We start from the raw sequence: 115,343 nt of genomic DNA, 5'->3' as shown, positions 1-115,343 counted from the left end.
GCAGGCAGACCTGCGCCGCGCTCTTGCCATGCGCCCTGCCGATCGCTGCCAGCGTTTCGTCGCCGCGCACATTGCCGCGTGCGATCGGACTATAGGCGATCAGCGCGAGGTCGTTGTCGTCGCAGGCGGCGCGCAGCTTTGTCTGGTCGAGATAGGGATGATACTCGACCTGATCGCAGACCAGCGGAGCCTCGCATGCCGCGACCGCCTGCTCGATCAGCGCCACCGTGAAATTCGACACGCCGATATGCTTCGTCAGTCCCATCTGCCTGGCATGCGCGAGCGCGCCGAGCGTTTCCTCCAGCGGCACCTGCGGATTGGGCCAGTGCAGCAGCAAGAGATCGACCTCGGTCATGCGCAGCCGGGTCAGGCTTTCCTTCACCGAGCGTTCGAGCATGTGGGGCGCGAAATGCGTGGTCCAGATTTTGGTGGTGACGAAGATCTCCTTGCGCGCCACATGCGAGGCGCGCACGCCCTCGCCGACATCGCGCTCGTTGTCATAGATCTGTGCGGTGTCGATGTGGCGATAACCGAGCTTGATCGCCTGCTCGACCGTGCGGGCGCAGGCGCGGCCGCGCAACTCCCAGGTCCCGAGACCGATCGCCGGAATGCGGGCCCCATTGGCTTCCACGAAATGCACGACGCCCTCCTTTCGAGGTGTCACGCTTGCGTCGATGACGCGCTCAGGCGTCCGCCGGCGCGAGTGCGGCGAATACAGTATCGGGCGCATGGGCGATGACGGCGAGCAAGGCGCGCGCCGGACCGCGCGGACTGCGCTTGCCCTGCTCCCAGTTGCGGATGGTCTCGACCGGCACGCCGAGGCGCGCGGCGAATTCGGTCTGGGTCAATTGCGCGCGACGGCGCAGGCTGCGCACTTCGGTATCGCTGCCGCGATCGGCCACGACGGCTGGCGCCGCCGGCATCTCCGGCACGATCGGCACTTCGTCCCCGTCGCGCAGTTCGACGATCCGTCCGTCAGCTTTCAATCGCAGGCGCATGTTCGACCTCATCTGTGGGGGATGGTCGATCAATACCGTTAAGGAGCGGTGAAGAGTGCTCTACTTCAGCCCGAACCACAGCGTTGCGATGCCGAGGAAGGCGAAGAAGCCGACGACGTCGGTGACCGTGGTGACGAAGGTGCCCGATGCGACCGCGGGATCGGCTTTCACGCGGTCCAGCGCCATCGGGATCAGGATGCCGCCAAGGGCGCCGGCGACGAGATTGGTGATCATTGCCAGCGCAATGACAATGCCGAGGCCCGGCGTCTTGAACCACAGATAGGCGGCGATGCCCGTAATTAGCGCGAAGGCGATGCCGTTCATCAGGCCGACCATGGCTTCGCGGATGATGATACGGACGGCATTGTGCGGATTGAGCTGGCGCGTAGCCAGCGCGCGCACCGCCACCGTCATGGTCTGGGTCGCGGCATTGCCGCCCTGGCTGGCGACGATCGGCGCCAGTACGGCCAGCGCCACCATCTGTTCGAGCTGCCCCTCGAACAGGCCAAGTACCGACGAGGCCAGGAATGCGGTGGCGAGATTGATCAGCAGCCACAGGAAACGGGCGCGCGCGATGGTCAGGAAGTTGTCCGACAGTTCTTCGTCGGATGTGACGCCGCCGAGCGCCTTGAGGTCCTCGTCGGCCTCCTCCTCGATGACGTCGACGACGTCGTCGATGGTGATGACGCCGACCAGGCGGTTGTCCGGATCGACCACCGGTGCGGCGACCAGATTGTACTTGCCGAACATCCGCGCGACTTCTTCCTGATCCTCCAGCACCGAGACGCGGCGGCGGTCCTCGTCGATCAGGTCGGCCAGCGGCACCGGGCGGCGCGCGCGCAGCAGCGTGTCGAGCGACACCGCGCCTTGCCAGCGCTGGTCACTGTCCACCGAATAGATCTCGTAGAAGCGATCCGGCAGGTCCGGCGTCTCGCGCATATAGTCGATGGCCTGACCGACATTCCAGTCCGGCTGCACCGCGATGAAATCCGTCTGCATGCGGCGGCCGGCGGAGTTTTCCGGATAGGTCAGGCTGCGCTCGATGGCGACGCGCTCGGACAGCGGCAGCTTGTCCAGGATCTCGTCCTGGACGTCCTCGTCGACGCCCTCCAGCAGTTCGACCGCGTCGTCGGCCTCGAGTTCGCGCACGCCCTCCGCGACCGTCGCCGGTTCGAGTTCCTCAAGCAGTTCCTCGCGGACGGCGTCATCGACCTCGTTGAGCGCGGAGAAGTCGAAATCGGCCTTGGTTAGTTCGATCAGGCGAATGCGATCGTCGGGCGCCAGCGCCTGCACGAGATCGCCGAGATCGGCCTCGTGCAATTCGCCGACGATCTCGCAGAGAAAACCCGCATTCGCGGCCTGAACCGCCTGCGAGATGGCCTCGACGAAATCCGGGCGGACATTGCCATCGGTGTCGCGCATCGGCATGCGGTCGAGCCAGGAGGCATCGTCCGCAACGTCTGTCATGGCGCGTTCGACGTCGTCAGCCATGTCGGACCTCGCCTGATTGCAGGGACATATGCAGGCGCGGTTTCAGTGAAAATGCGCTATTGCATCCGGGATTTGTGCGTTGGGATCAGGCAATAGCCAGTGTCGGAGACCCGATGCAATCGGAAATATCGGGCGCACGAGATCGCCCGCAGGAAAGTGAATTGCCGTGTTGAGATTTGCCATCGCTGCGCTCATCGCCTCCACCGTCGCCGTTCATGCCGATGAATGCCCGCATCCCGATGCGCTCGGCACCGCGCGCGTCATGACCGTCGATCCCAAGACCTATCCCCGGGTGGGAACACAGAGCTTTCCGGAGACGCTTCCGCTCGCGGATCGCGAAGTGGTGCTGACCTTCGACGACGGCCCCAACCCGCCGACGACATCGAAGATCCTGGCGGCGCTGGCGAAGGAATGCGTGCGCGCCACCTTCTTCATGATCGGCCAGAGTGCTGCGGCACATCCGCAGCTGGTGAAGCGGATGGCGGCCGAGGGCCACACGATCGCGCATCACACGTTCGCGCATGCCGACCTCAAGAAGGTCAGCCACGACAAGGCCATCGACCAGATCGACCGCGGCATCGCGGCCGACGAGATGGCGCTGAACGGCAAGGCCACCACGGTGCCGTCCACGCCGTTCTTCCGCTTCCCCTATTTCGAATCGACACCGGCCCTGCTCGACATGTTGCAGTCACGCCGGATCGCGGTGTTCGGGGCGGATTTCTGGGCCAGCGACTGGAACCCGATGACACCCGCCCAGCAGCTCGATCTGATCACGGGCCGCGTCAAGGCGGCGGGAAAAGGCATCATTCTTTTCCACGATACCAAGGGCCAGACCGCCGCGATGCTGCCCGATTTCTTGCGCTATTTGCGGGATAACCGCTACAAGGTCGTGCATATCGTACCGCCGACCGCCCAGTCCCGCCCCGTCTCCCGGTAGGCAAGTCTCCGGTAGGAATGGATCGAACGATCCGGCGGGCGGGCCCGACATACTTAACAATACGTTTACGGCCGCGCCGGTAAATTCCGGCGCGCCTCATTTGGAATTGACGGATCGCGTGATGGAAGCAGGAAAGACTGGCAAGCGGGCACGACAGGTGCTGTGCCCGGCACAGAAACTGTGCCTCGGCATGCTGGCGGGTCTGGCGCTGCTCACCACCGCTCCCGCATATGCCGACAGCTGCAACAATCCCGACGCGCTCGGCACCTCGCGGACCATCGTGGTCGATCCGCGCGAACATCCACGCATCGGCACGATGCAATATGCGCAGACGCTGCCACTGCGCGACAAGGAGGTCGTGCTGACCTTCGACGACGGCCCGATCCCGAAATATTCGAACCAGATCCTCGATATTCTCGCGGCCGAATGCGTGAAGGCGACCTTCTTCATCGTCGGCCGCATGGCCAAGGAATTTCCCGACGGCGTACGCAAGCTGATCAGGCTCGGCCACACCGTGGGCACCCATAGCGAGAACCATCCGCTCAGCATGAACCGGATGCCGATCGAGCAGGCGCAGAAGGAGATCGAGGACGGCATCGCGAATACAACAGCGGCGCTCGGCGATCCCGCGCTGCTGTCGCCGTTCTTCCGGATTCCAGGCCTCTTGCGCGCCAGCGCCGTCGAGGACTATCTCGCCTCGCGCGGCATCCAGACCTGGAGCGCCGACTTCCCCGCCGACGATTGGCGCCATGTGTCTTCGCAGACGGTGCATGACCTCGCGATCTCGCGCATTAAGGCCAAAGGCAAAGGCATCCTGCTGCTGCACGATATCCAGCCGCGCACGGTCGCCGCCCTGCCCGGCATCCTGCGCGACCTCAAGGCCGGCGGTTATCGCATCGTGCATGTGGAAGCCGCGACGGCGGACAAGCCGAAGACGCCGACGCAGCCGCAGGACTGGCAGATGCATCCGGTGTCGGAGACCGTTGCCATCACGCGCTGGCACAAGGTGCCGGGCTTCAGCTTCGCGCATCTCGACATGCTGCCGGCGCCGGAAATCACGGCCTCGGATCAGCTGCTGTCGCTCACCGAGAATTTCGATCGCGCCCGCCGCCCGCGCGGCGCGGCGCCGATGACCGCGCAGGCGCCATGGCCGCCACGCGCCAACATGCCGGCACCGACCACGGTGGATGCATTGCCGGTGCCCGCCCCGTCGCTATTCGAGATGGCAGAGCGGCACATGCAGCCGATCAAGGTGCTGGTGCGCCTGCCGCATCACGCCGCACACGAGCCCGGCGTGCAAAGCGCCAAGAATGACGGCATTGCGCGTCTGATCTCCATCGATGCGAGCGCGCCGCGCCGCACGATCCCCGGCGCCATTCCGCCGGGCCTGACGCCGACGGCGGCGGCGGCAGCGCCGCGCTAAGCGACGCCAACCACCGGCGATCAGTCGGTGACGATCTTGGCGATGCACAGCACCGCGATGATGGCGAGGAAGAACAGGTCCATATAGGACTTCATCTCACCGGCCTGGCGCTGCGACACGACATCGCCGACCAGCGCCCTGCGGGTGGCGACGGCTGACGGCCCCTCGCCGGCGAGCCCGCCGAGACGGCGCGTTTCCAGCTCCAGTTTCTGGATCGCCTTGAAGAAATAGAAGCCGTGCGCGGCAGACACCGCACGCATGCCGGCATAGGCCAGAACCAGCGCCGCGACGATGGCGCGCTGCTGATAGTTGCCGATGAAATTCAGGCTGAAATAGACCAGCGCCAGGAACGCGAAATTGGCGACGGCGCGATAGGCATAGCTCAGATATTTCATGGTGGCTCCGGGTCGACCGTCAGGCTGCACGATCGCCGCCGGGGTTACGGCGGGACAGCTAATGCTAGATCGTTACGGGAGCACTAAGCCAGCACGACAACTGCAATCGATCGGTCGATTTGTTCACCGATATTGATATCGATCATCGAACCGCAGCAGAACGGGCGCGCTTGACACAAGCATATGTCAGGACGTACCTCACCTCTCGCGGGGCCTCCCCGCCGTAAGCGTTAACGTCACTCAACGTGCTCAGCTCCGACCGGCTCGCGCCGGCCGCCCCGAAAGCACGTCGATATGAATCCCAACGCTCCCCTCCGCACCAAACCTGCGCCGCTGACGCGCTCCGACCGCGCCAGCCTGATCAAGCAGGTTGCGATCGTGTTTTTCGGCTTCCTCGCCGTCGGCCTGCCGCTGCCGCCGATCGCGCTCTACATGCACGACCAGCTCGGCTTTTCCGCCGGCATGATCGGCTTCGCCATCGGCATCCAGTCGGTGGTGACGGTGCTGTCGCGCCACCGCGCCGGCACGCTCAGCGACAATCACGGTGCCCGCTATGTGATCCGGCTCGGCCTGCCTCTGTCCGCCCTTGCCGGCCTGTTCTATCTGCTGGCCGCGAGCGCGCCGCTGGCAGGCGAAGCCAAACTGGCGCTGCTGATCATGGGACGCATCGCGCTCGGCTTCGGCGAGAGCCTGTTCATCACCGGCGCCATGAGCTGGTGCATCGGCCGGCTCGGCCCGCAGCGCACCGGCCTCGTGATGTCGTGGCAGGGCATCGCGATGTATTCGGCAATCGGACTGGGCGCGCCGATCGGCCTTGCGCTCTATGCCGCCACGGGATTTGCCGGCGTCGGCATCGCAGCGGCGCTGTCACCCCTGATCGCGCTCGGCATCGCCTATGCGATCCCCGACGTGCCGCCCACCGGCCATGCGCAGCGCACGCCGTTCTACAAGGTGATCGGCCTGATCTGGCGGTCCGGCATGGTGCTGTTCCTGGCGACGATACCGTTCGCCGGCATCACGGGCTTCATGACGCTGGCCTATCTGGAGCGCGGCTGGTCCGGCGCGGGCCTTGCCCTCACCGCCTTCTCCACCGGCTTCATCGCGCTGCGCCTGGTCGCCAGCCACCTGCCCGACGTCTATGGCGGCGCCCGCGTCGCCATGGTGTCGCTCGCCGTCGAGGCCCTCGGCCAGGCGATGATCTGGCTGGCGCCGAATCCTACTGTGGCGCTGGCGGGGGCCTTCGTGACCGGTCTCGGCTTCTCGCTGATCTTCCCGGCCATGGGCGTCGAGGCGACCCGCCGCGTCCCGATCGAACAGCGCGGCCGCGCGGTGGCGAATTTCATCGCCTTCTTCGATCTCGCGATCGGCGTGACGGCGCCGGCGGTGGGATATGCGGCGGGGCTGTTTGGCTATGGAACCGCGTTTCTGATCGGCGCGGTGGCTGCGCTGGCCGCATTGGTGATGGCGGCACGGGGTTAGTCCCGTGATACCCTCGAGCAGCGAGCCCATCCGCATAGAACGGCGGACGAAGCTGGGTCGGCCAAACCATCAGTAGTGATATCGACACTGCACGATATCGAGCTGCTGCGTTTCGCCTTTGCCGGTGACGCGATAGACCAGACGGTGCTCGCCTGTGATCCGGCGCGACCACCAACCCTGCAGCGTATGTTTAAGGGGCTCCGGTTTCCCGAGCCCCCTAAACGGATCACGCTTGATGTCCTTGATAAGTGCATTGATGGCCTGGAGGACTTTCTGGTCCTCCTGCTGCCAACTCAGATAATCCGCCCAGGCATCTTCGGTCCAAGCCGTTTTCATTTGCCAGCGGACGGCGGCTCAAGCGTCTCCCGCGGCGTGAGCTCGCCCCGATTGGCCTCATCGATCGAGCGCAGCAAGCGCGTGGCATTGGCCGGGCTTTTCAGGAGATGAAACGTCTCCATCAACCCCTCATATTCCTCTTCAGACATCAGCACGACGCTCCGCGCGTTCTGGCGTGTCACCACCAGCGCTGTCCGATCATCGCAAACTTCGTCCATGTAGGAGGCCAGGTTGCTGCGCAGCTCACTGTAGGAAACATGCCCCATATCGCGCTCCATCGGATCGACGACCACATTGTACATATCTATGTACAACTCAGACAAAACATCAAGATGTCTCTCGAAGTCAGATCTGGCTCCGGGCATCAAAGCGCTGCCACCGCAACGCGCAGCAAACGAGAATTTAGATACAAAAAACCCCGCAAGCCATTAAGGCTGCGGGGTTTTTTTGAATTGGTGCGCTCGAAAGGATTGGTAGCAGCCGTAGGTATATTGAAAGTATTGATATATTTCGATTTTCCACTTCAATTTGTAGCACGATTTGTATCACTATTTGTAACCCGAGCGCACAAGATTTTCGACGATGTCAGGGGGCGCTGTTGCGGTAAAGATCCAAGGCTAGGGGGCTCGCTCGGCCTGAATTTCCTACCGTCGGCTCTCTGTCCTGCAAGCGTTGCGACCCAGTAGGACAAAGGCAAGGCTGGCGCAGTGAGATCGACATTGCCCGTAGGCCGGTATCTGGAACATCGAGAATTGAGAGAAGTCGCGTGTGGCACCTTCGGTCGCTCAAGTTACGTTGTCGATGCAAGCTCGCTGGTGCCCCGTCCCTATGCGTCCTATCCACTCTTTTACTTTAGGAAGGAGTACCGCACGTTCCAACGCATCTTCCGGTAGAGCTTCCAGCTTCGCCGTATACCGTTCCCAATCTTCGATTGCGTCAAGCGGACCGGGCTCGTCGATCATCGTATAAAATCTCATCGCTTATCCATTATCGGCCATATTCCAACAGCGCAAAACAGCCCGCAAAGAGTAGCGCTTCAGGTCGCGGTCAAGCCGGACGTTCTCCGATCTCTGACCTACCAGGCTTGTCGCATTTGCAGGTATCGGTTTTCGATCGATGATCGACTTATAGGCACAGCAACGACTTTCGCCCTATCCTACGAATAAGGCTTATCGGCGAGGTTAAACCATGAGCACTTTTCCTTCGGCACCCCGCGGGAAAGCCTCGGCCCGTGGGCCTATCTTAGCCGAGCCAACCTCATTTTGGCATGCAATTTCAGATCTCTTGTAGAGTCCAAAAATTCAATCCGCGTACACATGCTGGAGGGAGTTGGGTAGCTGATTGAATCCAAAGTTCAGTGCTTGATTTCGTTGGTTTATTGCCGCCCTGCAGAGTCCGAAAACTCGACAATGACGTAATCAAAAAATTGGAAGACATCCCTCGACCGGTCGAGCGGTTAGTTTTCCATGCTTTCGGCGTAACCAGTGGTTACGTTGAAGGACCCAAGCGAAAAACGTACAGATGCAGGGGCAAATTAACTGTCTACGTGCGGGTTTTCGCTGCTGGCACTTCGCTTGGCTCGACTGCCGGCGTAGAGGTCACGACGTTCAACGTCTTCAACTCGTCTGGCTTGAATACGAACAGCCGGTCTTTCGGCGTCTCCATTGCATGAACCCAGACCTGGAGATTGATGCCCATATCGCCCAGATAGCGCTGACAGCGAGCCGAGATGCGCTGTGCGTCGCTCATCTCGTCGCGATGGACATTAGGATCGAGCGCACTCGCGGCGAACACCTGATGGACGCCGATCGCGGCCTTTTCGCCGGCGCGGCGCTCTTGGCCACCGACAAACATCAGCGGACACGAAGACGCGCATAGTTTGCCGGCCTCGACCTCGGTCGCCAGCCGCTTTTCGCGAATGAGCCGCCCCATCGCCAGCGCGTCGGACACTGACCCGCCCGGCGAATTCAACACTACGGTCTTGACGTAGTCGCCGCGCTTGGCGATCTCGGCGGCGAAAGCCTCGGACACGCCGGGCGTGATCGTCCCGCTTGCCATCAGGCGGCCGCCGCCAACCAATTCGAAACTCATCGGCTTTGCCAGCGCCCCGTCCGCGCGCGGCATCGGCACACCGCGGCGGTCGCTGCCCGGCAACAACGGTGCCAAGATGGCAGGCACGTCGAGACGGGGCGCCGTCTCGGCCGGCGATGATGCGGTGTCGCTGGACTTCAACAGGCCGTTCATTCCCGCGAGGTCGAGCGCGAGCACGGCGATCGTCACCGCCACCACGCCTTGAAAGATCTTTCGCAGGATGGCGTCATCCGGGTAATCGGCAAGCCACGCCGAAAAACGCTGCTTAAACGTCATGTGATCGGCCATGGCGCGCCTACTTCACATGTCGCGCTGTGGAGAGGGCCGTGACGTTCTCGTCGCTCACAGCCTCCGGCACGCGCTCTCGGGCATCGTCCGGAGACGGCGGCTCGGGCACTGCATCGCGCACTGCGGCGACGTCCCGCGCCATCTGAAGCGCTGCCATCATTTCTCCGACAGTCATGTCGGTGGCGGCTACGGCAGGCGCACCTTCCCGCCGGATCGCGGCATGGACCACGCAAAGGATCAGCACAAGCACCGCCGGCATCAGATCGATAGAGATCGCGCCGGCCCAGCTCGGGATAAAATCGCTGGCATAGCGCAGCACGGCCTCCGCCGGGGACATGGCCTGAAAGCGCCCAGGCTCCACCTTGGGCAGTGCGAGGATCTTGTCAGCGGCCTCTGCAAGCGAATTCGCTTGTGCCGAGATCGAGCCCTCAACCTTGCTGACGACAGCGCTTTGCCTGTCGGCCAGATCACCCCGTCCACCGGCTGCCGGCGCGATAAAGCCGGATGTCAGTGAGATTGCCGCGCGCTTCACGGCTGGCGCCACGGAGGTTTGCTGCAAATTGGTGATTACGCCCATCAGCGCCAGCGACTCCGTGGCAAAGGCATCGCTACGCGTCGCGATCGGACCGCGGTCCGAAATCAGTTCGCGCATCTTGGCGAGATGCTTGCCGCCGAGTTCGAACAGGGACGACACGCGCTTGCCGGACGCCTGGACCTCATTGCCCAGTCCTTCGAGCTGCCCGGACATCTGCGTCAGGAGTTGCACTACGGTGCCGGAGCCGGAGGTGCCCGTCAGCGATCCAGTGCGTTCGGCATCTGCGAGTTTGGCGAAACGCGATGAAGCCAACTGAATGTCCGGCAGCAGACTCTGCGCCGCGATGGCGTTGCTGTTGGCGGTGTCGAGATCGCGCGTATAGTTCTGTACCGTGATCGCAAGATGCTGCTGGATCGCCGCCGCGCCGGCCAGCGCTGAGGCATTCAGCCATGACGACATCGCCACAATCATCAGTGAGCCTAGCGCCATGCAGCCGAACATCAGGCCGCGGCCACGCCGATCGACGACATGCGGCATGAACTGCATAAGGAACACCCAGAAGGCGTAGATGCCGACCGAAACAGCCACTGCATAGATCACGGCGGCAAAGAACACCGTCGTCGGGCTCCCGTTCAGAAGCTCACGCACGCCGAGATAGGTGTAGACGCCTGCGGCCAGAGCCAGAATCGCGGTGGTTAGCCGCAATGTGGTTTCAAGACGGCCAACTCCCTTTGAAAGAATGGTGGAGACAGAAGAGGCAGGCGCAGCCACGCGCGAGACAGAGGGCGGCATTGGGGGCATCGAGCTATCCCGTTGGATCAAAATGGATGTTTTGATAAGCGCACGCCCCCGGATCCGGCTTCCAAATTCTCGGATCCCGCGTGCTAAGTTACTCAATTAACGATCAAAATCGGCCGGATTATGTCTTGGTCAAGCGATCTATTCCTGCAAGTCTTCGCCGATTAGCCCAGCACGGCTCTACGGCGCTGGTCACGAGCTTTTGGATCCGACTTTCGGTCAGCGCAGGTCAAAGACCAATCCTTTGTGGCTGCACATCTCCCCGCCCGCCCCGGAACAAATCAGCTCAAAATGCGTTTCGCGTTTCGAGCGAGCAGACCCACCAGGGGAAGGCGGATGTGCAACTTTGAAAAGACGATCATCGGCCTTGGGCTGCTTGCTTGTATATGTTTCGCGTTAGCCGGGACATCGATGGTCACTTTGATCGCACGATGATCCCCACCGTCACGAGAAGTTCAGATCGATGAGCTGGCTTTTGGTTCTGCCCAATAAACGGTTGGCCGTTGCGGTCAGAGAGGGCGTTGAACATACAGATGCAATCATCGCCGTGATGGACGCAGCTCAAACCAAACAACTTGGCCAGTCTGAGATAGACAAGGAGCGACTCTCTAGACAATCCGAACGCATGGCGGCGAAGGCCGAAAAACAGTGAAGACCCTCGCAAGCGCCCCAAAGTGGCGAGACGTGCGGAAAATGCGGAGGCCGAATGATCGCTTATCGACGCGGTCCACACCCTAAGCGATCCGACAAACAGGCTGAGCGCCTCCAATGCGAGGATTGTCGGGCACAATCCGCCCAGACAATAACACTAGTTTTAAAAAAGCCGTAGTCGCAATGACTGACGCCGCTGCGCAGTGTTCCGCCCTAGGGTCGTCATTGCGGTGCTTTAATGATGCAAGCTTGCTTGAAGACCAAAACTCATTGAAATTGCGACCTCAAAGCGAAGATGAGTCATCTACCGGACACTCGCCCATCTTCGACGAGCAGAACATTTTTAACTTGCGAACAGGATTTGGCGGGATACCGTGCGCTTGCCCGGTTGGCCCACTGAAGCGCCATTATAGGGCGTGGGAGTGGGAACATGTGGAATTTTGGCCGAGCGTCTGATGACGAGGCCCTGAAGCTCATTGTTGCTTACTTGAACATCAGCGAACCAGAGCGGCGTAAACATATCGTCGCTTTGGCAGAAGAGTATCAAAGAAGTTCCGTTCCTATTGCCCGAAGCGAACGGCCTTTAATCTGGCAAGACAACCGACCGAACGAGAATGTTAACGCCGGAGATTCTCGACTGCCTTGGTTGCGGCGAGACTGATTGTCTCTGCGGAGCAAAGCCTGCCTCTAGCCTGCTCGTCATTGCGGACATTCCAGTCGCGGTCTGACTTCGGGCATTGATTTCAGCCGGCGTAGAAGCTGTCGCGTTGCATAAGTGGGCAGATCGTGTGCCTCGCCGCTTCCACACAGGACGCCGTTTTCCAGAAATCCATCACAGGCGTCAAAATGATCCGTGGGTGTCGTCCTGCAAACCAAAATCTGAATCTTGACGGCGTTTGATCAAGTTATAAATTACTGCTCGGCCGTCTATGGCCCACTCAAAAGGCAAACCCGTAGACACGTCTGGTGACGATGATGACCGATGAGATTTTGGCCCGAACGCGTACATATCGAAACAACATCGCTCGCTACAATCGCATTCTGAGAACCGAACTGACGGATTTAGAACGGTCATACATTCAGAGACGATTGTCTGAAGAGACAGCGGCACTCGGCGCTCTCGCATCTCAATCCATCCAGGCAAAGTTCGGATGTCGCCCGTCTGGACTGGGATCGCCATCGACAGTCCCCTAGTACTGCCTCATGCCACGCCTACGCACCCTGCCCTGTCCAAAATGCGGCTCGCTTTCCGCGTGGGCACGTTCGGCCCCTGACAAGAGCAGCTATGTGGCGCACGCCTACAAGTGCCCGCAATGCAGCTTTGTCCAGACGATAATTGAGCCAGATCCGATGGAGCAAGCCAAGGGCTGGCTTGCTAGCGAATTGAAGCCACCGAAAACATAGTATGCCGAAACAGCCGATCACTCGCAGATGGACCGAAGATGACATCGCACATCTGCTTCAATTAATTAAAGAAGGCGCGACCCTGATGCGTGCCGCCGCCGCCCTCAATCGCGGAACGGCTTCGGTGCAGAAAAAAGCGAGATCGTTGGGCAAGCAGTTCGACGGCGTCCGCCAAGTCCGCGCTAATCTCAAGTCGGTCGGCGCATTTGATCGCAAACCTTAAGGGATTTCTGACCTGGAAGGTGTACCGCGTCATGTATGACCGCTTTGCGCCAATACCAGACATTGGCGGTGGCGAGACTCGAAAGCCTGCCCGGCGCTCTTGGTGCGGGTCCACGTGGAGCTTAATGATCGGTGCGGCTCTTGCAGCTTACTTTTCGGTTGGGAACTGAGCTGGACTCTCGTAGTCGAAAATTTGCCTCATCTACCAGCTGTAGCGCACCAGCCCTTTACCCGCATAGCTGCGCGCGATATCGGAAAACTCACCTTCGAAGGTCGTGGCGGCCGACCAGCCGTTCATCCACGTCATTTCTGCCGACGCCGTCGTCAGCGCGGCATTGCGCGCCTGCGCGGCGCCGTTCACGGCAAAGCTTGCACCGGGCAACGCCTGGAACGTTGCCGCGATGGAGCGATCCGTATTGTAGTCATGCGCCCAGGCGGCACGGCCGCGCAGCGTGAGAATGGCATCGGCCAATGCGAACGACTTGTCACTGCGAATGCCGAGTTCGCTGCGCGTCGCCGTGACGGTCTTGCCGCGATAGGCGAGTGCGAATGTCGTGGCGCCGCCGGTCCCGGTTTCGGCATAGGAGGGCAGGTCGAACGAGGTCACCTGCGCGGCCGCATAGGGCGCGAGGCCGACGCCACCCAGCCACGATGCGACCACACGACTGCCCGCCTCGATGCGGCCGGAATAGCTGTTCGCATTGAACTGCGCGCGCAGGCGCTCGAAGCCGGCAGCAGCGACCACGCGTTCGGTGCTGACATCCTGCCAGCCATAGGCAGCGGCCGCAGTGACGTAAGCCGAACCGACGGCGTGGCGCACGAAGGCCCCAGCCTGGAACAGGTCGGAGCGACCGGCGCCGCCGCTATTCACGGAGAAACTGGTGCCGCCACCGGCCAGCGAGAAGCCTGCAATGGTGTTGGGCGAGAACCAGTGATCGGCGCCGATCGCCGTGCCATAGATGCGCGACGTTGTGTCGCTCGATCCGGTGACCGCGCTGCCATCGGTGCCGCGCGAGCCTCCGAAGCCCGCGACCCAGACGTTCCAGCGTTCCTGGAAAGCCGGTGCAGATGATGGTGCCTTGCGATGCATCGACGCGAAGGCATCGGTCCGGCTCCGCTTGCCGGCATAGGCCATGGCGTCGTCCGCATAGGACGCAGCACCGCCTGCAGCGACATCGCGCCCTGCCGTGAAGGGATCGCTCATGACGCCCATGAACAGGTTCATCGCATCGAATGCGGTCTGCTGACTGCCGGTGCCGAGTTCACCGGCGGCTTGCGTCAGGCCCGCTGCGTTCAGCCCGCCGAACACCAGCGGAATGCCGCCGGTGCGATTGAAGAAACCCGTCAGCGTATTGGCAACGGCTTGCTGGTTGCGATTGAGGCTGCCGCCGAAACTCGGATCGAAATTCAGCGTCAGGTTGAGATACGCATTGTTGGGATCGTAACTCAGGTTCGAACTGAAATTCGACGGCAGGTCGGTGTTGACCTGCGTGCCGAAGGTCCCGCTGACACCAAGGGTCGCATTCAGGATCGTGTATTGCCGGGCGACGTAGCTGCCGGGCGCGAAACGGGCATTGACCGTGGCGTTGCCGAGCGTCGCCGTGCCGATGACATCGACGCGATCCGCATTGGTCGGCGAGACCTCGACCATGTAGCTCGATGCCGCCGTCAGCGAGAGATTGCCCTGCACCGTCAATAGACCGATGGAGTTACCCGGCGACAGCGTCCCGCCATCGATCGTGGTGTTGCCGACGATGCCGTTGCCGCCGAGCGTGCCGCCGGTATTGACGGTCGTCATCGATGACGAAGCGATGGAGCCATTGACGCTGAGCGTACCGGCATCGACGATCGTGGTCCCGGTATACGCATTCGCGGTGGCGAGCGTCAGCGTCCCCGTGCCGGTCTTCGTCAGGCCGCCGGTGCCGGAGATCGCGCCCGCAAACGACGTGCTCGTATTGTCGCTGCCCGCCGTCAATCTCGCAGAACCGAGCGACACCGCGCCGGCGCCGGCGAGCGAACCGACCGCATTGGCAAAGCTATTCAGATCAAGCGTGCCGGCCGCGACAGTCATTGCGCTGTCGCCGCTCAAGGCGTTCGTTGCCCCGGCGCGCAGCGTGCCGCCATTCACCGTGGTCGCGCCTGAATAGGTGTTGCTGGCCTCCAGAGCCAGGATGCCTGCACCCGTCTTGATGAGGCCACCGGCACCAGAAATGACGCTGCTCGCCGTGACGTTTCCTGCCCCACCAACGGTGAGATCATGCCCGCCATTGGCGAGGCCACCATTCAATGTCAGCGAGCCGGCATCCGCATTGATACGGGACGCCGATTGAAGCGTGATCGCGCCACCATAAGTGTTGTTGCCCGCGATATTGCGCAGCGCGCCATCATTGGCCACGCCCATCCCGTTCAATGTCAGCGCTTCGGTGAAGATGGTGATGCTGCCTTCGACCTGCAAAGCCGCGCCTGCAGCAACAGTCGTGCCCGCGCCTGTCGAACCAAGCGCAGTGCTATTCTGAATATTGAGCGCCCCCGCAGTGACCGTCGTGAGTCCAGTATAGCTGTTGTTACCTGTCAGGATCAGCGTGCCGGCGCCGATTTTTTCAAACGGTTTCGGCCCGAACGGCGGTGAGGCCGTGGTCTCTGATATGGTACCAGTCAGCGTCGCGCTTCCTGACAAGACTTGAAACTGGACGGCGGCTGACGTCAGATTTATCGCGTTTGCTATGGTGACATTCGCCCCAAAGCTGATGAGCGCATCGCCAACCCGCAATGTCCCCGATCCGAGGGCCTGATTGTTCTGCAACGCCAGCGTTCCGGCGCTGGCGATGGTGTCGCCTGAATAAGAGTTCGCGCCTGATAGTGTCAGCCTGCCGCTGCCGACCTTGGTCAAGCCACCAGTGCCGTCGATCTGACCGGAGAAATCCGTGTTCGTATTATCGCCACCAGTCGTCAGAGATGCCGCTCCCAGCTGGACGGTGCCGCCTCCGCTCAACGAGCCTATGGTCTGATCGAAGCCAGCAAGGTCGAGCGTCCCACCCGCGACGTTAACCTCAGCGCTTGAGCCAAAGGCGCTGATTGAGCCGGCATAGAGTGTCCCGCCAGCGACGTACGCGCGACTGAACGCATTTGTGCCGCTCAATGTGAGTTCGCCACCGGTAACAGAAATCCCCGCGCCGGTCATGCTGTTTGAGATCGAGTTGAACCCAGCACTGCTGCTCAAATTCGTGCCGGCGCCGTTGAAGTTCACGGCTGCACCGGTCACGGTGTAATTGCCACCGTTGAAGAGCCAGGCGTCCGGTGTAATCGGCCCTGATCCGATCGTGACGCTAGCGCTTCCGCCCCCGCTGAACTGAGCCGAACTTCCCGATGCGATCGGTGCAACACCCGGCGGACTAGACCAGTTCGTGTCGGTATCATAGGCCGACGTCGTCGTGCTTGAGCCCGCCCCACCCCAGACCGCCTGGCCATGCGCACCGTTTGCGAGCAGAAGCGGCAATGTTCAACCTGACTGACGCAAATGACGCGTTTGGGAAGGGCCTTCGCAGGAGAATAACTTCTTCCGCTAATCGATCAAAAGAACGACCGCTTTGCGCCATTTCCGGGCATACTATTCCGGCTATGGCTTGATCACGCCGCGTAACCTTGGAGCTGAGAATCTTTTTGCCGCTTTGCATTCATAAGATTCAAAAGGCCAGCGGCTGCGCGCGCATCGCAGAGAGCGCGATGGTGGGTCTCAAGATCAAGACCAAAGGTCCGGCTCAAGTTTCCTAGGCCATACGAGCCGAGCCCGGGATGTGTCTTGCGCATGCCGGCGCAGGTGCAGACCTTCGGAAACCGAAAGCGTCGCTCCAGTCGCTCGTATTCGCTCGAAATGAACCCATAGTCGAAATTCACATTGTGCGCGACGAAGATGCCGTCGCTCATGAATTGCATGAAACTGTCGGCGACGGCCGCGAACAGCGGAGCGTCACGCACCATTTCGTTCGTGATGCCGGTTAATTGGACGATCTTGGATGGTATCGCCCGCTGCGGGTTCAACACGGAATGCCACTCACCGACGATCTGGTGGTTACGCATCTTAACCGCCCCGATTTCGGTGATACGGTCGAACGAAGCCATGCCGCCGGTCGTCTCCACGTCCACGACGACGTAATCCTGATCGGGATCGAACCTGTAGGCGACGCGACCAATCTCTACCGGGATTCTGGCATTGCCGAGTTGCCGAAGACGGGTCAGTTGATTTCGTCGGATGACGTCTCCCTCTGCTTTCACCTCGCTGAACGAGACTTTGCCATCCTGAACAAGCATCAGGTCCGGGAAACCATCCCGCATCGAGCGGAAATCGCGACACATAGCCTCCAGGATGCTCGCGAGGCCCGCTGTGTCCACACCGGCCAGTAGGCACCGCAGGGCGTCCAGATCGACATGATCCCATGCGAATAGCCCATTCGGCCTTCCCCATTTCCCGGCGACGGATCTAAGGAGGATGTTGAGAGCCGCTCCGGATCGCACGGCATCGAGCTTGGCTGCGATTTGCGGCTCGAACCGACGCAAAAAAGTTCCGTCCTTTAGGCAACGCGGTACCCAGTCGAAGCCGCTATTGAGTTGATCGGATTCGAACAGCTCGTCCCAGAAGATGAGCCCGAACATCGCGAGCCAGACGTTGTTTTCAGTGAAAAAGACGCGATAGCCCTGACGACGTTTGAACGAGGCCACGCCCGCCTCCGGATTGCCGCGATGGGCATCGTCGATGGCAATCGTCGTCGCGGCCCGCAGCATTTCGGTACAGGCTCCCGTCCGGCGGCCTCCGAATTTGCGTGCATGGAAGTCTGCCGCGAATGTCAGCTCCTCATCCGTCAACGGATCATCGATCATCCGCGTGAGAAGCGCCTCCGCTTCGATCTTGTCGCCTGACACGTAGACGAGCCGGACCAGCCTCTCGCGACAGTCGGCGGACTCCCCGGCGCGATAAAGGGAGTTCGCGAGCTCGAGGTCCCCAAGATTCTCGAAAAATTGGCCGACACGGCATGCAGCGCGCCCGCGGAGTTCAACCGCGTAGTCCGTTGGACAGAACGGACCGGCGAGGATTTCTTCGGCGCAAAGTCGATAGACATTGGCGCATTTTTCTTCGGTACGGTCCAGGATCTGACTGTAATAGAAACAGGCCCTCGCCTCGTCGCCGTCCTCGAAGCGAGCGCTGAAAGCCGACGCGCCGTTTGTCCGCATGAGACCGAGATCGCGAAGCGCGAAGTTCTTCAGATCGACCTCAGTCTTGCCGAAGTAGAGATAAAGCTGGAATTCGATCGGCGTGGTGCCGGCAAGAACGACGAACCGGTCTCCGTCGCAGTACTCAACAGCAGTATCGAAGGGGATGCGCTGGGCAAAGAACTCGACCAGCCTTGGTTTCGACCACGAAGAGCGGATGTCGGAGAAACCCGCGCTTTTGCCCCCGGCGAACAATTCGGTCTTCGGAAGTCGTGACAGGAACGCCGCGTAATCGTCCGGGACGAGCGATCGAGCGTGACCAATGCCCCTCAATTCCTCCAGCGCGGAGCGGAGGTCGAAGATCTCAGCGTACTTGAAATGCTCGCGATTGAAGACCGAACCACGCCGGTTGACCATCCGGACGAGCAGACACTGCGCATCACGGGACAATCGGCCAAAAGAGCGGGAAAAATTATGGTGCTCCTCGGTCAGAATCGACGCGTAGGTTTCCGCAACGAAGCCCAGCATCTCCCTGAAATGATCGAGGTAGTAATAGACGGGTAGCGATGGGAGGCTCATCGGGCGCGGCCAAGGTAAGTCGCGAAAGCGCTAAGCGCAGCCGGATCATTCAAATCAGATATCATCGATGACGTAGGTCACGTTCTCTTTTGTTCATTTTGTTGGAAATGTCAAGGCAGCGCGCATCTATCGAAAGTTCCTCGGCTTTAGCCGCAGCCTATCGATGTGCAGATCGGGAATGTAGATGTCGCGCGTGCGAAGCCCCTTCGGCGGAAGGCCGCGCGTGTCGGGCGATCCTCCGTGGTGGAATTCATCACCGCGGCCATGGGGAAGCGGGAATTGTTCGTCGCGCTCGCTGACGCCCGCAATATCTGCCGACATGTCGGTCAACTGCCGCGCCACCAAGTGGACAACCTCCCCCTCCCGCTGGATACGCCCTTGGACTGCGATCATCGATGCCCCGAGGATGATCCGACGCTGGCGTTCGTACAGCGAGGGCCAGATCACAAGATTGGCCACGCCGCTTTCATCTTCGATGGTGATGAACATGACGCCTTTCGCCGAACCCGGTTTCTGTCGGACGAGGACGATCCCGGCCGTCGTCAACCACTTGCTGTCGCGAGCCGACATCGCGTCAGCGCAGGTGACGATGCGCTTGGTAGTGAGTTCGTCACGTAGGAAAGAGACCGGATGTGCCCGCAAGGTAAGTCCGACATGCCGATAATCCTCCACGACCTCACCTCCCGCGGTCATGGATCGTAGCGTGACCTCTGGCTCGATGACCTCCGCGATAGCGCGACGTTCCCGTTCGGCAGCTGCAGCGAAGAGCTCCAGCGGTTCGTCTCGGAGCGCCTTGATCCCCCACAGTGCGTCACGTCTGGCGAGACCCAAACTCTCCCGCATGCCGTCTGCTTCCGCGATCTCGACGAGGGACCAGATCAGCACGCCGCTCCGACGCCAGAGATCGTCAATAGATGTGAACGGTTCGTCCGCCCGGGCAGTGACGATGGCCGCGGCCGCATTGTTGGCCAGACCGCGAACCATCCGAAGACCAAGGCGGACAGCAAAGTTATCGTCATCGACTGCCTCCAAGGTGCAGTCCCATCGAGATGCGTTGATGCAGACAGGACGGATTTCGACACCATGCTCGCGAGCGTCCCGGACGATCTGCGCCGGCGCGTAAAATCCCATCGGTTGCGCATTCAGCAGCGAAGCGCAGAACACGTCGGGATGGTGGCATTTCATCCAGGACGATGCATAGGCAATCAGCGCAAAAGAGGCCGCGTGGCTTTCCGGAAAGCCGTAGGATCCGAAACCTTCGAGTTGCCCAAACGTGCGCTCGGCGAATTCCTGATCGTAACCACGGGCCACCATGCCGTCGATCAGCTTTGCCTTGAACTTGGAGACGCCACCGGTGAACTTGAACGTCGCCATGGCCCGTCGCAATTGATCGGCTTCCCCGGGCGTAAAGCCAGCGCACTCGATAGCGACCCGCATCGCCTGCTCTTGGAACAATGGCACACCGAGCGTCTTGCCGAGCACTTTCTCGAGTTCGGGCTTTGGATAGACCACCTCCTCCTTGCCTTCGCGACGGCGAAGGTAAGGGTGGACCATGTCGCCCTGGATCGGCCCAGGCCGGACGATGGCGACTTCGATCACTAGATCATAGAAGGTCCTCGGCTTCATACGCGGCAACATCGACATCTGAGCGCGGCTCTCGATCTGGAACGTGCCGAGCGTGTCGGCCTTCCGGATCATCGCGTAGGTTCGAGGATCTTCCGGCGGGATCGTTGCAAGGTCGAGCTCAATGCCCTTTTTGTCCTTCAGAAATTCAAAAGCTCGCTTCATGCAGGTCAGCATGCCGAGCGCCAGACAATCGACTTTCATAAACTTGAGGGAGTCAATATCGTCCTTATCCCACTCGATAACCTGCCGATCGGCCATGACAGCCGGCTCGATCGGTACGAGTTCGTCCAAGCGATCGTGGGTCAGAACAAAGCCACCGGGATGCTGAGACAGGTGCCGTGGCGTCCCTATGAGTTCGCGTGCGAGGTCCAGCGCGAGACGCAAGCGCCGATCCGCCAGATTGAGGTTGAGCTCCTCTGCGTGTTTCGGCTCGACACCCTCCTCCGACCACCCCCAGACCTGCGACGACAGCATCTTGATGAGGTCTTCGGTCAACCCAAGCGCTTTGCCGACATCGCGCAGCGCGCCTTTCGCCCGATAGCGAATGACGGTCGAGCACAGCGCTGCATGGTTACGTCCATAGGTCTCAAAAACCCACTGCATGACGATCTCGCGGCGTTCGTGCTCGAAATCGACATCGATATCCGGCGGTTCCCGGCGCTCTTCTGACACGAAGCGCTCGAACAAAAGGTCGTTGCGGCCGGGATCGATCGAGGTGATGCCCAACACGAAACAGACGGCAGAATTGGCAGCCGAGCCACGCCCCTGGCACAGAATGTCCCGACTTCGCGCGAAACGGACAATCGAGTTCACCGTCAAGAAATATGGCGCGTATCCCAACCGTTCGATCAGGCGGAGCTCATGTTCGAGCTTTCCAATCACTTCGTCCGGCAGCCCCTCGGGATACCGGTGCGCCGCGCCTTCCCATGTCAGTCTCTCCAGCGCCTGCTGCGGGGTTAATCCCGGCATCGTGCGCTCCTCCGGATACTGATAGGCAAGCTCGTCCATGCTGAACTGGCAGCGGCTAGCGATCTCGACCGACCGCCCGACCGCCTCGGGATATCGCGTGAACAAGCGCGCCATCTCTTGCGGCGGCTTCAGGTAGCGGTCGGCGTGTCGCTCACGGCGGAATCCCGCCTCATCGATGGTTACGCCGTGTCGGATACACGTAACCACGTCCTGCAAAATCCGCCGCGTTGGATCGTGGAATAGAACATCGTTGGTTACGACGGTCGGGATGTCAAAGCGCTGCGCGAGGGTTGCCAATTCATGGATCCGCATCTGATCGTTCGGCCGTCGCCGAAGTGTGAGCGCCACATAGGCTCGATCGGCGAAAACCTCCCGCATCTTACGCAGCCGCGCCATGCAGGCGTCGTCAGCATCGTCCGGAACGAGGACGGCGATCAGTCCGGCATTCCAATCGATAACGTCAACCCACTGGAGAACGCACTTCGCTTTTCCGCCCCGCTTCTTGCCGACTGACAAGAGACGGCAAAGGCGCGAATAGGCACTTCTGTCCGTCGGGTAAACGAGCATCGACATGCCATCATCGAGGTCGAGGCGACAACCGATGATAAGGCGCACGCCCGTTGCCTTGGCGGCTTCGTGGGCCCGAACGATGCCAGCCAAGCTGTTGCGATCGGCGACTGCAAGAGCCTCAAAGCCAAGCAGGGCCGCTTGCGCGAACAATTCTTCGGCGGAGCTCGCGCCACGCAGGAATGAAAAATGCGACGTGCATTGGAGTTCGGCGTAACCGGCCCTCACGCGAAGATCCCGTGCAGGAACCAATGATGAGACCCGGTCGCAGCATGCTCGCCGTCTCCAGCCCGAAAGATCCAGAAACGCTCGCCCGCCTCATCCTCGACGCGGAAATAGTCGCGCACAGCAACGAACTCTGCGTCTCGCTTCCACCATTCGCCAAAAACGCGCTCGGGGCCATCGGCCCGCCTCACCCGCCGACGGATGCCCCGCCACGTAAAACTCACCGGCGGGTGGTCCGGAAGCAGCGCTACCGTCTCAATCTTTTCGGGTGACGACAGCAATCGTGACGGGCGTGGCCAGTCGATCGGCCATTTGGCGTTCGTTGCTGGCGCGGTCGCGGCCACACGTACGAAGGATCGTTCCGGCACATCGCTCTGTGCCGGTGCCATACGATATAGTGATCGCTCGCCCAGCCGGTTGGCGAGGACATCGACGAGATCGGTCACGTCGGCGGCAGACGCTTCAATCAACGACGACACCTTCTGGCTCGCTTCGATAGGCTGCACCAGGGTCGCCGCGAGCCGTAGGATCTCGATGCCGAAACCGGGATCGATCTTCTCGATCTTGTCGCACAGGAGCCGCGTCAGTCGCTGAACCTCTTGCAGAGGCTTAGCGGTGCCCACCCGTGCGACTTGTATGCGATTATCGACCAGGTGGCAGACGAGATCGGCACGCAAAACACCAAGCCCCTTCTCTTCCAGACGATCGCAGAGCTCCTTGGCAAGTTTGCCGATATACCGGGCGATCGTATCGGCGGCCCCAATCGGTTCGACGAACGTCCGCCGCACCTCGATCATGTCAGCGGGCCGCAGCGGGTCGATGGGCTCGGCAGAATCTCCGAATGCCTGATCGAGTCGCCGGCCGACGATCGGTCCGAACCGCAATGCCAGCGGTGCGCGCGGCGTCGCGGATAGATCGGACACCCTATTGAAGCCGAGACGGCGAAGATCACCAACAATGTCCATGGGAAGACGCAGCGCCGCGATCGGCAAAGGACCGACCGATATCCTGACCGTCCCGCGCGGGACGATCACCGTCTCGGCGACAGCAAAGCGCGCCAATGCATGCGATGCTCCCCAAGCGTCCGAGATAGCCACCCTGGCCGTAATACCTGCCTGACGGAGGCGCCTGCCAACGTCAGCGACCATTGCACTCTCGCCGCCGTGGAGATGATCGGCACCGGCTGTATCCATCACGAGGCCGTCCGGCGTATCCGTTGCAACTACCGGCGAATAGCGAAGCGCCCACACAGCCAAACGCTCAAGCGCCTTTGCATCCGCGTCCGGGTCGGCATGATGGATGACGAGTTCTGGAACGAGCGCCTGCGCTTTGGTCGCCGGCATCCCGGAACGAAGCCCCAGACGCGCGGCCTCGACGTTAACTGCCGTTACAAGCCGCTGCGCACCATGGCGCCCAATAAGGATAATCGGCTTGGAGAGTTCAGGCGCGCCAGCGCGCGTCGCGCGCAGTAAACGATCGATCGGCCAGGTCGGAAGATAGACGGAGACGACCCTCGCCATCGCAAGCATCCACTAAAAAATCCGCGCTTTCACCGGCGCGGCATCGGATCAATTCAAGAAGCCATCGGGCCCGGCCAACGCCTGGGACCGGCAGCGGCACGGATGGAAGCGCCGAGACCCGCCAGCGTGTGGCGGATGCGGTGGGCTGTCCGAAGTCGGCAGCCTCCGTCTGACGTCGCCACCGCCTGACCGCGATCGCCATCGTTCCGGAAGCTTCTGCCGCGAGATGGAGACGCCGGGACGCCGTCATCGAAAGTTTGGAGACCTCTGCCACCACGGCCCCGAGGCATCCGTGCCGCGCTCCCTCCTCGAAGCTCGAAAGCAAGGACTTCTCGTCCCCTGCCTCCAGGTAAATCACGCGGTCTGGACCGAGACCGGCTTGAGCAAGAGCGGCGGCGAACAAGTCATGTCGTGTTACGCACCACAGTACCTGCCCCACGGTTCGAGCGGCGATGCCGGCTGCGAACAGCGCTGCCGCAGCACCATCAACCGCACCGTTTCCACCGCCTGCAACTTCGTGGAGTGCGCCGACCACCAGCCCCCCGCCCGGCAGCTTTCCGTCGATTGCCACATCGCCGAAAGGCAAAATGGTTCGCGCGCGAAGTTGCGGGCTCTCCAGTCGAGCCACCTTCGCACGGAGATCGTGCAGAACCCTGTTCGCGGCTCCTTCCATCTATCCAGCCCGACCATTGAAATATTGTTCTTGATTTGTTCTAATGCGTCGGATGAGTCAATGCCCTCTTAGCGCCGTCTGGTTGAGCCAACACGGTATGATCAGAGGAACCTTCTGAGATGCTGCGAGGATTCCGTTCAGACATTATTTTGACGCAACGCGGTTCGTCCAACAAAGCTGTATGACGATCTGACTGTCGCCCTCAACGATAGAGGCTTTCACCGGCGAAGCTTTGACGAAGGGCCACCGAAACAAGATGGACTTCAGTGCCAATACCTCTTTTAAACGCGCTGCAAGATTACAGGGCCAATCCCGATCCGCTCGCAGCCCTCGCCAACACGGTCGCACTCGTCATCGCTGGCAACCAGCCGTTCTATCCCTTGTATCTTCACGCCATCGTCGGACATTCTGCTTGGCCAGCGTGGATCACTCTCATCACGATGCCGATTTTCGCGATTGTACCTGCTCTCTCCCGGCGCAACTCGCTGATGGGCCGCGCCTTACTACCGACGATCGGAACGGCCAACGGAGTACTTGCGGTCAAATTGATCGGAGCCGACACCGGCGTCGAGCTCTTTTTGTTACCATGCGTTTTGCTTGCAGCGCTTCTGTTCAGGCCCAGTGAGCGACACGTGATGCTTGCTGTCCTAGCCCTGCCGTTTGCCGCATACCTCTTACTGAACCCCGCCGTCGCGCCGCCGCTCGCAACTTACAGCGCGGCCGAATATCGATCTATCATCTCGATGCACGGGTTCAGCGTGGCTTGTCTATTCGCATTGATCGGCTTCAGCTTTCCATCCGCGAAAGCCGCGTAACGAAATCAAGATGATCAGCGATGCCAGCATCCGATAGCGAAGATGGGCCTATCTCGCCCCAGTCTCGTAAAATCATTCATATCGACATGGACGCCTTCTACGCGTCAGTCGAGCAGCGGGACAATCCGGATCTTCGTGGCAAGCCCGTAGCGGTTGGCGGCTCGCGGGAGCGCGGGGTTGTGGCGGCGGCAAGCTACGAAGCGCGCAAATTTGGCGTTCGGTCGGCTATGCCGTCGATCACCGCCAAGCGCCAATGTCCCGATCTCATCTTCGTGAAGCCACGCTTCGAAGTCTACAAGGAGATCAGCCAGCAGATCCGTGCAATTTTCGCCGAGCATACGCCAATCATCGAACCTCTTTCGTTGGACGAAGCTTACCTCGACGTAACCAAGAACCTGCAAGATATCCCTCTAGCGCGCGATATTGCTCTCAAAATACGCGCAAAGATCAAGCAACAGACTGGTCTCAACGCTTCGGCCGGGATCTCTTACAACAAATTTCTTGCGAAGCTCGCCTCGGATTACCGCAAGCCCAACGGTCAGTACGTCATCTCTCCAGAGATGGGCCCGGCGTTCGTCGAAAACCTTGCCGTCGGCAAATTCCACGGCATCGGCCCTGCGACCGCGACGAAGTTCAACGCGCTCGGCATCCGGACGGGGCTCGACATCCGCAATCAGACGCAAGCCTTCCTCGAGGCTCATTTCGGAAAGTCGGGGACCTACTACTACTGGATCGCGCGCGGCATCGACGAACGGCCCGTTCGGGCGAATCGGATCCGCAAATCAGTCGGCGCTGAGAATACCTTCTTCGAGGATTTGACTGAACTCAACACAATGGTCGAGGCACTACAGCCGCTCATCGATAAGGTCTGGCGACATTGTGAAGCAACCGGCAATAGAGGCCGCACGGTTACGCTGAAGGTCAAGTTCTTTGATTTTGAGATTATGTCGCGAAGCCGGTCCACCGAAACCTTGATCGGAAACCGGGACGATTTAGGTCTCGCCGCCGTTCAATTGCTGAAAACCGCGATGCCGCTCCCAAAACCTGTACGTCTGCTCGGCGTATCTTTGTCGTCCCTTCAGAGAACTGACGAAGAAGCAGAGCAACTTGGACTGCCCATTTAGTGATGAAACAGACTTCTTATCCGACATTCATCCTCACGGCAGAACTCGATGCCGAAATTTTTTCCTGGTTGGACGGCCTACGCCGAAAGCACTTCCCGCAAAGTCGTAACGTACTCTCGGCACATCTAACGATGTTCCATCGACTAGCGCCGCAGCAAATCGAGCGCATTCTCACAACGGCCCTTCCCCAACAAAAAATTGACCTGACTTTCGACTCAGTGAGGTTCTTGGGATTTGGCAACGCCATAAGCGTCAGTTCGACCGCATTTGAGCAGCTAAGGCACAAGCTGAAAGATGCTATCGGCGATGGATTGTCGCGCCAGGATACTCAGCGTTGGTCGCCGCACGTGACCGTTCAGAACAAGGTGACCGCTGAAACTGCACAGAAGCTTTACAGCGATCTTAGCGATGAGTTCCTTCCTCGTAATGGGCAGGCTTATGGGTTGCTGGTGTGGGAATATCTCGGCGGGCCATGGAGATTGATACACTGCAAACACTTTAAACCTTTTGGTACCCTTCCCTAAGGGACTTGACGCTGATCGCAAACTGAACGCTCAAAGACGATATTCGGGATTTCGCTCGCATTTTCCGGCGGTGGCAGGCGGGTCGTAGATCTTCAATAAGGCGCCCTCCATACCCTCTCGAAAAAAGCCCGCCGTACAGGCGGGCTTGCTCGGTCTTAACTTTGTTCAGTCGCAATGGCTCAACGGCTTCCTCCGCCTGCACCACCTGCGGCCCCTCCGACGCCCGATGATCCCGAACCTCCGGTGCCACCGCCGATGCCAGCCGTTGACCCGGCGCCGGCAGATCCAGCGCCCACCGCACCCGCATTGGCCGGACCACCGGGCCCGTTTGTAACGCTACCAGGGTTAGATCCAGTGGTGGACGTTGAAGGGCCACTTTGAGCCGCCGAGTTGGTCGGAGATGTTGGCGCCGTGCTTTGGCTGGTTTGAGCGTATGCCGCAGACGAAAAAATCAGCGCGCCGGCGATTAAAACTGCTTTGTTCATGGCTTGCCTTTTCCGTTACTTCGCGCCACCACCAGCCGAACTGGCAGAACCTTTGGCGGAGCTGGCCGGGCTGTTCTTCCCGCCCATCGAATTAGCGTTATTCGTGCCGCCGGCCTTGCTGCTCATCATCTTCGATGACGCTTTCCGGGGTTTGGCGTCTGCGACGCTTGCAGTCAGACCAGCAGCGATCGTGGCCACGGCAAGAACAGAGAGAAATTTCTTCATGATGGACCTCCCTTTGTTGATTGCCTTGAAACAAAGCGCATCGTGCTAAGTTCCTGCACGTTCAAAGGACGGCCTCGATCAGTCCGAGGTCTTTCGCTTCTTGCGCCTCCAGATACCAATTACTTGGCGCTCTCGCGATCACCTCATTCAATGCGACCTGCGATCCGCGGACGAGGTTTGCAAAACCCTCGTTTTGTATTGCGATCGAACACTCGATCTCATTAATCGTTGCCTGGACGCTGGCCAAGCAGGCCGTCAGGGGGCCATCTATTGTGAGGGTCTTCGACAACTTGCGTTCGTGGACCATGAGGCGGCTACCCCGCGTCACAAATCTGTTCTCGCGGGCGAAAAAGCTCATGAAGGTGACACCCGCCGAATAAATCGCTGCTTTTCCCAAGAAGACCAACCTGCGATTTGGAGAAATTTCCGAATGGAAGCGGATATCTTCTCCCATCATGCGCGCAACTTCGGGGTCTCCTCCAAGCGTTGAAAGCTCGCACACCACGAAATCCCTGGCATTCGCGGCATCAAGCTGGCTACGAAACGCCTTGTACATCTCATAGTCCACGACGCCTGAGAGCAAGATCGCTGGTGAACTGAAATCCTGTGGGGCCAGCATTGCTGTCGCCATGCTAATCTTGTCCTTTTTGCAGTGCGTGCGTTGCCATCGAACGTCTCCCTCTTAATTGAGTTCCTGACCCGGGGATCGTTTCCGGATGATGCGAGTTCATCGTCCCCAACACAGGAGAGAACCATGAGTGTCGAAGGCAAGATCAAGGAAGGCGCTGGGTTTGTGAAGGAAGAGCTTTACGAACACGGCAAAGACCCGGAGAGCAAGAAGAAGGCTCAAGAAGGCCGCGAGCTGCGCAACGAAGGCCGTGTCGAAGATGGCAAGGCGCCCAAAACTGCCCCGCCCGGCTCTGGTCACCCGGAAAAGTAACCCTGCGCTCGCAAGAAAATAGGCCGCCCTCGTGGGGCGGCCTATTCATTTCACTCAAGTGGTTGATCGTCTTCGTTCGGCGGCTCCGATTTCGGCGTGCAAATGTCGCCGTCTTCCTCAAGCACTAGGTCGCGATTTTTCTCGGCCTTCGGCTCAGGCTTCAGGTCATCAACAATCAGCGACTGTGTCTTGTAGAGGATCACTCTCAACCTCCCATTGTTGTTCTGGAGAGGCAAAACGAGAATGGCGCATATGCGTTCCAGCATAAAAGTAGCTGACACGAGCCGGTAGGAACAATGCTCCCCTAGCTATTGTTCATCCGCCGATCACACTTCACGGAGTAAACATGTCATCCGAAAGAGAACCCGCAGTAGCCGAGCACGAAACGCCGGCAACCGACCACACGCCTGAACCAGCGCGCAAGTTAACCATCGGGCTGGCCGCATGGATTTTATTCGGCGGTTTGGCAGTCCTCGCCGTTTATGGGTTCTTCTTTCGCTGAGGATGGCGGCCGAAGGCCAAGAGCACTTTGAGTCGGCCGGCGATGCGCGGCCTCGAATGAGTCAGCGGGAAGATGTGTACGGAACTGGACAGACATCGCTATGTAGGTAGTCCAAAATGGACACGAACTAGAATTACCGTTACGCAGCGATGCCGTGAGGATTTGTGGCTTGAGTACCTATCTTGAAGAGCGCATCATCTTCGCGGAGCGGTTCCAAGCCCGCACCTTGGACTTTCGTGGTCGGATAGCATTCGCCAGATATGACGAATGCGAATTCGTAAAATGCACGATTCTGATCGATGATCAGACAGAGAACCTTGCCTTCACCCATTGCTCTTTTGAAGACTGCAATATTTCGGAGCTCTCGTCCGATAACGACCGTGCTGTCTTGTCTTTAGACAACATTTTCAAGCTTCCAATCGAAGCCCGGACAGCAGACCTGACCAAGCGCCTGACGGAAGCCTTGTCGGCGAAGAACTAAGCTGCGTCTCGTTGCACGAAATAGCAGCGTTCGCTCGCCCAGAATTTCCACTAAGGCCGAACCTTTTCGACCACCAAGCGTCTCCTTTCTGTGGGTGGTCCCCCAAGCGCCCACGCCCCGACAGAGAGCCCCGTTTTCCCCGGCGGGGCTTTTTGTCGTTTTGGCCAAGCGATGGACCGCGATCGGGCTCAATTATTCTCTTGGTAACCCTTCGAACGCGCCTCATGAGAGACGTGGCTGGTTACGGCCGCTGAAAGTATAGCCACGCATTTTTTCGCTGCGGTGCGGAACGAAAATCGCTTTCCCGCATTTGAGGCTCGGCTCGCCCTTTCGGGGCGTTCGGGGCTTCCATGACAAAATATTCAAGTACGGACCATACGCGATGAGGATCCTCTTCGCGACTCCGGAGACGTGCGACTTCGTTCAGGTAGGCGGTCTTGCAGCCGTGTCAGCGGCCCTACCCCGCGCCCTTTTGCCCTTTTCAGATATTCGGATCGTGGTGCCAGGTTATCCGCAGGTCCTACGTGGACTCGATGACCTGAAGGTCGTCGGTCGCTGTGCTGGATATGCCGGGTTGCCTTCCTTCCGGATAGGACTGGGACACTCCACTGACGGAATGCCCTATTACGTCGTCATGTGTCCTGAGTTGTTCGAGCGTCCGGGCACGCCCTATGGAGATGCCCGCGGCATCGACTGGCCCGACAACGACGTGCGCTTCGCGACGTTCTCATATGCCGCAACCAAGATCGCGGTCGGCGATGCGGACAAAAATTGGTCGGCAGACCTTATCCATGCCAATGATTGGCAATGTGCGCTGATCCCGGGCTATCTCGAATGGTCCAATCGGCCACTGCCGACCGTGTTCACGATCCACAATCTCGCCTATCAGGGCGTTTTCTCTCAAGATGCGCTCCCCCGCCTCGGGATCCCCGATCATGCCTTCCACATGGACGGCGTTGAATTCTATGACCGTTTGTCATTCCTGAAGGCTGGTCTGGTTTACTCCTCCCATCTGACGACCGTCAGCCAAACATATGCGAACGAGATTACCACGCCCGAGTTCGGATGCGGTCTCGAAGGCATCCTCCGCAAACGAGCGGATCAGAACGAACTTTCGGGTATCCTGAACGGCATTGACGAAAGCTGGGATCCGCGTACCTGCACGTCCCTGACCCGCAACTTCGATGCCGGGGATTGGCGCAAGCGCTCCCAGAACGCCCGGGAAATCCGACGGCAATTCGGCCTGGCCGTATCGCGTGGTCCGCTCTTCGCGCTGGTCGCTCGCCTCGTACACCAAAAGGGCGTCGATCTTGTCATCCAGAACGCCAAGGCGATCGTCGATGCCGGCGGACAGATCATCGTTACCGGCAAGGGCGAAGAACGCTTCGAGCAGGCCTTGCGGCAGGTTCAGATAGACCATCCCGGATCCGTTGCGGTGAAAATTGGCTTCGATGACGAGGAAGCGCGCCGCATTTTCGCAGGGAGCGACTTTACGCTGATGCCGTCTCGCTTCGAACCGTGTGGCCTCAGCCAGATGTACGCCCAGCGTTTCGGATCGCTCCCCATCGGCCATCGCACAGGCGGCCTGGCAGAGACAATTCTCGACGGCCAGACTGGCTTCCTGTTCGAAAGCCCCTCTTCGCACGGACTTCTGAGCAGCGTCTGTCGCGCGTTCTCGACCTTTGGCGCGAGGGATCGCCTCGACCGCATGCGGCGGGCCGCCATGGGACAAGCCTTCAGTTGGACGAATCCGGCCAAAGCCTACGCATCTCTCTATCAGTCAGCCATGTAGCAGCAGAACGGACGGCGTCATGAAGATCGCCCAGATTGCTCCTCTTGCCGAAAGCTGCCCTCCGAAGCTCTACGGAGGGACCGAACGTATCGTCTCCTATCTGACCGAGGAACTCGTGCGGCTCGGCCACGAAGTAACACTCTTCGCCAGCGGAGATTCCGTTACTAACGCGGACCTCGTGCCATGCGCGAAGACAGCCCTTCGCCTCGACCCCACGATCCGCGACATGCTGCCGTATCACATCGCGATGCTTGATGAGGTTTCTCGGCGGCTGGACGATTTTGACATCGTGCATTTCCACATCGACTACCTGCACTATCCGATGATGCGTCCCTTTGCCGATCGGATGCTAACGACATTGCATGGCCGCCTCGACCTTCCTGACGCTGGGCCATTCTACAAAGCGTTCCCGGAATTGCCGTTGGTATCGATATCGGACGCCCAGCGCGCGCCCATGCCGCCGGTCAACTGGCTCGCGACGATCTATCACGGTCTTCCCAAGGATTTGCTGCCGTTCAATCCTGCACCGACGTGCGGCTATGCAGCCTTCCTCGGCCGCATCTCGCCGGAAAAGCGGCCTGATCGCGCTATCGAGATCGCAGCACGCGCGGGCATTCCTCTCAAGATGGCAGCCAAGGTCGATCAGGCGGACAGGAAATACTGGGACGATGTCATCGGGCCGATGGTCGAGGCTCATTCGAACGTCGAGTTCGTCGGCGAGATCAATGAGCACCAGAAGGCAGAATTCCTCGGGAACGCCACTGCGCTGCTGTTTCCGATCGACTGGCCAGAGCCTTTCGGGTTGGTCATGATCGAAGCCATGGCATGTGGAACGCCAGTGATTGCCTTCGCCAACGGCTCCGTTCCGGAAATCATCGACGACGGACTGACCGGGTTCGTCGTCGGGTCTACGGACGACGCGGTTTCCGCACTTCAGAACATCAATCGATTGCCACGTGCTGCGGTCCGACGTCAGTTTGAGGAACGGTTCACCGTCGAGCGGATGACACAGGATTATCTCGCCGCCTATCGCCATCTGCGCCCGGATGTTCGTCCGACACTTGAGCTAGTCTCCGCCTGATCCCGCCCCTTCTAAGTCGCGGACGTTGATTTGATCGACTGGCATGCCATCTTCGTACCGGAAAACTCCGTCCACGAGGTCATACTTCGCGGTACGCTTATCTACTTCCTGCTCTTTTTCGTGCTGCGTTTCTTCCTGAACCGGCAAGCGGGGGCCATCGGCATCCCGGACATCCTCGTGGTTGTGCTTGTGGTCGAATCGACGACCGATGCGCTGGGCGAAAACAAATCCGTCACCGAGGCCGCCATCCTCATTCTGACTGTGATGTTCTGGAGCTACGGCCTGCAGTGGCTCGCATACCGGTTCCCAAAACTGGAAGTCCTGTTAACGTCGTCGAAGGTCAAGCTCATCGAGAACGGCAAAATGCTGCGCAAGAATATGCGAAGAGAGCTTGTCACCGAAGAGGAGCTTATGGCCCTTCTGCGAACGCAGGGCGTTGATGATCCTAAGAATGTTAGGCTCGCCTGCTTGGAAAGCAGCGGCGACATCAGCGTTGTGACCGGAGAACCGGAAACTTCTCAAAACGGTCATGCGAACAAGGGAAAAGAAGCGGCTATCTGAGGCGCGGAAGCGAGCTCCGCCTAAGTTCTCAATTCGGATCAGCGCTGATTGGGTCGTTTGCCGCATAATCATCGCGGTCGGCTTCATGCAGTAGCCTGACGAAATCTGCCAATGCAGATCGGTCCACAAACGCTGGAATATCGTCCCCCGGCGCTGTTCCGGCCTGCGTGGTCACAAAGCTTCTCAACCATTGCAACATCGATTGATTTCCCCTGGTCCGGGAAACGGGCAATGTCGCAAAACGTTCCAGATCATGATCCATCCTTATGGAGGCATCTGGATCGGCAAAGCCTACTCTTCGTTGAATTCGGCCTGAAACAGCCGGCTGTAATGTGACGCGATTTCCGCGTCGCACCCGCATGAAGACTGGCGAACTTTCTCGCCACTAAGAATCGAAATATCGCCCCGCCGATATTCGATCGCCCCTGCCTTTTGCAGCGCAAGCGCTGCGTCAGTCACGGTCGTCCTACGCACCCCAAGCATTTGAGCAAGCGTGTTCTGCGTCAAACTGATTTCGCTACCCGCATGTTGCTGTAATCGTAGAAGCCAGGATCCCAACCGTGCTGGTGCCTCGTGCAAAGCACTGCATGCGGCAGTTTGCTGGACCTGCGCTAGGAAAAACTGCTCATATGCCAAAGACCTTTTACGGAATTCCGGCATCTGCAGGAGGAGGTCCCTTAGCCGTGACATCGTTAGAACGAAGGCTGAGCCGCCGGTGATCGCACTCACGCCATAGAGGCAGACGCGATCGTCAAGCGACATGCCTGCACCGAGAAGCCCGTCGGAGCCGATGAGCCCGGTGCAGAACGTTGCGCCTTCGCTGATCTGAAGATCCACCGAAAGCACACAGTCGATCGGGAGATAGGCAATCTCAAGCTTTGAATGAGGGCGAGCGAGGGTCGCCCCTCTCTCTAATTTGACCTCGGTCAGATGCGGCTTGATCAGATCACGCGTCTTGATTGGCACCGCCGACAAAAATTCACTGACTTGAGCCATAGCGCACCTCTGTTTCTTGGTGTGCAACGTCACAATCAACGTAAAGGTTCACTCCGAGAACCCTCCGCTACCTCCTCTCGCCCTACGATGACGCGACAATTCGTTGCTGCAACGCAGGCGTCGAGAAATTGCCCCGACCTTGGAAGATCGCGTACTGACAACGGATGATTATTGATCAGGTGCTTTTTCAAGTAGGCGATAATTGCAGGCTTAACGCACTTGGACGCACACGCAGTCCCCGGACGACCTGGCAAACCGCCGTCGTTGTCAGCGTCTTGGGTAACGGCAGATGATATCGAGTACTACCCAATGGCCGTACAGAGCCAGCCCGCATCCATGGGACCTATCTGAACTCATTCCAGTGACGACTGACTAAGGATCGATGTGTCGCCAAAGCGACATATCCCGGAGCCCCGTACGGTCTGATTGGGCCCGATTACCTCCAACGCACACGAGAGCGTGTGGCATGGTGTCTACAACCCTTCAGTCGCTGGACATTTCGAAGACTTAAGCGCTTGCTCAAGCCATCATCGCAAGGCACTTGGTAATTATCGGTGATGAGATCGCTCAGGCGTTCCCGCCCTCCTCCTATAAGGAAGGGAAACGCGCATGAGCATCACACGCCTTTTCAAAGACATCGACGGCCGTGAAATCCTGCTTGAGCAGGCAAAGCTCCTCCGTGAGCGAGCATCAAAGATGCCTCACGGCGTTGAGCGGGAGCGATTGATCAAGGCGGCTCGTTTATCCGAAGCACAAGCCAACGGTGGCCGTTGGGCGGAATCGACCGAGCTGCGACCGCCGGGTTGAGGACGAAATGAAGCCCCTTAAGCAGAAAGTGGACCGAGGCGGATACCGCGCGACTGCGTGAACTTGCCGAACAGGGAGCAACTGCTATGCGTGCAGCAGCAGCTCTCGGACGTCGGACCGAGGCAGTGAAAAAGGCCGCTCGGCAGCACGGGCTCAAGCTCATTGGCACGCTTGAAGCGAAAGCTGCCGTCCGCAAGATCGAAGAATCAGAAATCCGTTGAACGTTGTATCTCCTCATAGAGCATGAGCTCCGTGGTGGAGGACCATCAGCTGCGGGCGGGCGCAGGCGCGAAACTGAAAACTGAACTACACCCCATCCATGATGTCCTGGATCTTCGTCGCGAGGACTTCCATGGCAAAGGGTTTGGTCACGAGTGCCATGTTCGGCGAAAGCTGGCCGTTTCCGATGACTGCGTTTTCGGCGAAGCCAGTGATGAAAAGCACCTTCAATTCCGGAAGCATGCCGACCATGGTGTCGGCAACCTGTCGGCCGTTCATTCCGCCCGGCAATCCCACGTCGGTGATCAGAAGGTCAATAGTGGGCTTTCCCTCGATCAATCTCAGCGCGCTTGGCCCGTCTATCGCCTCGATCACATCATAGCCAAGCTCCTGCGCAACTTCGACAACGAGCATGCGAACGGTTGGCTCATCATCAACCACCATAACGCGTCCGGCGCCGAACGAAGGCCTAAGGGAATTCAAGATGGATTCATGGTCCACTGCCCCGGCATCCACCGCGTTGCCGTCTGATAGATACCGAGGAAGATAAATGCACATCGTCGTTCCCAGACCGACCTCTGTATAAATCCGGACCTGGCCGCCAGATTGGCGCGCGAACCCATAGATCATCGACAGTCCGAGTCCTGTCCCTTCGCCCATCGGCTTTGTGGTGAAGAAGGGCTCGAAGGCATGCGCCGCCACGTCCTCGCTCATCCCCGTCCCCGTGTCGGTGACGCAGATCGAGACATACTGCCCCGCTTCGAGATCACGCTCCCGCGCCGCGCGTTCGTCCAACCACTTGTTGGCGGTTTCGATCGTGATACGGCCGCCTTCCGGCATGGCATCACGGGCATTGATGCACAGATTGAGAATCGCGTTTTCGAGCTGATTGGGATCAACCAGCGTCGTCCAGATTCCTGCCTTGCCGACGGTCTCGACCTCGATCTGCGGTCCCACCGTGCGACGGATCAGCTCTTCGATGCCGAACATCAATCGGTTGACGTCGGTCGGTTTGGGATCGAGCGTCTGTCGCCGCGCGAACGCCAGAAGACGATGCGTGAGCGCGGCTGCCCGTCGTACAGCGCCTTGAGCGGCCACAGAGTAACGCTCGAGTTCGTTGACGCGCCCTTGGGCGACGCGCAACTGGATCATCTCCAGCGCACCCGAGATGCCCGTCAGCAGATTGTTGAAGTCGTGGGCAAGGCCACCGGTCAGCTGTCCGACAGCCTCCATCTTCTGCGACTGCCGTAATGCCTCCTCCGCACGGTCGCGCTCGGCCGCAGTCTCCTCGACCTCCTCGGTCAGCCTTTGCCGGTCCTGCTGAAGCTGACGTTCCACGGCTTTTCGGGCAGAGACGTCCAGCATGGCGCCCACCATCCGGATCGGCGCGCCGCCCTCATCCCGCAAGACATAACCGCGGTCCAGGACGTCGGCGTAGGTCCCGTCAGCTCTGGCGAACCGATACTCGTCGCTCCAGTCGGTTCCCTTGCCGTCGATAACGGCATGGATACTCACATCGATACGAGCGCGGTCGTCGGGATGGATATGCTCGATCCACCATTCGCCCGTCGGCTCCACATGCGCGAGGTCGTGACCATAGACATGCGTCAGCGCGACATTCCAAGTCACATGGTTCGAGCGGAAATCCCAGTCCCAGACCGCATCATTCGTGGCGCGGCCGGCGAGCCTCAACCTTTGCTCCACCTCCCGCAACGCGGCCTGGCTCTTCCTGTCGGCCGTCACATCCTGAACCGTGCCGATCAGGCGCATCGGTACATCGCCCTCGAACACCGCGCTTCCGCGAGCATGGATATGGCGTTCGATCCCGTCCTCGATCCCGATTGTTCGGTATTCCGTATCAAAGATCCGAGCGCCATGCGGGTCCAAAGCAGCGCTTACGGCGGCGTCGGCGTTTGCACGATCCTCGGGGTGAAGGCCTGCAAGGTAAGCTGTCTCGTAGCTCACCGGGGCGCCGGGATGAAGGCCGAACAGCTCGCGGCAGCGGTCGTCCCATTCGAGGCGGCCTGTCTGGGGCCAGAAATCGAATTGCCCAAGGCGAGCAGAGCGCGTCGCCAATTCCAGCTTCTCGCGGCTCGCAGCCAACGATGCCCGCGCCTCGTGCGCCTGGGTTACATCGGACGCTGTCCCGAACCATTCCACGATCTCACCACCGGCATCGATGATGGGAACAGCTCGTGACGACGTCCAACCGATGCTGCCATCGGCACGGCGGACCCGATGTTCAAGGAAGAATGGAGTTTTATTGCCGATCGCATCGGCAATGGCGCTCAGAACCGTCGGCCGCTCGTCTTCCGGAACGTGGGTTTCAAGCCAGCGCACCGAAAGCTGGTCGTTGTCCGCCAGAAAACCGCGTCCATCCAGCGGATGCATTTCCTGCCAATCCGCGCTCATCCGATAGATCACGTCAGAGGTGGCGCTGAACAATGCGCGAAGCCGGGCCTCGCTTTCGGACAGCCTTGTTCTCTCCCGCTCAAGCTTTTGGGCATCAACGAATTTCCGCGTCGTATCCACGGCGATGTCGAGCATACCGACGATTTCGCCTGCGTCGTTGCGCAGCGGATTGTAGGAGAAGCTCCAATAGGTGTCCTCCGGATAGCCATTCCGGGTCATGACCAGATGGAGATCTTCAAATGCAACGGTCTCGCCAAGAAGCACCCGATCGATCATTGGCTTGAGTTCGTGCCAGATCTCCGGCCAGACCTCGTTTATCGGCCTGCCAAGCGCGGATGGATGTCGTGCGCCAAGGAACGGCGCATAGGCGTCGTTGTAGAGGAATGTCTGGTCTGGTCCCCAAGTCGCGCACATCGCGAAGCGGGACGACAGCATCAGATCAACCGCTGTGCGGAGCGAAATCGGCCAGTCCGCATGAGCAGAAAGCGGGGTCGCTGCCCAATCGAAATTTTTAATGGCCGCAGCCATCCCGATGTCCGTGGGCGGCGTTACTGTAAAAATCGAACTCATCTCAAAGGACTATTTGGTCGCCACTGGAAAGTCACGAACGACCAAAGGCTCGATACGGGTCCGAACATGTCAGTGAGCGAATTGCCCCGCTGTCTCGCGAGCAAACCTTAGCCCCTCAACAGCCAGTCTGTTGGCGTCCGTCTCGGCGCTGGTAGCCAGATACGACGTGACTGCTCGACGTAAATCCCGTTCCGCTTCCGGGCTGAGATTGGCGATCATGCCGTATGTCAGCATCACGCGGTCAATGGCTTCTTGCATGAGGACGCCCCCTGAAAAACTTTGAACGCAATTCCGGAACAAAAGTTCCGCCAAGCCTTCAAAGACGGGAGCGACGACCAAGGTTATGCGATGACCGATGCTTTGCGCGGGTGACCACCCTGAACAGATGTACGATAAGCGACATTTCGCACACGCACGAACTCTTGTGCCATATCTCTGTCGAACAGCTCAACGGTTGTAGCCCGCAACTCACTCCGGCATGGGCTTCGGGTTTTCTTCGGTGGGTGCAGGCTCATTGCCAGGCTCGTCAGCCTCGAGTTCGCTTTTCGCTTGGTGCCAGAACTCCTCATCCCTGCCGTCGGGCCTGCCTGCCTTGTCCCAAAGGGTGTGAGCGTATTCCCGGATTTGATCTTCGGAATAGGTCGGCATGTTGCCCCTCCGCGGGTCTGAGATCAGCATGGCTATACGACGAGCGTGAAAGCTTGCTCTTCCGGTTAAGTTCCCGTCGAGCAAGCCCGAGAGCCACCGTGCGTCACTTCGTCCAGACGTGATCGATAGGTGAAAACCGTCGAACGCAACGCTTCCTGCTTCGTTCGAACCTGCGTAGACGGGAGAACAGAATGAAGGTCACAGATCCGATCCTATTGACGGGCGGCAGCGGCGCCATTGGCACGCTAACGGCAAAAGCGCTTCGCTCGATCTATCCCGATGTTCCACTTTTGATCGGTGGACGCGACTTAGCGAAAAGTCGAGATGCGGCTGACGCCCTTGGCAACGCCGAGGGCGTCCGGATCGACCCACTCGCAAACGACCTCGGTCTTGGCAATCGACACCCAAGTGCTGTAGCAGTTTTCTATTCCGACGAAAGGCTTGCAAGCCTCCGTTTCGCCCACGGACGCGGCATTCCCCATCTCGGGATTTCCTCGGGCATCTTCGAGATTGCCCCGGAAGTTGCGACCTATATGCTCGCCCCCGGCTCAGCGGCCATCGTGCTTGGCTACGAATGGTTGGTCGGCGCGACCACGGTGGCAGTGAGGGAAGCCGCCAAGAGCTTCGGGCGGCTTCACGAGATCAAGATCGGCGCTTTAGTCGATGAAGAGGACAAAGGTGGCCCTGCAGTGGAGGAGGATTTCGAGCGACTTGCACGCTTGATGCCGGCCTCACTGACGCGTTGCGATGGCGCATATACGTGGCGCAGCGGTGATGATGCGAAAGCCGACTTCGCGGCTATTGACGGCACGAAGATGGAAGCCAACGGCTTTTCGTCGATCGATGTCGCGGGCCTGGCGGCGGCGACCGGAGCACAGACAGTGCAGTTCGATCTCGCAACGGGGATTACCTCTTCCCGTCGTCGCGGCGAACCCAAGTCAACGGAGATCATGATTTTGCTCAGCGGCGAAGATCACGATGGCCATCCTCTGCGCACGCGACACGCGGTCTTTCATCCCGGCGGGGCAGCCCCTCTGACCGCTCTCGGCGTCAGCATGATCCTCGAGCGGTTGACGGGCCTCGACGGCCACGCGCCAACGCCGCCGGGTTTGTATTTTCCGTTTCAGGTGGTCGATCATGCGACCTACCTAAGGCGACTGAACGCGGACGGCGGGAAACTCATCGCTGTGGAGTCAGAGTAAAGCGAACCACATCAGTATTCTAGAGGTTTAGACTTTGGATCAACAGACAACCGGTCGCTTCGATCTGCAGCGCTACGTCATCGCGCAGCAACCCATTTACGCCACTGCTCTCGCTGAGTTGAAGGACGGCGCGAAGCGGAGCCATTGGATGTGGTTCATTTTTCCGCAGGTCGAAGGTCTCGGACACAGCGCGATGGCGCAACACTATGCGATCCGGTCCATGGACGAGGCGACGGCGTATCTCGCCCATCCGTTGCTTGGAATGCGGCTCCTGGAATCAACAAAGGCCGTGCTCGGCATACGAGAAAAGTCAGCGCGTCAGATCTTTGGCTCGCCGGACGACGCAAAATTCAGGTCCTCCATGACCCTGTTTGATCGCACCGACCGCGGCGGCCCGTATAGAGAAGCCCTAGATCGCTACTACAATGGCGAGCACGATTCGGCGTCGGTTCGGATCATCGACGGATGGCAGCGGTCCTGAAGCGCAGACTTACGAGACGATGATCCAGGCGGGCGCATGATCGCTGGCATCGGCTTTTCCCCGGATCGGACGATCTACCCCAGCATCCTGTAGACGACCGGCCATCTGCGGATCCAAAAGTAGATGGTCGATGCGTAACCCTGCGTCCCGCTCGAACCGGCCGCGCCAATACGTCCAGAAAGTGTACGGTGTCGTGTCGGGATGCATCCTGCGAAGCGCATCCGTCCACCCCTTTTTGAGCAGTGCCGCGAATAGTTTACGGGCCTCGGGCTGAACGAGCGCATCCTTGTCCCACGATTTCGTGGGGTAGATATCATTCAGCGTTGGAACGACATTGAAGTCCCCGGCAAGCACGATCGGCGCACCGGTCTTGCGGAGGGTCACCGCATGACGGCTCAACCGTCTCAACCAGGCGAGCTTATAGTCGAACTTGGGGCCCGGGCGAGGATTACCGTTGGGAGCATAGAGACAAACCACGATGATCCCGTCGATGACGGCCTCCAGATAGCGGCTCTGCGCGTCCTTTGCGTCGCCGGGCAGCGTTCGACGAGTAACGATGATTTCCGAGCGGCGAGATAGAATGGCGACGCCGTTCCAGGTCCGCTGCCCGACCCATGCGGCCGAGTAACCTGCCTTGCGCAGGGCGACTTCGGGAAAGTCAGCTTGATCCGCCTTGAGCTCCTGCAGACAGACGATGTCCGGCTTCGACGACTTCAACCACGTGATCAGGTTCGGAAGGCGCTTGTTGACGTTGTTGATGTTGAACGTCGCGATTTTCATTGTCCCGGCTTTCGGCGACGTCGCAATCCTGCAAACCACTCGGCGTAAGGCGTGTTTCTCGCCATGTGGCGGTTCAGGTCCGGCGCTCCGTCGTCCCACCAGACAGGCCCCCGCTCCCCGAGTGAACGCTTCGCGACGTCCACGGCCTCGCGGGCTGCGGCCTCTCCCGCCCGGTCATGCCGTCCCCTTGCCTCCTTGACCGCCCGACGAGCCGCCATGAGCTCGGAGACTAGCGCCGTTTTTGTCTCGTTGGACAGCCGGGGATCCGCGAGGCGCCACAGCCGCCCGCGGACGACGAAATACCGCCCGTCGGGCGTGACCGGATGCTGCAACGTCATGGGCTCACCGGACGCCGATCCGCCGTGTATCGCAGCGGATCGGCGACTGCCGGGTCACGCCACCGCCTTCTTGTTCACGCCTTTGCGGAGAGCGATGTTGTTCAGCTTCGTGTTCGCCGCTTTCTCTTCGTTGAGGTTGGTGGTCAGCAGACGGACGACATCGTCGTGCCCGAGTTCCTCGGCCCACGCGATCAGCGTGCCGTAACGTGCGATCTCGTAATGCTCGACCGCCTGGGAATTGGCGACGATCGCGGCATCGAGGACGGCCTTGTCGGCGATCTCGCCGGCCGTCTCGTTGGCTTCCTTGATGATGCCGTCGATGGCCGGGCAGTCGGTCGCGCTCGGCTCCTTGCCTAACTTCTTGAAAACCTGCTCCAGGCGGCCGATCTGCTTCTCAGTTTCTTCGAGGTGCGCCTTCAGACCGGCGGCGAGATCACGATTCGTCGCCTGGTCGATCATTTTCGGCAGCGCCTTCGTAATCTGATTTTCGGCGTAGTAGATGTCCTGAAGACCATGGACGAACATGTCCTCCATCGTCTTGATGTCTTTGCTGAACAGTCCCATTGCATCCTCCTCGGTTATGCCGCCAGCCCGGCGGGCGCCCCTGCAACGCTATGCGACAAACAGCGTTCCCTTTCCAGGGCAGGAATCGGAACAGGTCGGGTCTTCTGCGGTTGAGCTGCTACGGAGGACCAATGCACTACGTTATCGTCTATTTGAGCACGCTTGCCATCCTGCTTCCCCTCGACTTCGCGTTTCTCGGCACTGTCGGCAAGAAGATGTATCAGTCACAAATCGGCGACTTGATGCTCGACACGCCGAGGCTGTCGGCAGCGGCCCTTTTCTACGCACTCTATCTCGCGGGAATCGTCGTATTCGTGAATGGCGCCACCCCCAGCAATTGGGCATCCAATCTGGCGGCCGGCGCTCTGTTTGGCCTCTTCTGCTACTCCACCTTCGCGCTGACCAACATGGCCATTCTCAAGCATTGGCAGTGGGCGCTAGTCGTTCCCGACATCGCCTGGGGGATGGTTGTCACGGCCGCGGCCGCTTCGCTCGGCGGACTGCTCGCCGGCTTCATCACTTCCCGCATCTGAGGGGCGCTGGATGTCCGACGCTTATGATTACTTCCTGTCTCACGCGATTGAGGCCACGCGAAAGGCAAGGTCGTTGCCGCGAGGACGTATCCGCGACAAGCAACGGACGGTCGCACGGGTCTACCATCTCCTGGCGAGGGAGGCCGCGTTTGGCCCGAACATTCAGCATCTGAACGACTACCGTGCCGCCCGCTCGGGCGAAAAACGGCTATAAGCCTGTAACTTAATCGATCTCTGGCTCGCTAGGCTCGTTGCGTCACGCCGGTTAGCGCTGCTCCTCCGGCAATCGGAGACGGCCACGCGAAGGGCCGCGCGTTTCCCCGATTGAGCGTCGCAGCACGCGCGAAAGCAGCTCAACTGAATATGGCTTCTGGATGAGCTCAAATCCCTCATGAGCGTTCTCTGCAAGAACGCTGCTATAGCCGCTCGTCAAGACTACGGGCAGTCCGGGATAGCGATCGCGAATGGTCGTCGCCAGCTCAACACCATTCATTCCCGGCATGATCACATCAGAGAAAACGAGATCGAAGGCGAGATCATCAGCTGCCAGCAACATCAGTGCATCATCCGCTGACCTCACCCATTCCGTCGCATATCCCAGATCCTGCAACAGCTCTGTCGAGAAAGTCCCGACCTCCGGGTTATCCTCGACAACCAATACGCGGTGTCCGATCCCACCCACCGTATCAACATGACCGGCGGAGATCGCGGCCGTAGCCGACGATGTGTCAGAGCGCGGCAGGTAGACCGTAAATGTCGCCCCCTCGCCGACGACACTTGTCACCACGACGTCGCCACCTGACTGTTTGGCAAATCCGAATACCTGGCTCAGGCCGAGGCCCGTGCCTTTGCCCACCTCCTTCGTGGTAAAGAAAGGCTCGAAGATGGTCTGCAGATATTGTTCAGGTATTCCCAGGCCGCTATCCGCGATCGTGACGGCGATAAAGTCGCCTGGCCGCGCCCCCTGCGCACGCACCTCAGGGATTGCACTGACATGCCCCACCGAGATGATAAGCCGTCCCTCACCGTTCATCGCGTCGCGGGCATTCACGGCGAGATTAACCATCGCGGTCTCGAACTGACCGATATCTGCCCGCGCAAACAAAATCTCTGCGGGCCTCCGAACTTCGATCCGGACACGTGCGCCAACGAGCGGACGAACAAGGCTCGCGACACTCTCGATCTGGCTGACGACATCGAAAGTCACCGGAGCCAGCGGCTGCCGCCGTGCGAACGCCAACAGTTGAGCCGTGAGACGGGATGCCCGATCGACCGTATCCGAAATCGCATCAACATAACCGCGGCGGCGCTCGTCAGGAAGATCTCGGCGGCGGAGAAAATCGGTCGCCGAGCGAATGATCGTCAGAAGATTGTTGAAATCATGCGCGACACCACCCGTAAGTTGCCCGACGGCCTCCATCTTCTGGGCTTGTCGAAGCGCTTCCTCGTTCACCCGCCGCTCGGTGGTATCGACCCCTTCTGCGAGCACCGCGGTGACACGGCCAGCCTCGTCAGTCACGGGTCGGAGTTCAAGATCGAGATGACGCCGTCCAATCGGAAGGTTCAGCTCCAGCTCCATCCGAGGCGACGAACCACCTGCTGCCTCGCGAAATGCTTGTTCGACCATCTTGGTGCTTAGCGGCGTCTCGCGAAACCAGAGGGTGTTCCAGAACGGTTGCCCAACAACGTCACTAAGCCGGGCATTGCCTGCAGCAAGCGCAGTCGCGTTGGCGTAGAGCACCTTTCCGTCAAGATCGAGCAACCCCTGATGCTGGTTCGTCGTTTCCAAGATCGCGCGAAGCTGTGACTCCCGGTTCCGAAGTTGACCGGTGCGTTGAACAACCAGGCTTTCCAAGCGATCGTTGACGGCCCGGAGATCAATCTCTGCTTGCTTCGCAGCGGTGACATCATGAGCCACCCCAATGAAACCGATGTGCTTGCCGGCAGGGTCCCAACGCGGCTGTGACTCCGATTTAACCCAGCGATACTGGCCATCGGCGTGGCGATACCGTGCTTCAAGGACAAACGGCTTGAGCGAAGCCTCGCCCGCCATGCTTTCTTTCACAACTCGAGCAGAATCATCGGGGTGCAGGATCGTGCGCCAGTCGAACGCCAGCGCTTGTTCGTATGGTACCCCACAAACTCGACGTAAGCACGGTTTGCAAAGCTTCTGGTTCGATCCAAGCGGGTGACCCAGATAGGGACAGGGGCGCTGTCGGCAATCAATCTGAAGCGCTCGTCGCTCTCCCGCAGCATTTCGCGGGCAATCGCGCGCTCGGTGATGTCGATATGCGCTCCGACCATGCGTACCGCGCGCCCACTCGAATCGCGCTCGATACGGCCCTCAGCGGCTATCCATCGCACCTCACCATCGCTCGGCCGAATGATCCGATATTCGGACGAATATCGATCTGCCTTGCTCTCCAAAACGTCGAAAAACTGCCGCTCGGCGCGGTCGCGATCATCTGGGTGAAGACGCGATGCCCAATCGCCATGGGTTTCATTGATCGCCTCTGGCGGGAGACCGTGTATCGCTAGATATTCGGGCGACCGCCGGTTGTGCATGCCGCCAACCAGATCGATCACGACACCGCCGACCTTCGCGATTCGCTGGGCCTCGGCAAGCTCGGCCTCCCGCTCTTTCAGCCTGCGCTCAGCCGCCGAAATGTCCTCGCCCATCCCACTCGCCCTACTCGGTCTATACGATGAGCCTAGCCCATCATCACGCGTGCCTCCAGCCAACTGTTCCCGGCCATTGCGGCGCGAAGGTCGCACCTTACTTATTGATAATCGTCTAGATGAACGGTCAGTTTGAGCCTGGGACCTCAATCGGGGGCGCTCTTCCTCTGGTCCGAGTTATTTCTCTCGGCAGGATGCTGGCCTGTGTCGGAAATCAGACCTAACACTGGGAAGCCAATCGGTCTAACCGATCGTTGCAGAAGCTTAGCGGCTGCATTAGCTCCATTTTTATCTCTTGATCGCCGCACGCAATGAGGACGTTAGCTTCCTATTCGCATATGCGCTGTAACCGCGATGCCATGAGCTTGCGAAAAGAGAAGCGGTCCGAGCATCGGATGCGACGAAGGACCTTTGCATGGGTGCATTTGTCGTCGGGACGGGTTTTGCAGCGTCCTGTATTCGACGTAAGTGCGAATGGTGTCCGGGTCACTATCGGCGACAACTTCATCTCACCGTTGGTGAGGGTACGCCTCATTCCAACGGAAACTCCTCGCCCCGCGAGGGTGGTCTGGTGCAAATGGGGCATGGCCGGGATTGAATATGTGGAGGACTGACACGGCCGGTGCCGCAGGCTTCATCCCTTACGGCACGCAGCCGCTGCTTCGAGCGCAGCGCGCGCCAATTCCTCAATCCGATGCTGCGGGAAATTTGTACGGAGCAATGACTGAAAGCCACCGTCATATCCGTCGAGCATCCCGGCAAACATCGCTTGTGCAGCAGCAGTGATTTCCGCTTGAGAAATCTCGCGGTCACTTTCGAGGGGAGTGTCCGCTACGAGGTCATCCGATTTGGGAATCCGGACCACAGCATCGGCGAGAATATCACCAAGTTTGACCTGCAAGGCTGCAAGTTCAACGAGGCCTTCGACCAGTTCTGTGGCAATGTCGCTCACTGCGTTCTTTCGTAGCTGCACTCAGCCGGATAGAATAAGCCACGCGCCGAACCGTTCCGGCATTGACACGCGGCTCGTGTATGCATGACCTCGCCAGGACCTAGACCTTCACCTCGAATTCTTCGCGACCTTTCCAGCACGTCACGCGCTTGGCTTTGACCCTGATCAGCACCAAACCGGGAGTGTCCACTCCCTGTTCGAACCACTTGTCCAAATCCGGATTCCAGTGTTCTCGAAATGCGGACTTGTCCCGGATCAGATCCGCCTCGCCTTCGACTGCAACATAGATGCCGCTGGAAAATATCCCCGCTTCCGAGGAAAAGCCGAGTGCTACCTTCGGATCTCGCTCGATGTCGGAAATCACGCGGGTCGTTTGGAGTGCAAAGTAAAACGACGTACCGTCATAGGCGACGTCGCCATTGTTGCTCATCGGGCGGTTGGCGATCTCGCCGCCTTCGGTATGCGTCGAAAGGATCGCGATGTCGATCCCGGCCATATCCTTCGCAATGTCTGCAAGCTTCTTCGTCATATCGAACTCCTCATGGAACACGAGCAACCGCGTGAGAGGGACAACGTTCCTTGATCAGACGGAATCTGAACGAGCGTGGTCGAATTTCAGACCGGGAGACGCCTGACCCTTTCAGTCTTCAAGGCATTGCCAAGTGCATGTTCCGGATGCCAACCGGACAAAAAACGGAGATGGTCCACGCGGTGATTTTTTTGGCTTCTTATCGCGACATCAACGGTGGCGATCTGACCCGTTCCCAGCGCGTGCTTCTACTTCGAAGACGAATCTGCCCGTCCGGTGAGCTCAACAATGACGCTGTGCTCTGTGCGTTTACTTGGGCGGAGCCGGTGCTTTGCCGAGATCCTTCTCGTGCGTTGGCGCGTCCTGAGGCTTCACATTGCCCGCCTGCTGCTCACCAAGGGTCTGCGCGTGCTGCGTGTTCATCCCGATGAACACTGCAACCGCCATCATCACGAGAACAACCCCGGCAAAGATGATGGCCTTGCTGATACCTTTGGGCGGCGGGGCGTTGGATGTTTGTTCGGCATTTCGGTCTCGTCTCTATTTCGAGAAGGCTGTCGATCGAACCCGGCCGAAGCGAACCAATTCCCCACCCTGTGGTGACAAGCTGCAGCCGACGCTGTGCAAAGCGACGTCCGAAATAGATGCATCCTCCCGGAACAGGCAACACGACTCTGTGTTGAACGGTCCCTTTCACCACCTTTCAACCGGGATGTCAGTCATGGCCGACAAAGACCTCAACGACCTTTTTCTCGATACGCTCAAAGATATCTATTACGCCGAAAAGCAGATCTACAAGGCACTGCCAAAAATGGCGAAGGCGGTGAACTCAGATCAGCTCCGCGCTGCCTTCGAAAAGCACCACAGGGAAACCGAGGGACAGATCGATCGCCTCGAACAGATTTTTGAAGCGCTCGGAAAGGCAGCGCGCGGCAAGAAATGCGATGCCATCGAGGGTATCCTCGACGAAGGCAAGGAAATCATGGAAGAGTATGCCGATACGCCGGCGCTCGATCCGGGCCTGCTGGCCGCAGCCCAGGCCGTCGAGCATTACGAGATTTCCCGTTATGGCACGTTGAAGACCTGGGCGGCGACCCTCGGTCACAAGGAGGCGGTCAAGCTCATTGACCAGACACTTGCCGAGGAGAAGAAGACCGACGACGCGCTGTCGAAGCTCGCCATCTCGGCCGTCAATAGCCAAGCCGCTTAAGGAGATCGACATGAAACAAACAATCCTAGCGCTGGCCTGCATCAGCCTGCTCGGCGCGCCTGCCATGGCACAATCCGTCGGAGAGAAAACCGGCGTCAATTCAGTGCTCGGCGTTGCGCCGAAGACCGAAGACTTCATCAAAGAAGTTGCGCTCAGCGACTTGACGGAGATCGAGGCGGCAAAGATCGCGCTCCAGCGGGGTAATGCCGAAGACAAGACCTTCGCCGCACAGATGGAGACCGATCACACCAAGACCAGCACGGAACTCAAACAGCTCGTGCCAGAGGCTCTGAAAGCCGCCTTGCCCGCAGGTCTCGATGATGCCTCGAAAAAGAAGCTCGACAAGCTGCGCGAAGCGAAAAACGAGGCTTTCTCGAAGGATTATCGCTCTGCCCAGGTGAGTGCTCACAAGGACGCGGTCTCACTGTTCGAACGCTACGCCAAAGGCGGCGACAACGCCAACCTGAAAGACTGGGCCGGAAAAACTCTGCCGGCACTGCAGCATCACTTGAAGATGGCGCAGGAACTCTACGACAAGACCTGAGATCGACATCGGGCGGATCATTGCGATCCGCCCACTCGTCATCGCAGGACCGCCACCATTCGCGAGGCCTCTCATGAACGATGTCGCTGCTTTCACCGCTCTCGCCTTCAACTGCACGCTCAAGCGCGGTGACGAGAATTCGTCTACTGGCAAACTAGTTGGTGAACTGCTCGACGCCCTGAAGCGGTATGGCGTCAACGGAACCGCCGTCCGTGCTGCGGATCACAACATCTTGCCCGGCGTCACATCGGACGAAGGAGAAGGTGACGAATGGCCGGCGCTGCGTACCAAAATTCTTGCCGCCGACATTCTAATCATCGGCACGCCGATCTGGCTTGGCCAACCTTCCAGCGTCGCGAAGCGCGTACTGGAGCGGATGGATGCGTTTCTTGAAGAGACGGACGGTCGGGGCCGGATGCCCTCCTTCGGCAAGGTCGCCATCGCCGCCGTGGTCGGCAACGAAGATGGCGCCCATCGCTGCCACGCCGATATCTTTCAGGCGCTGAACGACGTCGGGTTCACGATCCCGGCCGGCGGCGGCACCTATTGGGTTGGCGAAGCAATGGGATCAGTGGACTATACGAACCTCACTCGCCCCCACGACAAAACTGTGCAGACCACCCGGATGCTTGCCGCAAATGCCGCACATCTGGCGAAAGTGCTCAAGGCATCCCGCTACCCCGGCATGGATGCAGAATGATCGGCCAGCTGATGGAGCTTTGTCATGATGATCATGGATTTCCTCCGGTCTCTGACGACTGAAATTCTCGGCTTTCCGCCAGGAAATGAGTACCAACCCCAGAAACCGGCGCGAGATCACCGCGACGACCATTGCTCAAAGCAAGAGGTCTTACGGCATCAACATGCGGCTTCGTCATTTGAAGCGCCGCAGTCCAAACACTAGTCGGTGTTGTCTAGAAACCTTCTCAAATCAGCAGCGTTGCATGGCCATGACGCGTGCCATCCGACCCGCCGAGGAAACACCGATGAGTCTACGTCCACCCGTTCTCTTTACCGCTGATATCGAGCATATCAAGCCTGACGAACAGGAAGTGATTCAATGCCTGATCGACACCTTCGACATCATCCTTGATCGCACGTCCAGTGACTATGGTCATGCGGTTCGATCAGTCCACGCAAAAGCTCACGGCTTTCTCGCTGGCGAGATGATCATCGATGACGGACTTTCGGCGGAACTCGCGCAGGGCTTGTTTGCAGCACCCGGGCGCCATCAGGTCTTCATGCGTCTGTCCACCAATGCCGGCGACATCCTCCCCGACAACATCAGCCTGCCCGAGGTATTGCGGTGAAAGTGCTGGAGGTGCCGGGCGAAAGGCTCCCCGGCGCGGATGGCAGGACGCAGGATTTCGTGATGGTCAACGGCCCGGTCTTCCAGACGCCGACAGCCGACAAGTTTCTCACCAATCTAAAATTGCTGGCAAAAACTACCGATCGGCTTGAGGGCACCAAGCAGACCGTGTCCGCCCTGCTCCGCAACGTCAGCGCAGCACTAGGCACCGTCGGCATCGAAAGCACTGCGATCAATTCGCTCGGGGGAGCGCCGAATGTCGATCCCCTCGGCGAGACCTATTACAGCGCGACGCCGTTTCGCTATGGCGACTACATCGCAAAATTCTCCATCGTGCCGGTTTCGTCGTCATTGACCGGTCGTACCGGCAAGATCATCGATGCATCGGATCGCCCGAATGCCATCCGCGAAACCGTGCAGCGGGAGATGCAATCGATCGACGGTACATGGGAATTTCGCGTGCAACTTTGCCGTGATCCGGACAGGCAGCCGGTCGAGGATCCCACCGTCCCCTGGGACGAGAGCGAGGCGCCGTTCCAGCGCGTCGCCATCATTCGCGCGGCTCCCCAGGACAGCTGGGCGCCGGAGATGGTGCAGGCTGTTGATGAAGAGATGCGCTTCAGCGTTTGGACCGGCCTTGCTGCCCATCAACCGCTCGGCAATATCAACCGCGCCCGACGTGCGCCCTATCGCCACTCGGCTGAATTTCGGGCGCGCTTCAATGGCTGCCCGTTCCACGAACCTTCATCATCGCCGTCGCTCGCGCCGGCCACGGGCGCATCGCGACAGGACGCGCTGTGAGCAGGCCCGATGTAAGAGATCAGCGCCCGGACGAAATCGCCTATGACGGCCCCGCTGGCGGGTGGGGATCGCTGCGCGGCATCGTTAGCGTCTTTGGTAAGGAATGGGCAACACCCGCCGCGCTTGAGACGCTCGCCCGTCAGAACAAGCCTGGTGGCTTCATGTGCGTATCCTGCGCCTGGACCAAGCCAGAACATCCACATCCGCTGGAGTTTTGCGAGAACGGCGCTAAGGCGACTTTGTGGGAACTTACGAGCCGCCGCTGCGACAGCGATTTTTTGCCGCACATACTGTCACTGAATTGCGCGACTGGAGCGATTTCGATCTCGAACAGGCCGGACGCCTCACCCATCCCATGCGTTTAGATGGGGCGAGCGACAAATATGTCCCGATTGCCTGGGACGAAGCCTACGATGCCATCGGGCAGGAGCTTAAGAGGCTCGATCCGAAGTCAGCTGTGTTCTATGCCTCCGGCCGCACCAGCCTGGAGACATCCTATCTCTATGCGCTGTTCGCTCGCCTGTACGGACACAACAACCTGCCTGACAGCTCCAACATGTGTCACGAGACCACATCGGTGGGTCTGAAGAAGGTGATCGGATCGCCGGTCGGTACGTGCACGCTCGACGATTTTTCGCGCTGTGACGCGATCTTCTTCTTCGGTCAGAACACCGGCTCTAACAGCCCGCGCTTTCTTCATACGCTGAAAGATGCCGTTGAGCGTGGATGCAAAATCGTCACCTTCAATCCGGTCCGTGAAAAGGGACTGATCGAATTCGTCGATCCGCAGAACCCGGTACAGATGACCATCGGCGCTCCGACGAAACTGTCGAGTCTGTACTTTCAGGTCCGTCCCGGCGGCGATATCGCGGCGATCATGGGCATGGTCAAACATGTGCTGGCTACTGACGCTACCTCAGACGGCGGCTTACTCGACCGCGACTTCATCGCGGCGCATACCAAAGGCTTCGATGACTTCATCGCGCTCTCCAATGCGACCAAGTGGAACGACATCGAACGCGAGTCCGGGCTCAGCCGCGCCGATCTCGCTGCCGCTGCCGACATCTATTGCAAGGCGCGGAATGTCATCGGTGTCTATGGCATGGGGGTGACTCAGCATTACCATGGCGCCGACACGATCGGCATGCTGGTCAACCTCCTCATGCTGCGCGGCAATCTCGGCAGGCCCGGCGCCGGCATTTCACCAGTGCGCGGCCACTCCAATGTGCAAGGGCAACGCACCGTTGGCATTTCCGAGAAGCCCGAACTCGTCCCGCTTGACCAGCTCGAGCAACGCTTCGGCTTTAGCGCACCGCGCGACAAGGGTCGCAATACGGTGGAAACCTGCGAAGGCGTCATCGACGGCAGCGTACGGGCATTTATCGGGCTGGGCGGCAACTTCTTGCGCGCCATTCCCGAACGCGGACAGATGGAAGCCGCGTGGCCGAACATGCGGCTCACCGTGCAGATCGCCACCCGGCTCAATCGTAGCCACCTGATCAACGGCCACGTCGCCTATCTGCTGCCGTGCCTCGGGCGCTCGGAGATCGACACCCAGGACACTGGCGTACAGACGGTGACCATGGAAGACTCTCTGAGCTGTATCCATGGCTCGCGCGGCCATCGTAACCCCGCCAGCGACACCCTACGGTCGGAGCTCGCCATTATCGCCGGACTTGCCAAGGCGACGCTGCTGCCTAACCAGGCCGTCAGGTGGGAAGACTGGACCGGCGATTACAGCAAAGTTCGCGACCTGATCGAGGAAACCTACCCCGACCAGTTCAAGCATTTCAACGCGCGCCTGTTCACGCCGGGTGGCTTCTATCGCGGCAACAAAGTTCGGGACCGAGTTTGGCAGACCGAATCCGGCAAAGCCGAATTCACCCGACCTGTTTCGCTGACCTCCGTCGGCTTCGCCGACAGTCCCGGCCGCTTTCGTCTGATCACAATGCGCTCCAATGACCAGTTCAACACCACCATCTACGGTCTTTCCGACCGCCTTCGCGGCATTGAGGGCACGCGCGATATCTTGTTGATGTGCCCGGATGACATTGTCGCGCATAATCTCAAAGCCGGGCAAAGCGTAGGACTTGTCTCCGACGCGGACGACGGCGTTGCCCGCCGTCTCGACGGCCTTGTCGTCACCCCATTCGATCTGCCTAGCGGTTGCCTTGGCACCTATTATCCCGAAGCCAATCCTCTCATGCCGCTATGGTATCACGACCGACAATCCAAGACGCCAGCCGCCAAGGGCGTGCCAGTGCGCCTTTCGGTCAATACCTGATCAATCTCATGCGCGATACGTACCTAGCCTGATGGACGACTTTCATGGATGATCTGCAAATCGCCGGCCTGCTCGGACGCGCCGCCGTGAAAGTCTGGCCGGAGCTCCCGGCCGAGGCGCAGGAACTCCTGTTCAAGGCTGCCGCCAGCGACGATGGCGTGATCGCAAATTCACTGGCGACCGCGCTGCACGACCGTCATCCACGGACCGCCTATCCGCCGAAGCCAACGGCGATTGCCTGATCCAGAACTCCCTGCGTCCGCTAGGCCGTGTGTCCAGGATCGACATCCGTCGGCGTCTTCTTTTTGCGCTGAGGTACCATTCTGGCAGGATCTTCCTGTCCCAGCACGCCGCGCGGGCCAACCTGCGCGCGCTGCATGTCCTCTTCGCTCCGACGCGGCTTGCCGTCATCCAGCTGCCGTCGCCCTTGCCTGGTCGCGTCATAGGTCTCGGACGAACCGAGGCCGGTCATATTATCGTGCTCGCGGTCGGTCATGAGGAGCTCCTTCGAGCTGTCACTAAACGTCGTCGTTTTTGTAACGCGCTTCAACGATCTGGTCGCCAGCGCGTACAGCGGCACGGTTGCGATAACGATATTGCAGCACACCATAGATAAGTGCCGTCAATAGAACCAAGGCGCCGAGCCCATAGACAATTTCCTGTCCCATCATTGTGCTCCCTTAGCTCACTGTGCCCGCCGTAGGGGGCTTCTTGCCTAATGCGTGTTGGTGTCTTTCCATTTCTCAAGATCCGGTTTTTCCTTGGGATCGAACTGATCCTTCTCCGGCGGACCTTTCCAGGGCTCTTCGGTCTGCTTGCTGCTGCCCCAATCGGTCTTTTGCCGGGGATCGTCCTTCGGCGTTTCCTTGCTCATATGCATCTCCTTACGATAGCTGCGGCGCGTTCAGGATCTTGTCGATGGTGATCGGGAAATCGCGCACGCGCTTTCCGGTTGCATGATAGATTGCGTTGGCGACGGCTGCGGCTGTCCCAACGATGCCAATCTCGCCGAGCCCCTTGACACCGATCGGGCTGACCTTGTCATCCTTTTCGTCCACGAAGATGACTTCGATATCCTCGACATCGGCATGAGCGGGAATGTGATATTCCCCGAAATTGGCATTCATGATCTTGCCAAGCCGATGATCGGTCATGCTCTCCTCATGGAGAGCCATGCCGATCCCCATCACCACGCCGCCAAGAATCTGGCTACGCGCTGTCTTCGGATTGAGGATCTTACCTGCCGCTGCGGCGCAAACCACACGGGTGACGCGGACGATGCCAAGATCCTCGTCCACGCGGACTTCCGCAAAGACGGCGGAATGCGTGTAGCTGATATATTTCATCATCTGGATCAGGCTTGGGCTCACCTTGCCCTGCTCGGTGAGTTCGCTCAGCTCCGCCGCATGCATGATTTCGGCAATAGCCAAGCCGCGCGCCGGATCATCCTGGCGGAATATCCGGCGGCCTTGCACCTCGACGTCTTCGAAGCGTGCATCGGCCAATGGCGAATTCGCCATTTTGGCTGCCAGCTTAAACAGCGACTGCTTCAGGGCATCGCAGGCGGCCTGCACAGCGGAGCCGTTCGAGGCCGCGGTCCATGAGCCGCCTTCCACCGGAGACATCGGCAGATCGGATTCGCCGATCCGCGCCCGTACGTCCTCCAGTGGCAGCCCGAAAGCCTCCGCACCGATCTGTGTCAGGATCGTCCAGGTCCCGGTCCCGATATCGGACGCCGCGGTTGCCACTTCCAGCGTACCATCATCTTTGAGGGTCGCACTGGCCTGCGCCTTCTGCAGAAAAGCATCCCACATACCGGTCGAAACGCCCAACCCGACGAGTTCGCGTCCGTCCTTCATCGCCCGAGGCTGCGGCTGGCGGCGTTCCCAACCGAAGGCCGCGGCGCCTTCCTGGTAACAGGCCATCAGCGCCTTCGAGGTGAATTCCTTGTTGGTGTTCTCGTCCTTCTCGGCAAAATTGATGCGACGTATTTCCAGCGGATCGATGCCGAGCTCGTAGGACAATTCATCAAGCGCGCACTCCAATGCCGCAACGCCGATGACGGCGCCCGGGGCGCGCATGTCGCAGGGTGTTGCGGTGTCGAGCTTGGCAAGTTGATAGGTGAGCTTGACGTTGTCGCAGTGGTACATCATGCCGGACCAGTTCACGACGGCCTCCTGATAGTCCTCATAGTGCGAGGTGGCCGCCACCGCGTCATGCATGATTGACTGGAGTCGGCCGTCATGGCCTGCGGCCAGCGACACAGTCTGATAAGTGTCAGGCCTGTAGCCGATATGGAACATCTGTGCACGCGTCAGCGTCACACGGACGGACCGTTTCAATTCGAGGCTTGCCATTACCGCGAAGAATACCTGCTGCTGCGGGCGCAAGGCCGCGCCGAAGGCGCCACCAACGTAGTGATTGACCACGCGGACGTCGTCGCTACCCAGCCCGAAGACCGACGTGATATAGGCCTGCGTATTCTGCGGCCCCTGCGTCTTGTCATAGACGGTGAATTTGCCGTCCCCCTCGAAGACGCAAGTCGTGCCGAACATTTCCATCGGATTGTGATGTTCAGGATTGACGCGATAGTCCCGGCTGATCTTCACAGGCGCATCGGCGAACGCCTGCTCGGCATCCCCGCGCGGATCTGGCGGCGGCGGGATTCCACTGCGCTTCTTGGGAGGAACGTAGGCCTCGCTGCGCTTGCGTTCGAGCTCGGTAGAATGGGGATCTACGTCATAAGCTACCTTAATCACCGATGCCGCATCGCGCGCGGCCTCAAATGTGTCTGCGATTACCAACGCCACGGGCTGGCCATCGAACAGAATGCGATCGGAATGCAGCGGGCGGAACGGATGTCCGGGCGGCGCCACCTCGTCGCGCCATTTACGATCCATCCAAGCCGCCTTGCCGCGGTTCTCATGAGTGAAGATTTCGACGACACCCGGCATACGCCGCGCCGCGGCGAGGTCTATCGAGACGATCCGCCCGGCGGCGATCGTGCTGCCGACGATATGACCGTAAAGCAGATCGTCGGCCGGATATTCAGCGGCATATTGCGCCTGCCCCGTCACTTTCAATCGGCCATCGACGCGGCTGGTGGGACGTCCCACATGCATGCTTTCGATCACGGACATCGCAGCTTCCTTATTGAATCGACTTGTTGGCCTGATCCTGCGGCGTTCCCGCAGCTGCCTGTTCGAGCGCCCGGACGACAGCGCGACGAGCGAGATCGATCTTGAAATCGTTCTCACCTTGACCTCTGGCATCATGCAGGATGCGCTGGGCCACCGCGTCGAAAACGCGGGTTTCAGCCGTCTCACCACGCAGCGATCGCTCGGCGTCAACATCACGCCAAGGTTTGTGCGCCACGCCGCCCAGCGCAATCCTGGCCCCCTTGATCACACCATTTTCAATGTCCATCGCCGCTGCGACCGAAACCAGCGCGAAAGCGTAGGACAGCCGATCACGGAGCTTCAAATAGGTGTGGTGGGTGCCGAAGTCCGCTTCCGGGATGGCGACCGATGTGATCAGCTCGCCCTGCTTCAGCGTGTTGTCACGGTCCGGCTCACTGCCCGGCAGGCGATGGAAGTCTGAAAATGGGATCGATCGTCGCCCATCTGGGCCGTCAACATTCACTGTCGCATCGAGCGCCGCCATGGCCACGCACATATCCGACGGATGGACTGCGATGCACTGGTCGCTCGCGCCTAGAATGGCGTGTATGCGGTTGACGCCACCGATCGCGGAACAACCGCTCCCCGGCTGACGCTTGTTACAGTGCGTTGACGGATCGTAGAAATAATAGCACCGCGTTCGCTGCAACAGATTTCCGCCGGTGGTGGCAGCGTTGCGAAGCTGCGGCGACGCCCCCGCTAGGATTGCACTCGACAACAACGGCCAGCGGGCACGGATCTCGGGATGCCAAGCCAGCTCCGAATTGCTGACCAGCGCGCCGATACGCACTTCACCGTCGGAAATATCGATCGATTTGAGCGGCAGCCGGTTGATATCGACGACCAGCGCTGGCTGCGCCACGTCATATTTCATGAGATCGACGAGATTGGTGCCGCCGGCCAGTGCGCGGGCATCCGGGTTGTTCAGCGCTGCGATGGCGTCTGCGATCGTGTCGGGTCTGACATAGTCGTAACGGTTCATTCTGCGGCCTCCCTCATGGCGAGGCGTGGCTGCAGCACATCCTCGATCGCGTCGGCGATGTTAGTATAGGCGCCGCATCGGCACAGATTGCCGCTCATATGTTCACGGATTTCGGCCCGCGTGTGGGTATGCCCCTCTGCGAGGAGCCCCGCGGCTGAGCAGATCTGCCCCGGAGTGCAATAGCCGCACTGGAAGGCGTCGCGCTCGATAAAGGCGGCCTGCAGCGGATGCAGTTCGCCTTCCTGCGCCAGCCCTTCAATGGTCGTGACCTCAGCGCCATCGCGTGACACCGCGAGCGACAGGCACGAATTGATACGCTGTCCATCGACCAGCACGGTGCATGCGCCGCACTGCCCCTGGTCGCAGCCCTTCTTGGTGCCCGTGAGTGCAAGCCGCTCGCGCAGTAGATCGAGCAGCGTCACCCAAGGCTCGATCTCGAACGCGTGCTGCGTTCCGTTGACGGTCAGGGAAATTGGAAGTCGGGATTGTGCAATCTGTGTCACGGGCGCCTCGCTCTCTCGTGGCCCGTAGAACCGTTTTAAACGTGACGTGTTCCCCAGGGAACGCGCACGTCTTAGCGGCTGTCCTTCAGATCGATCAGGGCGATGCCAAGATCGTCACGCTTCTTGCGTCGGAGACATGCCGGCGTCTCGGTCACGATGACTTCAAGGGTCGGCCGCACGGTGCCCTTGAGGAAATGGCCGCCGCGGACCGATCCATCGACGAGACCCAGCACCGCATGCAGGTGCAGGCCCGCCTTGCCATCATCCCCCACTGCCACATCGCCCAGCAGGCTCAGTACCTCGCTGGCCTCTTTGAGGGGATCTCCTTGTAAGATCTGGTCTCGTATTCATAATAGGCCACCGTCGCCCGCTCAAACGCGCCGATCGCTGTGATCGAGGCCGCAGCTATACCCGCATCATTGACGTAGGTCGTGAGGGCTGCGAAGGCCTCTTCGCCGGTCTCCAGCACGACCACATGGGTCTTCACGCCATCATCCGCGGAAACAAGCTTGGCTTTCATCGATCACGCGTCTTGATTGGACGAAGGGTGAACGGCGCAGAGCGGAACGCGTTCCGGCATAATGGACAAGGTGCGACGTCAGCTCGCTGGCTATGCGTGGCCCGGTAAGACGAGTTAACTTTGTGTCACGCGAGAGGATGCAGCAAGCATTCGGATGCCGCGGCGGCGGCCTTTCAAGCGGCCAACGGGCGTTACGCGGCAAGCGGCAGCGGAGCGAGGAGACGGCGATGGCGACGCCCTATAAGATTGAGATTTCCGACGACCGGCTCGCGACCATCGCGCGCAAGGTTGCCGACTACGACTGGAGCGAGCTTCCCGACGCGGGAGGTTGGCGATCGGGCGTCGGGGTCGCCGACCTCCAGCGGCTCGTCACCTATTGGCGGGATGTCTACGACTGGCGTGCCGTCGAGCGGCGCCTCAATCGGCTTCCGAATTTCATGACGGATATCGACGGCGAGCACTTGCATTTCGTGCATTTGAAGGACGATGGCTCGAAGCCGCCGCTTCTACTCCTGCACGGCTGGCCAGGCTCGTATCTCGAGTTCGAGCCGCTGCTGGAGCCGCTGGTGGCGGACGGTCATGACGTCGTCGTCCCGTCACTGCCGGGCTTCGCCTTCTCGAAGCCGATCACCGGCCTCGTCGGGCCTCGTCGGGCCGCGGCGTTGATGAACGGGCTGATGGGCGAGCTTTACGGTGCGAAGCGCTTCATCATCCAGGGCGGGGATTGGGGTAACGCCATCGCCGCGTGGATGGCGCACGACTGGCCCGACGCGCTGCTCGGCATTCACCTCAACATGGTCAACCTCCACGCGGAGGATGTCGCACCGACGAGCGACGCGGAAAAGGCATTCGTCGCCAGACGGGACGAACTCTTGGAGCTGGAGAGCGGCTACAGTCACCAGCAGGGGACGCGCCCGCAAACTCTCGGCGCAGCGATGGCCGACAGCCCCGTCGGCGCGGCCGGCTGGATGCTCGAGAAGATCGGCAAGTGGGCCGATCTCCCGGTGGCGCCCGATGGCCGCCCGGACATCTGGAGCAAGTTCTGCGAAGAAGAGCTGCTCACCAACATCATGCTCTACGTCGCGCCGTCCTCGGTCGTCACCGCGACATGGATCTATCACGGCAGGCGCCTCGAAAAGTCGAACAAGTTTCCCGCTGGAACGCGCATCGAGGTGCCGACCGGCGTCGCCGCCTTCCCCGACCCCGTATTCATCCCGCCGCCGCGTTCCTTCGCACAGAAGACCTACGACATCGTGCATTGGAGCGACATGCCGTCGGGCGGCCACTTCGCCGCTTGGGAGGAGCCAGACCTGATGCTGAGCGACCTGCGGGCGTTCGTCGCACTAATCGTCGGCAAAAGCTCGTGACGTCGGCAATCTTGGCGAACGCGGAATTGGCAGCTATACCCGCGGCCCTGCCGCCGACATGGCGGAACTAGTCCAGGAGGGCTGCAACGCCTCCTCCTCGCGACTATCGATCAGCAACCGAAAGCGGTCTGCGTTGCTCAACCGCAGCCAGATCAAACGCGCTCTTCAGTGTTCGCGGGCTTCGCGAGCCGCCTGCGAACGCGAGCCATGCGATCCTCAGTCGCAGAAATCACAGCGAGCTCAGATTCTAGCCGATCAAAAATCGGCAAATATGTTGGACCGTTCTTGCCGGCGCGCTGCATTGCCAGAGCAAGTCGGTCGAGCGCGGCTTCGATGTCGCGTATTGTTGGTGTTCGCGCCATCACTGATAAGCTCTGCCCGACAGAGAGGCCGTTTTCCGACTCGACGCGATAGTCTCGATTAAGCCCAAGCGACGGCGCATTGTCGAAGCTGGTGGCGGCTCTAGGCGAGATGCGTGTCGTCTGGCGAATGCCCCATTCCGGTCACCCAAGAAGGCCGCAGATGCGATTGGAGAGATCACCCTCGTTGAGGTGCCCTGTCGGATCACCTCGTGCTGTGCGGCCCCGGAAGGTAGCGCCCGGGCGTCGCTCATCGACCGCGGTTGATCTGCTACGCCTTCGCTGACCAAATTCCCGGGTGGCGCAAAGGCCCGGTCGCCGATACCTGCTGACTCGGCAGCCGCCTTCGATATCCGAGATTCAGTGGCACCTAAATTCGCGGCTGAAATTTCTATCGTAACATTCGCTGCATTGCTGATTGCCGGATCCGACTGCGCCAATTTGATCGCAAGAAAAACTCCCGGTGCTCGGACTGCAATCGCGCAGCCGAAAGTCTGTCCTCTGCCGCGCTCTCCAAAATCGACGTCGCCCAACGAGCTTACGTCTTCAACACCCGATAAACGAATTTCTTGAGCGAACTTCCAAGCGTGCCTTGCGCCCTTGAGACCTGAGTCGGATACGGTGGCCGCGACACCGATGACTTGATCGCAATACTTTGGCTCGAATGAAACATTCATGACGTACGACACCCTTGCAAAAGGTTGCCGCACGTCCTGCGCGGGAGACAATTCCCACATAGACCGATCGTAGTGGCGTTGCCAGATCGCCAAGCGAGCTTATCAACAACAAGGCAGCTCTCGACGACCATGTACAAGCGGCGCGTCATCGATGCGTCGAAGGGTTTATCCCCTCTGTCTATGTCTCTTCTCTTTCTCTGTCTCTGTCTCTGTCTCTTCTCTGTCTCTGGCATAGCATCGCGCTAGCAGCTTGCTAGCGTTTCGCTAGCCAAGCGCTATACAATGAATATTCCAGCGCAATATCAATATGATAAGACAAGCCCGAAGTGATTTTGCCATCACTCGCGTCGCTGAATGATAGTCTCGAACATTGCGCCGATTACGTGCTCATCTCGCGAGATCGCCAAGGGTCAAATCGTAGGCTGCTAGCGCTTCGCTAGCGACACGCAAGCACGTGGCGATCGGGATTGCCTGACACAGAGCGCGGCAGCTGCCCCCGTGATGATGACTGCACTCCTTCCAGTCGTTCATGAAGAAACTCGCACATAATTTTCGATGCGGATGAACTGCGCGACACTGGAGCTCAGCGTGAAGTCCTCAAAACGATGCGAACGAATCACTTTGAATTCGAACTCGATCCGATCGATCTGGGTTGTGCCGCTTTACGCATCCGGGTCAGACGATGGCCCGATCAAACGGATAGACGATCTTCAAGAGCTCCTCGCGATAAAGCTTCAACGAGCCGCCCGAGCCATACTGCTCGCGGTCGATCGCATGGCCCATCAGGATCTTGCGCAGTTCGTCATCGACCCGCCCCTCTTTCATCCGGTCCTCAAAAGTGTGCCGGAACGAGTAGAGCGTTTCCTTGCCAGTCGGCCGAAGGTTGTTCTCTCGCAGATATTTGTTCACGGTCTGGGACAGCGCGTTACCGGACTCTCGGTAGCGCGGGAAACCGTCTGGATGCAGCTTCATCGCTTCGAGCGCCACCCCGACCAGAGGAATGCGGCGGACCGACGAGACAGTCTTCACCTCGTGCGGCTCGTCGGGGTCAAATGACGGCTCGACGAGGATGTGCGGCACCTGATGGTGAAGCTTGATTCGCTCCTCCCGCAGATAGCGAATCTCGATTGGCCGCGCGCCCGTCTCGATGCAGACCAGGGCAATGTGCCGGGCCTCGTCATTGAGTCCAGCGAGTGACGCGCCCCTCATGAGCATGTCGCCGACAAACTCGATCGGATATGGAATGCGGCGCTTCTTGAACTTCTGGCGGAAGTTAAGCCCCTCAAACGGGTTGGGTATTTCGGCATTGATATGCTCGAAGTACCGGCCGTGGAGAATGCGCATATCGCCGACCCGTCGATTGCCAAGGGAGACCGACATACGCTTGGCGCCCTTCTGCGATGGCGCAATGAGCGCCTTATAGTGTTCGTGGAATTTTTTGGCGTCGTCGCGGGTGATCTCCTCGATCGGTTTGTCTTCGCCCATCACTTCGTTGAAGGCGTCTACGGCGTAGCCCTTGACCTTTTTCCACGAAGCCTTCTGTTCTTCGCTCTTGCCGGCGATCTCGATGGCCGCAATCTCTTCGCAGTAGATTTTGAAGGCATCGGTCACCTTGACCTTCGGCCGCTCCACGCCGCCGAGAATGGCAGCCTCTGTCGCAACTGGCGTGCGGGGGTCGCTGATGGCTTGGACGCGCCTTAGGATCTCTTCCAGTGATAGGCCCGCCACTTCGCCGGCCGGCATGTACCGAAAGCCCATCGCTTCCGCTCGCCTCCGGGCTGCGTTGTAATTCGCCCAGGCCAGCTTCTGCTCGGTCCCGGACAGCATTGCTGCCCAATATTCGTTATCGGCGGCTTCGAGGATATCGCGCTTCGCCCGCGCCTTGGCGAGATCGTCCGTTTTCAGCGACTGGCGCACGAACGGCGCGCGGGAATCGAGGTTCACAACGGCCTGCGGAACTCGCCTATAATAGTGATATTTACCGTCACGGATCTTTAGGAAGCGGTCAAAATTATCGTGCCGAACCAATGCACTCTCCGGGGTCGTGTAACACGTTTTGTATCCCGGATTGTAGCACGATAACTAACAAAATCTCCAGAAATGAAAAAGGCTCCGGAGATTTCCGGAGCCTTTTCAATAACCTACCGTTTCCGAAGAAACGAGGAACTGGTGCGCTCGAAAGGACTCGAACCTTCACCCTGTTACGGACTGCCACCTCAAGGCAGCGCGTCTACCAATTCCGCCACGAGCGCTGGAAATGACCGGCGGGGCAAATCGCCCGGCCGGTTCGACCGGCGCCGATGTAACAAACCTATGATGGGGGCACAAGGCCTGAACCGCGTTCCCTCACCATCTCTGTGGGGAATTTTATGGACGCCCGGTTAGCGCCGATCCGGTGAGCGCGGCAGCATCTGCTTGACCTCGACCGCAATGCGGTTGCGATCGACCATCACGGCGCCTGACGCGACGGGCAGATTGTTGGCGAGAATCTTCACCTCGTCCTGCTCTGTGGCGTCGAGCTCGATGATGGCGCCGCGGCTGAGGCGCATCACCTGATGGACGGGCATCGAGGTGGTGCCGAGCACGACCATGATGTCTACGGAAATCTTGTCGAGGGTTGGCACGTCGGCCCCACGGTCACCAGTTAAGGAACTGCACGCATGCGTGCTAAACGGTCCCCGAGATCAGCACGCTTATGGTTAGCCAATGGTTAATGACCGCCAAACCCTCGATCTGACACCGTTTTCGCGCGGCGCCCCCGGCCATGCCGTGGAATGGCGGATCGAAAACGCACCGATTCCCTATCCCGAGGCCGTCGCCGCCATGGAAGCGCGGGCCGCCGCCATCGCCAATGGCGAGGCGCCGGAACTGGTCTGGCTGCTCGAACATCCCCCGCTCTACACGTCGGGCACCTCGGGCAAGGACGACGACCTGCTCGACGCGCGATTCCCGGTATTCGAAACCGGCCGCGGTGGCCAGATCACCTATCACGGCCCCGGCCAGCGCGTGGCCTATGTGCTGCTGGACCTGAAAGCGCGGCGGCCGGACGTGCGCGCCTATGTGGCGGCACTGGAAGACATGATCATCCGCACCCTCGCTGCCTTCAATGTGAAAGGCGAACGGCGCGAAGATCGCGTCGGCGTCTGGGTGAACCGGCCCGACAAGGGCGCGGGCTTCGAGGACAAGATCGCCGCCATCGGCGTGCGGCTGAAGCGCTGGGTCTCGTTTCACGGCATCGCCATCAATGTCGAACCGGACCTTTCGCATTTCAATGCGATCGTGCCATGCGGCGTCGTCGATCCCCGCTATGGCGTGACGAGCCTGGTCGATCTCGGTTTGCCCGTGACCATGACGGATGTGGACGTCGCGCTGAAGCAGGCATTCGGTGAGGTGTTCGGGGAGATGCAGGACGCCGATGCCGATGTGACGGCGTGGGGTCTGTAGGGTGGGCAAAGGAGCGTAGCGACGTGCCCACCATGTCCCACACGGCTGGTGAAGGTGGGCACGCTGCCGCCATCGCGCTTCGCGCGCTGGCGGACAAGCCGCTTTGCCTACCCTACAGGCCACAGACAGCACTTAGAGGTGCTCCAGATTACCGGCGTTGAAATCGGTATTTGCGCGGGCTATCGCTTCATCGTTCAGGCGATCCGTTCAACGCGCCATCGGCTCGGATGGCATGGCTTGCCCGACATGCGCTGGCGCGTCGCGCGCTTCTGATCGCGTTTGGTGGGGCGTGGCCGTTGAGCATTGTCGATGACAATTTCGATCTGTACTTCGCGCATCGTCGCGAACTGGTCGATTATGCATCGGCAATCGTGGGCGACCGCTCGCGCGGCGAGGACGTGGTGCAGGAAGCCTTCCTCCGCCTGCGATCGCCGGCCATCGAACATCCGATCGCCGAGCCGCTCAGATATCTGCGCCGCATCGTCCGCAATCTCGCGCTCGACTGGACGCGGCGCCTGTCGCTGGAGCGCCGGATCTTCGAGAACGGGGCCGAGACCGAAGCGATTGCCGAGGATCGGCCCGGCCTCGAGCGCCAGCTGGCCTCCCGCGAGGACCTCGGCCTTGTCTACAAGGCCATGTCCGAACTCCCGGAGCGCACCAGGATCGCCCTTGAACTCCACCGTTTCGAGGGCTGGAAGCTCAAGGACATCGCGCAGCATCTTGGAATATCCACGGCCCTGGCCCATACCCTCGTCTATGAGGGCCTGGATCATTGCCGGCGCGCGCTCGCCAAGAGGTCGTGACGACCTCGGCGCGTCATTCTGAAAGATCAGTCCCCTCATTCGTTCTATAAGTGAACGGCGCCGTTCCATCGGGTCTCAGCTCATGGTGCGACGACGAAATATTCCGGGGAGCCACGACGATTCCGCGCGACAAGGACAACGAGACATTGGCGCAGGACGCCCTGCACTGGCTGATCGCCAGTCGGGACGAACCGGGCGACGCTGCCTTGCAGGAGCGCTTGCGCATCTGGCGCGCGACAAGCCCCGCCCACGAACGCGCATGGCAGGAGGCCGAGCGCACGTGGGACGCATTGGGTGACTTGCCTGCTGCGTCGGAATCCAAGCCTCAACAACGCAAAGGCGGGCGCCAATCTGCCAGCGCAACGATGCGGGCGGCATCGCGTCCCCGCGGGCGACGCGTGACGGCGACCGCGATCGGTCTGATCGCCGCATGCCTGTGCATCGCCTATCTGCCCGTGGTCATGATCTGGTTCAGTGCCGATCATCGCACCGGCACCGCCGAAACGCGCCAGATCCGTCTTGAAGATGGCAGCACCGTCTATCTCGGCGCCGACAGCGCCATCAAGCTTGCTTATGCGCCCGAGCGACGACGCATTCATCTGCTGTCTGGGCAGGCCTATTTCGACGTCGCCCCCGATCGCAACCGGCCGATGACGGTGGTGAGCGGCGATGTGGAGACGACCGTGCTCGGCACTGCATTCGACGTGCGCATGCAGTCCAGCAGCGTGGCAGTTGCCGTCAATCACGGACGCGTCGCGGTCGCACGCGCCGATGACGCCAGGGACGCAGGGCCCGTGCTGCGTGCGGGCGACTGGGCGCGTGTGGCCGATGGCACCGCCATCGAACGCGGCACCGGCGCCGCCGATGCTGCGGGATCATGGCGCAGCGGGACATTGATCGTCACTGATGAGACGGTCGCGGATATGATCGATGAAATCCGGCGCTACTATCGCGGCAAGATCGTCGTGCTCAATGCGGGGCTAGGCCATGAGCGCGTCACCGGCGTGTTCAAGCTGAACGATCCGCTCGCAGCATTGCGTGCCGTTGCGGAAGCGAATGGCGGCGCGGTCCGCCAGATTAGCCCCTGGCTCACGGTCGTCTATCGAAACTGAGCAACTGGCTGTGCTGCGTCAAAGCTGCGCACGACTTTTCTGAAAATACGCCCGCCTGCTTCGTCCCTTCATTAGGGACACGCTGATCATCGCGCGGCGATGTCCCCGATGCATGTGCTGGGGATTGCAGAAAATGAGTGTGAATAACAATCGGTCGGCAAGCGGCATGCTCGCGGGATGCCTGTTTGCAACGACAGCGCTGGTGCTGTCCGGCACGGTTGTTCCGGTCCATGCACAGCAGACGAGTGCAACACTCGCCCAGAAGAACTTCAATATCGGCGCGCAATCCCTGGCTGTCGCGCTGACGCAGTTCGGACGGCAATCGGGATTGCAGGTGTCGGTGAGTTCGGCGGCAGCGCGTGGACGATCGTCGCCCGGCGTGTCCGGTACACTGACGCCGGACCAGGCGCTCTCGCAGCTCTTGTCAGGCACGGGCATGCAGTTCCGGTTCAGCGACTCCGGCACCGTGGTGATCTCCGCGAACGACGCTTCCTCCGCCAGCGGCGCCGTCAGCGCCGCCAATGGAGAAATCCAGCTCGACACGATCGAAGTGTCGGGCGCACGGGTGTCGTCGTCGGATGCGCCCTATCAGACGCCGGCGCCGGTCACGCATATTTCCGAGCAAAGCATCGAACGCTTCCGCGGCTCGAGTCCCGCCGACATGTTTCGCGGAACGCCCGGCGTGATGTCGGGTGAATCCCGCAACGGCGCAGGTTCGATCGACGTCAACATCCGCGGCATGCAGGGTTTTGGACGCGTCGCCACCACCGTCGACGGCGCGGAGAACGCGACCTCGGTGTATCAAGGCTATCAGGGCGTTTCGAACCGCACCTTCGTCGATCCGGACCTGCTCGCAGGCATCGACATCCAGAAGGGATCGGACGCCGCATCGCGTGGCATCGCCGGATCGGTTGCCATGCGCACCCTGTCGGCAGACGACATCATCAAGCCCGGCAACAACTGGGGTGTCCGTGTGAAGGGCGGCTTCGGCACCAACTCCGCGACGCTTGTCCCCGGCGCCGTGGCCGGCTACAACATGCAGAACATCTTCGGCGGCCAGCCGATCGTGACGGCATCGCCGACCGGTCTCGACCGACCGGGCTTCCTGGAGCCCACCAATGGCTCAGGCAGTGCCGTCGTGGCCGTGCGCGAGGAAGGCTACGACCTCCTTGCCGCTTATGCCTATCGCAAGCGCGGCAACTATTTTGCCGGCTCCAAAGGCGAGACCGCACAGCCGGTGAACACCGGGCCGCGGCCGAACTATCCCGGCTATGTGGAGAATGCCGGGCTGGCGAATTATCGCCCCGGCGAGGAAGTGCTCAATACCCAGATGGAGACGCAGTCGTGGCTGACGAAAGCGACGCTGCGCTTCGATGACGAGAAGTCGATCCAGTTCGGCTATTCCGGTTTCCGCAGCGAAGCGGGCGACCTCATCGCATCGCTGCTTCCCACCAATAGCAGCCAGGCACAGCAGAACGGCAACACGGCCGGCGCCAAGGTCGATACGCTAACGGCGCGCTATCAGTGGAAGCCGTCGGACAACGCGCTGATCGACCTGAAGGCCAATATGTGGATGACCTATCTGGAACTGCGCAATCCGCGACGCGGCAGAAGCCTCATCACGCCGGAATCGATCAGCCTGCCTGCCACGCATCGCACGGGATCGGATGCCCAGATGTGGGGCGCCGACGCCACCAACACCTCGCGCTTTTCGCTCGACAGTTTCCGCGCCCTCGCCCTCACCTATGGTGTGTCCTATCTGAGCGAGGACACCAACCCGACGCCCTATGCGTCCGTCCTCGACGCCGGTTTCACACCGCGCGACGGCGAGCGACACGAGGCAGCGACCTTCACCAAGGTCGCCTACAATCCCGTCGACTGGCTGACCCTGAATGGCGGCCTGCGCTATTCCATGTCCCGCTCGCACGACCGCGCCATCCCGGCCAATATCAACACCATCAATGTGAAGCCCAACCGCACGGATGACGGATTCAGCCCCTCGGCCGGCGTCACCATCGAACCCGTCAAGGGCGCTCAGTTCTATGTGAACTATTCCAACGCGCTGCGCTTCCCGAGCCTGGCCGAGTCGGTGTCGGCCTTCTCGCTCACCGCCAATCCCAATGTCGGCCCCGAACGCGCCAGCAACTGGGAAATCGGATCCAATCTCGTCAAGGATGGCGTGATGGCCCATGGCGACAAGGCGATGCTCAAGTTCCAGTATTTCAACTGGGACGTGAAGGACTATATCGCCCGAGCCTTCACCGTACTGCCCGACGGGACCCAGGGCATGCAGATCTTCAACATCGACCGGGCGAAGTTTGCCGGCCTCGAACTGTCATCCCGCTATGAGAACAACGGCTTCACCATCGACGCCGGCGCGAACTATTATCTCGACGTCGCCTATTGCCAGCGGCAGCGCAGCTGCGACAGCCGATCGCTCTATGGCGACTTCGCGACCAATTTCATTCCGCCGAAATACTCAGCCAATGTCACCGTGTCGCAAAAACTGCTCGACGATGCGTTGACCATCGGCGGACGCGCGACCTATATCGGCCCGCGCGCCATCGCGCATGGCCAGGCAACGTCGCAAGGGCTCGGCCAGTTCATCTCGCTGGTCGATTGGCGCCCCTACTGGCTGATCGACACTTTCGCGGACTACAAGATCAACCAGACCTGGACCGCCGGCATTCGTGTCGAGAACCTGCTCGATCAATATTATGTCGATCCGCTCGGCCTCGTGCAGCAGCCCGGACCGGGCCGCACCTTCTATGCAACCCTCACCGGAACACTCGGCAATTCCGATCCGCTGCCACGATGGCACACGCTGTCCGGACGAAGCGGTGCGACGGCAGGCCGAACCGACTGGACGGGTCTCTATGCCGGCGGTCATGTCGGCTCCGGCGCCGCGCAGCTGCAGGGCATTACCACCGATCTCGACGGTTCGACGAACGGCATCTCACCGGCCGAATCCGCCAATCAGGATCTGCGCAGCCTGCTGTTCGGCGGCCAGGTCGGCTTCAACTACCAGTTCGCCAACCGCATGGTCGTCGGCCTCGAGGCGGACTGGAGCCGATCGCTGTTCAAGGGCCAGCAGTCCGCTTTCATCACCCAGGGTGGACTGGCCGGTACCGGCAATCTCGAAGCGAAGATGCATTACGACATCGACTGGCTGTCCACATTGCGGGCACGGGTCGGCTATGCGCTGGACAACAACCTGCTTGTCTATGCCACCGGCGGCGTTGCCGTCGCCCATGAAACGCAGTCGCGCGACCAGTATCGCTCCGATGTCGCGGGTTCGGCCGCGCCCGACGGAAACGTCACCAACTTGTTTGCAGTCGAGCAGCTGTCGATGACACGCACGGGATTCACCGTCGGCTTCGGCGGGGAATATGCGATCAATGACCGCTGGTCCATCAAGGCGGAATACGGCTACGTCCATTTCCCGAAGAAGTCGGCCCAGTTCCGCAATGCGCGCGCAGGAACGGGACGAGCCTATTCGAGCATCGAACAGGTGGGCGCGACGCCGATGCCGAGTCTGCCCGATCAATATCCCGGCGATCCCGACGTGATCGACTATTGTACGAATATCGACCCGAGCGACTACCGATGCCAGCCTTACGACGAACCGATCTATGGCAACGTCAACCACACCGGCGCGTCCAACGTGGTCAAGGAACGTGAGGCATCAAGCTCCCTCGGCGCACACTCACTCAAGATCGGCCTGAATTATCGGTTCTGACGACATCGGTGCGGCGGTCAGAGCGTTCCCAATTGCGAGAACGTCTCGCCGCCTATGCGCAGCTTGAGCATGTCGGGCAGTGCGTCGCTTGGCACGACATGATCGACCCGCGCCGGCGGGGGCCGCGATGGCACAGTTCGATCATCTCCATGACCGCATCCTTCGGCCCGGCAAACACCGCTTCGACGCTGCCGTCGCGGCGGTTGCGCACCCAGCCCTGCAGGCCAAGCAGGATCGCCTGATCGCCGGTCCAGGCGCGGTAGCCGACGCCCTGCACCCGCCCGGTGACGATCACATGGCGGATGATGTTCGGCATTACTTTTTCAGCCCGAGGAAATCGACACCGCGCTGCTTCACCTCGGCGCCGCGGGTGACGCTCTGCATCAGTTCGGCCGAAGCGAGGTTCTTCAACTCCTTCGGCCCGGCGCCGTCGCGCACGGCTTTCAGCGTCGCATGCACGGCGGCCATCGCGGCCGAGATCGGGGCATGGCCCTGAATGCAGATGCGGACGCGCTGGGCGCTGAGGAAATCCCAGTCGATCATGTCGTCGCTGGGCGTGCCGAGCACGATGGGCAGCGTTGTCGCCTTGCTCGCTGCTTCCAGCTCAGCGCGGTTCTTGAGGCCCGTGAACATGATCGCATCGACGCCGGCCGCTTCATAGGATTTGGCACGCGCGATGGCATCGTCCAGCGAGGTGATCGATGCTGCACCGGTGCGGCCGACAATCACGAGTGCCGGATCCTGCCGGGCGTTGAGCGCGGCCTTGACCTTGCCGAGTCCCTCTTCCGCCGAGATCACCTGCGCCTTCGCCTCACCGAAGGCTGCGGGCAGCAGCGTATCTTCGATGGTGAGGCCACAGGCGCCGGCGGCTTCCAGTTCCTCCACCGTGCGGCGAACATTGAGCGCATTGCCGTAGCCGTGATCGGCATCCACCAGCACCGGCAGGGAGCCGGCGCGCGACATGCGTCGCATCTGCTCGGTGAGCTCGGACAGCGTGATCAGCGCGATATCGGGATCGCCGAGAATGGCGAGCGATGCCGCGGATCCGCCGAACATGCCGACCTCGAAGCCGAGGTCTTCGGCGATGCGAACCGAGATCGCGTCATAGACCGATCCCGGACGCACACAGCGATCGCCGGCCAGAATGGCCCGCAATCCGTAACGGCGTTGCCGGAACGTCGTCACGCGAATTCAAGGATGAGCGCATCCACTGCCAGCGTCGCGCCAGCAGCGGCATGGATCTTCTTGACGGTGCCGTCGCGTTCGGCACGCAGCACGTTCTGCATCTTCATCGCCTCCACCACGGCGAGCGTCTCGCCGGCTTTGACGTCCTGACCTTCGGTCACGGCAATCGAGACCACGAGGCCCGGCATCGGACAGAGCAGCTTCTTGCCGGTATCGGCCTTGACGCCGATCGGCATCAGGCGCGCGGCGGTGGCTTCGGCCTCGGTATAGACATTGACCGCGACCTCAAAGCCCTGATGCGCGATGCGGATGCCCGACGCCTGTGGGCGCACCTGCATGGCGACGTGATGGCCGTCGATGGTGCCATCCCATACCGGCACGCCGGGCTTCCAGGACGACACGACACGATGCGCGGTGCCGGCTTTGCCATCGGCATCGACGAAAGCCACGGTGACGACGTCCCCGTCACGGGCGACATCGAGCAGCACTTCCTCACGCTCGAGCCAGACGGCGCGGCGGCCTGCGCGCACCACCGGACGGCCGATCATCTGGCCGGAGATCTGGCGCTTGCGCTCGCCATAGACGGCATCGACCGCCGCAGCCACCGCAGCGATGCGGCGGGCCACCTCGCCTTCCGGCGCCTTGGCGGCAAAACCGTTCGGAAATTCCTCGGCGATAAAGCCGGTGGAGATATTGCCGCTGCGCCAGCGCGGATGAACCATCAGCGCCGACAGGAACGGGATGTTGTGGCGGATGCCATCGACATAAAAGGCGTCGAGCGCATTGGCCTGCGCATCGATGGCCGCAGCGCGCGACGGCGCGTGGGTGACGAGCTTGGCGATCATCGGATCGTAATAGATCGAGATCTCGCCGCCCTCCTGCACGCCGGTGTCGTTGCGCACGGTAACGCCGCCCTCGACATGGCTTTCGGCCGGCGGGCGATATTTCACCAGACGGCCGATGGACGGCAGGAAGTTGCGGAACGGATCTTCCGCATAGACACGGGACTCGACGGCCCAACCGGTGAGCGTGACATCCTTCTGCGCGATCGCAAGCTTCTCGCCGGCGGCAACGCGGATCATCTGCTCGACGAGATCGACGCCGGTGACGAGTTCCGTCACGGGATGCTCGACCTGCAGGCGGGTGTTCATTTCGAGGAAGTAGAAGCTCTTGTCCTGCCCGGCGACGAATTCGACGGTGCCGGCCGAGTCGTAATTCACAGCCTTGGCGAGGGCCACGGCCTGCTCGCCCATCTTGCGGCGGGTGGCCTCATCGAGCAGCGGCGACGGCGCTTCCTCGATGACCTTCTGGTTGCGGCGCTGGATCGAGCATTCACGCTCGCCGAGATAGATCACATTGCCATGCTTGTCGCCCAGCACCTGGATTTCGATGTGGCGAGGATCGACGATGAACTTTTCGATGAAGACGCGATCGTCGCCGAACGAGGCCTTGGCTTCGGCCTTGGCGAGATTGAAACCTTCGGCGACTTCAGCGGTCGAATGCGCGATGCGCATGCCCTTGCCGCCACCGCCGGCGGACGCCTTGATCATCACGGGATAGCCGATCTCGTCGGCAATCTTCACCGCATGCTTGTCGTCCTCGATGACGCCGAGATGGCCGGGCACCGTGGAGACCTTGGCGGCAGCCGCCGCCTTCTTGGATTCGATCTTGTCGCCCATCGCCGCGATGGCGCCGGGGTTCGGGCCGATGAAGACGATGCCGGCCGCTTCCAGCGCGCGCGGGAACGCCTCGCGCTCGGACAGGAAGCCGTAACCGGGATGCACCGCTTCGGCGCCGGTCTTCTTGCAGGCCTCGACGATCTTCTCGATCAGGAGATAACTCTCGGCGGCCGCCGGCGGGCCGATGAACACGGCCTCGTCCGCCATCTCCACATGCAGCGCATCGCGGTCCGCTTCGGAATAGACGGCGACCGTCTTGATCCCCATCTTGCGGGCGGTCTTGATGACCCGGCAGGCGATCTCGCCGCGATTGGCGATCAGAATTTTTTTGAACATGAGCTGTCTTGCTTGCAACCTTGAGGCGGGATGGGGCCGGACAAACCGGCAGCGCAATGTGGCATGGAGTGGCGGTCGTCACAAATCCGCAGCCGGCAAGCGCGACGCGCGCCGGCACGCAGCCCGGGGGGCCGCGAAACCTTGAATGCCGATGTCACCGGGCGCTGCGTCACCGCAATCTTTCCGTTGGGCCGATCGTTCTCTCCACGACACGGATTTCGCCCAAAACGGCCGATGCCGCAACCTCATTTTGCCCATGGGCTCATGGGCTTGGCGCAAGACGGTGATGTCCGCCTCGCGGGATGAAAACCAGATTGGGCTGCTTTGTCTGGTATGCCGTCAAGCAGCCGACCGGATGGGGCGGACCAGCAGTTCGGCCGGTATTTTCCAGGCCGCACTGACCTTACGGATCATTTCAACAGTCAGCGCGCGGCGGCGCCCCAACACTTCCGATGCCCGCGACCGCGATCCAAGCAGTTCCGCAAGCTCCGCTTGCGTATGTCCGAGTTCATCGATGGCGTAGTTCAGGAGATCAACCGGATCCGATGTGTCCCCGTCGGGCCACCGCTCCTCTTCATACTTCTCCACGAGCATCGCCAACACATCGAGCTTGTCACCATCGGCAGTGCCGACCTCTGCGCCCCACAGCCGTTCGATCTCCCGCACCGCCGCGGCGTGATCGTCATCGTTGCGAATGAGGCGGATATCCATCCTGTCAGTCCTAGAATTGGGCCACGGTCAACGCGTCGATCCGGTCATATTCAGCGTGCGTGCCGATGAATTTCACGAAGACCATCTGCCGGTGAAAATCCAATGCGGCGATCAGGCGGAAATTGCCGCCAGCAACCTCGAACCTGACACGCTCGCCATTGAGAACCTTCGCGGCGGGCGCAGCAGATCGAACATCATCCATGGACGTCCAAACCGATGCGCGAACCAGCGTCCGCCATCTCATCAGCGGGGATGCTGTCTCGGGATGCGAGCGCGCATAGGCGGCAAGGACATTCCACGAGATGATCCTCATGCGTGTAAGTATGTTCCCAAAACGGGAACTACGCAACGCAAAAACGGCGGAGCCCTGCCCCGCCGTTTCTGTATCCAGTCCGGTCGTCCAACTTACATGCCGATGTCGAACACCGCCGGCAGTTGCGCGAGCGGGAGCGTGGCGGCGCCGACGACGGCGGCGAGCAGCGTCATGATGGTGGCGTTGCTGACGCGCTTGGCGCGCATCTGCGATGCGATCCATTCCAGCACCTCGACATTCACGCCGACGGCCTTGGTCGGGGCCCAGCTGTCGATGGACACGTCCGGCGACAGCGCGATATCGCGCGACGGCACCGGCAGGCCCGACGCGGACGCGGCATGATGCACGACGGCCTTGGCAAACAGATCGTCGAAACGGCCTTCGTCGCTGCGCTCGCGCGCGGCGGCGTTGATGGCGAACAGCGCTTCGGCCTCGTCGCGGCTGACCGGCTGGCTGGCGAGCGCCGACGCACCGAGAATGCGCGCGCACCAGGCGGCGTCATCGGCGTCGAGCGCGCGGGAGAAATGGATACGGCCCTTTGTGGTGGGACCTTCGCCGGTGATCACGCCGTCGCGGACCACGGTGAGCGCCTCTGCCGCAGTGCGGCGATCAGCGATGGCGGATGGTTCGAGGGCGCCGAATACCTCGGCAACGGCAGCGGTGGACATTTCAAACTCTTCTGTTTGCAGCACTTTTCGGGATACCCAGCAAATCCCACGAGCGAATTAACGAGCGGTTAAGACAAGGATTTGGTCGTTTCCTTATCCCCAACCGTTGCAATTCAGTCGCGCCTGGGCGCTGCTTGGTTCGATCAGATGTGACGATCACCTCCGGCGGCATTGCGCCTCCGCCGCGGCAACTTCGCGGCATCTCATCACTTGATATTGCCGAGGCTATAATGTCGCAGAGACCTTGCGTGAAAGGCGATGCTCTGGCGCGCATCAAAGGGAGAAGGATCTTGTCCTTTTCGTGAGCCGGTTCCCATCTCGCAGCCGCCTACCTATAATCAACCGACGCACGCTTCTCGGCGCGGCCCCTTCCCAAGACATGAGGTTTATCCATGGCTCTCCAGATCAATTCCGTTGCTCCGGATTTCGAAGCAGACACCACCAACGGCGCCATCAAATTCCATGACTGGATCGGCGACAGCTGGGCACTGCTGTTCTCGCATCCGAAGGACTTCACCCCGGTCTGCACCACCGAGCTCGGCGCCCTCGCCCATCTGCAGGGCGAATTCGACAAGCGGAACGTGAAGCTGATCGGCCTGTCCGTCGATCCCGTGCACAAGCATTCGCTGTGGGTCGCCGACATCAACGAGACCCAGGGCGCCGAGCCGAAATTCCCGATGATCGGCGACACCGAGCTGAAGGTGTCGAAGCTCTACAACATGCTGCCGGCCGACGCGCCCGGCCTCGCCGATGGCCGCACCGCCGCCGACAATGCGACCGTCCGCAACGTGTTCGTCATTGGCCCGGACAAGAAGATCAAGCTGATCCTCGTCTATCCCATGACCACCGGCCGTAACTTCCAGGAAATCCTGCGCGTCATCGACAGCCTGCAGATGACCGCCAAGCATCGCGTCGCCACCCCGGCCGATTGGCAGCAGGGACAGGACGTCATCATCGCCGGCTCGGTGACCAATGACGAGGCGAAGACGATCTATCCGAACGGCTGGAAGGAGCCGAAGCCCTATCTCCGCATCGTACCGCAGCCGAAGTAACGCTGCGAACGACTTGCAGAAACCACAAGGCGCCGCGAGATGATCGCGGCGCCTTGTTTGTTTTGATCGTCATTGCGAGGAGCCCTTGCGACGAAGCAATCCAGTTCTTTCCCCGCCTGGGACTCTGGATTGCTTCGTCGCTTCGCTTCTCGCAATGACGGCGGAGAGGTCAGCTCCTCGGTGCCAGCCAATCCGTGATGATCAGTCCGAGCGTCCCTGCAGTCGCAGTGACGAACGTACCCCAGGCGAGATCGACGACCACCACCGGCCAGGTCCAGTGTTTGAGCAGCGACAGCGAGGTCAGCTCGAAGGTCGCGTAGCAGAAGAAGCCGAACAGCGCGCCATAGAGCAAGGCCGAACGCCAGGTCGCGTCGCTGGCGGCGCTGACGAAGATCAGGATGCCGCCGATATAGAGGCAGTAGAACAGAATGGCCGGCGCGAGACGAACCTCACCGAGCATGTCGCCGACCTGCGACTGGAAGAATCCCTTGGCGATGAAGCCGAGGAAGAGAAGATCGAGCGGCAGCATGACGATGAAGGTCGCCACATAGAGAATCACATTGCGCTTCACGTCGGTCTCCATTCCGTTGAAAGGTGCATACGAACAGATACGCATCAGCATCTGCAAGGTTGCAAGTTGCGGTATCAGAGACTGGATCGATCGCGCCGCATCCGTGTTAGATCGATGACATGACCGATCAAGCACCCATCATCGTCTGGTTTCGCGACGACCTCCGCCTATCCGATCACCCCGCACTTCATGCCGCAGCCAGGTCCGGCGCGCCGGTGCTCTGTCTCTATCTGCTCGACGAGCACAGCAAGCAGATCAAAGCACCGCAGGCGCGGCCGATGGGCGGCGCCACGCGATGGTGGTTGGCACAGTCGCTACGAGCGCTATCGGCGCGCATCGATGCCATCGGCGGCACGCTGGTGTTGCGCCAGGGCGCCGCGGCAAAGGTCATTCCCGCCCTCGCCCGCGAGATCGATGCGAGCCATGTCTACTGGAACGAAATCGCGCAGGCACCGCATCTCGCCATCGCCGATGACGTTACAGAGGCGCTGGCCGACCTCGATATCGGCACCGAGAGCTTTGCCGGCGACCTGCTGACGCATCCAAACACCATTCGCATGAAGGAGGGTCGCGGTCTGCGCGTCTTCACGCCGTTCTTCAAGCGCATCCTCGCGATGGGCGGCCCCGCGAAGCCCGTGCCGGCGCCGAAGAAGCTGATCGCGGCGCCCAAGGTGAAGAGCGACAAGCTTGATGACTGGAAGCTCGAACCGAGCAAACCAGACTGGGCCGGAGGTCTTCGCGAGAGTTGGACACCCGGCGAAGTCGCGGCGCACAGACTGCTGAAGGCATTCCTCAAGAACATTCAGGGCTACGCGGCCGATCGCGATCGCCCCGACCGCGACGGGACGTCGCGCCTCTCGCCGCATCTGCGCTTCGGCGAAATCAGCCCCCGGCAGATCTGGCACGCGGCGCAATTCACCGCGGACGAGCATCCGAAACTGCAAAGCGACATCGGAAAATTCCTCAGCGAACTCGGCTGGCGCGACTTCTGCCGTCATCTCTTGTTCGACATTCCCGATCTCGCCACCCGCAATCTGCAGGAGTCCTTCGACGATTTCCCATGGAAGACCGATCGCAAGGCGCTGAAGGCGTGGCAGCGCGGATTGACCGGCTATCCCATCGTCGATGCCGGCATGCGCGAGCTCTGGCACACCGGCGTGATGCACAATCGCGTGCGCATGGTGGTCGCATCCTTCCTCGTGAAGCATCTCCTGATTGACTGGCGTCATGGCGAAGCGTGGTTCTGGGATACGCTTGTCGATGCGGACAACGGCAGCAATCCCGCCAACTGGCAGTGGGTCGCGGGCTCCGGCGCCGATGCTGCGCCCTACTTCCGCGTCTTCAATCCGATCCTGCAGGGCGAGAAGTTCGATCCTGATGGCGACTATGTGCGTCGATGGGTTCCCGAGCTTAACAACTTGTCAGCAAAACTCGTTCATCAACCGTGGACGGCAACACCGATGGAGCTGAAGGAAGCAGGTATCAAACTCGGGAGCGACTATCCGATGCCGATCATCGACCACAAAGAAGGTCGCGATCGTGCGTTAAAAGCGTATAAGACGATACGAAGTAGTTGACGGCATATCGCATGCACTTCAACACATCGCCGAATCGGATTAACGTGAGCAAGTCGATAACCGCTGGGGGATGCTATGACTGACGACACTCCGATCATCGATCAAGTGACGGATGCGCTGAGCAGCGCCGCCGGTGCGACCAAAGAAGCGGCCACCTCGGTGGTCGAAACAGTTACCAAGGCCGCGAAGAAAGTTGCGAAGAAAGTGACTCCGGCCAAGAAGTCCACCAAGAAAGCTTCTGCGAAGAAATCCTCTTCAAAGAAGGCAACCAAGAAAGCGAGACCACCAATGGCTAAGAAAGCTGCCAAGAAGACCGTGAAGAAGGCCGCCAAGAAGACCGTCAAGAAGGCTGCTGCCAAGAAGACCGTCAAGAAGGCCGCCGCCAAGAAGACCGTGAAGAAGGCTGCCAAGAAGGCCACCAAGAAGGTTGCCAAGAAGGCCAAGAAGGCTGCCAAGAAGAAGTAATCCTTCTTCCTCGCAGATGTGAAAGCCTCCGGGTCCAAGTCCGGAGGCTTTTTCATGTCTGGATGCTGCCGTAGGGCGGATGAAGCGCAGCGTAATCCGGGGTTCAGAGCGTCAGCAATTCGCCGGTCCCCGGATTACGCTCCGCTTCATCCGGGCTACACGGAGCTCACGCCTTGGCGCGATTGACCAGCAGCACCGCCGCGCCGCAGGCGATCATACCGGCGATGGCCACCGCATCGAGCTTCTCGCCAAACAGGATGAAGGCCATCAGCGCCGTCACCGCCGGCACCAGATAGAACAGGCTCGCCACCTGGCTCGACGCCTGACGACGCAGCAGCCAATACAGCAACCCGACGGTGCCGATGGACAGCACCACCGCCAGCCAGGCCAGCGACAGCACGAACTCGGCGCTCCAGTGAATGACGCGGGTCTCGAGCAGGCACGCGCCTATGCCCAGCATGATCATCGCCGAGAACTGCTGCACGAAGCTGCCGACCCGCCAGTCGATGCCGCCGCAGAAGCGCTTCTGATAGAGTGTGCCGATGGTGATGGCGACGAGCGACGCCGCCGATGCGAACCAGCCCCACCCCGCCTCGCCCGACATCGGGCGACCATGCAGGATCATCAGCACGCCACCGAGACCGAGCGCCAACCCGCCCATTGCAATGGCGAGATGCGCTCGCCGAGGAAGCGACTGGCAAGGATGGAGGTGAGGATCGGCTGCAGGCCCGGGATCAATGCGGACAGGCCGACCGGCACCTTGTTCGCGACGGCATAGACGGTGCCGGCGAGATAGAGGCCCTGCACCAAGAGACCGGCGACGATGCTGTGACCGATGCCGGCGCGATCCGGCCAGACCGGACGCGTCCATGCCACGATGAGACCCATGATACCCGCCGCCAGGATCATGCGCGCGGTCAGGTAGGTCAGCGGCTCCGCACCGTTGAGGACATATTTCGTGCCGATGAAGCCGGTGCTCCATAGCAGCACGAAGACGACGGGTGTCGCCGCAGCCATGAGGGCATTTGTCTCTTTATTCATGGGCTGCTCAGTGCCTCATGATGTGCTAAGCGGCAATGGCTGATTGCGCGGGCCAGCCCGGCTGCGATCACAACCTTGATACTTTGATCATGTAAGGAATTCGCCATGGATGTTCGCGCCGCTGTTGCCATTGCCGCCGGCAAGCCGCTTGAGATCACCACTGTCCAGCTCGATGGCCCCCGCGATGGCGAGGTGCTGGTGGAGATCAAGGCCACCGGCATCTGCCACACCGACGAGTTCACGTTGTCGGGCGCCGATCCCGAAGGTCTCTTCCCCGCCATTCTCGGCCATGAAGGCGCCGGCATCGTGCGCGAGGTCGGCCGCGGCGTCACCTCGGTGAAGCCCGGCGACCATGTCATCCCGCTCTACACGCCCGAGTGTCGCCAGTGCCCGTCCTGCCTGTCGCGCAAGACCAACCTCTGCACCGCGATCCGTTCGACCCAGGGCCAGGGCCTGATGCCCGACGGCACCTCGCGCTTCCGGCTCGAGGGCAAGCCGGTGCACCATTATATGGGTACCTCGACCTTCGCCAATTACACCGTGCTGCCTGAGATCGCGGTGGCGAAGATCCGCGAGGACGCGCCGTTCGACAAGGTCTGCTATATCGGCTGTGGCGTCACCACCGGCGTCGGTGCCGTCTTCAACACCGCCAAGGTGGAGCAAGGCGCCAAGGCGATCGTATTCGGCCTCGGCGGCATCGGCCTCAATGTGCTGCAGGGCCTGCGCCTTGCCGGCGCCGACATGATCATCGGCGTCGATATCAACAATGACCGCAAGGCCTGGGGTGAACGCTTCGGCATGACCCACTTCGTCAACCCGAAGGAACTCGGCAAGGACCTGGTCCCTCACCTCGTCGACATGACCAAGTCCGGTGCCGACCAGATCGGCGGCGCCGACTACACGTTTGACTGCACCGGCAATGTCACCGTGATGCGCCAGGCGCTGGAATCCTGCCATCGCGGCTGGGGCCAGTCGATCGTGATCGGCGTGGCGCCGTCGGGCGCGGAGATCGCGACCCGTCCGTTCCAACTGGTGACCGGACGTGTCTGGAAGGGCACCGCCTTCGGCGGCGCGCGTGGGCGTACCGATGTGCCGAAGATCGTCGATTGGTACATGCAGGGCAAGATCCAGATCGACCCGATGATCACCCATGTGATGCCGCTCAGCGATATCAATAAGGGGTTTGAATTGATGAAGACGGGCCAGTCGATCCGGGGTGTGGTGACGTTCTGATCTTTCTTATCCCTCCCCCAAGCGGCGCAGCCGCGCTGTGGGGAGGGTGGATCGACTGCGAAGCAGTCGAGACGGGTGGGGTGTCTCCACAAACTCTACGTCACGCGGGCACCCCACCCCGGCCTTCGGCCGACCCTCCCCACTGCGCGTGGCTACGCCACGCTTGAGGGAGGGTTGAGGACCGCTCACCCCGAAGCTCTTTCAAAAAACGGCACGATCCGCCCCGTGAACTGCGCGTAACGCGCCTTCACCTTGTCGCCGATCACCAGATCATTGGCCCATGCGCCATCATCCGAAAGCCCTCGGCCGTATCCACCAGCACGATATTATACGGCACATGCTCGCGCGCTTCCGGCGTGCCCGCGCGGAGAACAAGTGACGTCGCATAGACGGTGCCCTCGCCCGCTGACACCTTGTCATCGAGCTCAGTCGAACCACAGACCGCGCAAAAGCTGCGACGAAAATACTGGATCGCGTTGCAGGCACGGCAGCATTGGAAGCTGATGGCCTCCACGCCGGTGGTCCAGTCGGCAGCGGGGTTGAGCTGGCTCATCACACGCGCTCCAGGAACATCGAGACATGGGAAGACAACACGCCACCATCGCCATGCAGCAGTGCTATGGAGGCATCCTTGACCTGGCGGTTCTCGGCCCTGCCCGTCATCTGCAGATGCGTCTCGACCAGATGCGCCATGGCGCCGCCGACGCCGCAATGGCCGTATGACAGCAGCCCGCCATGGGTGTTGAGCGGCATGGCACCATGCTGGCTGAAATGGCCAGACCGCACTTTGCCGGCGGCCTCGCCGCGGCCGGCGAGACCGAGGTCTTCGAGCAACATGGCCAGCGTGATGGTGAAGCTGTCATAGATCGCGGCATAGCGGACATCGGAGATCGCGATGCCTGTCGCCTTCTTCGCGCGCCCGATGGCGATCTCGGCGCCGAGGCCTGACAATGGTGGCGCAGCCGTGATGTGCTGATGCGTATGCGCCTGCGCGGCGCCGCGCACCTTGATCTTCGTCGCGCTGGTCGGCTCATAGCTGACCACGAAGGCCGCGCCGCCATCGGAGACCGGGCAGCAATCCAGCAGCTTGAGCGGTGTGGCGATCGTTTTCGAGGCCATCACATCGGCGACGGTGATGGGATCGTGGAACTGCGCGCCCGGATGGGTCAGCGCATGCGCGCGCATCAACACCGCGAATTCGGCGAGGTCTTCCTGCGTCACGCCATATTCGTGCATGTAGCGATTGGCGACCAAGCCATAGTAAGCGGGAATGGTCGGGCCGAGCGGCACTTCATAGGTGGGATGGCCGACCTGGGCCAGCGCCTGGATCGAGGCATCGCGGCTCTGGCCAGTGAGCCGGTTCTCGCCGCCGACCACCAGCACATGTTTGGCGACGCCGCCCTCCACCAGCTGATGCGCCAGCATTGCCATCGCCATTCCGGTGGCGCCGCCGACCTGGATCGCATGGGCATAGGATGGCGTGATGCCGAAATGTTCGGCGAACACGGTGGCCAGCATGATATGCGGCATCGTCGTCGAATAGCCGCAGAGGAAGCCGTCGATATCGGCACGCTTGAGGCCGGCATCCGCCAGCGCGAGTTCGGCGGCGCGGGACATGAGGTCGATGGTCGATGACCCCTCATGCTTGCCGTAAGGGAGAAGGCCGACGCCTGTGATGTAGCTCATGCCGGCTCCACTCTCTCAATACGACTTCGGCAGCCCCAGCGCCTTTTCGGCGATGAAGCTCAGGATCAGTTCGCGGCTGACCGGCGCGATGCGCGGGATCAGGGACTCCCGCAGATAACGCTCGACGTGGTATTCCTTGGCGTAGCCGAAGCCGCCATGGGTCATCACCGCCTGCTCGCAGGCATGATAGCCCGCCTCGGCCGCGAGATATTTTGCGGAGTTCGCCGCCGGCCCGCACGACATTCCGTTGTCGTATTGCCAGCCCGCCGACAGCACCATCAGCCATGCTGCTTCCAGCTCCATCCAGTTCTTCGCCAGCGGATGCTGGATCGCCTGGTTCTGTCCGATCGGGCGATTGAACACGTTGCGCTCCTTGGCATAGGCCGACGCTTTCTTCAGCGCGACCTTGCCGAGCCCGACCGCTTCCGCTGCGATCAAAATGCGCTCCGGATTCATGCCGTGCAGGATGTATTCGAAGCCGCGGCCTTCCTCGCCGATGCGATCCTCCACCGGGATTTCGAAATCGGCAAAGAACAGCTCGTTGGAATCGACGCATTTGCGACCGAGCTTCTCGATCTCATGCACGGTGATTTTCGAACGGTCGAAGTCCGTGTAGAACAGGCTGAGCCCGTGGGTCGGGCTCTTCACCTCCTCCAGCGGCGTGGTCCGCGCCAGCAGCAAAATCTTTTCGGCGACCTGCGCGGTGGAGATCCACACCTTCTGGCCGTTGACGACATAGCGATCGCCCCTGCGCACGGCGCGGGTCTTGAGCTGCGTGGTGTTGAGGCCGGTATTCGGCTCGGTCACCGCGAAGCAGGATTTTTCGCGGCCCTCGACGATGCCAGGTAGCATGCGCTGGCACTGCTCCGGCGTGCCGAACACCACCACCGGATTGAGGCCGAACACATTCATATGCACGGCCGAGGCGCCCGACATGCCGGCACCGGATTCCGAGATCGCCCGCATCATGATCGCGGCGTCGGTGATGCCCAGGCCGGAGCCGCCATATTCCTCGGGAATGCAGATGCCGAGATAGCCGGCATCGGCAATTGCCTTATGGAATTCGATGGGGAAACCGCCCTCTTTGTCTTTCTTCAGCCAATAGGCATCGTCGAAGCGCGAACAGATCTTCTCGATCGTGTCGCGGATGGACTCCTGGTTTTCATTGAGGGCGAAATCCATGTCTCAAAGATCCTTGTCTCAGAAGTCTTTGCGTCACAGCTCCGACGTATCGGGCATGGCGGCCTGCTTGAGCACGCCATCACTGTGAAGTTTCGCAATCTGCTCCGCGGTGTAGCCGACCTCGGCCAGCACTTCCGCATTCTGCTCGCCGAGATGCGAGGCCAGACGCGACAGATCCACCGGGGTCTTCGACCAGGTGGCCGCCACCTTCATGTTGCGCACCGCGCCTTCGGTGGGATGTTCGACCTGCTGGAAGAAATCCGTCGCCACCATGTGCGGGTCCTCCATCATGCTGTCGAGCGTGTGCATCGGCGCCGACGGCACATCGGCCTCGTCGAGCAGCTTGGCCCATTCCGCCGTCGTGCGCGTCAGGAAGATGCGCGACAGCTCTGCATTCACCGCATCGATATGCTGGATACGCTGCGGGAAGGTCGCGAAGCGCGGATCCTCGAACAGCTGCTCGCGCCCGACATGTTTGAGAAAGCTCTTCCACTGCTTGTCGTTATAGACCATCGCGCAGATATAGCCGTCGGAGGTCTGGTACGGCCGGCGATCCGGCGACAGATGACGGCCATAGCCGCCCTTGTCGAGCGGCGGATCGTAAGTGAGCCCGCCCATGTGGTCGCCCATCATGAAGCCCGCCATGGTCTCGAACATCGGAATATCGACACGCTGGCCCTCGCCGGTCTTGTCGCGATGGATGACGCTGGCGAGGATCGCGCCGAGCGCGTTGAGCCCGACGATGCGATCGACCAGCGCATTCGGCACATAACGCGGCACGCCATCGGGGCTGATGCGGGCATTCAGCGCCGCCAGCGCAGTGGCGCCCTGGATCAGGTCGTCATAAGCAGGCTTGGCGGCATAGGGGCCGGCCTGGCTGAAGCCGAACACGCCGGCATAGATCAGGCGCGGATTGATCTTCGACACCACATCATAGCCGAGATTGAGACGCACCATCGCCGCCGGGCGGACATTGTAGACCAGCACATCGGCCGTCGCGATCAGCTTCAGCAGCGCCTCGCGGCCCTCTTCCTTCTTCAGGTCGATGCAGATGCAGCGCTTGTTGCGATTGGTATTGAGAAAAATCGGCCCCATGCCGGGATTTCGCATCGGCCCGATCGCGCGGACCACGTCGCCATCGGGGGACTCCACCTTGATGACATCGGCGCCGTAATCACCCAGCGTCTGGGTGCAATAAGGCCCCATCATCACCGAGGTCATGTCGATGATCTTGATCCCGTGAAGTGGTCCCGCCAAAGCCGTTTGCTCCCGAAAAGCGTGTGATTGGGAAACGGTTTAACGGCAGCGGGATTACAGGCGCAAGGGCGCTGGGAGCGGAGCCTTATGCGCGGGATGGCGGGCGTTTGCTTACCCTCCCCTGTGTTCAGCCCGGACAGATCACTGACAGGTGTTCGGAGACATAGCTGACACATCCATATTGGGTGGAAGTTCCTTTTGGGAGGCTTCCATGCCGTGGTGCGAGGTGTCGGTAATGGATCAGAGGTTGGAGTTCGTGCGGCTGGCGCTGCAGGACGGTGCGAACCGGCGGGAGTTGTGTCGGCGGTTCGGCATCAGTCCCGACGTCGGCTACAAATGGTTGGCGCGGCATGTCGGCGGCGATGCGGAGCTTGCCGATCGCTCGCGCCGGCCACATGCCAGCCCGCGGCGCAGTGCGGCAGCGATCGAGGGGCAGGTGCTCGCCATTCGCGATGCCCATCCGGCCTGGGGCGCACGCAAGATTGTCCATTGCCTGAGCCGCGACGGCCTCGTGCCGCCGGCGGCTTCCACTGTACATGCGATCCTGCAGCGCCATGGCCGCATCATCGTGCCGCCGAACGGTCCGGGGCAGCCGTTCACGCGCTTCGAGAAGGACACCCCGAATGCGCTGTGGCAGATGGATTTCAAGGGCCATATCCCGCTGGCCGACGGCACGCCGTGCCACCCGCTCACCATGATCGACGATCACTCGCGCTATGCCCTGCGTCTTGCCGCCTGCAGTAACCAGCAGCGCATGACCGTGCAGGAGCAGCTGACGCAGACCTTCCGTCGCTACGGACTGCCCGACGCATTGTTCGTCGATAACGGCCCGCCCTGGGGCGACAGTTCGCAATCGCGCTGGACCGGCTTGCGGGTCTGGCTGCTCAAGCTCGGCGTCGAGGTGATCTATGCGCGGCCGCTGCATCCGCAGAGCCGCGGCAAGAACGAGCGCTTCCATCGCACGCTGAAGGCCGAAGTGCTGGCCGTGCGTCGCTTCAACGGCTTCACCGAATTGCAGCGGGCCTTCGATACATGGCGCAGCGTCTACAATCTGGAGCGCCCGCATGAGGCCTTGGGCATGGCCGTGCCGGCCATCGCTGCGATCGATGCCTGAGCGGCTCGCAGACATTGTCTACGCCCCGGGCGACATCGTCCGCAGCGTATCGACCCAGCGCGGCGCCTCGATCAGCTTCAAGGGGCAGCCATGGCGCGTGCCACGCGCTTTCCGCGGCGAACATTTGGCCATCCGCCCGAGCGGTATCGATGGCCAATACGGCGTTTTCTTTGGCAGCAGGCAGGTCGCAACCATCGACTTGACCCGCCGCAAAAGTGTCAGTCATGTCTCCGAACAGGTGTCAGCTATGTCTCCGGGCTGAACACCCTGCAGGGGAGGGTCGGCGCGCAACGCGCGACGGGGTGGGGTGAGCCGCAGGCGACGGCGCTCATGACGGATCCGCCACCCCACCCCGCTGCGCACTGCGTGCGCATCCACCCTCCCCCTGCAGGGGAGGGTTAAGCAGCTGCGCTACGCCTTCATCATTTCCCGCAGTTCGGTCTTCAGGACCTTGCCGTAATTGTTCTTCGGCAATGCATCGAGATAGACATAGCGCTTCGGCCGCTTGAAACGCGCGATATGCGCCAGGCAATGCGCATCCAGCGCGGCGTCATCGACTGCCGCGCCATCCTCCAGCACCACGCAGGCGACCACGATCTCGCCCCAGTCGGGCTCGGCGACGCCAATCGCCGAGACTTCCCGCACGGCGGGATGCGTCAGCAGCGCCTCCTCCACTTCGCGCGGATAGATATTCGTTCCGCCGGAAATGATGACGTCCTTGGAGCGGTCGGACAGCGTGAGGAAACCGTCCGCATCCAGCCGGCCGACATCGCCGGTGCGTAGCCAGCCGTCCTTCAGCGTTTCCGCATTGGCCTTGTCGTTATTCCAGTAGCCGAGCATGACAGCCGGCCCCTTGGCCTCGACCTCACCGGTTTCGCCTACCGGCAGCACCTTGCTGTCGGCGTCGGTGATGCGCACCGACATCACGCTCTGCGCAGGCCCTACGGATGCGAGCCGTTCGAGATAGCGCGGATGATCGACGTCCGCGTGAAAGGCGCGCGGCAGCGAGGTGATCGTCATCGGCGATTCACCCTGGCCATAGATCTGCACGAAGCGCTGCCCCATGGTTGCGATGGCATCGCGGATATCGGCGAGATACATCGGCCCGCCGCCATAGACGATGGTGCGGATGCCCTCGCCGGTCTCGCCGCGTTTCTTCGCCGCATCCACCAGACGCCGCACCATGGTCGGCGCTGCGAACATCGCGACATCGCCGAGCGCCCGGCCGAGATCTAGCACTTCATCCGGCTCAAAGCCCTGGCTCTCCGGCACCACATGGCGCGCGGCCATGCGGACATGGATGAAGTTGTAGAGGCCGGCGCCATGCGAGATCGGCGCGGCATAGAGGATGGCATCGCGCTGATGCACCTGATCGACATCGGCGAGATAGCACATGGACATGGCGACCAGATTGCCATGGCTGAGCATCACGCCTTTCGGCCGGCCCGTGGTGCCCGAGGTGTAGAACAGCCAGGCGAGATCGTGATCCTCGCGCGCAAGCGGCACATGTGACGTCGGCTCGCCATGCTGCAAGTCGTGAAACGTCTCGCTCTCCACCGACAGCATCTGCATCGCTGTCGGCAGGTCTTCCTTCACCGCCACGAGTACATCGTGGCTGTCACCATCCACGATGGCGAGCCGTGCGCCGGCATTGTCGCAGATCCATGCGGCTTCGCGGCCATGCAGCTTGGCATTGATGGGTATCACGACGCCGCCGATCCACCACACCGCATACATGCATTCGAGATATTGCGTGCAGTTCGATGCGAACAGCGCCACGCGGTCGCCGGGCGCGATGCCGTATTCACGCACCAGCCCCGCGCCGATGGCGGCGGCACGCTGCGCAAACGTGGCGTAGTCAGCCTCGACCGTGGTGCCACTCAGCAGCGCCGGCGCCTGCGGATGCAAACGCGCCGACGCCGCCAGCCATTGTGCGACATTCATCTCGGCAGAGCCCGCGTTACTTCGCGGGCTCGAGGATCGAGACGTAATTCGCCACCGCAGCACCGCCCATATTGAAGATGCCGGCGAGTTTTGCGTTCTTGATCTGCATGCCCTCTGGCGCCTGATCGAGCAGCTGCATCGCGCTCAGCACATGCATGGAGACGCCGGTGGCGCCGATCGGATGACCCTTGGCCTTGAGGCCGCCCGACGGATTGACCGGCAGCTTGCCGTCCTTCTGGGTCCAGCCTTCCTTGATGGCGCGCGCGCCCTGCCCGCGCGGCGTCAGGCCCATGGCTTCATATTCGATCAGTTCGGCGACGGTGAAGCAGTCATGGGTCTCGACGAAAGAGAGATCACCGAGGGTGACGCCGGCCGACTTCAGCGCCTTCTGCCACGCCACCGTGCAACCTTCGAATTCGAGAATGTCGCGCTTCGACATCGGCAGGAAGTCCTGCGCATGGCCGGTGGCCTTGATATTGACGGCCTTGCCCATGGTCTTCGCCGTCTCGCTGTCGGTCAGCACCAGCGCCGCGGCGCCGTCCGACACCAGCGAGCAATCGGTGCGCTTCAGCGGACCGGCGACGAACGGGTTCTTCTCGCTCTCGGAACGGCAGAATTCGAAGCCGAAATCCTTGCGCATCTGCGCATAGGGATTGTGAACGCCATTGGCGTGGTTCTTGGCGGCGATCATCGCCAGCGCATCTGACTGGTCGCCATATTTCTGGAAGTATTTCTGCGCGATGCCGCCGAACACGCCGGCAAAACCCGCCGGCGTGTCGCCGTCTTCCATCAGATAGGAGGCGCGCAGCAGGTTCTTGCCGATCTCCGGCCCGGGCGTCTTCGTCATCTGCTCGACGCCGACCACCAGCACGATCTTGGCGGTGCCCGCCGCGATTGACTTGATGCCCTGATGCACGGCGGCCGAGCCAGTCGCGCAGGCATTCTCGACGCGGGTGGCGGGCTTGAAGCGCAGAGCGGGATCGGCCTGCAGCACCAGCGAGGCCGTAAAATCCTGCGGCGAGAAGCCGGCATTGAAATGGCCGAGCACGATTTCATCCACATCGGACGCGCTGATGCCGGCATCCGCCATGGCTTCGGTGGCGACACGAACCACCATGCTCTCTACGGTCTCGGCGTCGAATTTTCCGAAGGGCATATGCGCCCAACCAACGATGCTGGCAGTCATGGTCGTTCTCCCGGTTTCGGTTTCGCAGTTGCGATAGATATAGCGCGGCTTCAGCCAAGTGACAGAGGTTTTGACAGGGCTTTCATCGTCCGCAGGCACATGGCCGTTATGCCGGCCCAGTCCCCGGCCCTTATATATGACGCTTGACATATCCAGGAACCGCCGACTGCAAGCACTGTCGGCTCGCTGAGCCATTCTGCCGCATTCGCCTCGGTGATACCGCCGGTCGGGCACACGCGGAGATCGGGGAACGGCCCTCCCCATGCCCGCAGCATCGCGCGGCCGCCGGCCTGCTCGGCTGGGAAGAATTTCAATGTGTCAAAGCCGTATTCACGCGCCTGCATGATTTCGGAGGCGGTGGCGACGCCGGGCAGCAGAGGCAGATCGCTCTTGGCAGCGGCTTCAAGCAAAGCCGGCGTCGCGCCCGGGCTGACGGTGAAACGCGCGCCGAGCTTGTGCGCCTGCTCGAAATCAGCAGCAGACAGCACCGTGCCGATGCCGACAATGGCATCCGGCACCTCGGCGATGACCGCCTTCGCAGCGTCGATGGCTGCGGCCGTGCGCAATGTGATCTCCAGCGTGCAGACACCACCCGCAACCAGTGCACGCGCGAGCGGCACGGCATCGGAAACGCGCTCGATGGTGAGAACGGGCACGACCTTGGCGGCGATCAGCGTCTGGCGCAGGCTGTCCTGGCGCTTGGCGATATCGGTCATGATGTGGACTCTCTCATGTCAGGCATTGCCTCACGCGGGATGATCGCGCCGGGATGACAGACGACGGTGCCGGCGAGATGATGGCCGGCCTTCGCGGAAGCGACAGGATCTGAGCCGCTGAGACGTGCGTGAAGATAGGCTGCAGCAAAGCTATCGCCAGCCGCTGTCGTATCGACAACGGTGCCCGTCACAGGCTGCGCCTCGATGCGCGTCGCCTTGTCGTTCGTGCGAACGATACTCGCAGGAGTCGCAAGTTTCAGCACGACCTCATCGGCATCGATGCGATCGAGCAGCGCGTCTTCCCCATCGTCGGGATAAAGCGCTGAGAGGTCCTCCACCGAGGCCAGTACGATATCCGATGCGGCAAAAGCCTGTCCGAATGCGTCGCGCGCGAGATCGAGGTCGGGCCAGCCCCGGGCGCGGAAATTGGTGTCGAAAGCAACGCGGACACCGCGGTCGCGGCAGAGTTGAAGCGCTGCGATCAGGCGCTCCCGCCCGGCCATATCGAATAGCGACAGCGTGATGGCGGAGAGATAGACCATGTCATAGCCTGCAAGCGACGCCAGCAGCGCGTCCGTCTCCGGCAGGCTCATCAAGCCGCGCACCGCCGACGCATCGCGCCAGTGATAGAAGCGGCGTTCGCCGGCGGCATTGGTCTCGATCATGTAGAGGCCGGGCAGCTTGCCCTTGAGACGCAGCACTTGGCCGGTGCCGATCCGCTCGTCCTGCCAACCGGCGATCATCTCGTCGCTCAGCGGGTCATCACCGAGTGCGGTGATGTAGTCGATGCGGGCGCCGAGCCGCGCCAGATAGACGGCAGTGTTGAGCGTGTCGCCGCCGAAAGACCGCGTCAGGTGCCCGCCGGGCATCTGACGCAGCTCGATCATGCATTCGCCGATGCTGGCGATCCGCATCAGGACCTCAATCGACGAATTTGCCGCCGAGTTCGTCCTCGATATGGATGCGGAGCAAATCGTCGAAGCTCTTCTCCGCGGTGGTGAAGCCGAGCTTCAGCGCGCGGGCGGTGTCGAAATCGCGCGGCCAGCCGGACACGATGCCGACAATGGTCGGATCCGCCTCGCGCTTGATGCGGGCGACGACGTTCTTGCCGGCTACGCGTTCCAGCGCCGCGATCTGCTCGCCCACAGTTACGGACATGCCCGGCATCGAGAAGTTACGCCGCGGACCCATGGCGGCGAGATCCATCGTGCCGGCGTGCATGAGGAAGCCGGTCGCCGAGCGCGGCGACGCCACCCAGTGACGGACATCGTCGGACACCGGCAAAATGGCTTCCTTGCCCACCAATGGCTCGCGCATGATGTTGGAGAAGAAGCCGGAGGCCGCCTTGTTAGGTGCGCCCGGCCGCACGCAGATGGTCGGCAGGCGGATGCTGATGCCATCGAGCAGACCCTTGCGGGTGTAGTCGGCGATCAGCAATTCGCAGATCGACTTCTGAGTGCCGTAGGAGGTCAGCGGCGTGTGGAAAAACTCGTCGCCGATCTTGTCGGGGAACGGCGCGCCGAACACGGCGATGGATGAGGTAAACACCAGCCGCGGCTTGTAGCCACCCCCGACCGCGCGGATGGCGTCGATGAGATAGCGGGTACCGTCGAGATTGATGCGATAGCCCTTGTCGAAATCGGCCTCCGCCTCGCCCGACACGATGGCGGCGAGATGGAAGATGACGTCGGGCTTGCTCGCGACAAGCGCGGGCGCCGTCTTCGGATCGGAGAAATCGGAGGTGACGGTTTCCGTCGGGATCGATGTCTTGGGCTTGGCGGGCGCCACCACGTCCTGCAGCGTCAGGCGGGTGATGTCTGTGTTGCCGAGCCGGCCATCGGCAATGAGCCTGTCGGTGAGCTTGCGGCCGACCATGCCGGCGGCGCCGAGAATGAGAATGTGCAAGGGGCGTTTCCTTTTCTTGATCTTGGCTGTGAGTGCGACCAATTCTCTCGGCTGTCGTCCCCGCGAAAGCGGGGACCCATAACCTCCGAGCTGGCGGATAAAGCTGCGGCCTCTCCTCCTCCGGCTTGAACCGATAAGACGGAGGCTATGGGTCCCCGCTTTCGCGGGGACGACAGGCTACCTTATTCCGTCCTACTCCTTCACCGCCCCCGTCATCGCCGACACGTAATGCTCCACAAAGAAGGCATACAGGATCACCAGCGGCAATGAGCCGACCAGGGCGCCGGCCATCAGCGAGCCCCATTTGTAGATGTCGCCGTCGACGAACTCGTTCACGATGGCCACCGGCACCGTCTTGTTCTGGGTCGATTGCAGGAAAGTCAGCGCATAGATGAACTCGTTCCAGCACAGCGTGAAGGAGAAGATGAAGGCAGAGATCAGGCCGGGCACCGCCAGCGGAATGATGATCTTGACCAGGATCTGCCAGCGCGAGGCGCCGTCGATCAGGGCGCACTCTTCCAGCTCGAACGGGATGGTCTTGAAATAGCCCATCAGCAGCCAGGTCGAGAACGGGATCAAGAGGGTCGGATAGACCAGGATCAGCGACAGCGGCGAGTCGAACAGGCCGTAAGCCTGGATGACCGATGCCAGCGGGATGAACAGGATCGACGGTGGCACGAGATAGGCCATGAAGATCAGCGCGCCGACGGTCTCGGCGCCGCGGAAGCGCAGCCGCACGATGGCATAGGCCGCGAGCACGCTGGCGACGATGGACAGGAATGTCGCCGCCGCCGCCACATACATCGTGTTCCAGAGCCACTGCGGATAATTGGTCTCGAACAGCAGTTTCTGGATGTGCTTGAAGGTCGGCTTGATCACCCAGAACGGATTGAACCGCTCCATGTCGATCAGTTGCTCGTCCGGTTTGATCGAGGTGAGCGCCATCCAGTAGAACGGGAACAGCAGGATCACCACGATGATGAAGAGCGGGATGTAGAGCGTGACGATGCGCTGGGGCAGCGACTCCAGATAGGCCATGCCCTCCGTCGAGTCGTCCTTGTCCAGCTTCAGTGGCGCGGTGCGTGCGGTATCGGCGACGGCTTCAGTCATTGTCAGTACCTTGCTGCCACTTGCGGCGTTGCATGCCGAACCAGGAAATGGCGATGGCTGCCAGAAGGAACGGGATCATGGCGGTGGCGATCGCAGCGCCTTCGCCGAGACGGCCGGAGAGGATGCCGCGCTGATAGCTCAGCGTCGCCATCAGATGCGTGGCGTTGACCGGACCGCCGCGGGTCAGCGCCCAGATCAGCTGGAAGTCGGTGAAGGTGAACAGCACCGAGAAGGTCATGACGACGGCGATGATCGGCGTCAGCAGGGGATAGGTGATGAAGCGGAAGCGCTGCCATGACGTCGCGCCGTCCAGCACCGCGGCTTCATAGAGCGACGGCGACACCGTCTGCAGGCCGGCCAGCAGCGTGATGGCGACGAAAGGCACACCGCGCCAGATATTGGCGAAGATCACGCTGGCACGGGCCCAGGTGCTGTCGCCAAGGAAATTGATGTTGCTGTCGATGATCCCCATCTTGATCAGCGACCACGAGATGATCGAGAACTGCGAGTCGTAGATCCACCAGAAGGCGATGGCGGACAGCACGGTCGGCACGATGAACGGGATCAGCACCGCCGCGCGGATCAGCGCCTTGAACGGCATGTGGCGGTTCAACAGCAGTGCAAGATAGAGGCCGACGGCGAATTTGATCGCCGACGCCACGATCGTATAGAGCAGCGTGTTGAAGACCGAGAGCCAGAAGATGCTGTCGTCTTTCAGCCACTCATAATTTTCGAGCCCGACAAAGACACCGCCACGGCCGATGCGGTCGTCGGTAAAGCTCATCCAGACGCCGAGAAACAGCGGGTAAGCGAGAAACAGCAGCAGGAAGGCAGCGGCCGGCAGCATGAACCACAGCGCCAGCCAGTTGCGGTTCACCCGCAAGCGGTCCCAGGCCGAGGTTTTGGGGATCACCTTCCCCACCGGCATCGATGTCTGGATCGTCGTCATCGCGAGATAAGCTCCAGTCGAAATGTTACGGCAGGATCGCTTCGCCCTCGATCTCCACACGCGCGTGTGGATCGATCAGGGCGGAGACCTGCACCAGCGTCATCGCCGGAAAATGCTTGCCGAGCGTCACGCCCCAGGCTTCGCCGATGGCGGCGCCGGAGGACTTGAACGCATCGATATCGGTGACATAGGCGCGCAGCATCACGATCTGCTTCGGCTCGCCGCCGGCTGCCTTCAGCACGGTGACGAGGTTTTCCATGGCGTAGCGCCATTGCGTGCCGAAATCCGAGGACGCGGCGACTTCGCCCTGCCCGTCCTTCTTGCCGAGCTGCCCGGAGATGCGGACGCTGCGTGTGCCACCGGACACCACCGCATGCGCGAAACCGCGCGGCCGGCTCCAGCCTTCGGGCAAGATGGTCTTGTAGTCGATCTCCGGCATTCCCATTCCCATCATTGTTCAGGCCGGCTTGCCGCCGGCTTCAGAAAAGTGGCCGGCGCGGGTCGCTCCGCGCCGGCCTAGCCGTCTCAGCGGAAGATGCGCTTTGCAGCCCGCTCGGCGGACGCCATCGCGGTCTTCACGTCTTCACGGCCCGTACAGTAATTCGCGTACATGTCGACCACCACGAAGTCGGCAATCGCCGCCGCCGCGTTCTCGCTCATCTGCGCTTCGCCCGCAGGCGTCGATGCCGTGGAGGCCACGTCGCGATACGGCGTGTTCTTCGGATCGGCGGTCCAGATCGGGTTCTTCTCGAAAGCGAGCTGGAACGGCGAAAGATAGCCCTGCGCCGCCTCGACCCACGGATTGAACTGCTCCGGCTCCATCATGAAGGCGGCAAACGCCTTACAGGCGTTCGGGAACTTGGTGAAGGTGAAGATCAGCACGGGGAAACCGAGATGCAGCTCGCGCAGCTTGCCGTCCACGCCCTTGGGCAGATGGGCGTGGTTCATGTCCTCGGCGATCTGCGGCGCTTCCTTCTTCGCGGTCACATAGACCGAGATGCCGTTGGTGGTCAGATGCAGCTGACCGGCGAGGAACGCCTTGTTGTTCGACGAGTCGTTCCACGACGCCGTGCCGGGAATGAAGTTGTCATAGAGCGACTTCACATATTCCAGTGACTTCGCGGTTTCCGGCGAATTGATCGTGACCTTGTTGGCCTTGTCGATCAGCTTGCCGCCATGGGCCCACAGCGCCCAATGCACCCAGCCATTGGCGTCGCCCGAAGCGTGGCCGAGCGCCATGCCGGCCGGCGTGCCGTTCTTGTTGAGGCCCTTCACCAGATCCTGGAAACCGGCGAGATCGGTCGGGAAGGTCTTGTGGCCGGCCTTTTCTGCTGCGGCGACGCGGTAGTTCACGAGACCGCCGGTGGCGGCTACGGGCAAGCCGATCCACTTGCCGTTATACATGCCGTATTGCTTGCCGGACTCGGCCCAGCCACCATTCTTCTTGCCGAGATAGTCGGCGACATCGGTGACGTCGAGGCACTTGGTCGGGAACAGGAAGGGCAGCGAATACAGGCCCCACACCATGTCCAGGCCCTGCCCGGTATTCGCCGCGACCGAAGCCTTCGGCTGAATGTCGTCATAGGATTCGTTCGACACGGTGATGGTGACGCCGGTGGCCTTCTGGAAGGCATCGACGATCTTCATGAAGGCCACGTCTTCGGCTTCGACGAAGCGCTTCCAGCGCAGCAGGTTGATCTTGGCACCGGCTTCCGGCTTCCACTGCGAGGCCTGCGCCCACGCTTTGGCATAGCCGAGCAGCTGATCGGCCGACATGGTCGCCGCCGCGGCGAGCGTAATCGCGCCGCCTTTGAGCAGAGATCGGCGATCCGGGGTAAATCCAGTCATCTTGCGTCTTCTCCCTGTTTTATTGGTTCGTTGATCGACCAATGTTCTGAAATTAATTCAGTAACGTTTTGCGGCAGAACGCGTCAGTTGACGCGCTTGCCGGTTTCCTTGTCGAACAGATGTGCCGAATTGGCGCGCGGCTTCAGATGAATCTTGTCGCCGGGCGCAACCGGGCGACGATCGCGGAAGATCGCGATGATGTCCTGGGTGCCGATGCGCGCCACCACCTGCGTCTCCGAGCCCATCGGCTCGACCACGATCACCTCGGCCTCGATGCCGTCATCGGCGAATTCGAGATGTTCGGGGCGGATGCCATAGGTCACGGACTTGTCATTGCCGGCTGCAGGCGCGGCCGTGATCGGCAGCTTGGCGCCATTGGCGGTCTCGACCCATGGCTGGCCGCCATTCACCTTCAATGTCCCTCGAGAAAGTTCATCGCCGGCGAACCGATGAATCCGGCCACGAACTTGTTCTCGGGATGGTCATACAATTCGAGCGGCGCGCCCATCTGCTCGACAATGCCATCCTGCATGACGACGATCTTGTCGGCCATGGTCATGGCCTCGATCTGGTCGTGGGTCACATAGACGGTCGTGGTCTTGAGCCGCTGATGCAGCTCCTTGATCTCGGCGCGCATGGCGACGCGCAGTTTCGCATCGAGATTCGACAGCGGCTCGTCGAACAGGAACACCTGGGGATCGCGCACGATGGCGCGGCCCATGGCGACGCGCTGCCGCTGGCCACCCGACAATTGTCGGGGATAACGTTCGAGCAGCCGGCGCAGATCGAGAATATCGGCGGCGCGATTGACCTTCTCGTCGATCTCGCTCTGCTTGGCGCCGCGCAGCTTAAGGGAAAAGCCCATATTCTGGGCAACCGTCATATGCGGATAGAGCGCGTAATTCTGGAACACCATCGCGATGTCGCGCTCTTTCGGCTGCACGTCGTTGACGACGCGGTCGCCGATGGAAATCGTGCCGGATGTGATCTTTTCCAGACCTGCGAGCATGCGCAGCAATGTGGATTTACCGCAACCCGATGGGCCGACCAGCACCACGAATTCGCCGTCCTCGATGGGAACGGATACGCCGTGAAGAACTTCAAAGCCGCCAAAAGACTTACGCACGTCGTGAATCTGCACGGACGCCATGCACTTCCCTCCCAAAAGTCCCCGTTCGGGACAACACCCTCCGATTTGCCGGGGCGCCTGTTCTTACTTGTCAGACATCCTACCAGATTTCTGGCGGGATGTTGTTGGATCATAGTCGTAGAAAATTCCGGCAGATGCAAACATTGCGAAGCATCGGAAGCCGTGCAAACATTCGTGACCAATCAAAAGAGACGACGCACCATCACATAAGTGTGCGCTGCGGGAGAAATGATGAGCAAGCCGACTTCGTCCACGCCGACTGCGGGGACCACTTCAACCAGGCGCAAACTTCGTTCGAGCGAATGGTTCAACGATCCCCATAATCCCGGAATGACGGCACTCTATCTTGAGCGCTATCTGAATTACGGCCTGACGCGCCACGAACTACAATCGGGCAAGCCGATCATCGGCATTGCGCAGACCGGCAACGACCTGTCGCCATGCAATCGCCATCATCTCGAACTGGCGAAGCGCGTGCGCGAAGGCATCACCGCGGCCGGCGGCCTGGTGATGGAATTCCCGGTGCATCCGATTCAGGAGACCGGCAAGCGACCGACTGCCGCGCTCGATCGCAATCTCGCTTATCTCGGCCTCGTCGAAGTGCTGTTCGGCTATCCGCTCGACGGCGTCGTGCTCACCACCGGCTGCGACAAGACCACGCCGGCCTGCCTGATGGCTGCGGCGACCGTCAATCTGCCGGCCATCGTGCTGTCGGGCGGACCGATGCTGAATGGCTGGCACGACGGCCAGCGCACCGGCTCCGGCACCGTGGTGTGGAAGTCGCGCGAGCGTCTCGCCGCGGGCGAGATCGACTACGAGGAGTTCATGACGCTGGTGGCGTCATCGGCGCCGTCGGTCGGCCACTGCAACACCATGGGCACGGCCTCGACCATGAATTCGCTGGCTGAAGCGCTCGGCATGTCGCTGCCCGGCTGCGCGGCAATTCCCGCGCCCTATCGCGAACGCGGCCAGATTGCCTATGAAACCGGCCAGCGCATCGTCGATATGGTGTGGGAAGACCTCAAGCCCTCGGACATTCTCACGCGAAAAGCGTTCGAGAATTGCATCGTGGTCAATTCGGCCATCGGCGGCTCCACCAATGCGCCGATCCATATCAACGCCCTCGCCCGCCATATCGGTGTCGAGCTCGATATCGATGACTGGCAGAAAGTCGGCCATGATGTGCCGTTGCTGGTGAACATGCAGCCGGCCGGCTTCTATCTCGGCGAGGAATATCACCGCGCCGGCGGCGTACCCTCGGTGGTACGCGAATTGATGAAGCACAAACGCATTCATGAGGACGCCGTCACCGTCAATGGCAAGACCATGGGCGAGAACTGCGCCACCGCGCCTGCGCCTGACAAGGATGTGATCTGGACCTATGACAAGCCTCTGGTCGCCGACGCCGGATTCCTCGTGTTGCGCGGCAATCTCTTCGATTCCGCGATCATGAAGACCTCGGTGATCTCCAAGGAGTTTCGCGACCGCTACCTGATCAATCCGAAAGACCTCAATGCTTTCGAGGGCCGCGCTATCGTGTTCGAGGGGCCGGAGGATTATCACGACCGCATCGACGATGAATCGCTGAACATCGACGAGCGCTGCATCCTGTTCGTGCGCGGCACCGGCCCGATCGGTTATCCCGGTGGCGCCGAAGTGGTGAACATGCAGCCGCCCGCGGCTTTGATCAAACGCGGCATCACCTCGCTGCCCTGCATTGGCGATGGCCGGCAATCCGGCACATCGGGCTCGCCGTCGATCCTCAATGCCTCGCCGGAAGCTGCCGCCAATGGCGGTCTCGCCATCCTGCAGACCGGCGACATGGTGCGCATCGACCTCAACAAGGGCAGTGCCAATATCCTGATCTCCGACGAGGAGCTGAAGCGCCGCCGTGCCGAGCTGATGGCCAAGGGCGGTTTTGCTTACCCGGCGCATCAGACACCGTGGCAGGAGCTTTATCGCAACACTGTCGGCCAGCAATCGACGGGTGCCTGCTTGGAGCTTGCCACGCGTTATCGGGATATTGCCGGCACCGTGGGAACGGCACGGCATAATCACTAGCAGACTTGCACACCGTCATGCCCGGGCTTGTCCCGGGCACCCACGCCTTCTTTGCTAAAAGTCCAAGACGTGGATGGCCGGGACACGCCCGGCCATGACGAACTAAATACCGCAATCAAAAAACGACCCCAGGGAGACCACCCATGTCCAACCGCCTCAAAGGCAAGCGCGCCTTCGTCACGGCAGGCGCTGTCGGCATTGGCCGCGCCTGCGCGCTCGCTTTCGCGCGCGAAGGCGCGACCGTCATCGCCACCGATCTCGATGAAAAAGGCGTGGCCCTGCTCACCAAAGACGGCGTCGCTGAAACAGCAAAGCTCGACGTGCGCGACACCGCCGCCGTCGAAGCCATGGCCAAGAAGGTCGGCGATATCGACATCCTGCTCAATGCCGCCGGCTTCGTGCATCACGGCGATGCGCTGAACTGCTCCGATACCGACTGGGATTTTTCCTTCGACCTGAACGTCAAGTCGATGCACCGGACCATCCGCGCCTTCCTGCCCGGCATGCTCGCCCGCGGCCACGGCGCGATCGTCAACATCTCCTCGGCCGCCGGCGTCTTTAAGGCTGCGCCGAACCGCTATGTCTATGGCGCCACAAAGGCCGCCGTCGCCGCCCTCACTCGTGCGGTTGCGGTGGACTACATCACCAAGGGCATCCGCTGTAACGCCATCTGCCCCGGCACCATCGAAACGCCCTCGATGCTGGATCGCGCCGCCGCTGCCGGCCCCAATGGCCGCGAACTGTTCGTGAGCCGGCAGCCCATGGGCCGGCTCGGCACCGCGGACGAGATCGCCAGTCTCGCGCTCTATCTCGCCAGCGACGAAAGCGCCTTCACCACCGGCGTCGCCCACATCATCGACGGCGGCTGGACGCTGTAGCAACTACTCGGGGCGGACAGCACACTCCGCCCCCTCATCCTGAGGAGCGACCGCAGGTCGCGTCTCGAAGGATGGCCACATACTCGGAGCCAAGCCAACTCATGGTTCGAGACGGCGCTACGCGCCTCCTCACCATGAGAGACAGAGAAAAGGACATCGCACCATGAACAAGATCGACCTCTCCGGCCGCTGCGCCGTGGTCACCGGCGGCGCCCAGGGCTTTGGCCGCGCCATCACCGAACGGTTCGTCGCCTCCGGCGCCAAGGTGGCGATCTGGGATCAGGACATCGCGCTCGCTGAAAAAACCGCGAAGGACATCGGCCCGGATGTCACGGCGCTCAAGGTGGATGTCACCGACTTCGTTGCCATCGAAGCTGCCCGCGATGCCACGGTGAAGGCGCTCGGCAAGATCGATATCTTGGTCAACAATGCCGGCATTACCGGCTTCAACAAGCCGGTGTGGGAGATCGACTACGACGACTGGCGTCGTGTGATGCGCATCAATCTCGATGGCCCCTTCCTGTGCTGCAAGGCCGTGGTGCCGGTGATGCAGAAGAACGGTTACGGCCGCATCGTCAACATCGCCTCCATCGCCGGCAAGGAAGGCAACCCCAACGCCTCGCACTACTCCGCCTCGAAGGCAGGCCTGATCGCGCTGACCAAGTCGCTTGGCAAGGAGCTGGCCAATACCGAGATCAATGTGAACGCCATCACGCCTGCGGCCGCGAAGACGGCGATCTTCGATCAGATGACCGAACAGCACATCAATTTCATGCTGTCGAAGATTCCGAAGGCCCGTTTCGTGCTGGTGCAGGAACTGGCAGCGATGGCCGCGTGGCTGGCATCGGAGGACTGCGCGTTTTCGACGGGCGCGGTGTTCGATATCTCGGGCGGCCGCGCGACGTATTGATCTACTGTAGGGTGGGCAAAGCGCAGTGTGCCTACCCTACGACTACAACACCTACTTTGCGTCGACCGCGTGCGCTGAAAGGCGGATTCCTAACGCGCCGATGACTTTCAGGATCGTCGCGAACTCCGGATTGCCAGTCTCCCCGAGCGTCTTGTAAAGCCCTTCTCGGGTCACACCAGCGGCACGCGCGACCTCACTCATGCCCTGTGCACGGGCAACGATGTTGAGAGCATCGCGGACTTCGGCAGGATCGCCATCGGCCAGAACGATGCTCAGATATTCGGCGCGCGCCTCCGGCGTCGTCAAATGCTCGGCGGCGTCGAACTTTTTCAGCTTGCCGGTTTTCATGTCTTCAATCCTCCAACTGACCGGCGATCTCGGCTGCGCGTTTGATATCCCGACTCTGCGTGCGCTTGTCGCCGCCACAAAGCAGAACGACGATCACCGCGCCGCGTCGCGTAAAGTAGACGCGATATCCGGGGCCGTAGTCGATCCGCAGCTCGGACACGACACCACCCACTGACTTCACGTCTCCGAAATTGCCTGCAGCGACACGAGCGATCCGGCGAACGACATGAAGGACGGCGCGCTGATCTTTCAAAGCGGCCAGCCACCGGGTGAACTCAGGTGTTTCGCGAACCTCGATCACAGGTCAAATGTAATCCATGGATTACATCAAGAGCAAGACCAATTTGCCTTGGTGCGGATCGGAATGCGGTAGAATGGACCGAGCGAAGCTCTGCCCTCACCAAATGGAGAGACCGCAAAGTGGGCACGCGATGCTTTGCCCACTCTACAGCTACCCCTTCTTCACGCGGAAGATCACCGGCACCGTGAAGCTCAGCCCGTCATCGGCGATCAAGGGCGGCGGGGGCGGTAGCGGGTCGGAGCGGCGGACCATGGCGACGGCGGCATCGTCGAAGGCGGAATCGCCGGAGCCCTTGACGACATTCACGGCCAGCACCTTGCCGACGCGGTTGATCTCGAAATTGACCAGAACCTCGGCCGTCTTCTGCTGGCGCTCGGCGGGATAGCGCTTGTTCTTTTCGAGATAGGCGCTGAGCTGCTTGGCCCAGACCGCGGAGAGACGCTTCTTGTCGGTGCCCATGCCGGTATTGACGACCTGGGCCTTCTCGCCGGTCTTGGCGTCGTCGAGCTTCTGCTGGGCGGCGGCTTCCGATGCGACGGATTCCTGCGAGGCCTGCTGCTGCTTCTGGGCCTTTTCAGGCGTCTCTTCTTCCGGCTTGTTGGCCTTGTTCTCGGTGACGACGATGTCGGGCTCTTCGCTCTCGTTTGGCGTCTCCTTGGGAAGATCGCTTTCCTTCTCGACGGCCTTCTGCTCCTGCACGGCCGGCGATGCGGCGGAGGCTTCGGAGTCCGGCCCCTGTGGCAGATCGGTCTGCTCGACGTCGGGCGACACCATCTCCATGCCGACTTCGATGGCATTGGCGCCGAGGCCGTCCGCCTCTTCTTCCTTCTGCATCTCGAACACTGCGGCTGCGATGCCGCCGGCATGCAGCGTCACGGCGAGAACCGCCGCGACCACCCATAGCCGCCAGGATGTTGTTCGATCGAGCTCAGACATCGAGAAACGCGACCTCAGGGATTCGTGGCAGCAGGAGCAGGAGCGGCCGCAGCAGCGCCTTCAGGAACGCCTTCGAGCGCCACAAGCTTGGTCTTCTGGTAGCCACCCGCGCGCAATCGCTCCATCACGTCGAAGAACTCGCCGTAAGGCACGGCGCGATCGACGCGCAGGAAGATCGGCCGATCCTTGTTGCCGTCGCCCATGGCATCGAGCCGGCTGACGAGATCGACACGCTTGACCAGATCCTCGCCGATTGCCACCGCGAGGTCCGGCTTGATGCTCACATAGGTCGGCTTGTCCGGCTTCTTCTGCGGCGTCACGGTGGAAGATGGCAGATTGATGGGAAGATCCACCGTCGACAGCGGCGCTGCGACCATGAAGATGATCAGAAGAACCAGGATGACGTCGATGAATGGCGTGACGTTGATGTCATGGTTGTCACCAAAATCATCATCGTCATCGGAGCCTTCGGAAAGCGATACGCCCATGGTTATTCAGCCGCCGCACGGACATGTGCACTGGAATGGGTGCGATCGAGATCGCGCGACAACAGACGGCCGGACGCGCCCTGTGCACGCGCGACGATCTCCATATAGCCGCGCGTCACCCGCGCGAAGTGATTGTAGATGATCACCGCCGGAATGGCCGCCACGAGGCCGATGGCGGTGGCGAGCAGCGCTTCGGCGATACCGGGCGCGACCACTGCAAGGTTCGTGGTCTGCGCCTTTGAGATGCCGATGAAGCTGTTCATGATGCCCCAGACGGTGCCGAACAGGCCGACGAAGGGTGAGATGGCGCCGATGGTCGCCAGGATGCTCATGCCCGAGCGGACCTTGCGGCCTTCGGCACGTACGATTTCGCTAAAACTCGACGCTGCGCGTTCCTTGATGCCCTCGTCGCTCGAAATGCCGGCAGACATCCGCCCTTCCCGCAACGCCGCGGCAAGCAGGCGCGACAGCACCGTGCCCTTATCGCCGAGCGCGAGCTGCGCTTCCGACAGCGAACGTGCTTCACCGATCTTGCGTAGCGCGCTCTTCAGGCGGTTGGTCGCCCAAGTCAGCTCCATGAATTTGAAGATGCCGACAGTCCAGGTGAGGACCGATGCCAGCGCGAGGCCGACCATCACCGACTGCACGATGATATCGGCGCCCATGAACATCGCCCATGGCGACAGATCGTGGACGGCCGGCAGCACCGTCGGTGTCGCTGCGGCAGCGGCCGGCTTCGCGGCGGCCGCGTCGACAGCGGCGGGTGCCGGCACTGTCGCTGATGGTGCCTGCACGACCGGCGGTGTGGATGGCGGCGCGACATTGGCCGGCGCGGTGGCGGTCGGGGCGGCAGGCGGCGTCGCCTGCTGCGCGATGAGTGGCGATGCAAACCAGACCGCTGCCAGCACAGCCAGCAATTTAAGAACAGTTCTAAACAAGCTTATACCTCGGCCCAGTAGCAACGGGATTTTGACAGGTGTCGGCCAAACCGGCCGTGTTGAATGCGCCTGCTCCGCAACGGTTCAACTGCATTGAAACGCGCCGTGGAGATCGATGACCTGCTTCGCGGGTGCACATTCCGTATCACGCCCGATCCGGCGACAAAAGATGCGAAGCGCATGGCTGATGTCACGGGCGGCACGACTTGCGATCCAGGCGCTGCATCTACCGCGCGTTTTCTCTCTCCATCAAGACCGCCATGCGCAATCGAACGATCGGCGAGCGCAGTCATGGCTGCGTATGAGAAAGGGACGGAGATCATCTGTATTCAGTACGATTGAAGGGTTGCTGCGGAATGTCGCGCCATTGCGGCGATCTCGCGACTGCGAAGCGATATGGTTTCTTAACGCCATCGACGCCGATTTGCTCACGTCAATCCGTCGCGTCCCGCTTGAATCGCTCCAGATCAAAACGATTCTAAACTAGAGCGCCCACCCCGGTAGGGTCCACGATCGCGTGAACCTGCCCGCCGGCACCATCGGTTCGTTCAAGATGGTCGATCAGCACCGGGCTATCTGGGATCGCGCCCAACCGATGAGCGTGAACGCTGACGTTGCTCCGCTACGCAGAAACACTTGTAAACATGAAGTTTTGGCAATGATGGGCGTTCTCAAGCGCTCGTGTGTTTACACCTTGAGTTGCGGTTTTTAACTGGCCGGATAACGCCCGAGCCTGAGAGAACAAGCCATGATGACGCGCGCCCATCTCCGCTGGACCGGCATTTTACTGCTGGCCGTCCTCATCGGCGGAGGCACCGCTGCGTGGCGGTATCACGGTCACGCGGGCGAGCAACAAAGCGACAGACCACATGGTCCGGCGCCAGTCCCCGTGAAGATTGCCCGCGTCGACAGCAGCGACTTTCCGATCTACCTGACCGGCCTTGGCACCGTGCAGGGCTTCAATACCGTCGTGGTGCGCACGCGGGTCGATGGCCAAATCGACCGGATCGCTTTCACCGAAGGACAGATCGTCAAAGAGGGCGACCTGCTGGCGCAGATCGATCCCCGGCCCTTCCAGGCCGCGCTGGATCAGGCGAAGGCAAAGAAGCAGCAGGACGAAGCCAATCTCGCCAATGCTAATCTCGACCTGCAGCGCTACACCAAACTCGGCGAGTTCGCGACCAAGCAGCAGACCGACACCCAGCGCTCCACCGTGCAGCAGCTCACCGCCCAGATCGCGTCGGATGATGGCGCCATCGCCAATGCGCAGACGCAACTCGACTATACGACGGTGAAGGCGCCGATCGCGGGCGTGGTCGGTTTCCGCCAGGTCGATCAGGGCAACATCGTCAACGCCTCCACGCAGACCGGCATCGTCACCATCGCGCAGATCGAACCGATCGCCGTGATCTTCACGGCGCCGGAGCAGCATCTGGTCGATATCAACGCGCAACTCGCCGCGCATCCGCTCGAGGTCGATGCCTATACGAGCGACGGCAAACGGCTGCTGTCGAAGGGCACGCTGTCGGTGGTCAACAACACCGTCGATACGACCAGCGGCACCATCCGGCTGAAGGCGGTGTTCGACAACAAGGACCATGTGCTGTGGCCGGGCCTGTCGATCTCGACGCGCCTGCTCGTCACCACCTTGCAAAATGCGACTGTCGTGCCCGACGACGCCGTCCAGCACGGCATCGACGGGCTCTATGCCTTCGCGGTCGGCGCCGACAGCAAGGCCGAGGTGCGCAAGATCAAGGTCGGCCGCTCCATCGACGGGCGCACGGTGATCGAGGACGGGCTCGCGCCCGGCGACCGCGTCATCGTCGCCGGGCAATACAAGGTGCAGCCCGGCTCGGTGGTGGCCGCTGCGGTGACGTCGGCCGACGCCGCGAAGGGGCAATAGGCCATGAACGGGGGCATTTCATCGCCGTTCATCCGCTATCCCATCGCGACATCGCTGCTGATGGCCGGCATCCTGTTTGTCGGCCTCGTCGCCTATCCCCTGCTCCCGGTTGCGCCGCTGCCGCAGGTGGACTTCCCAACCGTGCAGGTCTCCGCCACACTGCCGGGCGCAAGCCCGGAGACGATGGCGACCTCGGTGGCGCAGCCGCTGGAACGCCAGTTCGCGCAGATCCCTGGCGTCGCGCAGATGACCTCGACAAGTTCGCTCGGCACGGCGGCGGTGACGATCCAGTTCGATCTCAACCGCTCCATCGACGGTGCCGCCAATGACGTGCAGGCCGCCATCAATGCCGCCAGTGGGCAATTGCCGAAGAGCCTTCCTTCGCCGCCGACCTATCGCAAGGTCAATCCGGCGGATTCGCCGATCATGCTGCTGTCGGCGACATCGGACACGCTCCCCATCACCACTGTCAGCGACAGCGTCGATGCACAGCTTGCGCAGCAGATCAGCCAGATCACCGGCGTTGCGCAGGTGACCATCGGCGGCCAACAGAAGCCGGCAATCCGTGTGCAGATCGATCCCGCCAAACTCGTCGCCAAGGGGCTCGGACTCGAGGACATCCGCACCCAGCTCGCCGTGACGACGGTGGACAGCCCCAAAGGCAATATCGACGGCGCAACGCGCAGCTACACGATCTATGCCAACGACCAGCTGCCGGAGTCGAAGGACTGGAACGACGTCATCATCGCCTATCGCAATGGCGGGCCTCTGCGCGTGCGCGATATCGGCCATGCCGTGACCGGCCCCGAGGACGCCAAGCAGGCTGCCTGGGCGAATGGCAAGCGCGGCGTATTCCTCGTCATTTTCAAGCAACCCGGCGCCAACGTCATCGACACCGTGGACAAGATCAAGGCGGAGCTGCCGCGCCTCGTTGCCGCAATCCCGCCCACGGTCGAGATCAAGGTGCTGAGCGACCGCACGCAGACAATCCGCGCCGCCGTGCAGGACGTACAATTCACCCTGATGCTCACCATCGCGCTGGTGGTGATGGTGATCTTCGTCTTCCTGCGCAATGTCTGGGCGACCGTCATTCCGAGTATCACCGTGCCGCTGGCGCTGCTCGGCGCCTGCGCGCTGATGTGGGTGTTCGGCTATACGCTCGACAATCTCTCACTGATGGCTCTGACAATCTCGGTTGGCTTCGTGGTGGACGATGCCATCGTGATGCTGGAAAACATCACGCGCTATATCGAGGAAGGCGAAACGCCGATGGCGGCGGCTATGACGGGCGCCGGCGAGATCGGTTTCACGATCGTCTCGATCTCGATCTCGCTGGTGGCGGTGCTGATCCCGCTGCTGCTGATGGGCGGCATCATCGGCCGCCTGTTCCGTGAATTCGCCATCACGCTGACCATGGCGATCGTCGTCTCGCTGGTGGTGTCGCTGACGCTGACGCCGATGATGGCCTCGCGTTTCCTGCGCGACGAGAAGCATGCCAAACACGGCCGCTTCTATCAGGTCAGCGAAAACATGTTCGACGCCCTGCTGCGCGCCTATGAGCGCGGGCTTGATCTCGTGCTGCGCTGGCGCCTGACCACGTTGATGGTGTTCTTCGCCACCGTGGCGCTGTCGGTCTATCTGTTCGTCATCATCCCGAAAGGCTTCTTCCCGCAGCAGGACACCGGCCTGATCACCGCGTCCTCGGAAGCCGCGCAGGACATTTCCTTTGCCGATATGCGCAAGCATCAGGAGGAGCTCGGCAAGATCGTGCAGGCCGATCCCGATGTCGCCACCGTCGCCATGGCGATCGGCGGCAATAGCGGCGCGCTCAATACAGGCCGCATGTTCATCACGCTGAAACCGCGCGACGAACGCTCTGCAACCGCACAGCAGATCATCGCGCGGCTGCGACCACAGCTGGAGAAGGTCGAAGGCGCGCGGCTGTTCATGCAGGCAGCGCAGGATGTCCGGCTCGGCGGCCGCGCCACCCGCACGCAGTTCGAATACACGTTGCAAGACGCCAACCTCACCGAGCTGAACGAATGGGCGCCGAAAATCCTCGCCAAGATGCAGACGCTGACTGAGCTGCGCGACGTCGCCACCGACCAGCAGACCAAGGGCACGACGCTGACACTGAGCATCGATCGCGACGCCGCCTCACGCTTCGGCATCCAGCCGCAACTGATAGACGACACGCTGTATGACGCCTTCGGCCAGCGGCAGGTGGCGCAGTTTTTCACCCAGCTCAACAGCTACCATGTCATCCTGGAAATCCTCCCTGAGCTGCAGGGCAAGCTCGACACGCTGGACAAGATCTACATCAAGTCGCCCACCACCGGCGACCAGGTGCCCCTCTCCGCTTTCGCGAAATGGACGACGGTGCCGGTGCGGCCGCTGTCGATCAGCCATCAGGGCCAGTTCCCGGCCATCACCATCAGCTTCAACCTGGCCCAAGGCGTTGCACTCGGCCAGGCCACCGATGCCGTGCAGGTCGCGATGCAGGAGATCGGCGCGCCGGCGACACTCCGCGGCAGTTTCCAGGGCACCGCGCAGGCATTCCAGCAGTCGCTGTCCACTGTGCCGCTACTGATCCTCGCAGCATTGGTCGTGGTCTATCTGATCCTCGGCATTCTCTATGAGAGCTATATCCACCCGCTGACCATTCTCTCCACTTTGCCCTCAGCTGGCGTGGGTGCACTCGCGATCCTGATGGCGTTCGGATTCGATTTCAGCCTGATCGCGCTGATCGGCATCATTCTGCTGATCGGCATCGTGAAGAAGAACGGCATCATGCTGGTGGATTTCGCCATCGCCGCCGAGCGCGACGAGCATCTCGAACCGGAAGCCGCGATCCGCAAGGCAGCGCTCCTGCGGTTCCGCCCGATCATGATGACGACCATGGCGGCCCTTCTCGGCGGTGTGCCGCTGATGCTCGGCACCGGCACGGGCTCGGAAATCCGTCAGCCATTGGGCTATGCGATGGTCGGCGGGCTCATCGTCAGCCAGATGCTGACCCTGTTCACGACGCCGGTGGTCTATGTGTATCTCGACCGGCTGTCCGGCGTGATATCTGGCTGGGGCCGCGGTGGCGGCACCGCGGCGCGGGAAACTTCCCCACATGAACTGGCGAAGCAGGCCGCCGAATAGCGCTCAGGCGCTCACCATGTCGCTGTCGTCGCGCGTGGACGACTTCTTCTTCGTGGTGCCCTTGGTATTGAGGAAGCGGATATCGATCTGCGCGCCGTTCACCTTGACGAGCTCGCAGCGCCGATAGGCCAGCCCTGTCGAGGACAGCAACAGGAAGAATTCCTTCAGATTGAGCCCCTCGATGGAGCTTTCCAGCGTCAGTTCGGCATCATGCATCGAAACGGCTGTCAGCACACAGTTGCGCCGCCAGGTACCATCGATCCCCATGATCCAGACATTGTAACCGCGCCCGAAGGTCACGCGGCCGCCTGATGCGATATCGTCTGCCATCGTCTCTGCTATCACAGCACCGCACGCGAGCGCGCAGTCTGAAAGGAATTGGTCGCAATGAAAGCCAACTGCGCACAACGAATGTGCACGCTGGCAGCAAATCACTAAGAGATCGCCAATATCTAGATGCCGCACCGTGAATGCACGCTGCGCTTGCAGAAAAGCCGGCAATTTCATGCCGGCTTTTACAAGTTGATGGTTCCGTGCGTCAGGCAGCCCTGACTGCGTTCAGGAACCTGCTGACTTCCACCTTCAGGCGCGTACTATCCGACGACAGCGACTGTGCGGCCGAAAGCACCTGGGTCGAGGCAGATCCAGTCTCGCTGGCGCCGCGCTGGACATCGGTGATGTTGGCCGACACCTGCATGGTGCCCTGTGCCGCCTGCTGGACGTTGCGCGAGATTTCCTGCGTCGCGGCGCCCTGCTCTTCCACCGCAGAGGCGATGGTCGAAGCAATCTCCGACATGCGGCCGATGGTGTCACCGATCTCCTTGATCGCACCGACCGACTCCTGCGTCGCCGCCTGGATGCCGGAAATCTGCGTCGAGATTTCGCCGGTGGCCTTGGCGGTCTGCTCGGCGAGCGCCTTCACTTCCGATGCGACCACCGCGAAGCCCTTGCCGGCATCGCCTGCGCGGGCCGCTTCGATGGTGGCGTTGAGCGCCAGCAGGTTTGTCTGGCCGGCGATGTTGTTGATGAGCTCGACGACATCGCCGATGCGGGCGGCTGCGCTGGCAAGCTGGCTGACACGATCATTGGTGACGCGGGCCTGCTCGACGGCCTGGCCGGCGATTGCCGCGGAATCCTGCACCTGGCGGCTGATCTCGTTCACCGACGACGCCATCTCTTCCGTGGCAGAGGCGACCGACTGCACATTGGTGGATGCTTCTTCCGACGCTGCCGCCACCGACGTGGTCAGTTCCTGCGAGCGTTCGGCCGTTGCCGTCAACGTTCCCGCCGATGCTTCGAGTTCGGTCGATGCCGACGACACGGTCTCCACGATCTCGCCGATCATGGCTTCGAATTCGCGGGTGATGTTGTCGACGCGGCGGCCGCGCTCGATCTTGGCTTCGGCATCGACGGCGGCGGCTTCATCGGCGGCGCGCTTGTCGATCAGCGCCTGCTTGAACACCTGCAGGGCGTCGCCCATGGTGCCGATCTCGGTCTTCATGCCCTGATGCGGCACCACCGCGGTGAGATCGCCGGCGCCGAGCGACTGCATCGGCTTCACGATGGAGGCGATACCCGACGACACGTCGCGTACCAGATAGATACCGATGCCGATGCCGAAAATGGCCGAGAGTCCGAGAATGACGGCGATGGTCGCAAAGGCCGTGCTGTAGTCATCCTCAGCGTCCGTGCCCGCCTTGTCGGCGCCTCTATTGTTCAGATCGATGAGGCGCGTCAGCAGTGCATCCGCCTTCTGTCCCTGCGGAACGGCCTTGGTGTCGTTCAAACTGTTCGGCTCCCGCGGGAATACGCCCGGCGTAGTCGCGCGCGACTGCGCGAGCACCTCTTGCGCCACCTTCATATAGGTGCCCCACTCCCGCGCCCACTCATCATAGATCGCGCGCTCTTCAGCAGAGGTAATCAATTTCTCGTATGTCTGACGAGTTTTGGTGGTGAGATCGTCCTGTGCCTGCAGCCGCGTTTCGGCAGCGGCCTTCGCGTCGGCCGTCTCCGACAGAAGATGCCCGCGTAGCACGCTGCGATAATTTACCGCCCCCGTACGCATAAGACCGAGTGCGCGCACGCTCGGCAGCCAGCTGCTCTTGATCTCTACTGTCTTCGAATAGATGTAGCCCATCTTGTAGATGGCAAGAATTCCCATACCGGACATGCCGATCAGCAGCAGAGAAATAACAATCGCAATCTTGTTACGAATGGAGAGGCGAGAGAACATGAGTCATCATTCCTTCGATCAGGGATCGTTGGCGTCAGCTTGAAGAGGGTTTCGTTTTTGAAATGAGACGCTAAACGCGTCGTCGGCACCTGACCGACAGGGGCCACGGTCCCATCGAATCGGAGACCTTCACCCGTGCGTTCTGCTTAGCGGCACGGAAGTTAAGAAGCCGTGCAATAGCTTGGCCTCAAAGGTATCCGAAAACTCTTCGGAACAAAAATTGTTCGCTTCGTGAACGCGACGGTTGGTCGCGCATCGGCGCATGAAAAAGGCCGGCGCTTTCGCACCGGCCTCTTTAATCAACGATGTCGCCTGCGTCAGGCAGCGCGCACCGCATTGAGGAAGTTGCTGACTTCCACCTTCAGGCGCGTGCTGTCGGACGACAGCGACTGCGCGGCCGACAGCACCTGCGACGACGCCGAACCGGTCTCGCTGGCGCCGCGCTGGACATCGGTGATGTTCGCCGACACCTGCATGGTGCCCTGCGCGGCCTGCTGGACATTGCGCGAAATCTCCTGCGTCGCAGCGCCCTGCTCTTCCACGGCCGAAGCGATGGTCGAGGCGATCTCGGACATGCGGCCGATGGTGTCGCCGATCTCCTTGATGGCGCCGACGGACTCCTGCGTCGCGGCCTGAATGCCGGAAATCTGCGTCGAGATCTCGCCGGTAGCCTTCGCGGTCTGCTCGGCCAGCGCCTTCACTTCCGATGCGACGACCGCGAAGCCGCGACCGGCTTCGCCGGCACGCGCCGCCTCGATGGTGGCGTTCAGCGCCAGCAGGTTGGTCTGGCCAGCGATATTGTTGATGAGTTCGACGACGTCACCGATGCGCGCGGCCGCATTGGCGAGTTCGCTGACGCGGTCATTGGTCTTGCGCGCCTGATCGACGGCCTGATTGGCGATGTTTGACGACTCCTGAACCTGACGGCTGATCTCGTTGACCGACGACGCCATTTCCTCGGTGGCCGACGCGACCGATTGCACATTGGTCGAGGCCTGTTCGGACGCGGCTGCAACCGACGTGGTCAGCTCCTGCGAACGCTCGGCAGTGGCGGTCAGCGTGCCTGCCGACGCTTCGAGCTCGGTCGAGGCCGAGGACACCGTCTCGACGATCTCACCGATCATGGCTTCAAAGTCGCGCGTGATGCCATCGACCCGGCGACCGCGCTCGATCTTGGCTTCGGCATCGGCAGCAGCAGCCTGATCGGCGGCGCGCTTGTCGATCAGCGCCTGCTTGAACACCTGCAGCGCATCGCCCATCGTGCCCATTTCGGTCTTCATGCCCTGATGCGGCACATGCGCGGTGAGATCGCCGTCGCCGAGCGCCTGCATCGGCTTCACGATCGATGCGATGCCCGCCGAGACGTCACGCACCAGATAGATGCTGACGGCGACGCCAAAGATGGCGGCAATACCGATGATGCTGATGACCAGCATAATGGCACTGTCATAGCTCGCAGCCGCATCGGCACCCGCGACCTCGGACCCCTTGTCGTTCAGGTCGATGTCCTTGTTGAGCAACTCATCCGCCTTGAGACCAAGCGGATTGACGGTCTTGGTATTCAGCTCAATGGCCTCACGCGGCATCTGGCCGGCGGCCTTGCGCGACAGCGCCATGACCTCGATCGTGCCCTTCCTGTAGGCGTCCCATGCACGCGTCCATTCGTCGTAAAGCGCGCGCTCCTGCGGCGAACTGATCATTTTTTCATAACGCGCGCGAATGGCGTCATTGCTCGCGATGACCGTCTCGGCCGTCTTCTCGTTCGCGAGCTTGTCTTCCAGGACCTCTTGCAGCATGTGCTGGCGGATGACGTTGCGATAAGTAATGGTGCCGGCGCGGAGCTGGCCGAGCGCCTTCATGCTCGGCAGCCAGTTGGTCGCGATATCGGTCGTGTTCGCATTGATAGAGCGCATCTTGCTGAGCGCGAGCACACCGAGCCCGGCCATAGCCAGCAAAAGAAATGTGACGACGATGGAAATCTTGGCTCTGATGGACAGGCTGGCAAGCATGGCAAAGGGTCCCTCGGCTTTCGGCCGTTGGTCCGCAAACTGCGGCGTGTGTTGAGCAATGATGAGGTCAGCTGAAATGCGGGTGCACGGCGGCAGACGCGAAACCAGCGGCGTTTTCGTCGTCTGATTCCACCCGTGCAAATTGTAGGTATTTTGTAAATTGCCGGTAAAGACTGCGGCAATCTGACCAACAATTTGCCCCTGCGGGGACCTACGGATTGATGAATATCAATTCGATCGGCGTGCGGACGGGCTGCTCATTCGCATCCGCGCGATCAACGCCACCAGCACGACGCCTGCCGCAAGGCTGGTATGGCCGCTGAACATCACGAGTCCAAGCCCCCAACCAGCCTGCGCCACGAGAACGCCGAGCGCCAGCAGCAGCGCACAGGAGCCCACGGTACGCAGCGCGTATGTCATGGCCGGCCGCAGCGCCCTCTTGAACACATCGCGCTGCTGGCGATGCGTGGCCAATGCCAGGGATGCAAAGCCGGCCACACAGAGCATGAGTGCGAACAGATGGCTCATACTGCGCTCTCGTTCGATGCGACGGTCATCGACGGTTGCCGGCAGGCCTTGCGCTTCGCATGAGACGCGGCGGTCCGCCGCCCCGTGCGGATGGCGAGCACGGCATGCAGCCAGGCGAGAACCCAGCACGTGACGTCGATGCCGACGAAGATCCAGTCGCCTTCGGCAAGGCTATGCCAGAACGGGCGTGCGGTGGTCAGCGCATTGAGGACCGGCAGCAGGAACAGCAGCACCGACGCTGCCCAGAGCTGCTCGATCCAGGCCGCTCGCGCCGGACGCACCAGCGCATGGAGCAAGGTGAGCGCCCATATGATGAAAAACGCATCGATTTCCCAATTGGCGCGCCCCTGCAGCTGGGTTGGCAGCAGCCGATTGGCCCACAGGAAGCCCGTCATGGCGATGGACAGACCAGCGATGCTCGCGATGTTCAGCCGCTCCACCACCCGGAAGCCGAAATAAGGACGTTCGGGATCAGGCAATCGCTGCCGTCGCTTGACGGTCCACATCACCAGCCCGGTGCCGACCATGGCGGTTCCTGCAAAGCTGACGAGGAAATAGAGCCACCTTGTCACAGTGTCGCTGAAGCGCCCGAGATGAAGCGCGTAGAGAACGCCACGCGTCTCGGCGGCTGCACCGACATGATCGCGCACCGAGAGCAGTTTGCCGGTGGTGCCGTCGAATTCCATATATTGCGGGCTCATGGAGACACGCCCGGGATCGCCGCGCGTCACCGCCACGCGTGCGGTGGAATCGCCGGGATTGACGACGTTGACGCGGCCGACGTTGTCGCGCCCCCAGCGCTCCTGCGCTTGCCGCACCATGTCCTCCACCGACGCTAGCGGCACTTTCTGTCCGCTCGGTTTGCCGGCCGGCGTGAAGGCACTGAGTTCGGACTGGAGTTGCTGGCGTTCGGCCGGGTTATTGAAGGCCGCGCGCTCGCCCCACGGCATGTAGAGCGCCATCAGGGTCACGAGGCCCGTATAGGTGATCATGATATGGAACGGCAGACCGAACACCGACAGTGCGTTGTGGGCATCGAGCCACGAGCGCTGGCCCTTGCCCCAGCGGAAGGTGAAGAAGTCGACGAAGATCTTTTTGTGCGTGATGACGCCGCTGACGATGGCGACCAGCATGAACATGGCCGCGATGCCGGCAAGCCACCTGCCCCACACCACCGGCATGTAGTGAAACTGGAAATGAAAGCGATAGAAGAACTCGCCGCCCTGCGTGTCGCGCGACGTGACCTTCGCGCCGGTGGTCGGATCGAACTGCGCTTCACCGAAACCACGCTGGCCGGCTGTGCGGGGCGCGCGCCAGAACGCGTAGACGCTGTTGTTGCGTGAATCGGGAAGGCGCATGCTCCACTGCGACGTGCCGGGCGCGACATTGGCGAGTTCATCGGCGATCTGCTGCGCCACCACGGCCTGATCCGGCACTTCAACGAGGCGCGCCAGTTCTGGCCGCGTCCATTGCGAGATCTCGTCCTTGAAATAGGACACCGTGCCGGTGAGGAACATGGCGTAGAGCACCCAGCCCAGCAGCAGGCCGACCCAGGTGTGCAGGTCGGACATGCTCTGGCGGATACCGCGTCCGGCCGCTTGTTCCTCGGAGACTGTCTTCACGCGCGCCTTCATCCTCACGACACCGGCCACGCCGCCAGCGCGAGCGGCACTGCCACCACGATCAAACCGATCCACGCCTTCAGCGCACTGCGCACGGCAAACACCCAGATCACCGCCCCCGCATAAATCGCAAAGCTCGTCAACATGCCGGTGAGCACCGCCTGAGGCTTGCTCATGGGCAAAGCAAGCACGGCGACGCTGGCAAGCGCGGCAATCGCATAGCCGCCGAACAACGCAGCGACGATGCGCGAGATGAGCGGCCCCGTTGCGCAGACCCGGTTGACGAACGCGTTCATTTGCCCGGTGTGGCCGCCGGGCCTGCAGGAATGGGCGCAAGGCCGCTGGCGTTCACGTAAGTCACGGCGGTCGCATAGCTCACGCCGTCATACTTCTCTGCACCATTGGCACCAGCGCGTTCGCCCGCAGTACGGTCGGTGAAGCTGACTTCGGCCACATATGTCCCCTTCCAGGGCATGTCGAACTTCACGAGGCCCTGCTCGTCGGTGGTCGCTTCCTTCGACCAGCCGGACTCCGTCACCAGCGTCACCTTGGTCTTGGCCTTGGGCTGTTCCTTGAAGAACAGCTTGAACTCGCCATCACGGCCGGTCGGCACGAGATCGAGGATCAGCTTCGGCTTCTGTTCGGCGAAGCCAGTGATGAGGCGTGCTGCCGGATAGA

General features: G+C 61.1%; 101 protein-coding genes, 1 tRNA gene and 8 pseudogenes (2 of these 110 cut by a window edge). 40 read left to right on the top strand and 70 right to left on the bottom strand.

The window, feature by feature from the left end; translation table 11 throughout:
• The 3 genes in view from RPMA_RS12160 to mgtE are tightly spaced (at most 60 nt apart) and all read right to left on the bottom strand, a layout consistent with a single transcriptional unit that may run on beyond the window.
• A protein-coding gene (locus RPMA_RS12160) for an aldo/keto reductase (protein ID WP_211913626.1) crosses the window boundary here: on the bottom strand, nucleotides 1-640 show its 5' portion. It extends 179 nt beyond the left edge of the window; only the first 640 of its 819 coding nucleotides appear in the window; it begins with the start codon at nucleotides 638-640; the stop codon falls past the left edge of the window.
• A gap of 43 nt (nucleotides 641-683) precedes the next feature.
• Nucleotides 684-998, bottom strand: coding sequence for a helix-turn-helix domain-containing protein (locus tag RPMA_RS12155; RefSeq protein WP_211913034.1), 315 nt, complete (start codon nucleotides 996-998; stop codon nucleotides 684-686).
• 60 nt (nucleotides 999-1,058) lie between these two features.
• Entirely contained in the window at nucleotides 1,059-2,489 is a 1,431-nt protein-coding gene (mgtE, locus tag RPMA_RS12150) for a magnesium transporter (protein WP_211913033.1), read from the bottom strand.
• Between the two features lie 160 nt (nucleotides 2,490-2,649).
• Between mgtE and RPMA_RS12145 the strand changes: the two genes are divergently transcribed.
• A complete protein-coding gene (locus RPMA_RS12145; RefSeq protein WP_408056548.1) occupies nucleotides 2,650-3,426 on the top strand; it encodes a polysaccharide deacetylase family protein in 777 nt (258 codons plus the stop codon).
• Between the two features lie 121 nt (nucleotides 3,427-3,547).
• Nucleotides 3,548-4,849, top strand: coding sequence for a polysaccharide deacetylase family protein (locus RPMA_RS12140; RefSeq protein ID WP_408056523.1), 1,302 nt, complete (start codon nucleotides 3,548-3,550; stop codon nucleotides 4,847-4,849).
• 20 nt (nucleotides 4,850-4,869) lie between these two features.
• On the opposite strand, the gene RPMA_RS12135 is transcribed toward RPMA_RS12140, so the two are convergent.
• The gene (locus tag RPMA_RS12135) at nucleotides 4,870-5,244 is read right to left on the bottom strand and encodes a hypothetical protein (RefSeq protein ID WP_211913032.1); all 375 of its coding nucleotides are present in this window, start codon (nucleotides 5,242-5,244) and stop codon (nucleotides 4,870-4,872) included.
• A 294-nt stretch (nucleotides 5,245-5,538) separates the two neighbouring features.
• Between RPMA_RS12135 and RPMA_RS12130 the strand changes: the two genes are divergently transcribed.
• On the top strand, nucleotides 5,539-6,723 hold the full coding sequence (locus RPMA_RS12130; RefSeq protein WP_211913031.1) for an MFS transporter: 1,185 nt from the start codon (nucleotides 5,539-5,541) through the stop codon (nucleotides 6,721-6,723).
• Between the two features lie 69 nt (nucleotides 6,724-6,792).
• On the opposite strand, the gene RPMA_RS12125 is transcribed toward RPMA_RS12130, so the two are convergent.
• The 4 genes from RPMA_RS12125 to RPMA_RS12110 all read right to left on the bottom strand — a co-directional run bounded on the left by RPMA_RS12125 (nucleotide 6,793) and on the right by RPMA_RS12110 (nucleotide 10,774).
• Nucleotides 6,793-7,059 (bottom strand): Txe/YoeB family addiction module toxin, encoded by a 267-nt coding sequence (locus RPMA_RS12125; RefSeq protein WP_211913030.1) that lies wholly within the window; start codon nucleotides 7,057-7,059, stop codon nucleotides 6,793-6,795.
• Entirely contained in the window at nucleotides 7,056-7,361 is a 306-nt protein-coding gene (locus tag RPMA_RS12120) for a type II toxin-antitoxin system Phd/YefM family antitoxin (protein WP_249225645.1), read from the bottom strand. The genes RPMA_RS12125 and RPMA_RS12120 overlap by 4 nt, the downstream gene beginning before the upstream one ends.
• A 1,240-nt stretch (nucleotides 7,362-8,601) precedes the next feature.
• Nucleotides 8,602-9,438, bottom strand: coding sequence for a COG3904 family protein (locus tag RPMA_RS12115; protein ID WP_211913029.1), 837 nt, complete (start codon nucleotides 9,436-9,438; stop codon nucleotides 8,602-8,604).
• A gap of 7 nt (nucleotides 9,439-9,445) precedes the next feature.
• Nucleotides 9,446-10,774, bottom strand: a complete 1,329-nt coding sequence (locus RPMA_RS12110) for a hypothetical protein (protein ID WP_211913028.1) — start codon at nucleotides 10,772-10,774, stop codon at nucleotides 9,446-9,448.
• Nucleotides 10,775-11,234: 460 nt separating this feature from the next.
• Here RPMA_RS12110 and RPMA_RS12105 point away from each other — a divergent pair, with 460 nt between their 5' ends.
• Together RPMA_RS12105 and RPMA_RS12100 are read left to right on the top strand one after the other, a co-directional pair.
• A complete protein-coding gene (locus RPMA_RS12105; protein WP_211913027.1) occupies nucleotides 11,235-11,423 on the top strand; it encodes a hypothetical protein in 189 nt (62 codons plus the stop codon).
• Nucleotides 11,424-12,827: 1,404 nt separating this feature from the next.
• Entirely contained in the window at nucleotides 12,828-13,049 is a 222-nt protein-coding gene (locus RPMA_RS12100) for a hypothetical protein (RefSeq protein ID WP_211913026.1), read from the top strand.
• 201 nt (nucleotides 13,050-13,250) lie between these two features.
• On the opposite strand, the gene RPMA_RS12095 is transcribed toward RPMA_RS12100, so the two are convergent.
• From RPMA_RS12095 to RPMA_RS28000, 5 genes are all read right to left on the bottom strand, one after another.
• The gene (locus RPMA_RS12095) at nucleotides 13,251-16,040 is read right to left on the bottom strand and encodes an autotransporter outer membrane beta-barrel domain-containing protein (protein ID WP_211913025.1); all 2,790 of its coding nucleotides are present in this window, start codon (nucleotides 16,038-16,040) and stop codon (nucleotides 13,251-13,253) included.
• 635 nt (nucleotides 16,041-16,675) lie between these two features.
• On the bottom strand, nucleotides 16,676-18,832 hold the full coding sequence (locus tag RPMA_RS12090) for an exonuclease domain-containing protein (RefSeq protein WP_211913024.1): 2,157 nt from the start codon (nucleotides 18,830-18,832) through the stop codon (nucleotides 16,676-16,678).
• A 126-nt stretch (nucleotides 18,833-18,958) separates the two neighbouring features.
• Nucleotides 18,959-22,222 (bottom strand): error-prone DNA polymerase, encoded by a 3,264-nt coding sequence (locus RPMA_RS12085; protein ID WP_211913023.1) that lies wholly within the window; start codon nucleotides 22,220-22,222, stop codon nucleotides 18,959-18,961.
• Nucleotides 22,219-23,739 (bottom strand): Y-family DNA polymerase, encoded by a 1,521-nt coding sequence (locus RPMA_RS12080; RefSeq protein ID WP_211913022.1) that lies wholly within the window; start codon nucleotides 23,737-23,739, stop codon nucleotides 22,219-22,221. The genes RPMA_RS12085 and RPMA_RS12080 overlap by 4 nt, the downstream gene beginning before the upstream one ends.
• A complete protein-coding gene (locus RPMA_RS28000) occupies nucleotides 23,660-24,412 on the bottom strand; it encodes an ImuA family protein (protein ID WP_249225644.1) in 753 nt (250 codons plus the stop codon). The genes RPMA_RS12080 and RPMA_RS28000 overlap by 80 nt, the downstream gene beginning before the upstream one ends.
• Before the next feature lie 266 nt (nucleotides 24,413-24,678).
• Here RPMA_RS28000 and RPMA_RS12070 point away from each other — a divergent pair, with 266 nt between their 5' ends.
• Genes RPMA_RS12070 through RPMA_RS12060 form a run of 3 tightly spaced genes read left to right on the top strand, consistent with a single transcriptional unit; the run spans nucleotide 24,679 to nucleotide 26,875 of the window.
• Entirely contained in the window at nucleotides 24,679-25,227 is a 549-nt protein-coding gene (locus RPMA_RS12070) for a hypothetical protein (RefSeq protein WP_211913020.1), read from the top strand.
• A gap of 20 nt (nucleotides 25,228-25,247) precedes the next feature.
• On the top strand, nucleotides 25,248-26,351 hold the full coding sequence (gene dinB, locus RPMA_RS12065) for a DNA polymerase IV (RefSeq protein ID WP_211913019.1): 1,104 nt from the start codon (nucleotides 25,248-25,250) through the stop codon (nucleotides 26,349-26,351).
• A 2-nt stretch (nucleotides 26,352-26,353) separates the two neighbouring features.
• Nucleotides 26,354-26,875: a 2'-5' RNA ligase family protein gene (locus RPMA_RS12060; protein WP_211913018.1), complete on the top strand. Its 522-nt coding sequence runs from the start codon at nucleotides 26,354-26,356 to the stop codon at nucleotides 26,873-26,875.
• A 500-nt stretch (nucleotides 26,876-27,375) separates the two neighbouring features.
• On the opposite strand, the gene RPMA_RS12055 is transcribed toward RPMA_RS12060, so the two are convergent.
• Nucleotides 27,376-27,585, bottom strand: coding sequence for a hypothetical protein (locus RPMA_RS12055; RefSeq protein WP_211913017.1), 210 nt, complete (start codon nucleotides 27,583-27,585; stop codon nucleotides 27,376-27,378).
• Nucleotides 27,586-27,646: 61 nt separating this feature from the next.
• Nucleotides 27,647-28,216: a Clp protease/crotonase-like domain-containing protein gene (locus tag RPMA_RS12050; RefSeq protein WP_211913016.1), complete on the bottom strand. Its 570-nt coding sequence runs from the start codon at nucleotides 28,214-28,216 to the stop codon at nucleotides 27,647-27,649.
• A gap of 123 nt (nucleotides 28,217-28,339) precedes the next feature.
• Here RPMA_RS12050 and RPMA_RS12045 point away from each other — a divergent pair, with 123 nt between their 5' ends.
• Nucleotides 28,340-28,525, top strand: a complete 186-nt coding sequence (locus RPMA_RS12045) for a hypothetical protein (RefSeq protein ID WP_211913015.1) — start codon at nucleotides 28,340-28,342, stop codon at nucleotides 28,523-28,525.
• Between the two features lie 50 nt (nucleotides 28,526-28,575).
• Here the strand turns inward: RPMA_RS12045 and RPMA_RS12040 are convergent, their stop codons facing one another.
• Nucleotides 28,576-28,728, bottom strand: a complete 153-nt coding sequence (locus RPMA_RS12040; protein WP_211913014.1) for a hypothetical protein — start codon at nucleotides 28,726-28,728, stop codon at nucleotides 28,576-28,578.
• A 468-nt stretch (nucleotides 28,729-29,196) separates the two neighbouring features.
• On the opposite strand from RPMA_RS12040, the gene RPMA_RS12035 reads away from it, so the two are divergent.
• The 4 genes from RPMA_RS12035 to RPMA_RS12020 all read left to right on the top strand — a co-directional run bounded on the left by RPMA_RS12035 (nucleotide 29,197) and on the right by RPMA_RS12020 (nucleotide 32,942).
• Nucleotides 29,197-29,508: a hypothetical protein gene (locus RPMA_RS12035; RefSeq protein ID WP_211913013.1), complete on the top strand. Its 312-nt coding sequence runs from the start codon at nucleotides 29,197-29,199 to the stop codon at nucleotides 29,506-29,508.
• A gap of 382 nt (nucleotides 29,509-29,890) precedes the next feature.
• On the top strand, nucleotides 29,891-31,300 hold the full coding sequence (gene glgA, locus RPMA_RS12030) for a glycogen synthase GlgA (protein ID WP_211913012.1): 1,410 nt from the start codon (nucleotides 29,891-29,893) through the stop codon (nucleotides 31,298-31,300).
• A 19-nt stretch (nucleotides 31,301-31,319) separates the two neighbouring features.
• A complete protein-coding gene (locus tag RPMA_RS12025; protein ID WP_211913011.1) occupies nucleotides 31,320-32,381 on the top strand; it encodes a glycosyltransferase family 4 protein in 1,062 nt (353 codons plus the stop codon).
• 30 nt (nucleotides 32,382-32,411) lie between these two features.
• Nucleotides 32,412-32,942, top strand: a complete 531-nt coding sequence (locus tag RPMA_RS12020) for a DUF421 domain-containing protein (protein WP_211913010.1) — start codon at nucleotides 32,412-32,414, stop codon at nucleotides 32,940-32,942.
• A 28-nt stretch (nucleotides 32,943-32,970) separates the two neighbouring features.
• On the opposite strand, the gene RPMA_RS12015 is transcribed toward RPMA_RS12020, so the two are convergent.
• Together RPMA_RS12015 and RPMA_RS12010 are read right to left on the bottom strand one after the other, a co-directional pair.
• Nucleotides 32,971-33,141: a hypothetical protein gene (locus tag RPMA_RS12015; RefSeq protein WP_211913009.1), complete on the bottom strand. Its 171-nt coding sequence runs from the start codon at nucleotides 33,139-33,141 to the stop codon at nucleotides 32,971-32,973.
• 92 nt (nucleotides 33,142-33,233) lie between these two features.
• Complete coding sequence (locus RPMA_RS12010) at nucleotides 33,234-33,938, bottom strand: Crp/Fnr family transcriptional regulator (protein WP_211913008.1); 705 nt, start codon at nucleotides 33,936-33,938, stop codon at nucleotides 33,234-33,236.
• Nucleotides 33,939-34,547: 609 nt separating this feature from the next.
• Between RPMA_RS12010 and RPMA_RS12005 the strand changes: the two genes are divergently transcribed.
• Both RPMA_RS12005 and RPMA_RS28250 read left to right on the top strand, forming a co-directional pair.
• Nucleotides 34,548-34,745 carry a hypothetical protein gene (locus tag RPMA_RS12005; RefSeq protein ID WP_211913007.1) on the top strand — a complete coding sequence of 66 codons (198 nt, stop codon included), beginning with the start codon at nucleotides 34,548-34,550 and terminating at the stop codon, nucleotides 34,743-34,745.
• Nucleotides 34,746-34,831: 86 nt separating this feature from the next.
• Entirely contained in the window at nucleotides 34,832-34,966 is a 135-nt protein-coding gene (locus RPMA_RS28250) for a hypothetical protein (RefSeq protein ID WP_256438240.1), read from the top strand.
• An 85-nt stretch (nucleotides 34,967-35,051) separates the two neighbouring features.
• Here RPMA_RS28250 and RPMA_RS12000 read toward each other — a convergent pair whose 3' ends face one another.
• From RPMA_RS12000 to RPMA_RS11990, 3 genes are all read right to left on the bottom strand, one after another.
• Nucleotides 35,052-37,904 carry a PAS domain-containing protein gene (locus tag RPMA_RS12000; protein ID WP_249225643.1) on the bottom strand — a complete coding sequence of 951 codons (2,853 nt, stop codon included), beginning with the start codon at nucleotides 37,902-37,904 and terminating at the stop codon, nucleotides 35,052-35,054.
• Nucleotides 37,905-38,015: 111 nt separating this feature from the next.
• Complete coding sequence (locus RPMA_RS11995; protein ID WP_211913006.1) at nucleotides 38,016-38,204, bottom strand: hypothetical protein; 189 nt, start codon at nucleotides 38,202-38,204, stop codon at nucleotides 38,016-38,018.
• A gap of 210 nt (nucleotides 38,205-38,414) precedes the next feature.
• Nucleotides 38,415-38,594 carry a DUF2934 domain-containing protein gene (locus RPMA_RS11990; protein ID WP_211913005.1) on the bottom strand — a complete coding sequence of 60 codons (180 nt, stop codon included), beginning with the start codon at nucleotides 38,592-38,594 and terminating at the stop codon, nucleotides 38,415-38,417.
• Between the two features lie 191 nt (nucleotides 38,595-38,785).
• Here RPMA_RS11990 and RPMA_RS11985 point away from each other — a divergent pair, with 191 nt between their 5' ends.
• Nucleotides 38,786-39,796, top strand: coding sequence for an NAD(P)-dependent oxidoreductase (locus tag RPMA_RS11985; RefSeq protein WP_211913004.1), 1,011 nt, complete (start codon nucleotides 38,786-38,788; stop codon nucleotides 39,794-39,796).
• A 34-nt stretch (nucleotides 39,797-39,830) separates the two neighbouring features.
• Nucleotides 39,831-40,277 (top strand): DUF1810 domain-containing protein, encoded by a 447-nt coding sequence (locus RPMA_RS11980; protein ID WP_211913003.1) that lies wholly within the window; start codon nucleotides 39,831-39,833, stop codon nucleotides 40,275-40,277.
• A gap of 9 nt (nucleotides 40,278-40,286) precedes the next feature.
• Here the strand turns inward: RPMA_RS11980 and RPMA_RS11975 are convergent, their stop codons facing one another.
• Entirely contained in the window at nucleotides 40,287-41,057 is a 771-nt protein-coding gene (locus tag RPMA_RS11975; protein ID WP_211913002.1) for an exodeoxyribonuclease III, read from the bottom strand.
• 392 nt (nucleotides 41,058-41,449) lie between these two features.
• Complete coding sequence (locus RPMA_RS11970) at nucleotides 41,450-41,959, bottom strand: YciE/YciF ferroxidase family protein (protein ID WP_211913001.1); 510 nt, start codon at nucleotides 41,957-41,959, stop codon at nucleotides 41,450-41,452.
• A gap of 131 nt (nucleotides 41,960-42,090) precedes the next feature.
• On the opposite strand from RPMA_RS11970, the gene RPMA_RS11965 reads away from it, so the two are divergent.
• Complete coding sequence (locus tag RPMA_RS11965) at nucleotides 42,091-42,492, top strand: DUF2177 family protein (RefSeq protein WP_211913000.1); 402 nt, start codon at nucleotides 42,091-42,093, stop codon at nucleotides 42,490-42,492.
• Nucleotides 42,493-42,757: 265 nt separating this feature from the next.
• Here RPMA_RS11965 and RPMA_RS28245 read toward each other — a convergent pair.
• The 3 genes and pseudogenes from RPMA_RS28245 to RPMA_RS11950 all read right to left on the bottom strand — a co-directional run bounded on the left by RPMA_RS28245 (nucleotide 42,758) and on the right by RPMA_RS11950 (nucleotide 46,652).
• Nucleotides 42,758-45,171: pseudogene (locus RPMA_RS28245) on the bottom strand (PAS domain S-box protein).
• Between the two features lie 634 nt (nucleotides 45,172-45,805).
• Entirely contained in the window at nucleotides 45,806-46,123 is a 318-nt protein-coding gene (locus RPMA_RS11955) for a hypothetical protein (protein ID WP_211912999.1), read from the bottom strand.
• A 100-nt stretch (nucleotides 46,124-46,223) separates the two neighbouring features.
• The gene (locus RPMA_RS11950; protein WP_211912998.1) at nucleotides 46,224-46,652 is read right to left on the bottom strand and encodes a pyridoxamine 5'-phosphate oxidase family protein; all 429 of its coding nucleotides are present in this window, start codon (nucleotides 46,650-46,652) and stop codon (nucleotides 46,224-46,226) included.
• Nucleotides 46,653-47,364: 712 nt separating this feature from the next.
• Here RPMA_RS11950 and RPMA_RS11945 point away from each other — a divergent pair.
• The 6 genes and pseudogenes from RPMA_RS11945 to RPMA_RS11920 all read left to right on the top strand — a co-directional run bounded on the left by RPMA_RS11945 (nucleotide 47,365) and on the right by RPMA_RS11920 (nucleotide 53,042).
• Nucleotides 47,365-47,862 carry a YciE/YciF ferroxidase family protein gene (locus tag RPMA_RS11945; protein ID WP_211913621.1) on the top strand — a complete coding sequence of 166 codons (498 nt, stop codon included), beginning with the start codon at nucleotides 47,365-47,367 and terminating at the stop codon, nucleotides 47,860-47,862.
• Between the two features lie 10 nt (nucleotides 47,863-47,872).
• On the top strand, nucleotides 47,873-48,406 hold the full coding sequence (locus RPMA_RS11940) for a DUF4142 domain-containing protein (protein WP_211912997.1): 534 nt from the start codon (nucleotides 47,873-47,875) through the stop codon (nucleotides 48,404-48,406).
• A 73-nt stretch (nucleotides 48,407-48,479) separates the two neighbouring features.
• Entirely contained in the window at nucleotides 48,480-49,106 is a 627-nt protein-coding gene (locus RPMA_RS11935) for a flavodoxin family protein (protein WP_211912996.1), read from the top strand.
• A 286-nt stretch (nucleotides 49,107-49,392) separates the two neighbouring features.
• Nucleotides 49,393-50,516, top strand: a pseudogene (locus RPMA_RS11930) (catalase family protein).
• Nucleotides 50,513-52,800: pseudogene (locus tag RPMA_RS11925) on the top strand (FdhF/YdeP family oxidoreductase). Before RPMA_RS11930 ends, RPMA_RS11925 begins: the two co-directional pseudogenes overlap by 4 nt.
• Before the next feature lie 44 nt (nucleotides 52,801-52,844).
• The gene (locus RPMA_RS11920; RefSeq protein ID WP_211912995.1) at nucleotides 52,845-53,042 is read left to right on the top strand and encodes a hypothetical protein; all 198 of its coding nucleotides are present in this window, start codon (nucleotides 52,845-52,847) and stop codon (nucleotides 53,040-53,042) included.
• A gap of 20 nt (nucleotides 53,043-53,062) precedes the next feature.
• On the opposite strand, the gene RPMA_RS11915 is transcribed toward RPMA_RS11920, so the two are convergent.
• The 7 genes and pseudogenes from RPMA_RS11915 to RPMA_RS11885 all read right to left on the bottom strand — a co-directional run bounded on the left by RPMA_RS11915 (nucleotide 53,063) and on the right by RPMA_RS11885 (nucleotide 57,984).
• Nucleotides 53,063-53,296: a hypothetical protein gene (locus RPMA_RS11915; RefSeq protein WP_211913881.1), complete on the bottom strand. Its 234-nt coding sequence runs from the start codon at nucleotides 53,294-53,296 to the stop codon at nucleotides 53,063-53,065.
• 22 nt (nucleotides 53,297-53,318) lie between these two features.
• On the bottom strand, nucleotides 53,319-53,471 hold the full coding sequence (locus tag RPMA_RS11910) for a hypothetical protein (protein WP_211912994.1): 153 nt from the start codon (nucleotides 53,469-53,471) through the stop codon (nucleotides 53,319-53,321).
• Nucleotides 53,472-53,515: 44 nt separating this feature from the next.
• On the bottom strand, nucleotides 53,516-53,674 hold the full coding sequence (locus RPMA_RS11905; RefSeq protein WP_211912993.1) for a hypothetical protein: 159 nt from the start codon (nucleotides 53,672-53,674) through the stop codon (nucleotides 53,516-53,518).
• Nucleotides 53,675-53,684: 10 nt separating this feature from the next.
• Nucleotides 53,685-55,940, bottom strand: coding sequence for a xanthine dehydrogenase family protein molybdopterin-binding subunit (locus RPMA_RS11900; RefSeq protein ID WP_211912992.1), 2,256 nt, complete (start codon nucleotides 55,938-55,940; stop codon nucleotides 53,685-53,687).
• A 10-nt stretch (nucleotides 55,941-55,950) separates the two neighbouring features.
• Nucleotides 55,951-56,961, bottom strand: a complete 1,011-nt coding sequence (locus RPMA_RS11895) for an FAD binding domain-containing protein (protein WP_211912991.1) — start codon at nucleotides 56,959-56,961, stop codon at nucleotides 55,951-55,953.
• Nucleotides 56,958-57,464 carry a (2Fe-2S)-binding protein gene (locus RPMA_RS11890; protein ID WP_211912990.1) on the bottom strand — a complete coding sequence of 169 codons (507 nt, stop codon included), beginning with the start codon at nucleotides 57,462-57,464 and terminating at the stop codon, nucleotides 56,958-56,960. Before RPMA_RS11890 ends, RPMA_RS11895 begins: the two co-directional genes overlap by 4 nt.
• Before the next feature lie 71 nt (nucleotides 57,465-57,535).
• Nucleotides 57,536-57,984 (bottom strand): annotated as a pseudogene (locus tag RPMA_RS11885) (PPC domain-containing DNA-binding protein).
• A gap of 227 nt (nucleotides 57,985-58,211) precedes the next feature.
• On the opposite strand from RPMA_RS11885, the gene RPMA_RS11880 reads away from it, so the two are divergent.
• Nucleotides 58,212-59,351 carry an epoxide hydrolase family protein gene (locus tag RPMA_RS11880; protein ID WP_211912989.1) on the top strand — a complete coding sequence of 380 codons (1,140 nt, stop codon included), beginning with the start codon at nucleotides 58,212-58,214 and terminating at the stop codon, nucleotides 59,349-59,351.
• Between the two features lie 1,711 nt (nucleotides 59,352-61,062).
• Here the strand turns inward: RPMA_RS11880 and RPMA_RS11875 are convergent.
• The 3 genes from RPMA_RS11875 to RPMA_RS11865 form a co-directional block, all read right to left on the bottom strand.
• Nucleotides 61,063-62,331: a site-specific integrase gene (locus tag RPMA_RS11875; RefSeq protein WP_249225641.1), complete on the bottom strand. Its 1,269-nt coding sequence runs from the start codon at nucleotides 62,329-62,331 to the stop codon at nucleotides 61,063-61,065.
• A gap of 223 nt (nucleotides 62,332-62,554) precedes the next feature.
• Nucleotides 62,555-62,639 (bottom strand) — tRNA-Leu (locus RPMA_RS11870).
• A 129-nt stretch (nucleotides 62,640-62,768) separates the two neighbouring features.
• Nucleotides 62,769-63,011, bottom strand: coding sequence for a FliM/FliN family flagellar motor switch protein (locus RPMA_RS11865; RefSeq protein ID WP_211912987.1), 243 nt, complete (start codon nucleotides 63,009-63,011; stop codon nucleotides 62,769-62,771).
• 82 nt (nucleotides 63,012-63,093) lie between these two features.
• Between RPMA_RS11865 and lipB the strand changes: the two genes are divergently transcribed.
• The 5 genes from lipB to RPMA_RS11840 all read left to right on the top strand — a co-directional run bounded on the left by lipB (nucleotide 63,094) and on the right by RPMA_RS11840 (nucleotide 69,485).
• Nucleotides 63,094-63,831 carry a lipoyl(octanoyl) transferase LipB gene (lipB, locus tag RPMA_RS11860; protein ID WP_211912986.1) on the top strand — a complete coding sequence of 246 codons (738 nt, stop codon included), beginning with the start codon at nucleotides 63,094-63,096 and terminating at the stop codon, nucleotides 63,829-63,831.
• Nucleotides 63,832-63,885: 54 nt separating this feature from the next.
• Nucleotides 63,886-64,104: a hypothetical protein gene (locus tag RPMA_RS11855; protein ID WP_211912985.1), complete on the top strand. Its 219-nt coding sequence runs from the start codon at nucleotides 63,886-63,888 to the stop codon at nucleotides 64,102-64,104.
• A 23-nt stretch (nucleotides 64,105-64,127) separates the two neighbouring features.
• Nucleotides 64,128-64,634, top strand: a complete 507-nt coding sequence (locus RPMA_RS11850) for a sigma-70 family RNA polymerase sigma factor (RefSeq protein WP_211912984.1) — start codon at nucleotides 64,128-64,130, stop codon at nucleotides 64,632-64,634.
• 50 nt (nucleotides 64,635-64,684) lie between these two features.
• Nucleotides 64,685-65,746, top strand: a complete 1,062-nt coding sequence (locus tag RPMA_RS11845) for a FecR family protein (RefSeq protein WP_211912983.1) — start codon at nucleotides 64,685-64,687, stop codon at nucleotides 65,744-65,746.
• A 133-nt stretch (nucleotides 65,747-65,879) separates the two neighbouring features.
• The gene (locus tag RPMA_RS11840) at nucleotides 65,880-69,485 is read left to right on the top strand and encodes a TonB-dependent receptor domain-containing protein (protein WP_211912982.1); all 3,606 of its coding nucleotides are present in this window, start codon (nucleotides 65,880-65,882) and stop codon (nucleotides 69,483-69,485) included.
• A 52-nt stretch (nucleotides 69,486-69,537) separates the two neighbouring features.
• Here RPMA_RS11840 and RPMA_RS11835 read toward each other — a convergent pair whose 3' ends face one another.
• From RPMA_RS11835 to RPMA_RS11810, 6 genes are all read right to left on the bottom strand, one after another.
• Nucleotides 69,538-69,801, bottom strand: coding sequence for an acylphosphatase (locus RPMA_RS11835; RefSeq protein ID WP_328516576.1), 264 nt, complete (start codon nucleotides 69,799-69,801; stop codon nucleotides 69,538-69,540).
• The gene (locus tag RPMA_RS11830) at nucleotides 69,801-70,670 is read right to left on the bottom strand and encodes an isocitrate lyase/PEP mutase family protein (protein ID WP_211912981.1); all 870 of its coding nucleotides are present in this window, start codon (nucleotides 70,668-70,670) and stop codon (nucleotides 69,801-69,803) included. The genes RPMA_RS11835 and RPMA_RS11830 overlap by 1 nt, the downstream gene beginning before the upstream one ends.
• Nucleotides 70,667-72,685, bottom strand: coding sequence for an acetyl-CoA carboxylase biotin carboxylase subunit (locus RPMA_RS11825; RefSeq protein ID WP_211912980.1), 2,019 nt, complete (start codon nucleotides 72,683-72,685; stop codon nucleotides 70,667-70,669). Before RPMA_RS11825 ends, RPMA_RS11830 begins: the two co-directional genes overlap by 4 nt.
• Nucleotides 72,686-73,024: 339 nt before the next feature.
• On the bottom strand, nucleotides 73,025-73,396 hold the full coding sequence (locus tag RPMA_RS11820; RefSeq protein ID WP_211912979.1) for a helix-turn-helix domain-containing protein: 372 nt from the start codon (nucleotides 73,394-73,396) through the stop codon (nucleotides 73,025-73,027).
• Nucleotides 73,397-73,406: 10 nt separating this feature from the next.
• Complete coding sequence (locus RPMA_RS11815) at nucleotides 73,407-73,709, bottom strand: type II toxin-antitoxin system HigB family toxin (RefSeq protein WP_211912978.1); 303 nt, start codon at nucleotides 73,707-73,709, stop codon at nucleotides 73,407-73,409.
• A gap of 92 nt (nucleotides 73,710-73,801) precedes the next feature.
• A complete protein-coding gene (locus RPMA_RS11810; protein WP_211912977.1) occupies nucleotides 73,802-74,377 on the bottom strand; it encodes a hypothetical protein in 576 nt (191 codons plus the stop codon).
• 392 nt (nucleotides 74,378-74,769) lie between these two features.
• Here RPMA_RS11810 and RPMA_RS11805 point away from each other — a divergent pair, with 392 nt between their 5' ends.
• On the top strand, nucleotides 74,770-75,429 hold the full coding sequence (locus RPMA_RS11805) for a peroxiredoxin (protein WP_211912976.1): 660 nt from the start codon (nucleotides 74,770-74,772) through the stop codon (nucleotides 75,427-75,429).
• Nucleotides 75,430-75,598: 169 nt separating this feature from the next.
• Here RPMA_RS11805 and RPMA_RS11800 read toward each other — a convergent pair whose 3' ends face one another.
• On the bottom strand, nucleotides 75,599-76,000 hold the full coding sequence (locus RPMA_RS11800) for a DUF2177 family protein (RefSeq protein WP_211912975.1): 402 nt from the start codon (nucleotides 75,998-76,000) through the stop codon (nucleotides 75,599-75,601).
• Between the two features lie 119 nt (nucleotides 76,001-76,119).
• On the opposite strand from RPMA_RS11800, the gene RPMA_RS11795 reads away from it, so the two are divergent.
• Both RPMA_RS11795 and RPMA_RS11790 read left to right on the top strand, forming a co-directional pair.
• Nucleotides 76,120-77,577: a cryptochrome/photolyase family protein gene (locus RPMA_RS11795; protein WP_211912974.1), complete on the top strand. Its 1,458-nt coding sequence runs from the start codon at nucleotides 76,120-76,122 to the stop codon at nucleotides 77,575-77,577.
• 75 nt (nucleotides 77,578-77,652) lie between these two features.
• On the top strand, nucleotides 77,653-78,042 hold the full coding sequence (locus RPMA_RS11790) for a hypothetical protein (protein WP_211913880.1): 390 nt from the start codon (nucleotides 77,653-77,655) through the stop codon (nucleotides 78,040-78,042).
• A 166-nt stretch (nucleotides 78,043-78,208) separates the two neighbouring features.
• Here the strand turns inward: RPMA_RS11790 and RPMA_RS11785 are convergent.
• Nucleotides 78,209-79,083 (bottom strand): annotated as a pseudogene (locus RPMA_RS11785) (DMT family transporter).
• Nucleotides 79,084-79,188: 105 nt separating this feature from the next.
• On the opposite strand from RPMA_RS11785, the gene RPMA_RS11780 reads away from it, so the two are divergent.
• Complete coding sequence (locus RPMA_RS11780; RefSeq protein ID WP_211912973.1) at nucleotides 79,189-80,316, top strand: S-(hydroxymethyl)glutathione dehydrogenase/class III alcohol dehydrogenase; 1,128 nt, start codon at nucleotides 79,189-79,191, stop codon at nucleotides 80,314-80,316.
• A gap of 185 nt (nucleotides 80,317-80,501) precedes the next feature.
• Here the strand turns inward: RPMA_RS11780 and RPMA_RS11775 are convergent.
• The 4 genes and pseudogenes from RPMA_RS11775 to RPMA_RS11760 form a co-directional block, all read right to left on the bottom strand.
• Nucleotides 80,502-80,869, bottom strand: a pseudogene (locus tag RPMA_RS11775) (Zn-ribbon domain-containing OB-fold protein).
• Complete coding sequence (locus RPMA_RS11770) at nucleotides 80,869-82,002, bottom strand: thiolase family protein (RefSeq protein WP_211912972.1); 1,134 nt, start codon at nucleotides 82,000-82,002, stop codon at nucleotides 80,869-80,871. Before RPMA_RS11770 ends, RPMA_RS11775 begins: the two are co-directional and overlap by 1 nt.
• 15 nt (nucleotides 82,003-82,017) lie before the next feature.
• Nucleotides 82,018-83,184, bottom strand: a complete 1,167-nt coding sequence (locus tag RPMA_RS11765) for an acyl-CoA dehydrogenase family protein (RefSeq protein ID WP_211912971.1) — start codon at nucleotides 83,182-83,184, stop codon at nucleotides 82,018-82,020.
• A gap of 33 nt (nucleotides 83,185-83,217) precedes the next feature.
• A complete protein-coding gene (locus RPMA_RS11760) occupies nucleotides 83,218-84,405 on the bottom strand; it encodes a CaiB/BaiF CoA transferase family protein (RefSeq protein WP_249225717.1) in 1,188 nt (395 codons plus the stop codon).
• A 247-nt stretch (nucleotides 84,406-84,652) separates the two neighbouring features.
• Here RPMA_RS11760 and RPMA_RS11755 point away from each other — a divergent pair.
• Nucleotides 84,653-85,817: pseudogene (locus RPMA_RS11755) on the top strand (IS481 family transposase).
• 149 nt (nucleotides 85,818-85,966) lie between these two features.
• Here the strand turns inward: RPMA_RS11755 and RPMA_RS11750 are convergent.
• The 10 genes and pseudogenes from RPMA_RS11750 to RPMA_RS11705 form a co-directional block, all read right to left on the bottom strand.
• The gene (locus RPMA_RS11750) at nucleotides 85,967-87,499 is read right to left on the bottom strand and encodes a class I adenylate-forming enzyme family protein (protein WP_211912969.1); all 1,533 of its coding nucleotides are present in this window, start codon (nucleotides 87,497-87,499) and stop codon (nucleotides 85,967-85,969) included.
• Between the two features lie 16 nt (nucleotides 87,500-87,515).
• Complete coding sequence (locus RPMA_RS11745) at nucleotides 87,516-88,685, bottom strand: acetyl-CoA acetyltransferase (RefSeq protein WP_211912968.1); 1,170 nt, start codon at nucleotides 88,683-88,685, stop codon at nucleotides 87,516-87,518.
• Between the two features lie 50 nt (nucleotides 88,686-88,735).
• Nucleotides 88,736-89,401: a bifunctional 4-hydroxy-2-oxoglutarate aldolase/2-dehydro-3-deoxy-phosphogluconate aldolase gene (eda, locus tag RPMA_RS11740; protein ID WP_211912967.1), complete on the bottom strand. Its 666-nt coding sequence runs from the start codon at nucleotides 89,399-89,401 to the stop codon at nucleotides 88,736-88,738.
• A complete protein-coding gene (locus RPMA_RS11735) occupies nucleotides 89,398-90,318 on the bottom strand; it encodes a sugar kinase (protein ID WP_211913620.1) in 921 nt (306 codons plus the stop codon). The genes eda and RPMA_RS11735 overlap by 4 nt, the downstream gene beginning before the upstream one ends.
• Before the next feature lie 4 nt (nucleotides 90,319-90,322).
• A complete protein-coding gene (gene denD / locus RPMA_RS11730) occupies nucleotides 90,323-91,306 on the bottom strand; it encodes a D-erythronate dehydrogenase (protein WP_211912966.1) in 984 nt (327 codons plus the stop codon).
• 192 nt (nucleotides 91,307-91,498) lie between these two features.
• Nucleotides 91,499-92,416 (bottom strand): carbohydrate ABC transporter permease, encoded by a 918-nt coding sequence (locus RPMA_RS11725; RefSeq protein ID WP_211912965.1) that lies wholly within the window; start codon nucleotides 92,414-92,416, stop codon nucleotides 91,499-91,501.
• Complete coding sequence (locus RPMA_RS11720; protein WP_211912964.1) at nucleotides 92,409-93,365, bottom strand: carbohydrate ABC transporter permease; 957 nt, start codon at nucleotides 93,363-93,365, stop codon at nucleotides 92,409-92,411. The genes RPMA_RS11725 and RPMA_RS11720 overlap by 8 nt, the downstream gene beginning before the upstream one ends.
• Before the next feature lie 25 nt (nucleotides 93,366-93,390).
• The gene (locus tag RPMA_RS11715) at nucleotides 93,391-93,804 is read right to left on the bottom strand and encodes a RidA family protein (RefSeq protein ID WP_211912963.1); all 414 of its coding nucleotides are present in this window, start codon (nucleotides 93,802-93,804) and stop codon (nucleotides 93,391-93,393) included.
• An 86-nt stretch (nucleotides 93,805-93,890) separates the two neighbouring features.
• Nucleotides 93,891-95,213 (bottom strand): ABC transporter substrate-binding protein, encoded by a 1,323-nt coding sequence (locus RPMA_RS11710; RefSeq protein ID WP_211912962.1) that lies wholly within the window; start codon nucleotides 95,211-95,213, stop codon nucleotides 93,891-93,893.
• 83 nt (nucleotides 95,214-95,296) lie between these two features.
• A pseudogene (locus tag RPMA_RS11705) lies at nucleotides 95,297-96,363 on the bottom strand (ABC transporter ATP-binding protein).
• Nucleotides 96,364-96,591: 228 nt separating this feature from the next.
• Here RPMA_RS11705 and RPMA_RS11700 point away from each other — a divergent pair.
• The 3 genes from RPMA_RS11700 to RPMA_RS11690 all read left to right on the top strand — a co-directional run bounded on the left by RPMA_RS11700 (nucleotide 96,592) and on the right by RPMA_RS11690 (nucleotide 100,212).
• Nucleotides 96,592-98,424, top strand: coding sequence for an IlvD/Edd family dehydratase (locus RPMA_RS11700; protein ID WP_408056522.1), 1,833 nt, complete (start codon nucleotides 96,592-96,594; stop codon nucleotides 98,422-98,424).
• Between the two features lie 143 nt (nucleotides 98,425-98,567).
• The gene (locus RPMA_RS11695) at nucleotides 98,568-99,302 is read left to right on the top strand and encodes an SDR family oxidoreductase (protein WP_211912960.1); all 735 of its coding nucleotides are present in this window, start codon (nucleotides 98,568-98,570) and stop codon (nucleotides 99,300-99,302) included.
• A gap of 163 nt (nucleotides 99,303-99,465) precedes the next feature.
• The gene (locus RPMA_RS11690; protein ID WP_211912959.1) at nucleotides 99,466-100,212 is read left to right on the top strand and encodes an SDR family NAD(P)-dependent oxidoreductase; all 747 of its coding nucleotides are present in this window, start codon (nucleotides 99,466-99,468) and stop codon (nucleotides 100,210-100,212) included.
• Nucleotides 100,213-100,263: 51 nt separating this feature from the next.
• Here RPMA_RS11690 and RPMA_RS11685 read toward each other — a convergent pair whose 3' ends face one another.
• From RPMA_RS11685 to exbB, 5 genes are all read right to left on the bottom strand, one after another.
• The gene (locus RPMA_RS11685; protein ID WP_211912958.1) at nucleotides 100,264-100,560 is read right to left on the bottom strand and encodes an addiction module antidote protein; all 297 of its coding nucleotides are present in this window, start codon (nucleotides 100,558-100,560) and stop codon (nucleotides 100,264-100,266) included.
• 4 nt (nucleotides 100,561-100,564) lie between these two features.
• Complete coding sequence (locus RPMA_RS11680) at nucleotides 100,565-100,861, bottom strand: type II toxin-antitoxin system RelE/ParE family toxin (RefSeq protein ID WP_211912957.1); 297 nt, start codon at nucleotides 100,859-100,861, stop codon at nucleotides 100,565-100,567.
• A gap of 150 nt (nucleotides 100,862-101,011) precedes the next feature.
• Nucleotides 101,012-101,797: an energy transducer TonB family protein gene (locus RPMA_RS11675; protein ID WP_211912956.1), complete on the bottom strand. Its 786-nt coding sequence runs from the start codon at nucleotides 101,795-101,797 to the stop codon at nucleotides 101,012-101,014.
• A 14-nt stretch (nucleotides 101,798-101,811) separates the two neighbouring features.
• The gene (gene exbD / locus RPMA_RS11670) at nucleotides 101,812-102,285 is read right to left on the bottom strand and encodes a TonB system transport protein ExbD (RefSeq protein ID WP_211912955.1); all 474 of its coding nucleotides are present in this window, start codon (nucleotides 102,283-102,285) and stop codon (nucleotides 101,812-101,814) included.
• Between the two features lie 2 nt (nucleotides 102,286-102,287).
• Nucleotides 102,288-103,223: a tonB-system energizer ExbB gene (gene exbB, locus RPMA_RS11665; protein WP_211912954.1), complete on the bottom strand. Its 936-nt coding sequence runs from the start codon at nucleotides 103,221-103,223 to the stop codon at nucleotides 102,288-102,290.
• Nucleotides 103,224-103,971: 748 nt separating this feature from the next.
• Here exbB and RPMA_RS11660 point away from each other — a divergent pair.
• Complete coding sequence (locus tag RPMA_RS11660) at nucleotides 103,972-105,126, top strand: efflux RND transporter periplasmic adaptor subunit (protein WP_211912953.1); 1,155 nt, start codon at nucleotides 103,972-103,974, stop codon at nucleotides 105,124-105,126.
• 3 nt (nucleotides 105,127-105,129) lie between these two features.
• Nucleotides 105,130-108,273, top strand: coding sequence for a multidrug efflux RND transporter permease subunit (locus tag RPMA_RS11655; protein WP_211912952.1), 3,144 nt, complete (start codon nucleotides 105,130-105,132; stop codon nucleotides 108,271-108,273).
• Between the two features lie 3 nt (nucleotides 108,274-108,276).
• On the opposite strand, the gene RPMA_RS11650 is transcribed toward RPMA_RS11655, so the two are convergent.
• The 7 genes from RPMA_RS11650 to RPMA_RS11620 all read right to left on the bottom strand — a co-directional run.
• Nucleotides 108,277-108,603, bottom strand: a complete 327-nt coding sequence (locus RPMA_RS11650) for a PilZ domain-containing protein (RefSeq protein ID WP_211912951.1) — start codon at nucleotides 108,601-108,603, stop codon at nucleotides 108,277-108,279.
• Between the two features lie 208 nt (nucleotides 108,604-108,811).
• Nucleotides 108,812-110,506 carry a methyl-accepting chemotaxis protein gene (locus RPMA_RS11645; RefSeq protein WP_211912950.1) on the bottom strand — a complete coding sequence of 565 codons (1,695 nt, stop codon included), beginning with the start codon at nucleotides 110,504-110,506 and terminating at the stop codon, nucleotides 108,812-108,814.
• 317 nt (nucleotides 110,507-110,823) lie between these two features.
• Complete coding sequence (locus RPMA_RS11640; RefSeq protein ID WP_211912949.1) at nucleotides 110,824-112,515, bottom strand: methyl-accepting chemotaxis protein; 1,692 nt, start codon at nucleotides 112,513-112,515, stop codon at nucleotides 110,824-110,826.
• Nucleotides 112,516-112,743: 228 nt separating this feature from the next.
• Complete coding sequence (locus RPMA_RS11635) at nucleotides 112,744-113,043, bottom strand: DUF3325 domain-containing protein (RefSeq protein WP_211912948.1); 300 nt, start codon at nucleotides 113,041-113,043, stop codon at nucleotides 112,744-112,746.
• A complete protein-coding gene (locus tag RPMA_RS11630; protein WP_211913619.1) occupies nucleotides 113,040-114,614 on the bottom strand; it encodes a PepSY-associated TM helix domain-containing protein in 1,575 nt (524 codons plus the stop codon). The genes RPMA_RS11635 and RPMA_RS11630 overlap by 4 nt, the downstream gene beginning before the upstream one ends.
• 65 nt (nucleotides 114,615-114,679) lie before the next feature.
• Entirely contained in the window at nucleotides 114,680-114,961 is a 282-nt protein-coding gene (locus tag RPMA_RS11625) for a DUF3649 domain-containing protein (protein ID WP_211912947.1), read from the bottom strand.
• Nucleotides 114,958-115,343 carry the 3' portion of a cobalt ABC transporter substrate-binding protein gene (locus RPMA_RS11620; RefSeq protein ID WP_211912946.1) on the bottom strand. Its footprint extends 343 nt past the window's final position, so the window shows 386 of its 729 coding nt (coding positions 344-729); the start codon falls outside the window, past its right edge — the gene reads right to left on this strand; its stop codon occupies nucleotides 114,958-114,960. Before RPMA_RS11620 ends, RPMA_RS11625 begins: the two co-directional genes overlap by 4 nt.

The organism is Tardiphaga alba (assembly GCF_018279705.1).
Classification (GTDB): Bacteria; Pseudomonadota; Alphaproteobacteria; order Rhizobiales; family Xanthobacteraceae; genus Tardiphaga; species Tardiphaga alba.
Note: the sequence above shows the minus strand (reverse complement) of the source record. Positions and strands in the feature narration are given on the sequence as shown.

Coding starts and splice junctions, on each gene's coding strand:
- RPMA_RS12155 (WP_211913034.1), bottom strand. CDS start 998: ATGCGCCTGCGATTGAAAGCTGACGGACGGATCGTCGAACTGCGCGAC.
- mgtE (WP_211913033.1), bottom strand. CDS start 2,489: ATGGCTGACGACGTCGAACGCGCCATGACAGACGTTGCGGACGATGCC.
- RPMA_RS12140 (WP_408056523.1), top strand. CDS start 3,548: ATGGAAGCAGGAAAGACTGGCAAGCGGGCACGACAGGTGCTGTGCCCG.
- RPMA_RS12135 (WP_211913032.1), bottom strand. CDS start 5,244: ATGAAATATCTGAGCTATGCCTATCGCGCCGTCGCCAATTTCGCGTTC.
- RPMA_RS12130 (WP_211913031.1), top strand. CDS start 5,539: ATGAATCCCAACGCTCCCCTCCGCACCAAACCTGCGCCGCTGACGCGC.
- RPMA_RS12125 (WP_211913030.1), bottom strand. CDS start 7,059: ATGAAAACGGCTTGGACCGAAGATGCCTGGGCGGATTATCTGAGTTGG.
- RPMA_RS12120 (WP_249225645.1), bottom strand. CDS start 7,361: ATGTACAATGTGGTCGTCGATCCGATGGAGCGCGATATGGGGCATGTT.
- RPMA_RS12115 (WP_211913029.1), bottom strand. CDS start 9,438: ATGGCCGATCACATGACGTTTAAGCAGCGTTTTTCGGCGTGGCTTGCC.
- RPMA_RS12110 (WP_211913028.1), bottom strand. CDS start 10,774: ATGCCCCCAATGCCGCCCTCTGTCTCGCGCGTGGCTGCGCCTGCCTCT.
- RPMA_RS12105 (WP_211913027.1), top strand. CDS start 11,235: ATGAGCTGGCTTTTGGTTCTGCCCAATAAACGGTTGGCCGTTGCGGTC.
- RPMA_RS12100 (WP_211913026.1), top strand. CDS start 12,828: ATGCCGAAACAGCCGATCACTCGCAGATGGACCGAAGATGACATCGCA.
- RPMA_RS12090 (WP_211913024.1), bottom strand. CDS start 18,832: ATGAGCCTCCCATCGCTACCCGTCTATTACTACCTCGATCATTTCAGG.
- RPMA_RS12080 (WP_211913022.1), bottom strand. CDS start 23,739: ATGGCGAGGGTCGTCTCCGTCTATCTTCCGACCTGGCCGATCGATCGT.
- RPMA_RS28000 (WP_249225644.1), bottom strand. CDS start 24,412: ATGGAAGGAGCCGCGAACAGGGTTCTGCACGATCTCCGTGCGAAGGTG.
- dinB (WP_211913019.1), top strand. CDS start 25,248: ATGCCAGCATCCGATAGCGAAGATGGGCCTATCTCGCCCCAGTCTCGT.
- RPMA_RS12060 (WP_211913018.1), top strand. CDS start 26,354: ATGAAACAGACTTCTTATCCGACATTCATCCTCACGGCAGAACTCGAT.
- RPMA_RS12055 (WP_211913017.1), bottom strand. CDS start 27,585: ATGAAGAAATTTCTCTCTGTTCTTGCCGTGGCCACGATCGCTGCTGGT.
- RPMA_RS12050 (WP_211913016.1), bottom strand. CDS start 28,216: ATGGCGACAGCAATGCTGGCCCCACAGGATTTCAGTTCACCAGCGATC.
- RPMA_RS12045 (WP_211913015.1), top strand. CDS start 28,340: ATGAGTGTCGAAGGCAAGATCAAGGAAGGCGCTGGGTTTGTGAAGGAA.
- glgA (WP_211913012.1), top strand. CDS start 29,891: ATGAGGATCCTCTTCGCGACTCCGGAGACGTGCGACTTCGTTCAGGTA.
- RPMA_RS12025 (WP_211913011.1), top strand. CDS start 31,320: ATGAAGATCGCCCAGATTGCTCCTCTTGCCGAAAGCTGCCCTCCGAAG.
- RPMA_RS12015 (WP_211913009.1), bottom strand. CDS start 33,141: ATGTTGCAATGGTTGAGAAGCTTTGTGACCACGCAGGCCGGAACAGCG.
- RPMA_RS12010 (WP_211913008.1), bottom strand. CDS start 33,938: ATGGCTCAAGTCAGTGAATTTTTGTCGGCGGTGCCAATCAAGACGCGT.
- RPMA_RS12005 (WP_211913007.1), top strand. CDS start 34,548: ATGAGCATCACACGCCTTTTCAAAGACATCGACGGCCGTGAAATCCTG.
- RPMA_RS28250 (WP_256438240.1), top strand. CDS start 34,832: ATGCGTGCAGCAGCAGCTCTCGGACGTCGGACCGAGGCAGTGAAAAAG.
- RPMA_RS12000 (WP_249225643.1), bottom strand. CDS start 37,904: ATGGCTGCGGCCATTAAAAATTTCGATTGGGCAGCGACCCCGCTTTCT.
- RPMA_RS11995 (WP_211913006.1), bottom strand. CDS start 38,204: ATGCAAGAAGCCATTGACCGCGTGATGCTGACATACGGCATGATCGCC.
- RPMA_RS11990 (WP_211913005.1), bottom strand. CDS start 38,594: ATGCCGACCTATTCCGAAGATCAAATCCGGGAATACGCTCACACCCTT.
- RPMA_RS11985 (WP_211913004.1), top strand. CDS start 38,786: ATGAAGGTCACAGATCCGATCCTATTGACGGGCGGCAGCGGCGCCATT.
- RPMA_RS11975 (WP_211913002.1), bottom strand. CDS start 41,057: ATGAAAATCGCGACGTTCAACATCAACAACGTCAACAAGCGCCTTCCG.
- RPMA_RS11970 (WP_211913001.1), bottom strand. CDS start 41,959: ATGGGACTGTTCAGCAAAGACATCAAGACGATGGAGGACATGTTCGTC.
- RPMA_RS11965 (WP_211913000.1), top strand. CDS start 42,091: ATGCACTACGTTATCGTCTATTTGAGCACGCTTGCCATCCTGCTTCCC.
- RPMA_RS11950 (WP_211912998.1), bottom strand. CDS start 46,652: ATGACGAAGAAGCTTGCAGACATTGCGAAGGATATGGCCGGGATCGAC.
- RPMA_RS11945 (WP_211913621.1), top strand. CDS start 47,365: ATGTCAGTCATGGCCGACAAAGACCTCAACGACCTTTTTCTCGATACG.
- RPMA_RS11940 (WP_211912997.1), top strand. CDS start 47,873: ATGAAACAAACAATCCTAGCGCTGGCCTGCATCAGCCTGCTCGGCGCG.
- RPMA_RS11935 (WP_211912996.1), top strand. CDS start 48,480: ATGAACGATGTCGCTGCTTTCACCGCTCTCGCCTTCAACTGCACGCTC.
- RPMA_RS11920 (WP_211912995.1), top strand. CDS start 52,845: ATGGATGATCTGCAAATCGCCGGCCTGCTCGGACGCGCCGCCGTGAAA.
- RPMA_RS11915 (WP_211913881.1), bottom strand. CDS start 53,296: ATGACCGACCGCGAGCACGATAATATGACCGGCCTCGGTTCGTCCGAG.
- RPMA_RS11910 (WP_211912994.1), bottom strand. CDS start 53,471: ATGATGGGACAGGAAATTGTCTATGGGCTCGGCGCCTTGGTTCTATTG.
- RPMA_RS11905 (WP_211912993.1), bottom strand. CDS start 53,674: ATGAGCAAGGAAACGCCGAAGGACGATCCCCGGCAAAAGACCGATTGG.
- RPMA_RS11900 (WP_211912992.1), bottom strand. CDS start 55,940: ATGTCCGTGATCGAAAGCATGCATGTGGGACGTCCCACCAGCCGCGTC.
- RPMA_RS11895 (WP_211912991.1), bottom strand. CDS start 56,961: ATGAACCGTTACGACTATGTCAGACCCGACACGATCGCAGACGCCATC.
- RPMA_RS11880 (WP_211912989.1), top strand. CDS start 58,212: ATGGCGACGCCCTATAAGATTGAGATTTCCGACGACCGGCTCGCGACC.
- lipB (WP_211912986.1), top strand. CDS start 63,094: ATGGTTAATGACCGCCAAACCCTCGATCTGACACCGTTTTCGCGCGGC.
- RPMA_RS11840 (WP_211912982.1), top strand. CDS start 65,880: ATGAGTGTGAATAACAATCGGTCGGCAAGCGGCATGCTCGCGGGATGC.
- RPMA_RS11835 (WP_328516576.1), bottom strand. CDS start 69,801: ATGCCGAACATCATCCGCCATGTGATCGTCACCGGGCGGGTGCAGGGC.
- RPMA_RS11825 (WP_211912980.1), bottom strand. CDS start 72,685: ATGTTCAAAAAAATTCTGATCGCCAATCGCGGCGAGATCGCCTGCCGG.
- RPMA_RS11820 (WP_211912979.1), bottom strand. CDS start 73,396: ATGGATATCCGCCTCATTCGCAACGATGACGATCACGCCGCGGCGGTG.
- RPMA_RS11815 (WP_211912978.1), bottom strand. CDS start 73,709: ATGAGGATCATCTCGTGGAATGTCCTTGCCGCCTATGCGCGCTCGCAT.
- RPMA_RS11810 (WP_211912977.1), bottom strand. CDS start 74,377: ATGTCCACCGCTGCCGTTGCCGAGGTATTCGGCGCCCTCGAACCATCC.
- RPMA_RS11805 (WP_211912976.1), top strand. CDS start 74,770: ATGGCTCTCCAGATCAATTCCGTTGCTCCGGATTTCGAAGCAGACACC.
- RPMA_RS11795 (WP_211912974.1), top strand. CDS start 76,120: ATGACCGATCAAGCACCCATCATCGTCTGGTTTCGCGACGACCTCCGC.
- RPMA_RS11790 (WP_211913880.1), top strand. CDS start 77,653: ATGACTGACGACACTCCGATCATCGATCAAGTGACGGATGCGCTGAGC.
- RPMA_RS11780 (WP_211912973.1), top strand. CDS start 79,189: ATGGATGTTCGCGCCGCTGTTGCCATTGCCGCCGGCAAGCCGCTTGAG.
- RPMA_RS11770 (WP_211912972.1), bottom strand. CDS start 82,002: ATGAGCTACATCACAGGCGTCGGCCTTCTCCCTTACGGCAAGCATGAG.
- RPMA_RS11765 (WP_211912971.1), bottom strand. CDS start 83,184: ATGGATTTCGCCCTCAATGAAAACCAGGAGTCCATCCGCGACACGATC.
- RPMA_RS11760 (WP_249225717.1), bottom strand. CDS start 84,405: ATGACCTCGGTGATGATGGGGCCTTATTGCACCCAGACGCTGGGTGAT.
- RPMA_RS11750 (WP_211912969.1), bottom strand. CDS start 87,499: ATGAATGTCGCACAATGGCTGGCGGCGTCGGCGCGTTTGCATCCGCAG.
- RPMA_RS11745 (WP_211912968.1), bottom strand. CDS start 88,685: ATGACTGCCAGCATCGTTGGTTGGGCGCATATGCCCTTCGGAAAATTC.
- eda (WP_211912967.1), bottom strand. CDS start 89,401: ATGACCGATATCGCCAAGCGCCAGGACAGCCTGCGCCAGACGCTGATC.
- RPMA_RS11725 (WP_211912965.1), bottom strand. CDS start 92,416: ATGACTGAAGCCGTCGCCGATACCGCACGCACCGCGCCACTGAAGCTG.
- RPMA_RS11720 (WP_211912964.1), bottom strand. CDS start 93,365: ATGACGACGATCCAGACATCGATGCCGGTGGGGAAGGTGATCCCCAAA.
- RPMA_RS11715 (WP_211912963.1), bottom strand. CDS start 93,804: ATGCCGGAGATCGACTACAAGACCATCTTGCCCGAAGGCTGGAGCCGG.
- RPMA_RS11710 (WP_211912962.1), bottom strand. CDS start 95,213: ATGACTGGATTTACCCCGGATCGCCGATCTCTGCTCAAAGGCGGCGCG.
- RPMA_RS11700 (WP_408056522.1), top strand. CDS start 96,592: ATGATGAGCAAGCCGACTTCGTCCACGCCGACTGCGGGGACCACTTCA.
- RPMA_RS11695 (WP_211912960.1), top strand. CDS start 98,568: ATGTCCAACCGCCTCAAAGGCAAGCGCGCCTTCGTCACGGCAGGCGCT.
- RPMA_RS11690 (WP_211912959.1), top strand. CDS start 99,466: ATGAACAAGATCGACCTCTCCGGCCGCTGCGCCGTGGTCACCGGCGGC.
- RPMA_RS11685 (WP_211912958.1), bottom strand. CDS start 100,560: ATGAAAACCGGCAAGCTGAAAAAGTTCGACGCCGCCGAGCATTTGACG.
- RPMA_RS11675 (WP_211912956.1), bottom strand. CDS start 101,797: ATGTCTGAGCTCGATCGAACAACATCCTGGCGGCTATGGGTGGTCGCG.
- exbD (WP_211912955.1), bottom strand. CDS start 102,285: ATGGGCGTATCGCTTTCCGAAGGCTCCGATGACGATGATGATTTTGGT.
- RPMA_RS11660 (WP_211912953.1), top strand. CDS start 103,972: ATGATGACGCGCGCCCATCTCCGCTGGACCGGCATTTTACTGCTGGCC.
- RPMA_RS11655 (WP_211912952.1), top strand. CDS start 105,130: ATGAACGGGGGCATTTCATCGCCGTTCATCCGCTATCCCATCGCGACA.
- RPMA_RS11650 (WP_211912951.1), bottom strand. CDS start 108,603: ATGGCAGACGATATCGCATCAGGCGGCCGCGTGACCTTCGGGCGCGGT.
- RPMA_RS11645 (WP_211912950.1), bottom strand. CDS start 110,506: ATGTTCTCTCGCCTCTCCATTCGTAACAAGATTGCGATTGTTATTTCT.
- RPMA_RS11640 (WP_211912949.1), bottom strand. CDS start 112,515: ATGCTTGCCAGCCTGTCCATCAGAGCCAAGATTTCCATCGTCGTCACA.
- RPMA_RS11635 (WP_211912948.1), bottom strand. CDS start 113,043: ATGAGCCATCTGTTCGCACTCATGCTCTGTGTGGCCGGCTTTGCATCC.
- RPMA_RS11630 (WP_211913619.1), bottom strand. CDS start 114,614: ATGTCCGACCTGCACACCTGGGTCGGCCTGCTGCTGGGCTGGGTGCTC.
- RPMA_RS11625 (WP_211912947.1), bottom strand. CDS start 114,961: ATGAACGCGTTCGTCAACCGGGTCTGCGCAACGGGGCCGCTCATCTCG.